Annotated in this window: 105 protein-coding genes and 3 pseudogenes (2 of these 108 cut by a window edge); 77 read left to right on the plus strand and 31 right to left on the minus strand. The window is 47.1% G+C overall.

Features of this window, described 5'->3' with window-relative positions; translation table 11 throughout:
• The 4 genes from AB4124_RS27280 to AB4124_RS27295 all read right to left on the minus strand — a co-directional run.
• On the minus strand, positions 1–408 hold the 5' end (the start) of the coding sequence (locus tag AB4124_RS27280) for a DJ-1/PfpI family protein (RefSeq protein ID WP_441974785.1). It extends 417 nt beyond the left edge of the window; 408 of the gene's 825 nt are visible here — the first part of the coding sequence; the start codon lies at positions 406–408; its stop codon lies beyond the left edge, outside the window.
• Positions 409–410: 2 nt separating this feature from the next.
• On the minus strand, positions 411–1,043 hold the full coding sequence (locus AB4124_RS27285; RefSeq protein WP_430107584.1) for a DUF2306 domain-containing protein: 633 nt from the start codon (positions 1,041–1,043) through the stop codon (positions 411–413).
• Between the two features lie 121 nt (positions 1,044–1,164).
• Positions 1,165–2,205 carry a DJ-1/PfpI family protein gene (locus tag AB4124_RS27290; protein WP_441974786.1) on the minus strand — a complete coding sequence of 347 codons (1,041 nt, stop codon included), beginning with the start codon at positions 2,203–2,205 and terminating at the stop codon, positions 1,165–1,167.
• 19 nt (positions 2,206–2,224) lie between these two features.
• Positions 2,225–2,440, minus strand: coding sequence for a hypothetical protein (locus tag AB4124_RS27295; protein ID WP_379405190.1), 216 nt, complete (start codon positions 2,438–2,440; stop codon positions 2,225–2,227).
• Between the two features lie 206 nt (positions 2,441–2,646).
• On the opposite strand from AB4124_RS27295, the gene AB4124_RS27300 reads away from it, so the two are divergent.
• The 6 genes from AB4124_RS27300 (at position 2,647) to AB4124_RS27325 (ending at position 7,416) form a co-directional block, all read left to right on the plus strand.
• On the plus strand, positions 2,647–3,333 hold the full coding sequence (locus AB4124_RS27300; protein WP_076323376.1) for a response regulator transcription factor: 687 nt from the start codon (positions 2,647–2,649) through the stop codon (positions 3,331–3,333).
• A 1-nt stretch (position 3,334) separates the two neighbouring features.
• Positions 3,335–4,693, plus strand: coding sequence for a sensor histidine kinase (locus tag AB4124_RS27305; RefSeq protein WP_441974787.1), 1,359 nt, complete (start codon positions 3,335–3,337; stop codon positions 4,691–4,693).
• A gap of 82 nt (positions 4,694–4,775) precedes the next feature.
• Positions 4,776–4,907, plus strand: a complete 132-nt coding sequence (locus tag AB4124_RS27310; protein WP_430200840.1) for a hypothetical protein — start codon at positions 4,776–4,778, stop codon at positions 4,905–4,907.
• 124 nt (positions 4,908–5,031) lie between these two features.
• The gene (locus AB4124_RS27315; protein ID WP_441974788.1) at positions 5,032–5,379 is read left to right on the plus strand and encodes a hypothetical protein; all 348 of its coding nucleotides are present in this window, start codon (positions 5,032–5,034) and stop codon (positions 5,377–5,379) included.
• Between the two features lie 13 nt (positions 5,380–5,392).
• Complete coding sequence (locus AB4124_RS27320) at positions 5,393–6,448, plus strand: helix-turn-helix domain-containing protein (RefSeq protein ID WP_430107593.1); 1,056 nt, start codon at positions 5,393–5,395, stop codon at positions 6,446–6,448.
• Between the two features lie 173 nt (positions 6,449–6,621).
• Entirely contained in the window at positions 6,622–7,416 is a 795-nt protein-coding gene (locus tag AB4124_RS27325; RefSeq protein WP_441974789.1) for an SDR family NAD(P)-dependent oxidoreductase, read from the plus strand.
• Positions 7,417–7,520: 104 nt separating this feature from the next.
• Here the strand turns inward: AB4124_RS27325 and tatC are convergent, their stop codons facing one another.
• From tatC to AB4124_RS27340, 3 genes are read right to left on the minus strand one after another with little or no spacing between them, the layout of a single operon-like run.
• On the minus strand, positions 7,521–8,264 hold the full coding sequence (gene tatC, locus AB4124_RS27330) for a twin-arginine translocase subunit TatC (protein ID WP_441974790.1): 744 nt from the start codon (positions 8,262–8,264) through the stop codon (positions 7,521–7,523).
• Positions 8,261–8,446, minus strand: a complete 186-nt coding sequence (gene tatA, locus AB4124_RS27335) for a twin-arginine translocase TatA/TatE family subunit (protein ID WP_071221680.1) — start codon at positions 8,444–8,446, stop codon at positions 8,261–8,263. Before tatA ends, tatC begins: the two co-directional genes overlap by 4 nt.
• A gap of 17 nt (positions 8,447–8,463) precedes the next feature.
• On the minus strand, positions 8,464–9,144 hold the full coding sequence (locus AB4124_RS27340) for a hypothetical protein (RefSeq protein WP_339273172.1): 681 nt from the start codon (positions 9,142–9,144) through the stop codon (positions 8,464–8,466).
• Between the two features lie 123 nt (positions 9,145–9,267).
• Here AB4124_RS27340 and AB4124_RS27345 point away from each other — a divergent pair, with 123 nt between their 5' ends.
• The 4 genes from AB4124_RS27345 to AB4124_RS27360 all read left to right on the plus strand — a co-directional run bounded on the left by AB4124_RS27345 (position 9,268) and on the right by AB4124_RS27360 (position 13,017).
• Positions 9,268–10,029, plus strand: a complete 762-nt coding sequence (locus tag AB4124_RS27345) for a gluconate 2-dehydrogenase subunit 3 family protein (RefSeq protein WP_430200837.1) — start codon at positions 9,268–9,270, stop codon at positions 10,027–10,029.
• A 30-nt stretch (positions 10,030–10,059) separates the two neighbouring features.
• Positions 10,060–11,772 carry a GMC family oxidoreductase gene (locus AB4124_RS27350; protein WP_076323385.1) on the plus strand — a complete coding sequence of 571 codons (1,713 nt, stop codon included), beginning with the start codon at positions 10,060–10,062 and terminating at the stop codon, positions 11,770–11,772.
• Between the two features lie 32 nt (positions 11,773–11,804).
• Positions 11,805–12,182 carry a c-type cytochrome gene (locus AB4124_RS27355; protein ID WP_430107601.1) on the plus strand — a complete coding sequence of 126 codons (378 nt, stop codon included), beginning with the start codon at positions 11,805–11,807 and terminating at the stop codon, positions 12,180–12,182.
• 124 nt (positions 12,183–12,306) lie between these two features.
• Positions 12,307–13,017: an alpha/beta hydrolase gene (locus AB4124_RS27360; protein WP_441974791.1), complete on the plus strand. Its 711-nt coding sequence runs from the start codon at positions 12,307–12,309 to the stop codon at positions 13,015–13,017.
• 146 nt (positions 13,018–13,163) lie between these two features.
• Here AB4124_RS27360 and AB4124_RS27365 read toward each other — a convergent pair whose 3' ends face one another.
• Positions 13,164–14,009 carry a helix-turn-helix domain-containing protein gene (locus AB4124_RS27365; RefSeq protein WP_441974852.1) on the minus strand — a complete coding sequence of 282 codons (846 nt, stop codon included), beginning with the start codon at positions 14,007–14,009 and terminating at the stop codon, positions 13,164–13,166.
• Positions 14,010–14,235: 226 nt separating this feature from the next.
• Between AB4124_RS27365 and AB4124_RS27370 the strand changes: the two genes are divergently transcribed.
• From AB4124_RS27370 to AB4124_RS27420, 11 genes are all read left to right on the plus strand, one after another.
• Positions 14,236–18,690 carry a glycosyl hydrolase family 8 gene (locus AB4124_RS27370; RefSeq protein ID WP_441974792.1) on the plus strand — a complete coding sequence of 1,485 codons (4,455 nt, stop codon included), beginning with the start codon at positions 14,236–14,238 and terminating at the stop codon, positions 18,688–18,690.
• Positions 18,691–18,972: 282 nt separating this feature from the next.
• Complete coding sequence (locus AB4124_RS27375) at positions 18,973–20,328, plus strand: amino acid permease (RefSeq protein WP_379405216.1); 1,356 nt, start codon at positions 18,973–18,975, stop codon at positions 20,326–20,328.
• Positions 20,329–20,424: 96 nt separating this feature from the next.
• The gene (locus AB4124_RS27380; RefSeq protein WP_441974793.1) at positions 20,425–20,919 is read left to right on the plus strand and encodes a hypothetical protein; all 495 of its coding nucleotides are present in this window, start codon (positions 20,425–20,427) and stop codon (positions 20,917–20,919) included.
• Positions 20,920–21,013: 94 nt separating this feature from the next.
• Entirely contained in the window at positions 21,014–21,688 is a 675-nt protein-coding gene (locus AB4124_RS27385) for a response regulator transcription factor (RefSeq protein ID WP_339273179.1), read from the plus strand.
• Complete coding sequence (locus AB4124_RS27390; protein ID WP_441974794.1) at positions 21,685–23,052, plus strand: sensor histidine kinase; 1,368 nt, start codon at positions 21,685–21,687, stop codon at positions 23,050–23,052. Before AB4124_RS27385 ends, AB4124_RS27390 begins: the two co-directional genes overlap by 4 nt.
• Before the next feature lie 222 nt (positions 23,053–23,274).
• On the plus strand, positions 23,275–24,264 hold the full coding sequence (locus tag AB4124_RS27395) for an alpha/beta fold hydrolase (RefSeq protein WP_441974795.1): 990 nt from the start codon (positions 23,275–23,277) through the stop codon (positions 24,262–24,264).
• A 164-nt stretch (positions 24,265–24,428) separates the two neighbouring features.
• Positions 24,429–25,412 carry an alpha/beta fold hydrolase gene (locus AB4124_RS27400; protein ID WP_441974796.1) on the plus strand — a complete coding sequence of 328 codons (984 nt, stop codon included), beginning with the start codon at positions 24,429–24,431 and terminating at the stop codon, positions 25,410–25,412.
• Between the two features lie 133 nt (positions 25,413–25,545).
• Positions 25,546–27,000, plus strand: coding sequence for an alpha/beta hydrolase family protein (locus AB4124_RS27405; RefSeq protein WP_441974797.1), 1,455 nt, complete (start codon positions 25,546–25,548; stop codon positions 26,998–27,000).
• Positions 27,001–27,023: 23 nt separating this feature from the next.
• Positions 27,024–29,114 (plus strand): serine hydrolase domain-containing protein, encoded by a 2,091-nt coding sequence (locus AB4124_RS27410; protein ID WP_441974798.1) that lies wholly within the window; start codon positions 27,024–27,026, stop codon positions 29,112–29,114.
• 260 nt (positions 29,115–29,374) lie between these two features.
• Positions 29,375–31,495 (plus strand): serine hydrolase domain-containing protein, encoded by a 2,121-nt coding sequence (locus tag AB4124_RS27415; protein WP_441974799.1) that lies wholly within the window; start codon positions 29,375–29,377, stop codon positions 31,493–31,495.
• Positions 31,496–31,520: 25 nt separating this feature from the next.
• Positions 31,521–32,462: an alpha/beta fold hydrolase gene (locus tag AB4124_RS27420; protein WP_441974800.1), complete on the plus strand. Its 942-nt coding sequence runs from the start codon at positions 31,521–31,523 to the stop codon at positions 32,460–32,462.
• Between the two features lie 96 nt (positions 32,463–32,558).
• Here AB4124_RS27420 and AB4124_RS27425 read toward each other — a convergent pair whose 3' ends face one another.
• Complete coding sequence (locus AB4124_RS27425; RefSeq protein WP_441974801.1) at positions 32,559–33,119, minus strand: hypothetical protein; 561 nt, start codon at positions 33,117–33,119, stop codon at positions 32,559–32,561.
• Between AB4124_RS27425 and AB4124_RS27430 the strand changes: the two are divergent.
• Positions 33,081–33,188: pseudogene (locus AB4124_RS27430) on the plus strand (alpha/beta hydrolase); the annotation flags it as partial. The gene AB4124_RS27425 and the pseudogene AB4124_RS27430 sit on opposite strands and share 39 nt — an antisense overlap.
• Positions 33,189–33,407: 219 nt before the next feature.
• On the plus strand, positions 33,408–33,902 hold the full coding sequence (locus tag AB4124_RS27435) for an alpha/beta hydrolase (RefSeq protein WP_430183515.1): 495 nt from the start codon (positions 33,408–33,410) through the stop codon (positions 33,900–33,902).
• A 176-nt stretch (positions 33,903–34,078) separates the two neighbouring features.
• Here the strand turns inward: AB4124_RS27435 and AB4124_RS27440 are convergent, their stop codons facing one another.
• Both AB4124_RS27440 and AB4124_RS27445 read right to left on the minus strand, forming a co-directional pair.
• Positions 34,079–35,134 carry a hypothetical protein gene (locus AB4124_RS27440; RefSeq protein ID WP_441974802.1) on the minus strand — a complete coding sequence of 352 codons (1,056 nt, stop codon included), beginning with the start codon at positions 35,132–35,134 and terminating at the stop codon, positions 34,079–34,081.
• Positions 35,124–35,699: a sigma-70 family RNA polymerase sigma factor gene (locus AB4124_RS27445; protein WP_441974803.1), complete on the minus strand. Its 576-nt coding sequence runs from the start codon at positions 35,697–35,699 to the stop codon at positions 35,124–35,126. The genes AB4124_RS27440 and AB4124_RS27445 overlap by 11 nt, the downstream gene beginning before the upstream one ends.
• Before the next feature lie 227 nt (positions 35,700–35,926).
• Between AB4124_RS27445 and AB4124_RS27450 the strand changes: the two genes are divergently transcribed.
• Together AB4124_RS27450 and AB4124_RS27455 are read left to right on the plus strand one after the other, a co-directional pair.
• Entirely contained in the window at positions 35,927–36,673 is a 747-nt protein-coding gene (locus AB4124_RS27450) for a hypothetical protein (protein WP_441974804.1), read from the plus strand.
• A gap of 231 nt (positions 36,674–36,904) precedes the next feature.
• Complete coding sequence (locus AB4124_RS27455) at positions 36,905–40,423, plus strand: discoidin domain-containing protein (RefSeq protein WP_441974805.1); 3,519 nt, start codon at positions 36,905–36,907, stop codon at positions 40,421–40,423.
• 86 nt (positions 40,424–40,509) lie between these two features.
• Here AB4124_RS27455 and AB4124_RS27460 read toward each other — a convergent pair whose 3' ends face one another.
• From AB4124_RS27460 to AB4124_RS27480, 5 genes and pseudogenes are all read right to left on the minus strand, one after another.
• Complete coding sequence (locus AB4124_RS27460; protein WP_076323398.1) at positions 40,510–40,692, minus strand: DUF2524 domain-containing protein; 183 nt, start codon at positions 40,690–40,692, stop codon at positions 40,510–40,512.
• Between the two features lie 76 nt (positions 40,693–40,768).
• Positions 40,769–41,572: a phosphonate ABC transporter, permease protein PhnE gene (phnE, locus tag AB4124_RS27465; protein ID WP_430107634.1), complete on the minus strand. Its 804-nt coding sequence runs from the start codon at positions 41,570–41,572 to the stop codon at positions 40,769–40,771.
• Positions 41,569–42,393: a phosphonate ABC transporter, permease protein PhnE gene (phnE, locus tag AB4124_RS27470; RefSeq protein ID WP_441974806.1), complete on the minus strand. Its 825-nt coding sequence runs from the start codon at positions 42,391–42,393 to the stop codon at positions 41,569–41,571. Before phnE (AB4124_RS27470) ends, phnE (AB4124_RS27465) begins: the two co-directional genes overlap by 4 nt.
• Positions 42,390–43,164: pseudogene (gene phnC, locus AB4124_RS27475) on the minus strand (phosphonate ABC transporter ATP-binding protein). Before phnC ends, phnE (AB4124_RS27470) begins: the two are co-directional and overlap by 4 nt.
• 20 nt (positions 43,165–43,184) lie before the next feature.
• A complete protein-coding gene (locus tag AB4124_RS27480; RefSeq protein ID WP_441974853.1) occupies positions 43,185–44,162 on the minus strand; it encodes a phosphate/phosphite/phosphonate ABC transporter substrate-binding protein in 978 nt (325 codons plus the stop codon).
• A 189-nt stretch (positions 44,163–44,351) separates the two neighbouring features.
• Here AB4124_RS27480 and AB4124_RS27485 point away from each other — a divergent pair, with 189 nt between their 5' ends.
• The 9 genes from AB4124_RS27485 to AB4124_RS27525 all read left to right on the plus strand — a co-directional run bounded on the left by AB4124_RS27485 (position 44,352) and on the right by AB4124_RS27525 (position 52,489).
• The gene (locus tag AB4124_RS27485; RefSeq protein WP_441974807.1) at positions 44,352–45,938 is read left to right on the plus strand and encodes a bifunctional metallophosphatase/5'-nucleotidase; all 1,587 of its coding nucleotides are present in this window, start codon (positions 44,352–44,354) and stop codon (positions 45,936–45,938) included.
• 166 nt (positions 45,939–46,104) lie between these two features.
• On the plus strand, positions 46,105–46,932 hold the full coding sequence (locus AB4124_RS27490; protein WP_430107640.1) for a MerR family transcriptional regulator: 828 nt from the start codon (positions 46,105–46,107) through the stop codon (positions 46,930–46,932).
• Positions 46,929–48,098 (plus strand): MFS transporter, encoded by a 1,170-nt coding sequence (locus AB4124_RS27495; RefSeq protein WP_441974808.1) that lies wholly within the window; start codon positions 46,929–46,931, stop codon positions 48,096–48,098. Before AB4124_RS27490 ends, AB4124_RS27495 begins: the two co-directional genes overlap by 4 nt.
• Positions 48,099–48,300: 202 nt before the next feature.
• Entirely contained in the window at positions 48,301–48,801 is a 501-nt protein-coding gene (locus AB4124_RS27500; protein WP_441974809.1) for a DinB family protein, read from the plus strand.
• Positions 48,802–49,047: 246 nt separating this feature from the next.
• On the plus strand, positions 49,048–50,202 hold the full coding sequence (yedE, locus tag AB4124_RS27505) for a selenium metabolism membrane protein YedE/FdhT (RefSeq protein ID WP_441974854.1): 1,155 nt from the start codon (positions 49,048–49,050) through the stop codon (positions 50,200–50,202).
• Positions 50,192–50,419, plus strand: a complete 228-nt coding sequence (yedF, locus tag AB4124_RS27510) for a sulfurtransferase-like selenium metabolism protein YedF (RefSeq protein ID WP_015735163.1) — start codon at positions 50,192–50,194, stop codon at positions 50,417–50,419. The genes yedE and yedF overlap by 11 nt, the downstream gene beginning before the upstream one ends.
• Before the next feature lie 164 nt (positions 50,420–50,583).
• Positions 50,584–51,024: a helix-turn-helix domain-containing protein gene (locus AB4124_RS27515; protein ID WP_441974810.1), complete on the plus strand. Its 441-nt coding sequence runs from the start codon at positions 50,584–50,586 to the stop codon at positions 51,022–51,024.
• A complete protein-coding gene (locus AB4124_RS27520; protein ID WP_441974855.1) occupies positions 51,024–51,755 on the plus strand; it encodes an ABC transporter ATP-binding protein in 732 nt (243 codons plus the stop codon). Before AB4124_RS27515 ends, AB4124_RS27520 begins: the two co-directional genes overlap by 1 nt.
• Complete coding sequence (locus AB4124_RS27525) at positions 51,752–52,489, plus strand: ABC transporter permease (protein WP_441974811.1); 738 nt, start codon at positions 51,752–51,754, stop codon at positions 52,487–52,489. The genes AB4124_RS27520 and AB4124_RS27525 overlap by 4 nt, the downstream gene beginning before the upstream one ends.
• Positions 52,490–52,639: 150 nt before the next feature.
• On the opposite strand, the gene AB4124_RS27530 is transcribed toward AB4124_RS27525, so the two are convergent.
• A complete protein-coding gene (locus tag AB4124_RS27530) occupies positions 52,640–53,761 on the minus strand; it encodes a DUF4261 domain-containing protein (protein ID WP_441974812.1) in 1,122 nt (373 codons plus the stop codon).
• 505 nt (positions 53,762–54,266) lie between these two features.
• On the opposite strand from AB4124_RS27530, the gene AB4124_RS27535 reads away from it, so the two are divergent.
• The 5 genes and pseudogenes from AB4124_RS27535 (at position 54,267) to AB4124_RS27555 (ending at position 58,884) form a co-directional block, all read left to right on the plus strand.
• Positions 54,267–54,809: a MarR family winged helix-turn-helix transcriptional regulator gene (locus AB4124_RS27535; protein ID WP_441974856.1), complete on the plus strand. Its 543-nt coding sequence runs from the start codon at positions 54,267–54,269 to the stop codon at positions 54,807–54,809.
• Positions 54,810–54,838: 29 nt separating this feature from the next.
• Entirely contained in the window at positions 54,839–56,293 is a 1,455-nt protein-coding gene (locus tag AB4124_RS27540) for an aryl-sulfate sulfotransferase (protein WP_441974813.1), read from the plus strand.
• Between the two features lie 52 nt (positions 56,294–56,345).
• Positions 56,346–57,299, plus strand: a complete 954-nt coding sequence (locus tag AB4124_RS27545) for an ABC transporter substrate-binding protein (protein ID WP_441974857.1) — start codon at positions 56,346–56,348, stop codon at positions 57,297–57,299.
• 13 nt (positions 57,300–57,312) lie between these two features.
• Positions 57,313–58,091 (plus strand): annotated as a pseudogene (locus AB4124_RS27550) (ABC transporter ATP-binding protein).
• A 16-nt stretch (positions 58,092–58,107) separates the two neighbouring features.
• The gene (locus AB4124_RS27555) at positions 58,108–58,884 is read left to right on the plus strand and encodes an ABC transporter permease (RefSeq protein ID WP_441974814.1); all 777 of its coding nucleotides are present in this window, start codon (positions 58,108–58,110) and stop codon (positions 58,882–58,884) included.
• 69 nt (positions 58,885–58,953) lie between these two features.
• Here the strand turns inward: AB4124_RS27555 and AB4124_RS27560 are convergent, their stop codons facing one another.
• Entirely contained in the window at positions 58,954–59,508 is a 555-nt protein-coding gene (locus AB4124_RS27560; protein WP_379405630.1) for a helix-turn-helix domain-containing protein, read from the minus strand.
• A gap of 120 nt (positions 59,509–59,628) precedes the next feature.
• Here AB4124_RS27560 and AB4124_RS27565 point away from each other — a divergent pair, with 120 nt between their 5' ends.
• Positions 59,629–60,216, plus strand: a complete 588-nt coding sequence (locus AB4124_RS27565) for a LysE family transporter (RefSeq protein ID WP_430107655.1) — start codon at positions 59,629–59,631, stop codon at positions 60,214–60,216.
• An 86-nt stretch (positions 60,217–60,302) separates the two neighbouring features.
• Here AB4124_RS27565 and AB4124_RS27570 read toward each other — a convergent pair whose 3' ends face one another.
• From AB4124_RS27570 to AB4124_RS27580, 3 genes are all read right to left on the minus strand, one after another.
• On the minus strand, positions 60,303–61,235 hold the full coding sequence (locus AB4124_RS27570) for an L-lactate dehydrogenase (protein ID WP_076323417.1): 933 nt from the start codon (positions 61,233–61,235) through the stop codon (positions 60,303–60,305).
• A 267-nt stretch (positions 61,236–61,502) separates the two neighbouring features.
• Positions 61,503–61,826 carry a thioredoxin family protein gene (locus AB4124_RS27575; protein ID WP_441974815.1) on the minus strand — a complete coding sequence of 108 codons (324 nt, stop codon included), beginning with the start codon at positions 61,824–61,826 and terminating at the stop codon, positions 61,503–61,505.
• 40 nt (positions 61,827–61,866) lie between these two features.
• Positions 61,867–62,139, minus strand: coding sequence for a thioredoxin family protein (locus AB4124_RS27580; RefSeq protein ID WP_441974816.1), 273 nt, complete (start codon positions 62,137–62,139; stop codon positions 61,867–61,869).
• Between the two features lie 392 nt (positions 62,140–62,531).
• Here AB4124_RS27580 and csaA point away from each other — a divergent pair, with 392 nt between their 5' ends.
• Positions 62,532–62,861, plus strand: a complete 330-nt coding sequence (gene csaA / locus AB4124_RS27585; RefSeq protein WP_076323418.1) for a chaperone CsaA — start codon at positions 62,532–62,534, stop codon at positions 62,859–62,861.
• Between the two features lie 44 nt (positions 62,862–62,905).
• On the opposite strand, the gene AB4124_RS27590 is transcribed toward csaA, so the two are convergent.
• Complete coding sequence (locus AB4124_RS27590) at positions 62,906–64,270, minus strand: aminotransferase-like domain-containing protein (RefSeq protein WP_441974817.1); 1,365 nt, start codon at positions 64,268–64,270, stop codon at positions 62,906–62,908.
• A 140-nt stretch (positions 64,271–64,410) separates the two neighbouring features.
• On the opposite strand from AB4124_RS27590, the gene AB4124_RS27595 reads away from it, so the two are divergent.
• The 14 genes from AB4124_RS27595 (at position 64,411) to AB4124_RS27660 (ending at position 75,105) form a co-directional block, all read left to right on the plus strand.
• Positions 64,411–64,749 carry a hypothetical protein gene (locus AB4124_RS27595; RefSeq protein WP_430107662.1) on the plus strand — a complete coding sequence of 113 codons (339 nt, stop codon included), beginning with the start codon at positions 64,411–64,413 and terminating at the stop codon, positions 64,747–64,749.
• Between the two features lie 35 nt (positions 64,750–64,784).
• The gene (locus AB4124_RS27600; RefSeq protein ID WP_441974818.1) at positions 64,785–66,827 is read left to right on the plus strand and encodes a penicillin-binding transpeptidase domain-containing protein; all 2,043 of its coding nucleotides are present in this window, start codon (positions 64,785–64,787) and stop codon (positions 66,825–66,827) included.
• A gap of 78 nt (positions 66,828–66,905) precedes the next feature.
• Positions 66,906–67,298 carry a VOC family protein gene (locus tag AB4124_RS27605; protein WP_430183496.1) on the plus strand — a complete coding sequence of 131 codons (393 nt, stop codon included), beginning with the start codon at positions 66,906–66,908 and terminating at the stop codon, positions 67,296–67,298.
• A gap of 10 nt (positions 67,299–67,308) precedes the next feature.
• The gene (locus AB4124_RS27610) at positions 67,309–67,734 is read left to right on the plus strand and encodes a GNAT family N-acetyltransferase (protein WP_430108008.1); all 426 of its coding nucleotides are present in this window, start codon (positions 67,309–67,311) and stop codon (positions 67,732–67,734) included.
• 131 nt (positions 67,735–67,865) lie between these two features.
• Entirely contained in the window at positions 67,866–68,462 is a 597-nt protein-coding gene (locus AB4124_RS27615; RefSeq protein ID WP_441974819.1) for an AAA family ATPase, read from the plus strand.
• Between the two features lie 27 nt (positions 68,463–68,489).
• Positions 68,490–69,077 (plus strand): GNAT family N-acetyltransferase, encoded by a 588-nt coding sequence (locus tag AB4124_RS27620; protein WP_441974820.1) that lies wholly within the window; start codon positions 68,490–68,492, stop codon positions 69,075–69,077.
• 377 nt (positions 69,078–69,454) lie between these two features.
• On the plus strand, positions 69,455–70,429 hold the full coding sequence (locus AB4124_RS27625; RefSeq protein ID WP_076323421.1) for a metal ABC transporter solute-binding protein, Zn/Mn family: 975 nt from the start codon (positions 69,455–69,457) through the stop codon (positions 70,427–70,429).
• A 1-nt stretch (position 70,430) separates the two neighbouring features.
• Positions 70,431–71,159, plus strand: a complete 729-nt coding sequence (locus AB4124_RS27630; protein ID WP_326114982.1) for a metal ABC transporter ATP-binding protein — start codon at positions 70,431–70,433, stop codon at positions 71,157–71,159.
• A 3-nt stretch (positions 71,160–71,162) separates the two neighbouring features.
• Positions 71,163–72,101 carry a metal ABC transporter permease gene (locus AB4124_RS27635; protein ID WP_379405283.1) on the plus strand — a complete coding sequence of 313 codons (939 nt, stop codon included), beginning with the start codon at positions 71,163–71,165 and terminating at the stop codon, positions 72,099–72,101.
• Entirely contained in the window at positions 72,098–73,000 is a 903-nt protein-coding gene (locus tag AB4124_RS27640; protein ID WP_379405285.1) for a metal ABC transporter permease, read from the plus strand. Before AB4124_RS27635 ends, AB4124_RS27640 begins: the two co-directional genes overlap by 4 nt.
• A 133-nt stretch (positions 73,001–73,133) precedes the next feature.
• A complete protein-coding gene (locus AB4124_RS27645) occupies positions 73,134–73,661 on the plus strand; it encodes a GNAT family N-acetyltransferase (RefSeq protein ID WP_441974821.1) in 528 nt (175 codons plus the stop codon).
• Between the two features lie 33 nt (positions 73,662–73,694).
• Positions 73,695–74,228 (plus strand): NUDIX hydrolase, encoded by a 534-nt coding sequence (locus AB4124_RS27650; RefSeq protein ID WP_441974822.1) that lies wholly within the window; start codon positions 73,695–73,697, stop codon positions 74,226–74,228.
• Between the two features lie 161 nt (positions 74,229–74,389).
• Positions 74,390–74,758 carry a hypothetical protein gene (locus AB4124_RS27655; RefSeq protein WP_441974823.1) on the plus strand — a complete coding sequence of 123 codons (369 nt, stop codon included), beginning with the start codon at positions 74,390–74,392 and terminating at the stop codon, positions 74,756–74,758.
• Between the two features lie 191 nt (positions 74,759–74,949).
• On the plus strand, positions 74,950–75,105 hold the full coding sequence (locus tag AB4124_RS27660) for a hypothetical protein (protein ID WP_441974824.1): 156 nt from the start codon (positions 74,950–74,952) through the stop codon (positions 75,103–75,105).
• Positions 75,106–75,230: 125 nt separating this feature from the next.
• Here the strand turns inward: AB4124_RS27660 and AB4124_RS27665 are convergent, their stop codons facing one another.
• Positions 75,231–75,701: a hypothetical protein gene (locus AB4124_RS27665; protein WP_441974825.1), complete on the minus strand. Its 471-nt coding sequence runs from the start codon at positions 75,699–75,701 to the stop codon at positions 75,231–75,233.
• A gap of 236 nt (positions 75,702–75,937) precedes the next feature.
• Here AB4124_RS27665 and AB4124_RS27670 point away from each other — a divergent pair, with 236 nt between their 5' ends.
• Together AB4124_RS27670 and AB4124_RS27675 are read left to right on the plus strand one after the other, a co-directional pair.
• Complete coding sequence (locus AB4124_RS27670; protein ID WP_441974826.1) at positions 75,938–76,354, plus strand: hypothetical protein; 417 nt, start codon at positions 75,938–75,940, stop codon at positions 76,352–76,354.
• A 25-nt stretch (positions 76,355–76,379) separates the two neighbouring features.
• Complete coding sequence (locus AB4124_RS27675) at positions 76,380–76,583, plus strand: hypothetical protein (protein ID WP_076323429.1); 204 nt, start codon at positions 76,380–76,382, stop codon at positions 76,581–76,583.
• Here AB4124_RS27675 and AB4124_RS27680 read toward each other — a convergent pair.
• Positions 76,557–77,915, minus strand: coding sequence for a glycosyltransferase family 2 protein (locus tag AB4124_RS27680; RefSeq protein WP_441974827.1), 1,359 nt, complete (start codon positions 77,913–77,915; stop codon positions 76,557–76,559). The two genes, AB4124_RS27675 and AB4124_RS27680, sit on opposite strands and share 27 nt — an antisense overlap.
• Positions 77,916–78,123: 208 nt before the next feature.
• On the opposite strand from AB4124_RS27680, the gene AB4124_RS27685 reads away from it, so the two are divergent.
• Positions 78,124–79,938, plus strand: coding sequence for a DUF3658 domain-containing protein (locus AB4124_RS27685; protein WP_441974828.1), 1,815 nt, complete (start codon positions 78,124–78,126; stop codon positions 79,936–79,938).
• Between the two features lie 74 nt (positions 79,939–80,012).
• Positions 80,013–81,086: an acyl-CoA dehydrogenase gene (locus AB4124_RS27690; RefSeq protein WP_441974829.1), complete on the plus strand. Its 1,074-nt coding sequence runs from the start codon at positions 80,013–80,015 to the stop codon at positions 81,084–81,086.
• Between the two features lie 186 nt (positions 81,087–81,272).
• Here AB4124_RS27690 and AB4124_RS27695 read toward each other — a convergent pair whose 3' ends face one another.
• Positions 81,273–82,463 (minus strand): spore germination protein, encoded by a 1,191-nt coding sequence (locus AB4124_RS27695; protein ID WP_441974830.1) that lies wholly within the window; start codon positions 82,461–82,463, stop codon positions 81,273–81,275.
• A 167-nt stretch (positions 82,464–82,630) separates the two neighbouring features.
• Between AB4124_RS27695 and AB4124_RS27700 the strand changes: the two genes are divergently transcribed.
• The 4 genes from AB4124_RS27700 (at position 82,631) to AB4124_RS27715 (ending at position 87,629) form a co-directional block, all read left to right on the plus strand.
• Positions 82,631–83,413 carry a DUF3889 domain-containing protein gene (locus AB4124_RS27700; protein ID WP_441974831.1) on the plus strand — a complete coding sequence of 261 codons (783 nt, stop codon included), beginning with the start codon at positions 82,631–82,633 and terminating at the stop codon, positions 83,411–83,413.
• A gap of 172 nt (positions 83,414–83,585) precedes the next feature.
• The gene (locus AB4124_RS27705; RefSeq protein WP_441974832.1) at positions 83,586–85,148 is read left to right on the plus strand and encodes an ATP-binding protein; all 1,563 of its coding nucleotides are present in this window, start codon (positions 83,586–83,588) and stop codon (positions 85,146–85,148) included.
• Positions 85,149–85,269: 121 nt separating this feature from the next.
• Positions 85,270–86,520, plus strand: a complete 1,251-nt coding sequence (locus AB4124_RS27710) for a multidrug effflux MFS transporter (protein ID WP_441974833.1) — start codon at positions 85,270–85,272, stop codon at positions 86,518–86,520.
• 176 nt (positions 86,521–86,696) lie between these two features.
• Entirely contained in the window at positions 86,697–87,629 is a 933-nt protein-coding gene (locus AB4124_RS27715; RefSeq protein WP_144023468.1) for a VanW family protein, read from the plus strand.
• A 150-nt stretch (positions 87,630–87,779) separates the two neighbouring features.
• Here the strand turns inward: AB4124_RS27715 and AB4124_RS27720 are convergent, their stop codons facing one another.
• Entirely contained in the window at positions 87,780–88,781 is a 1,002-nt protein-coding gene (locus AB4124_RS27720; protein ID WP_441974834.1) for a styrene monooxygenase/indole monooxygenase family protein, read from the minus strand.
• A 239-nt stretch (positions 88,782–89,020) separates the two neighbouring features.
• Positions 89,021–90,217, minus strand: coding sequence for a cytochrome P450 family protein (locus tag AB4124_RS27725; protein WP_430107692.1), 1,197 nt, complete (start codon positions 90,215–90,217; stop codon positions 89,021–89,023).
• 233 nt (positions 90,218–90,450) lie between these two features.
• Here AB4124_RS27725 and AB4124_RS27730 point away from each other — a divergent pair, with 233 nt between their 5' ends.
• The 10 genes from AB4124_RS27730 to AB4124_RS27775 all read left to right on the plus strand — a co-directional run bounded on the left by AB4124_RS27730 (position 90,451) and on the right by AB4124_RS27775 (position 101,157).
• Positions 90,451–92,760, plus strand: a complete 2,310-nt coding sequence (locus tag AB4124_RS27730) for a helix-turn-helix domain-containing protein (protein ID WP_339273264.1) — start codon at positions 90,451–90,453, stop codon at positions 92,758–92,760.
• Between the two features lie 198 nt (positions 92,761–92,958).
• The gene (locus AB4124_RS27735) at positions 92,959–93,831 is read left to right on the plus strand and encodes an ABC transporter permease (protein WP_441974835.1); all 873 of its coding nucleotides are present in this window, start codon (positions 92,959–92,961) and stop codon (positions 93,829–93,831) included.
• A gap of 15 nt (positions 93,832–93,846) precedes the next feature.
• Entirely contained in the window at positions 93,847–94,743 is an 897-nt protein-coding gene (locus AB4124_RS27740) for a carbohydrate ABC transporter permease (RefSeq protein ID WP_076323443.1), read from the plus strand.
• A 30-nt stretch (positions 94,744–94,773) separates the two neighbouring features.
• Positions 94,774–96,444 (plus strand): ABC transporter substrate-binding protein, encoded by a 1,671-nt coding sequence (locus AB4124_RS27745; RefSeq protein ID WP_441974836.1) that lies wholly within the window; start codon positions 94,774–94,776, stop codon positions 96,442–96,444.
• A gap of 15 nt (positions 96,445–96,459) precedes the next feature.
• Positions 96,460–97,332: a sugar phosphate isomerase/epimerase family protein gene (locus AB4124_RS27750; protein WP_441974837.1), complete on the plus strand. Its 873-nt coding sequence runs from the start codon at positions 96,460–96,462 to the stop codon at positions 97,330–97,332.
• A 334-nt stretch (positions 97,333–97,666) separates the two neighbouring features.
• The gene (locus AB4124_RS27755; RefSeq protein WP_430133927.1) at positions 97,667–98,149 is read left to right on the plus strand and encodes an RrF2 family transcriptional regulator; all 483 of its coding nucleotides are present in this window, start codon (positions 97,667–97,669) and stop codon (positions 98,147–98,149) included.
• A 21-nt stretch (positions 98,150–98,170) separates the two neighbouring features.
• Positions 98,171–99,163 (plus strand): LLM class flavin-dependent oxidoreductase, encoded by a 993-nt coding sequence (locus tag AB4124_RS27760; RefSeq protein ID WP_076323447.1) that lies wholly within the window; start codon positions 98,171–98,173, stop codon positions 99,161–99,163.
• Between the two features lie 141 nt (positions 99,164–99,304).
• Positions 99,305–99,718, plus strand: a complete 414-nt coding sequence (locus tag AB4124_RS27765) for a DUF4184 family protein (RefSeq protein ID WP_441974838.1) — start codon at positions 99,305–99,307, stop codon at positions 99,716–99,718.
• Between the two features lie 41 nt (positions 99,719–99,759).
• Complete coding sequence (locus tag AB4124_RS27770) at positions 99,760–100,614, plus strand: protein phosphatase 2C domain-containing protein (RefSeq protein ID WP_076323449.1); 855 nt, start codon at positions 99,760–99,762, stop codon at positions 100,612–100,614.
• A gap of 375 nt (positions 100,615–100,989) precedes the next feature.
• A complete protein-coding gene (locus AB4124_RS27775; protein ID WP_339273272.1) occupies positions 100,990–101,157 on the plus strand; it encodes a hypothetical protein in 168 nt (55 codons plus the stop codon).
• Positions 101,158–101,298: 141 nt separating this feature from the next.
• On the opposite strand, the gene AB4124_RS27780 is transcribed toward AB4124_RS27775, so the two are convergent.
• The 4 genes from AB4124_RS27780 to AB4124_RS27795 form a co-directional block, all read right to left on the minus strand.
• The gene (locus AB4124_RS27780; protein ID WP_441974839.1) at positions 101,299–102,531 is read right to left on the minus strand and encodes a Ger(x)C family spore germination protein; all 1,233 of its coding nucleotides are present in this window, start codon (positions 102,529–102,531) and stop codon (positions 101,299–101,301) included.
• The gene (locus AB4124_RS27785) at positions 102,500–104,029 is read right to left on the minus strand and encodes a spore germination protein (RefSeq protein WP_441974840.1); all 1,530 of its coding nucleotides are present in this window, start codon (positions 104,027–104,029) and stop codon (positions 102,500–102,502) included. Before AB4124_RS27785 ends, AB4124_RS27780 begins: the two co-directional genes overlap by 32 nt.
• Positions 104,030–104,032: 3 nt before the next feature.
• A complete protein-coding gene (locus AB4124_RS27790; RefSeq protein ID WP_441974841.1) occupies positions 104,033–105,118 on the minus strand; it encodes a GerAB/ArcD/ProY family transporter in 1,086 nt (361 codons plus the stop codon).
• A gap of 651 nt (positions 105,119–105,769) precedes the next feature.
• Positions 105,770–107,824: a GxGYxYP domain-containing protein gene (locus AB4124_RS27795; RefSeq protein WP_441974842.1), complete on the minus strand. Its 2,055-nt coding sequence runs from the start codon at positions 107,822–107,824 to the stop codon at positions 105,770–105,772.
• Positions 107,825–108,140: 316 nt separating this feature from the next.
• Here AB4124_RS27795 and AB4124_RS27800 point away from each other — a divergent pair, with 316 nt between their 5' ends.
• The 4 genes from AB4124_RS27800 to AB4124_RS27815 form a co-directional block, all read left to right on the plus strand.
• A complete protein-coding gene (locus AB4124_RS27800) occupies positions 108,141–109,289 on the plus strand; it encodes a GntR family transcriptional regulator (RefSeq protein WP_441974843.1) in 1,149 nt (382 codons plus the stop codon).
• A gap of 164 nt (positions 109,290–109,453) precedes the next feature.
• Entirely contained in the window at positions 109,454–111,688 is a 2,235-nt protein-coding gene (locus AB4124_RS27805) for a hypothetical protein (RefSeq protein WP_441974844.1), read from the plus strand.
• Positions 111,689–111,712: 24 nt separating this feature from the next.
• Positions 111,713–114,784, plus strand: coding sequence for an alpha-mannosidase (locus AB4124_RS27810; protein ID WP_441974845.1), 3,072 nt, complete (start codon positions 111,713–111,715; stop codon positions 114,782–114,784).
• A gap of 47 nt (positions 114,785–114,831) precedes the next feature.
• On the plus strand, positions 114,832–115,343 hold the 5' portion of the coding sequence (locus tag AB4124_RS27815; RefSeq protein WP_098744568.1) for an ABC transporter permease. Its footprint extends 415 nt past the window's final position; the window shows 512 of its 927 coding nt (coding positions 1–512); the start codon lies at positions 114,832–114,834; its stop codon lies beyond the right edge, outside the window.

Here is a 115,343-nt window from a genome sequence, read left to right on the forward strand (position 1 = left end):
TAAGCCCGTATCCTTAGCCTGCCTTAATATGTTGGGGATTGCATCTGCGGTATTCCCCGCTGGCTTTCCCGAAGCTCCAGGAACTACAATAATCCCGGGACGATTAGGGTCTAATACGGCTTGTGCTTCAAGCGTGGGTCCATCCAGCCCGCTCGGAACCGAACGCTTACCTTCTGCAGATACCAATTCTACCGTAACTTTTCCTCCAGTGTACATTCCAGCTGCAGCAAATACTTCATAAGGCGCTAATGCGTCCAGCAGATCAAATCCATCGAATAATACGATTTGTACATGCACGCTTTTGTCTTTGGATGGATCCTGATTCTTTTTTGTTTCCGCGCTTGCTGCGGGGGCTAACAGACTTAGAACGAGCGTAAACGACATGAGTAAGCTAAGTATTCTTTTCATTCTTATACCAATTCCTTTCGATTCGTTCTGATGATCATTTCAGGAATAACTAGCAGCAGCGCAATTGAGCCGTATACGCCGATGGTGTAGCTGGTAGCGTAAACATACCCGAATCCCTGATGAAAAAGGGAAGTAATGAGATGAATCAACATGTTCGTGAAGCAAAAGGCATAACTACGAATCATCCAATTTCGATGACAAATGATCCGTTTCCTCTTGATTTGGACGAGCGCCGTAATGGTGATAAACAGCCAGATCATATTCAGCAGATTGAATCCCATACTGCTTAATTTTCCGCCAGTGGCATAGGGGGCCATATATCCGGAAGTCAGCACAACTAGCAGTACGGATACGATATATACATAGCCGTTTATGCGATGGAGCCGGCGGCTTCTTTCAAATATTCGATTCGAAAAGTTAACCAGTCCCGATGCCATGGCCATACATGCGAATGCAACATGAACGTACATAACATTTAGCCAAACCGGGAGATTGAGCTCGCGCTTCAGCCCGGTCTTATGACTTAAAAACCCCGAAGCAGCGGGATCGATCCAATAGTTTTTTACCAAGGCGTGTAGTATAAATAGAATGCTGATACAGGCCAGCAATAGATATAACGATTTTCGTTTCTTCATCCGCTCGCAACTCCCGAAACTCTAGATTTGATACACACCATTCCTGGTAAAGAAAAACTCGATCGACATACATCCTTGGAAGCCATTATCGCGTGTATGCCGCGGTTTTTCTTTTTTACGATCAGGAAATCCGATTTCCTGTTAATTTGGATGCAGGCAGAAGGCCAGCTTTGGCTATACCGACCATGTGATCTCCATCGACGACAACTTCAAATTTGAGATTCAAGCGCATGGGTTTCGTGATTCGTAGTGACCAGGCCAGCTTGTTATCCTGAAGCACAGGGTTCATAAACTCAATGGTTTCATCCCCCTGCGTTGCCGTGCCCTGGATCATATCGTTCCTTGTCAATATGGAGAGCTTGACCTCCATCTTCCCGACGGGCGTAGCGATAGTGGTCTCCCAATCCCCGTCGAAGACCGATGCCTGTATGCTTTTGCTATGCTGGGAGCTGGGCGTGGGTGTCATCGCTGTTATGTTCACCGCGACATTTGGTTCGTCACTCGTCACTGATTTATTAACGTTAGGCTTTATCCCTGTATCCTTCCAGACCGTGCCTCTTCGTTCATATTCGAATAACTGCTCGACCGCGTGAGCGATACGAGGCCCAAGTTCACGTTCGACCAGATATAGCGCTACATCGAGTCCTGAAGTTACACCGCCGCCAGTGACCAGATTACCGTCGTCCACGACGCGAGCCGAGACGGGAACTGCTCCAGTTGCACCAAGTAAGCCCATGCCCAGGTGGTTCGTTACCGCCGGCCGGCCTTCTAAGAGGCCTCCCATAGCAAGAATCAGGGAACCGCCACAGACCGTAGCGACTGTAATGTCTTTTTGCTGGAGAGCCTGCTTGATCAACCTGGTCAATTCGGTACTCATGGCCCGGCCAAGAATAGCCGGAATCGAATCGGGCCCATCACCTTCGACGTCGCCGGACGCGCCCGGAACGAGAATGATGCCCTCACGTTCCGGGTCCAGTCTGCCATTTGCTTCAATCTTCAACCCGTTGATGCCGCTAGGCACGGATCTTGCTCCTTCGGCCGTGACCAATTCTACGTTTAACTCGTTTTCAGCATTCATGGCTGCGGCACAAAAGACCTCATAAGGAGCTAACGCATCCAGAAGATCGAAGCCATCAAACAACACGATTTGAACGTTTAGCATCAATAAATTCTCCTTGTCTCTATTTGGTTAGAAGATCTTTCAACATGCGATATTCCTTCTCATCAATTTCACCTTTGGCCATTCGGTTCTTCAGAATCATAGCGATATCATCCTTTTGATCGTTTTTGTAACGATGACGAATCGTGTATACTCGAACCGCCAGGAAAGAGAACAGCGTGAGACAAAACAAAGCGCCAAAAGGAAAGAACGAGAAAGCGTTATTTTCCAAACCCATATGTAAACCTCCTTTATCGATGACTGCGCGGGAAGATCACCCGAAATATTGGCTGTCTGTGTGCGCAAATAGAAGCATAACAAACGAATATCTCAAACGAAGATGTAGAAAGGTCACAAAAGTATAAACAAATCATCACAATACATAAGCTCGCGTTAGTTCTAGCTAAAAAAATGATAAACTAGGAAAGCAAAGGTGGGATAAACATGAGTGTTTTCAAGACGATACTGGTTGTAGACGATGACCAAAGCATCGTTGAGTTATTAAGAGATTTTCTAGAGAATGACAACTTTCAAGTGAAAACTGCTTGCGATACCGCTCAAGCGTGGGACATATTTAAGCAGAACTCCATTCATTGTATTGTTCTGGACATTATGATGCCGGGACAAAACGGATTTGAGTTTTGCCGCCGGATTCGCGGGGAGAGCCATGTTCCGATCCTGTTCTTGAGTGCTCGCAGCGATGATGTGGATAAGATTCGAGGCCTGACTCTCGGAGGCGATGATTATATTGTTAAAACCGCTTCACCTGGTGAAATCGTTGCCAGAGTGAAAGCGGTATTGCGGCGTTCCGCTTCCCCGCAGCAAATGGATAGCAGGGTCTTGGATTACGGGCGAATCAAGTTAAATCTGTCCACAAGAGAAGTACTAGTGGATGGAAATAACGTCGTGCTCACACCCAGGGAATATGAGTTGCTGCGATTATTTGCCGAACACCCGAGACATGTTTTCTCCTATGAACAATTACTAGCGAAATTTTGGGATGGGGTGGGCGACAGGCACACGATTCGGGTCCATCTCAGCCGACTTCGTGAGAAAATCGAAGCTGATCCGAACCAACCGATATTCCTGGTCAACGTATGGGGAGTAGGGTATCGCTTTGAGGGAGGGTAACATGAGGTCACTCCGCATTCGTACGTTTACTATGCTCTGCTTCGTCTTTATTCTCACTTTGCCGTGGATCTTCTTTGTTGCTGCTCACTTTATGGAGACGAAGACGCTCAGCTTCGAAAAAGGTCGGCTGCAAAATGAGACGCTGCAACGAAATATATCGGAAATGACTCAGCGAATTGAATCGGGCACAGACCAATGGACGGATTCCGACTGGCAAAACCAATTGTATTCAGCATTGCGCGAAGCGAAGATGGATGTTCTCATTCAATCCGCAGCAGATCAGGAAATTTATCGTTCCAATCCAGATCGACGAGGAACTAATTTATCTACCGAGCGGTTCTCTGTCATCGAGGACGGCCAGCTGCTGGGAAGGGTTATTCTGTATCTGCCTCAGTCCAATCAATTTCAAGTGATGTCGGCTTTTGTCGGGCTGCTACTTGCGATCTTTGTTGTTGGAATGGAAATGAGGCGATTCGTTCTTAAACCACTTGAGAAGATGGGAATCGCAGCTAGACAAATTGCAACAGGAGATTGGGATGTTCGATTACCCATGTCCAGGGTTACCGAAATCGCTGAAGTCCGCGACGGTTTCAATGTTATGGTCAAGGGGCTTGAGCAATCCTATCGAAAACAGGCCGAATTGGAGGAGGAACGCCGATTCGTCATTGCGGCAGTTGCGCATGATTTGCGGACACCTTTGTTCGCTTTGCGGGGCTATTTGGATGGTCTGGAGCAAGGGATCGCTCAATCTCCGGAAAAAATGGCCCAATATGTGGCGGTTTGCAAGGATAAATCGGCACAATTGGATCGGTTGGTAGAGGATCTGTTCACCTTTACAAAAATGGAGTATGTGGAGTCGGAACTGAACACTAAAACGGTTGATTTCAACCAGGTAATCCGGAATTCGATGGACAGTCTGAGTCCGCTGGCTCGGCAAAAAGGCATCTCGATCTCATTCCGTGTAACAGATGGCTGCATCATCAATGGAGATATGCATTTATTGGAGCGAGCCATGAACAATCTTCTGGATAATGCCGTCAGACACACACCTACAGATGGTGACATCGAAGTCCTGTGCAACAAAGATGGCAATAAGGTTATGTTTGCGATACGCGATACCGGGTCGGGCTTCTCTCTGGAAGAACTTGAGCGCGTATTTGAACCGCTGTATCGCGGGGAAGCCTCTAGAAGCCGCTCTACTGGAGGAAGCGGATTAGGCTTAACCATTTCACAAAGAATTGTTAGGCAGCACGGAGGCGAGCTTGCCGCAAGCAATCATCCGGAAGGGGGAGCGCTGCTGGAAGGATGGTTACCTGCAGCAGCTTCAGAGCAGATGGATTCGGAAAGCCACGAAAAATGATGGGAATCACTGACCGGTTTCACAACGGTGATTCCGGAACTGCTCCCAGGTCAGAGCGCCTCTTGGGGCAGGGCAGACGATTGTGCTGCAATATGTTGTTCCTGAAGATGCCGAGGAAGGCATTGTCATCAGTCGGGTTATCGCATTTTCAGATAATGGCCCAAGGCTGGAAGTGGCGACACCATTAAGAATTACTGGTGAGGATGAAGAATAAGGACGTATCTCAATAAAAAGCGCAGAACCTCGGTTCTGCGCTTTTTTTAATTGATGTTGATTTCATCTCCACTTGATCTTGATGTCACCCTTATACACACGTTTAAGGAAGGGGGAGAAAACGGATGAAAAAGGGTGCAACGATCATACCGCTTATATTGTCAGCAATATTCATTATTTTGCTGTATAATAATCTTTCGAATGAAGGTTCAGCAAGCTATCGTATGGCGGATATAACCAGTTCGAATGATCGCTCGCATGGCAAACAAACACAGCACGATCCAGAATCGACCTATATAGTAGTTATCGATCCTGCAGATTTATTTATATCCATTCACGGCAATACGTACGAGGATTATAACCAATCCGCAAGAAGAGGAAGAAATGCTGACAGAAGAAGTCCAATACAGGATAGCAAGTTCCATCTTGGACGGAATCAAGGAATATCTAACATTACAATAAACAGTATATAAAGGAGCCCTATAAATGAAGCATTATGCATCTGGCCGTATTAAAATCCCGCCGGGATTTTGGGAAGGATTACATCAATTAGGGATTGCCGCTCATGACATAGCACGCAAAGCACAATTACCGCTCACCATCATAACGGAATCTATAGTCACCACCGCCCAATATTTCGCGATCTGGAAGGCTTATTCCGATCTCATTGGTGACACGGCCCAAGCCATCATCAAGCTTGCGACCGTTTTTGAAACGGCGCAGTACCCACCGACCGTCTTAGCGCCTTACCACGCTCGTGACTACCGCGATGCTCTAAACCGAATGGCACGGTATAAACAACTATGTCCACCCGAAGGCTTGCTGATTACCGAGGAAGGCGAGTACTGTACCATCGAGCTGGAATGGCTGAATCTAGGCGAACAGCCCGGTCCTCCGCTGCTTGTGGGTATCACACTAGCATGTCTTTTGGAGCTTGGACGCCGGGGCACAGGTCAACCATTGACCGCACATTTGGTTGAATTTTCGCAGCCTATGGGCGATGTCCAAGCTCTTGAAGCTTATTTCGGCTGTCGTATCCGGATGGGTGCTACGCGTAACCGGTTGACGCTCTATCGAAGAGATCTGGACCGCACTTTTATCTCGTATAACGAAGAATTGCTGGAGATCCTAACTCCCGCTCTGGACCGTTCGCTTGATGAACTACAGAGCAACCAATCCATTACCGACCTGGTTAAGTGGATCATGAAACGCAGTCTTACAGGAGGGCGACCTGACATTCAGTCTGTGGCGAAGGAGTTCAATATGAGTGATCGTACGTTACAGCGCAGGTTAACGGAAGAAAATACGAGCTTCAAGCAATTGCTGATGCAAGCTAGACACGAGCAGGCCATTGAGTACTTGGCAGACCCCTCGCTCGATCTCAAAGAAGTTGCTTTTTTGATTGGATATGAAGATCAGAACTCGTTCTACCGTGCCTTCCGTCTTTGGGAAGGAGATACTCCATCAAATTGGCGTACTGAGCATCTCAGTACCCATTCGCTATCAGAACAACGGCAGGGAATGCTGACCATGAATTCATAGCGTTCTCAACTAAACGGTTTCTATAGAGAGGTTGCAGGTTACTTCAGTGTGTTGCTTTAGTATTATCAATTGGCGTGTTATACAAGTACTTTGGCGCTATGTGCTAGTTACTCAACATTCCTGACAAAGTAATATAATCACTATCCGGATCACAAAGGAGAAATGATTATATTATGGATATGGGATTAAACAATAAAACGGCTCTAGTTACCGGTTCAACAAAAGGCATAGGTAAGGCCATTGCTATTGAACTTGCAAGAGAAGGTGTTCATGTACTCATTAATGGACGAAATCATGAAGAGGTCGAGCAAACCGTGAATGACATCAAGTCCCAATTCCCGGCGACGTCTCCTCAAAATGCTACAGCCGATATCGTGGATGCAAAGCAAAGAGAAGCTTTGTTTGAAAAATATCCCCATGTGGATATTTTAGTTAACAACATGGGTATTTATGAAATTATGCAGTATGAGGATGTTGATGATGAGGTATGGGAGAAATATTTCCGTACGAATGTGCTTGCAGCTAATGGATTAACTAAATTTTACTTGCCACATATGTTGAAACGTGATGATGGGCGCATTATTTTTATAGCCAGCGAAGAAGCCGTAATGCCTTCAGGACAAATGCCTCAATACTGCATGACAAAATCAATGCTCTTATCCTTGTCTAAGAGCTTGTCCAAATTAACCAGGGGAACGGAAGTAACCGTTAATACAATTATGCCAGGACCAACCCTCTCAGAGAATGTGTACCAAATCATAGAAGGAATGTACCCTGATAAAAATATGACTTTTTCTGAAAAAGAGAAGGAATTTATGGTTACGAACCTACCTCAATCCGAAATGCAGCGATTTATCAAGCCTATCGAAATAGGTAGACTGGCTGCATTCCTGTGCAGTCCTTACGCATCCGCATTTAAAGGTTCTCCAATCCGTATGGATGGCGGAATGGTGCCTACGATTTTCTAAGGTTATTAATAATATTCTTACTCATATTAAAAGCTTGGGATCTAAAAGAGATCTCCAAGCTTTTTTAGTATCTATTCGCAATGTCCCTGATTCGAACCGGGTTTTTATTCGCTTATCAATTCCAGCTTGGTCAGCCTTTTGTGGTATACAATGCGAGACAGTCCAACGCTAATTTCATATAGAAGCAACAGGGGCACAATGACAAGAATGTCCGACACGATATCCGGCGGTGTAATGGTAACAGCTGCTATCGTCAGCAGCAAGTAGGCAATTTTCCGCATTTTAGCTAAGCGGAGCGGATTCAGGATGCCAATCGAGGTAAAGAACATGATAACGACGGGCATTTCGAACAGCACACCGAACGGTACGGTCATATGCACCATAAAACGGAAGTATCTCTCAGCTGTATAGGCTGTTATGAAATGATGCGACAGCGAATCCAGAAAGGACAGGACCATGGGGTAAATGACAAAGTAACCAAAAGCCAACCCCAATAAAAAAAGGGCTCCGATCGCGGGGATATACGCCAGAGAAGCACGCCGCTCAATGGTGCTTAAGCCGGGTACGACGAAACGCCATACCTGAAATCCGGCAACAGGCATCGTCACCGCCAGAGCTATAACGCCTGCAATCATGAAGTATACCCAAATCACGTCCGTTGGTCCCAATACTTGAAGCTGACCCTCCACGTCTCGAGTCAACATCTCATATAGGGGTTCAACATACAGAAAAGCGGCACAAAGGGCTACCAAAAAGGTGCCCAATGTGATGAGAATCCGCTTGCGGAGCTCTGTTAAGTGCTCCAATATATGCTGCTCCTGTTCTTGTGCCTGCTCGTGCTCGGTCATTTCAATTTATCTCCATCATGGATATCTTCGCTCGAAACCAGTTCACGCGTTGAGTTTTTGAACTCGCTCAGTGTACGACCGAAGGCACGGCCCAGTTCAGGCAGCTTCGAAGGACCGAAAATAATTAAGGCGATCAACAGAATGAGGATCAGCCCTGTCACACCGATATTTCCTAGAGGCATATGATCAACTCCTTTACCTATTTTTTATCCGATGCCATTTGCAGCAGCTTTGTAATATCTCTGGCGATCGACTCGTCGCGCGGCGCACCATGCAGCTTCGAGGCAATTCGGTCGATCAGCTCAGGAGCTTGCGGATTCGTTACCGTTAGAATTTGCACTTCTTCGTTAAACATGCTTTTCACTTGCTCTTTGGCTTGCGACATATTATCGTTGTCCGCAGACTTGGCCCCGATCACACCTTGGTTTGGTTCACCTTTACCCGACATTCCTTGCGTCTGACTTAAAACCTTTTGCTGCATGTTGTCATATTGGTTAGAAGAAACGCGTGATTCTGCACGTGCCAGAATAATCGTGTCATTCAGGACAAAGGCTTTGACTCCTTCAATGCCTGAACTTGCGAGTCTTGACTGGACATGGGAAGAGACACCGCCTTCATGCAGGCTGGAAGAGCCGATCATGCTGTACACGGACATGCCCATACCGCTTGTGGTTTTCCCGTGGACATTGGTCGTTTCGGTCTTGGGCCCATGATAGCTTGGGATCACATCGGTACTGTGCAAGTGTACGGCATCCGCATTACGCTGTTCCATGGATTGCGCATTTTGTTGATTGTCGTTTTGATTTAAGCAGGCTGTTAAAGAAAGAAGCAGTGCTGAGCCCAATATTGGACCTCTCCACTTGCTCCACAATTGATTCATGAGCATTCGCCTCCATATCATTAGTGTTTTTATCATGCCCGGATGGAGAATAATGTATGAATGAAATTTTGATGGGGACAATACCCATTATTCCAAATGATAAAGAGTAGGGGTGCTGAGAGTTTGAGCGAACAAGACGAACAACAAACCAAACCATCGAAGTCTGGCAGCTCACAGACGATGTCACGGCGAAAGTTTCTGAGAAACTCCGGGTATGCCGTGGGAGGTGTCGTGCTGGGCGGGGTACTCGGTTATCTGCTGCCGAAGCGGGCAACTCAGCCTGCAGCGCCAGCTCCTGAGACGAATGAAAACAACTACAATCAAGCATTAATGTTCTTCAACCAGGAACAATACCGGATAACGGAAGCAGCCGTAGAGCGTATATTTCCTGCGGATGACAATGGTCCTGGCGCCAAAGAACTTGGCGCTGCATTCTTCATCGACCACCAGTTGGCCGGTGATTGGGGTTTTAATGCAAGAGACTACATGCAGCCGCCTTTTTATGTTGGAGAGAAAACGCAAGGTTATCAGGGACGATTAAGAAGACGAGAGATTTTCTACATTGGGCTGCGCGAAATTCAGAACTACAGCCAAAAAAATTATCAGAAAGATTTCCCGAGCCTGTCGCCAGAGGAACAGGATGCCGTGTTAACAGCCTTTCAGAACGATGAGGTCAAATTGACAACGATCTCAGCCAGCGGGTTCTTCAACCTGCTCCGCAGCAGCACATTAGAAGGTGTTTACAGTGATCCGCTATATGGTGGCAATAAAAATATGCAGGGCTGGGCGATGCGGCAATATCCGGGAAACCAAATGGCTTACACGAATATTATCGAGAAGAATTTTACCGTCATCCCGCCTAAGAGTCTAAAAGATCACCTATAACGGCTCACGATTAGCGAGAGGAGTATAGATATGGCTAAAAAATTACCTAAAACGGATGTTGTCATCATTGGCGTCGGCTGGGCTGGCGGCATTATCGCTTCGGAACTGACCAAGAACGGTTTATCCGTTGTCGGATTGGAGCGAGGTAAAGAAAGAGTGACGGAAGACTATTACATGGCTCACGATGAGCTCCGTTATGCGCTTCGGTACGATTTAATGCAGGACCTCTCCAAAGAAACGATTACATTTCGAAGCACTGAAAAAATACGTGCGCTTCCAATGAGGCAATATGGCTCGTTCTTGTTAGGCGAGGGATTGGGAGGAGCCGGGGTGCACTGGAACGGGCAAACATTCCGTTTCTTGCCTTACGATTTTAAAATTCGGAGCATGACGGAAGAACGATATGGGAAAGATAAAATACCGCCGGAAATGATGATCCAGGACTGGGGTATAACCTATGATCAGCTTGAGCCGTTCTTTGATAAGTTTGAGAAGACGACCGGCATCTCCGGCGAGGAAAATCCCTTGGCAGGGAAACGTTCGAATCCTTACCCGACACCGCCTATGCTTCACACGCCATCCATGAAGATGTTCACAGAAGCGGCGAAAAAACTGAAGCTCAATCCATATACGGTGCCCTCAGCCAATCTGTCGGAAAGCTATACGAATCCGGATGGCATTGCCCGTGCAGGTTGTCAGTATTGTGGGTATTGCGAGCGGTTTGGGTGTGAATACGGGGCGAAAGCGGATCCGGTCGTTACCGTGATTCCTGTTGCCAAAAAAACCGGAAAGTTCGAAATCCGGACCCATTCCTATGTAAGACGAATCCTGCATACGGGAGGTAAGGCAACGGGTGTCATGTACACGGATCTAACGACGGGAGAGGAAATCGAACAGCCAGCGGATATCGTCGTTTCAACGGGGTATGTATTTAATAATACTCGTTTGATGCTTCTCTCTAAGATCGGTAAACCGTACGACTCGTCCAGCGGAACAGGTGTGATTGGCAAAAACTATGCTTATCAGGTCATCAAGGGGACCGCCGCCGGATTTTTCGAGGATCAATTCAATCTGTTTGCCGGAGCGGGAAGCTTAGGAATGGGCTTGGACGATTATAACGGCGATAATTTTGATCACTCGGATCTGAAGTTCATACATGGGGGGAACATCGCCCATACGGTAACAGGACAAAGACCCATTCAGAACAATCCTGTTCCGGAGGATACACCGCGTTGGGGAAAAGAGTTTAAGGCGAATTCCTTGAAGTATGCAAACAGCGTGCTGTCCGTGGGCTCCCAAGGATCTTCTATGCCTTATCGGCATCACTACCTAGACTTGGATCCCACTTACAAGGATGCATACGGAGATCCGTTGATTCGAATCACGTTCGATTTCGAAGAGCAGGACCGTCAGTTGGCTAGGTATCTTTCTGATCGCTGCGCAGAGATCCTGCAGGAGATGGGGGCCCAGAATATTATGAAGTTGAAGGAACTGGGACCTTACGAAATAACGACATACCAATCGACTCATAATACCGGTGGGGTTATTATGGGCGAGAATCCTGGCAATTCAGCCATCAACAACTACATGCAAATGTGGGATATGGAAAATTTGTTTGTCGTGGGTGCATCCGCTTTCCCGCATAATAGCGGCTATAATCCGACAGGTACGGTCGGCGCTCTTGCGTATCGCGCAGCGGACGGAATCCTCGAATACAGCAAAAAGGGCGGGTTGCTCGTATAACTTGCATTTTACAAAAGGAGGTAGTTTCAAACATGTTCAAAAAAGGGTTGCTGTTTGTCATGCTTTTGTCAGCTTTTGCTTTTGGTGTGGTGGCATGTGGAGGTAAAAACACATCAGAGCCTGCCCCAGCAAAAAACGGCGGACAAGCTCCACAGGAAGGTACAACCGGCGGGGATGCGACGAATGCAGAAGCAACCTCGCTCTACAATGCAAACTGCATGGCTTGCCACGCGACGGACTTAAGCGGAGGTGGGAATTTTCCAAACCTGCAAAATGTAGGGGCCAAATACGATGCCAGCCAAATCTCAGCCATCATCACGAATGGCCGAAATGGAATGCCGGCATTCCAAGGCAAGCTCTCCGCTGACGAAATTAATGTGTTATCTGAATGGTTGTCCGCCAAAAAGTAAGGTGAATAGAATATGAAATAATGAGGACCCTCATGCTACAATGCAGATATCGCATTGTTATCATGGGGGTTCTTCATATGTACGGAAGATTGGGAACACTTTTTAAGAGGGGGACTGTGAAGTCATGACAGAGACGTTCGTATCCTCCTATAGCACTTGTTCAAACAATTGCCGAACGGTGGTTTTCTTTTTTGCCGGTGTCCTGACCTATCGAAATAATTTTGAAGACGCTGCAAGCGAGATTGCTCTTAGATATCCAAATGCCAAAATTGTAGTGATCTTTCCGTATGGGATGGCAAACGGCATAGCGGGTTCCTCGTTAATCCATCTGCTAGCCCGGCAGCTTACTCAAGTTGGCTATGACTTGGTTCGCGAGCAGTCTCGCCGGGTAGTGAACGCAGGGCAGATCATCCGCGAGCATGCAGCAGATACGGATCAGCTGATCCTGATCGGGCACAGCGCTGGAGGCGTGGTCGCCTATAAGGCAGGGCTTCATTTGGAGGAGAAGTACGACTTTCGGGGTATCCATGTATTTGCTGTGGGGTGTCCAAAGTTTTATTTGAAGGACATTCCTTACAATGAACGGTTTACATATATTACGGGCCAGAATCCGGACAGGATCACTAGAATTGGCAGTTGGCGCAAGCCGGGTTCCAGGGTGTACCGGGGAAGTCCGGGGCGCGAGATTCAAGTGGATTTTAATCCGGACCATCAGGGATGGCGGTTTCATGCTTCTTATTTTCTGAAATCGGTATGGATGGATTCAAACGAAGTGTTCCATACCAATTCAGTAGTTCTGGTTTCCAAAATTCACGAGTTGTACCCTGGAAACTGAATATTACATAATAAATATTATGTAAACTAAATGTGCGTTTGCTTGTGTCATGTCCTGTCATACCATGTGAATTGTCAAGTGGTGAGGCAGGAAGAGTTATAGGGCAAAGAGCCGAATTCCCTTAAAGGAATTCGGCTCTTTGTTGTTTACGCCCGTATATCCGCCTGATGATTTTTACGGAATTTCAGGGGAGAGAGACCGATTATGCTTTTAAACGTGCGGCCGAAATGGGTGGAATTGTCGAAGCCGACGCTTTCGGCGATTTCGGAAACTTGTAAATGGGATTCTTTCAACAAATGACACGCTTGCTTGATCCGTACGTGATTCACATACTCGATCAGAGTAAACCCTGTTGATTCCTTGAAGGTTCGACTAAGATGGGATGGACTTACATGGAATCGGCTGGTGAGTTCCTCTAATGTCAGACGCTGTTCGTAGTGGTGATTGATAAAGTGGGCAATATGGGAAATACGCTGATGAACTTGGTTGGTTGAGGCATTTATGTATTGACGACCACTGTTTAGAATACGGTGGATGAACACCAAAAGCTCGGACAACAGGATTTTGAGATAAAAATTCGACTCCGGAAATCCGTTGACCGATTCGGCGGCCATCTTCGCAAAAATCCCTTCGACATACCCTTGCTCCTGACCCTTTAACCGGATGGAGCCGGAACCTGTTTGGAAAGGGGAGAGAGGATGAAATGACGAATCCTCGGTCAACAACCCACCTAAGAAATCTTCTTGAAAGAGCAAGGTCACTCTTTCAAATGGCGCACCGTTAGGATTGATCAGACGATGTCCGTCATTCTTTCGAATGAGCAGCATGGAACCGCCCACAAGCTGAAACGGCTGACTTCCAATACAATAATGCAGCTCGCCCGAGACAATATACAGAATTTCATAAGCGTCGTGATAGTGGAATGAAGGAATACTCGATCGGGATTTGCTCTCTCGACTGATATAAAAGGGATCGGAGCAAAAAAAGTTGATGTCAAATCACCTCTCACGAAAATCCAGCTATGTCATGATGTCCTCATTGTACCCGAAGCCGATTGAATTGTTAATCAAAATAACAGCAATATATGTTGAAAAGGGCCATTTTTAAATAAGATTCCGCGAGAATCCTGAGAAAACATCGGATATATTCAAGAAGGCGGGATTCATATCGAATCCTCAAGCCAAACCGTTCATGTTGAACGGGAAAGGGGTGCAAAGCATGCGAATCAAGAAGAAAAGAGGAAGGAATCCGCAAAAAATGTTCTTATTGTTTTTAGCATTATTGTTGATCCCCTGGACATTGCCGGCAAATTCATATGCCGACTCCGTGACGGGTAAGCCCGAGCTAGCCTCCGATGGGTCGGGGAAAGCGGCCGAGGCCTTAATCGCCGAATGGGTCTTCAAGAACAAGGGAGAAGGAGGCATCCATCCTGCAACCGGAGGGCTCAACAAGTCTTCCTCCATCCTGCAACAGGTCGGAGGATATTTCGAATACTACGACAGTAAAGCCCAAGATATTAGCTACCAGGGCTGGGATAACGGCCAGGGCAAGAAATATTGGTTGGCCATGGTTTCTACCTCAGCCTACAAGAATATCAAATTATCTTCGGAGCAAAGCTCTTCGGGTTCAGCTCCTAACGATTTCAAAGTACAGGTAAGTACCGACCGAACGGTATGGACAGACGTTCCGGGAGGCACGGTTCAGATGAATATCGTTTCAAGTTACAATTGTCCGAATCAATCCTGCATACTTAATAACGTCTCCTTGCCGAATGCAGACGATAAGCAAATGCTGTATATCCGCTGGGTGGTTAACTCCAATAAGCCAACCAACACCAAAGATAATCCGAAAGGCATTGGATCGGGAGGTTCCAGTAAAATCCGGAACATTCGCGTAACCGGAGAGCCGATTTCCGGAACAACGCCTGAACAGCCTACCATCGACGTATCCTATGTACCGGAGCAAGGTGCGGAAAAGGTTGCCGTGACCACGCCGATTGAGGTTAAGTTTAATAAACCGATCACGGTAACGGCAAAACAGGACATCACGGTTCGGGATGGCCAGAATCAGTCGGTTCCAAGCCTTGCCGTCGAAGTCATAAACCAAACGACCTTGCGCATGGGGCATGGCGGATTAGGTCAAGGGAAAAGCTACTGGGTTACCATTCCCCAAACCGCGGTCCAAGGAAAAGACGGCTCTCCCCTGATTCGAAATATCGAGTGGAGCTTTACAATTGTAGGAGCAGTCTCTCAGCCGAAACTCATTAACATGACCTTGAACGGCGATCCTAAAACAAGCATGGCTTTCGCTTGGTACACGGATACCTCGGCCGGAACGAAAGTCCAGGTAGCCGAATCAACGGGAACCAGTAACGTGTTTCCGAAAGAGGGTGTTCTTGAATTCACCGGAACTTCCGAGGAAATTTCGACTTATATGACCAAGGGTGACAGAACGACGGGTAAGAAGAAAAAGTTTTTCAGCCATAAAGCAAGCGCGAATGGATTAAAGCCGGGAACCGATTATGTATTCAGGGTAGGCGACGGTTCGATTTGGAGCTCCGTGGGATCGTTTAAAACCGATACAGCGACACCGCAGCCATATCGCTTTATCGTGGGAGCCGATTCTCAGGCCTCGAGCAAATCAGGCTTTGAACCATGGGCAGATACCTTCAAGAAAGCTTACGAACATACGGGTAACCCCAAATTTCTGATCAATGCCGGCGATCTGGTTGATAATGGCGACCTGGAAGAGCAGTGGCAGTGGATGCTCGGGCTCGCGCAGGAGCATCTGATGAAAGTGCCATTTGTACCCGTACTGGGCGGACACGAAGTATCGGATTGGGACGGGGATGCCACAACACCGAATAATAACTTTTACAACCATTTCAATCTGCCACGGAAAGTGGTGGATGCAACGCATGATGGCTCGGTTTATTCTTTTGAATACGGCGACGCGCTTTACATGGTCTACAACTCGCAGTTTGACGGCAAGCTGAACAAAGACGGCTCCGTCGACTGGGATGATGAACAGCACGAACAGTTTTGGAACCAGATTGATTGGATGCGGAATACGGTAGCGAAGACCGACAAGAAGTGGAAATTCGTGACGCTTCACAAAGCGCCTTATGCAGCTGGCGATAATTCCGCGCAATGGGAAGGAGATCGCGTTAAATTTTACAGGAAAAATCTGATTCCTGTTTTTGACGAGCTTGGCATCGATATGGTGTTTGAGGCTCACGATCATATGTATATGCGTTCCTTCCAAATGTACGGGGACAAGGTCATCGATCCCAAAAAACTGGAAAAAGACGAAGCAGGCAACGTCGTCAATCCTCAAGGAACGGTATATCTGATGTCCAATGCGTTTGGAAACAAATTTTATTACAAGAATGAACCGTATGACGACTATTTCGCAGCGATTAATAACCAGCCAAAGAAAAAAATGTTTACGGATGTGTCGGTTGCAGATCAAATTCTGAAATTCGATGCCTATACGGCCGCTGTTGAAGATGAAGGAAAGAGCGGATACGGGAAAAATGGGCTGAAGGTGTACGATCATTACGGTATTAAACGAACAGACACCAAACCGGATCCGGTGGAGGGAGCACAGGTTAAACTCCAAGGTACCAAAGCTACGTTGACCTGGAAGGCGCCGTCCTCAAGTAAAGAGCAGGTAAGAGGATTCCGTATTTACGAAAAGGATGACAAGATCAGCAAGCATTGGAGCCTCTATGTGCCAGTGAAATCGGGAACGTCGCAGTACAGCGTTGTTATCGACAAATTGAATCCGGATATCCAATATAATCTGGTGATCAAGTCTGTTGGCAGAAGAGACAATGCCAGCCCAGTCACGGTAAGCACCTCGAATCAGACCGAGGGGAATGAGCCTCCATCCGCTTTGGATGGTTTGGCGGGCAAAGGCGTGTCTCCTTTCCAAATTGACCTGACCTGGAAAGCGCCATCCGGCAAGGCGCCGGATCGTTATCATGTTTACCGCAACGATAGTCACGTTGGAACAACCAAGGAAATAACATATACCGATACCGGGCTGACGCCTGACACGGAATATCGGTACAAGGTGACGGCCGTTACCGCGGAAGGAGTCGAATCGCTGCCGTCTGAAGAAATCCGCTTGAAAACGATGTCTTCTTCACAAGGCACCGGGCCTTACAAGCCGTTTCCGCAGCATACGGCCTACACCTCCGGCTCGATCAAGCCAAATCATATGCAACAAGCGCAACTGGATGCAACCGTTGCCCGGCTGTATGATGAGTGGAAGCAGAAATACTTGAAAAAGAAGCCGTATCTTCAATCTTCGGAGCCGGATCAGTACTACGTCTGGTATGCCGATGGGGACTGGTTCCAAGAAGAGTTTGACAAGGAGCTTAATGTCAAGTATCAAGCGATGACCGTTTCGGAAGCGCACGGATACGGGATGCTGATCACCGCACATATGGCGGGCCATGATCCTAAAGCTAAGGCTTATTTTGACGGACTATATCGATATTTCAGAGCACATCCGAGTAAGATCAACCCGAACCTTATGGCTTGGAAGCAGGGTGATACAGGTCAGGCCGTCGTGGATGTCAGCGGCGTGGATTCGGCCACGGACGGTGATATGGATATCGCATACGCGTTGCTCCTTGCGGATCGCCAGTGGGGAAGCGATGGTGAGATCAATTACTTGGCTGAAGCCAAAAAAGTAATTGACGCGATCATGAAGAGTGATGTTAATCATGCTGAGTGGACATTGAAGCTTGCAGATTGGGTAAGCGACGACGATGCTAAATATGGCAGTGCTACGCGTCCTTCCGATTTTATGCTTCAGCATTTGAAAGACTTCAAAAACGCGAGCGGAGACGCCAATTGGGACCGCGTAATCGACAAAACCTATTCCATCAGTGAGGGATTATACAAAAAGTACAGTCCGAATGCGGGGCTGCTGCCTGACTTTGTGGTGAAGAAAAACGGCAGCTATGCTCCGGCAGATTCAACATTCCTGGAGTCTGAAACGGACGGGGACTATAGTTATAACTCTTCACGTATTCCTTGGCGGATCGGTACGGACGCTCTCATGACAGGGGAAACTCGTGCCAAGGAGCAGCTAAATAAAATGACGTCATGGATTCGCCAAGTGACCGGGGATGATCCAAGCAAAATATATGGTGGTTACAAGCTGGATGGATCAAAAGCGCTCGTGGATTATACGGATGCTTCATTTTCTGCGCCGATGATGGTCAGCGCCATGATAAATCCGGCGAATCAGGAGTGGCTCAACCGATTATGGGACCACAATGCCTCCATCTCCACGAATGATGATGTGTACTTTGGGAATACGCTGCGTCTACTAAGCATGATTGTCGTTTCGGGTAACTGGTGGTCACCGACCATCGCGGATACCGAAGCGCCGATGCAGCCAACCATCGAAGAAGCGGTAGCCGTATCCGATTCATCGGTGGAATTGAAGTGGACTCCTTCATTCGATAATGCGGGCATTGCAGAGTATAAGGTTTATCGGAATAATACCGTCATTGGAACGTCGAATACGACGGATTATAAGGATAGCGGCTTGACGCCGAATACAATGTATCAATATTTTATCGTTGCGTACGATACTTCCGGTAACATGTCCAAAATCAGCAATGTCAGAATCGTCTCAACTAGGAAGCAATAAATGTAATGCGATGATGATCAAACAATGAAGTACTGTCCGTCACTGAAGCAGTGATGGTATGAGCTAGCCATAATCATAATGAATGAATAAAGAGCCCGGGACCTCCCCGGGCTCTTTATGATCCGCTCCAGGAACAACCTATTTACCGTTTATTAAAGAATATGAGGCATTAGAGCTCTCGTACTTCCTCATTCACTTTGCGAATTTCTTAAGTTGTTTCCTTAGCAGAAAAGGTTATACTTATCAATAGGTTTATTTGAAAGTCATCAGGGGGATATGTGAATGGCAAAACAGGATGAAGTTTCATTACAGAAGAAATTGAGGCCAAGGCATATCAGCTTTATGGCGATGGGCGGTGTAATCGGCACCGGGATATTTAAAGGAAGTGCCGAGACGATCAGTCTCGCCGGTCCGGGCGTTATTTTCTCTTATATCTTTGCGGGACTGCTTCTTCTGGTCGTTATGGGAGCGATGACGGAAATGGCTACGGTGTATCCGGGCCGCAATATGAAGGATTTTGTTCGCGAAGCCTTTGGTAAGCGGGTTTCTTTTGTCATGGGCTGGATGTATTGTTTCATGTGGCTGTCGGTATGCGTGATTGAAGTGATTGCGGCAGGCAGCTTTCTGCAATACTGGTTTCCGGAGGTTCCGCTGTGGCTGCTGAGCCTTGCAAGTGCGGCACTCATTATTTTAATCAATATGATGAGTGTTGGAAGTTTTGGCGAAGTGGAATTCTGGCTTGCCGGGATAAAAATCGCCATGATTATTAGTTTTATTGTGCTGGGAAGTTTTCTGATGTTTGGCATTATTCCGAGTTCGGACACCCCGTACCTTCAGAATTTCACCGCACATGGCGGGTTTTTGCCAAACGGATGGTTTGCCATATTCTCAGCTCTGCTTGTCGTCACCTTTTCGTATGGAGGCTCCGAGCTGATAGGTCTCACATTAACCGAGACCGAGAATGCGGAGAAAATCCTGCCTAAAGTTGTACGCAACTTTATTTTAAGGGTGATTTTGTTCTTTACGCTGCCGCTCCTGATTATTTGCGGATTGATTCCATGGAACCAGCTGGGGGGAGAGTCAAGTCCTTTCGTGCAAGTGTTGTCCGCTACGGGATTGCAGGGAGCCGCCCACATCATGAATTTCATATTGGTAACGGCCGTACTGTCTGCAGCTAACTCCGGCATTTATGGTGCGACGCGCATGATCTATTCCATGGCTGCTGCCGGGGAGGCTCCAAGGAGCCTGGCTAAGACCACGAGCAAAGGCATTCCGCTCAATACGTTGAAACTCTGCGCAATCATACTATTAGCGGGTTCCTTGCTTGGATTGATCGCGCAGGACCAACTGTTTCGGGTTCTGATGGCGGTTCCGGGCTTCGTTGTGGTGCTGGTATGGATCTGTATTTGTTTCTCCCAGCTGAAGCTTCGCAAAGCTTATCCGGTGCAGCCTAGCTTTAAGGTATGGGGCTTCCCCTATGTAACTGCGTTTACTGCGCTTTGTCTATCGGTGATCACGATCCTCTTCCTCATCGATGGACAGAATCGGGTCAGCATCAGCGTATGTCTGTCCGTTCTTCTGTTATTGGTTGTCTGGTCCATCATGAAATTCAAAAAAGAGGCAGAAACGCATAACTGAGTGGATGTCGGGCTTTAACTTAACGGAAATCGGACAAGCCGGAAAATGTGTCGTGATCCGGTTGTGAGCCGCAGTACCGCAATCAAGAAAAACTGAATGTACGAAAGACAAGGCGGCAGAGGAATCAATCCTCTGTCGCCTTTTATATTCGAAGTGGCAGACATTCTGTCAGGTGTCGACCAAGCAAAAACCGAAGTCATGTTGGATGGAAAAGCACTCACCGCTTTAACAGATATTCCTTTATGCAAACTTGAGCTGGGTACACATACGTTTACGGTAAAAGCTATTGATTTAGCAGGGAATACATCTACAAAATCTGTAGATTTTCAAGTGAAAACAAGTTATGCCGCTCTAGAGGAACTGGTTCAACGTTTCGCAGACGAGGGCACAATTAACAACAAAGGGATTGCTAACAGTCTGCTGAAAAAATTGCAAAATCAAAATCTACGCAGCTTCATTTCAGAAGTCCATGCACAAACAAGAAATCATATCTCCGCCGAAGTTGCTGAATATTTGTTGCGTGATGCGGCGATGCTCCTTAACCCATACTGTTTTGTGCAGGGAAGAAAGCATTCGAGGTGCATTCCATGATAATTCCGGGTATGATGATTAGGTAGTATGGGAGTGATTCATTATACTTATAGTAAAATGGTTACTTCAATATGAGATGGGAAAGAGGGAACGGATGCCTACTATACTGGTTGCTGACGATGATGCGAACATTCGCGAACTCGTCTGTTTATTTCTAAGGAACGACGGATTCACAACGGCCGAGGCCGCGGACGGCAAGGAAGCAATGAACGTCTATGCCTCAACGCATGTTGATCTTGTCGTGCTCGATATTATGATGCCGAATATGGATGGCTGGACGTTGTGCAAAGAGCTCCGAAGAGTTAATCCTGATCTTCCGATACTTATGCTGACAGCGAGAGGCGAAACATGGGAGAAGGTAAAAGGATTCGAACTTGGAACAGACGATTACCTGACCAAACCTTTCGATCCATTGGAGTTAACGGTGCGTGTGAGAGCATTACTTAAACGATACCGGATCGGCTCTACACAGACGATTCAGTTAGGAAGCGTTACACTTGATCGGCAAACCTATAAGGTGATGAGAGGAACAGAGGCGCTCACGCTGCCGCTCAAGGAGTTCGAATTGCTGTATAAGCTTGCTGGTACACCCGGACAAGTCTATACGCGCGAACAATTGATCGATCAAATTTGGGGGATTGATTATGCTGGAGATGATCGAACCGTAGATGTACATATCAAACGCTTGCGCGAACGGTTTGCGGCTACATCTGATTTTCGGATCGAAACGGTTCGTGGACTTGGCTACCGGCTTGAGGTTTACGAATGATTAAGTCTTTATATATCCGTGTGGTCCTGACATTTCTAGTCTCCGTCATTGCGGGCACGATCATTTCTTTTTTTATGTCCACTTGGATATTCGAAGATAAATTGAACCAAAACGCTCAAATCAACTTGCGCAACTTTGGACAAGACATCGTGCAGATTTACAAGACCCTGCCGTTAAGTGAAGCGGACTCGTTCGTAAGTGGAATGAAGCAGCTCGATTCTTATCATATTCGGATTTACGAAGCAACGGGAGAGTTCCAGTCTTACGGTAAACTTAACGGACACAAACCTGCTACGGTGACGATGGAGCAGTTAAAGAAAGTCATCGATGGAGGCGTTGTTCAAGACACGCCGAATGGTATTGCTACGGTTCTCTTAGGGTTGCCTTTAAAAACGGAAACGGGAACGAAAGCGATGTTTTTGGAAACGCTCGCCCCCCCTTCTTCCTCTTTTGTCGCTAAGTGGGGATTGATCTTTGCAACCTGCTCGTTGATTGCAGGAAGCTTATTGATTCTCATTGCCTCTGTATTCCTGGTCAGACCGATCAAAAAGCTAACAAAAGCGACTAAGCGTATTGCAGCTGGAGATTTCAACGTCAAGCTGAATATTAAGCAAACGAGTGAGTTGGGTACGTTGGCTCGCAGTTTCGAAGACATGATGCATGATCTGCAGCAACTTGAGCAGATGCGCAGGGAGTTCGTAACGAACGTGTCGCACGAGGTACAGTCCCCGCTCACCTCGATATCCGGTTATGCTCAAGCGCTCAAGCAAGTGGACCTGTCCGATCAAGAACGAAGCCGGTATCTCGATATTATCATCGCTGAAGCGAAGCGGATGTCCACCATGAGTGATAGCCTACTCAAGCTGAGTATGCTTGAATCGCAGTCACAGCAGCTGCGGCTCGTCACAGTCAGTCTTGATGAACAGATTAGGCGAGTCATCGTCGCGCTCCAACCGCAATGGTCAGCTCGCAACATTCACTTTGAGCTTGATCTCCAAGCCGTTAAAGTCTTGGCTGATCACGACCAGTTGAACCAGGTATGGACGAATATTCTCAGCAATGGCATCAAATTTTCCAAGGATGGCGGCGTGATTCACGTTAGCACGAAGCAGGATATCAAGAATGTGACTATTCGAATCTCCGACACAGGGATTGGTATCCCTCTTGAAGACCAGAAGCGCATATTCGAACGATTTTTCAAGTCGGATCGTTCCCACAGTCGCAAGTTTGACGGCAGTGGTATGGGACTTGCCATCGTTAAACAGATCATATCGCTTCATCAAGGGGACATCCGAGTAGAAAGTGAACTAGGTCAAGGAACGACCTTTATTGTCACGTTGCCAATCACTCCACCAACGGAATAATTAGGCTTACAGGATAAGGTGGATGTATAGAATGTCCATCCGGATTGTCTAAACCGTATTTTCATGCCACGTTTCACATGCAAGCTTTCTTGTATGTGAAACGTGGCATTTTTTTGTTAGTTCATACTCCGTTCATGTTGTCGTCATGGTGAGGACATCTTGGTTGGTTAGGCTTGCATGAACGGCTTGTTACGGCCATTAACCAGATGAGGACAGGAGCAGATGTGTGTGACAAAAGAAAGAGAGAAGAAAAAATGGGGTGGAACCAAATCGAGGAAAGTATTAAACATTTTGCTTAAAGTATTAGGTGCAATCGGTATAGCTATCCTACTGTTTGTTGCCGCCGTGTATACCGTTAACAAAATCAGCAGTCATTCGGAGCAGAAGAGATTGGAACCTTATGGTCAGCATGTATCTGTAGATGGGAATCAGATGAATGTCACCATTCAAGGAAAAGGCGAAGAAACCGTCGTGATTTTACCTGGCTTTGGAACGGCATCGCCAGCACTTGATTTCAAACCGCTTATTTCAGAGTTATCCCCATATTATAAAGTCGTCGTCGTAGAGCCTTTTGGTTACGGATTGAGCGATCAGACCGAAAAGGAACGTTGCACGGCAAATATCGTTAGTGAGATTCATGAAGCTTTACAGAGTCTCCATATTGATCGTTATATCCTTATGGGCCATTCCATTTCCGGGATCTATAGCCTGGATTATGTGAACAAATATCCAAATGAAGTACGTGCATTTGTCGGACTGGATAGTAGTGTTCCAGCGCTGAGTGAACAAAAGATTGATTCGTCAGAAACACAACCGATTAAATGGTTCCGCAACTTAGGTTTCGCCCGATTACAATTGAAACTGAGTGCTGACCCTTATGATGGACTGCCTTATGATGAACAAACGAAAGAACAATTGAACATTCTTATACGCAAAAATATGTACAATACCACTCAATTAAATGAGGCAGAAAGTATGTATTCCAACTTTAAAGCAGCTGAACAGCTAATGTTCCCTTTAAATCTCCCTGTTCTGTTCTTTGTTCAGGCGAATCATCCGGGAACAGATCAATGGATTCCTGAGCATGAAAAACTAATAAAGGACTCCGCACATGGAGAAATGGTGTTGTTGGAAGCGAATCATTATTTATATCGTTCCCATGCCAAAGAAATTGCTGAAAAATTCAGGGATTTTATGGGAGGAATTCAATAACTCCATCATGTACAAGCTCCTGTGCCCGTAACGTCATAACATTTCCTTGCCTGTTCATATTCAGTTCATATTGACGTCACGGGGAGTACATTTTCATAGGTTAAGATTTCATTAGCAGCAAAGAAGAAAGCCCAACAAACAGTTCAAGAAAGGAGAAGATGAGAGTGACACAACCAGAGGAAAAGAAGGCGAAGAATGGATCGAGGGCCAAGAAAGTGCGAAACATGATCCTTAAAATACTAGGAGCAATCGTAATCGCCATTATTCTGTTTCTAGGTATTGTTTATATCACGAATGTGATCAGTACAAATTCAGAGGCGAAAAAGATAGAGCCCTACGGTCAGCATGTATCTGTAGACGGGAAAAATATGAATGTGCTCATTCAAGGTGAAGGCAAGGAAACGATCGTGCTTCTGCCCGGTTATGGAACAGCAACTCCAGTGCTTGATTTCAAGTTGCTTATTGATGAATTATCTCCATATTACAAAGTTGTTGCTGTTGAGCCATTCGGTTATGGATTAAGTGATGAAACTGAAAAAGAAAGAACCACAGAGAATATCGTAAGTGAAATTCATGAAGCTCTGCAACAACTTGATATTCAGCAGTACATGCTCATGGGTCACTCCATTGCGGGCATTTACGGCATTGATTATGTGAACAAATATCCGGATGAGGTAACTGCCTTTGTCGGTATTGATAGCAGTGTATCCACCCAACCAAGTATTACAGATGCAAAGTTCCCATTAAAAACATTCGCTTTCCTCAGAAATACAGGTCTCTTAAGATTAATGATGAAAGTGGGTGCAGACCCCTATGAGGGACTTGCGTTCGATGAACAGACGGTTGAGCAGATGAAAATGATCTCGAACAAAAACATGTACAATCCCACGTCATTAAACGAGATGGAACATATTTATTCCAATTTTAAAGGTGCTCAAGGTTTAACCTTCCCTAAAGATCTTCCACTTCTTCTCTTTGTACAAGCGAATAATGAAGGGGTAGAAGGGTGGATACCTTTGCACGAAGGACAGATCAAAGATTCGGTACATGGGAAAGTAATCACAATGGATGGTTCACATTATTTACATCATACTCAATTCAAAAAAATTGCTGAAGACTTTAGAGCTTTTATGAACGAAGCGAAGTAAATATGGTGTAGAGGTACACTCTTTAACTTAACAGGTGTGCATGAACGAATATGAGAAACCGTCCTGCGGGGCGGCTTTTCCATAATATATCTAATTCGGACGATGTCCGTGATGAAAGAGAGAGGCATTCAAAATGAGATTATTTGAGATACTTTTAGTTCTATCCTGCTTCGCTTTACTCGTAGACCTACTATTTATTAAAAGAAGTGCAAAGAAAACAGGCTTGGGTGTAGGTATAGGAAGTAGCGTCATACTCGTAGCTCATTTATTGGTTGAGGGATACAGATGGCAGTTGCTTTTGGTATATATCATGACGGCTCTATTTATAATCATCGTTTTATTCAGGCATTCCGAAAAAATGGTGAATCTAAAAATAGGAAAGGTATTGAGATATAGTTTATCTTCCTTAATCGTCATTCTGCTTGTTGCTTCTACCCTCTTGTCAGTATACTTACCTGTCTTTAATTTGCCGAAGCCGGATGGTCCAGAGAAAGTGGGTACTCAAACCTTTCATTTTACAGATCAGAACAGAGATGAAGTCTTGACTGAAGATCAAAGTGATAAGAGGGAATTAATGGTTCAAGTATGGTACCCAACTGAAAATATTAATAACAACAAGCGTGACACGCTGTTTCCAAATAATAAAGAAATGTTCAAAACGTATATTCAGAGCTTCTCTGCTTCTTTGAAACTGCCTGAATTTGTGCTCGACTACTGGAAATATAGTCATAGCAATTCTTATGAAAATGTAGAAATATTATCTTCTGCAAGTCCTTATCCTGTGGTGCTGCTATCTCATGGTATGGGAACCAGTAGAGTTCTACAAGCATCACAGGCGGAGAATCTGGCCAGTCATGGGTTTATTGTAGTGACAATCGATCATACGTACAGCACGTTTGCTACCCTTTTTCCTGATGGCCGTGTAACGGGCTATACAACAAAGATGACAACCATAGATGACCGCAGAGAAATCGGGGAAATATGGACAAAAGACGTGGAGTTTGTAATCAATGAAATCGAAAAGCTGAATTCAGGTGCAATTGAAAGTCAATTCAAAGGGAAAATGGATTTAAATAACATAGGCGCGATGGGGCATTCTTTTGGGGGTGCAACGGCGTTTAATGCAACGTATTTGGATCATCGAATCAAGGCCGGGGTTAATATGGATGGGTCACTGAATGAAGTAGAAGATAGAGATGATATAAACAAGCCGTTTATGTTTATCAGATCGGGAAATTTTGAAGACTGGTTAGCCAATTTTGAAAGTGATAGAAATTCGGATGACGAAGTAACTAAGTTTCTTTCAGATGAGCTGCACATTATGAAAAATGTTATTGAACATGGGGGAAATGTGATTTATATAGAAGGAACCCAGCACTTCAATTTCACGGATCTTCAATTTTATTCAGAACTGATTAAACTGTCCGGGATCACAGGAGAGATCAATGGTAAAAGAGGATCAAGCATCGTAAATCAATATGTACTCGATTTCTTTAACAAGCAATTGAAAGGAACGGGTGGAAACCTGATTCAGGGGCCGAGCGACATCTACTCAGAGGTGAAATTTGTAGATCCGAAAGAACTCTAATTTAAACTCAGGAGATGATGTGAATGGGACGACAAACGGGAAAACGAACTTCAATCTCCGCCTTAACTCTGGTGTTAATGATGTTAGCTCCAATGTCAGTCATGGCCGCACCAGCTACGAGTAACAACAGCGATCTGACGTATGAACCAACCAAGAAAATAGTAGCGGAGAAAGCGAAGATCCTTACTGAGACGTACGGTACGACCAGTGTGCAATATGCATTAATCGATGCTGGAGAGATTGTGGTGTCCGGTCAAACGGGCAAGAACGATATAAATAACAAGGTGCCTCTTACTTCGAACACGATCTATGGCATTGGTTCAACCAGTAAAATGGTACTTACCACGGCTGTAATGAAGCTAGTTGACGAAGGCAAGATTGATTTGGATAAGCCTGTTGTGAACTATATCCCTGACTTTAAAATGAAAGATAACCGATACAAACAAATTACAACACGCATGCTGTTGAATCATTCCTCCGGTCTGCTTGGCAGCTCTGGCAGCAATGCTACATTGTACGGGGATAATGACACGTATTCACATGACACTTTTCTGGATCAATTGGCGCTACAGAATCTAAAAGCCGATCCAGGAGAATACTCCGTATATTGTAATGATGGTTTTACATTAGCGGAGATTCTGGTCGAAAGAGTTAGTGGCATGGGCTTTACTGCATTTATACACAAATATATTACAGAGTCCCTGGACATGAAACATACCAAAACACCGCAGGATGTGGTTGATCCGGCAGCAATGGCGGGAATCTATTCTCCTTTGGTTGAAGGCCAGCTTCCTCAAGAGAATTATAATATCATCGCTACTGGAGGCATTTATTCCACTGCTGAAGATCTTGTGAAATTTTCACAAATTTTCACGGGAGAGGTCGAGGGCATTCTTTCAAGTAAGTCGGTCGAAGCCATGGCGCAAGAAGAATACAAAAGAGGCATGTGGCCGGAGGATAGCGATACGTCTATATCTTACGGGTTAGGGTGGGATAGTGTGAACTTGTACCCATTCAGTGAATACGGCATCAAAGCTGTTACCAAAGGTGGGGATACCATATCGTATCACTCCTCATTAATCGTACTTCCGGAATACAATCTGGCTGCAGCTGTTACCTCCTCAGGTGGGACAAGTGCCAAAGATCAGTTCATTGCTAGTGAATTATTACTCAGCGCACTTGAGCAAAAGGGCATTATTACAGAACGAAAGCCGGAAAAATCGTTTGGCGTGCCAGTGAAGTCAGATATACCTAAAGAAATATCCACGTATGCAGGTATATATGGCGGCAATAATTCGGTTAAGAAGATTGAAATGAATCATGCTGGACAAATGACTGTGTCCACACTCACAGCTCCGAGTAATCCGGCTCAAGAATACACATATACAACGGATGGTACTTTTGTTAACAATGAAGGTACAGAAAAGTTGAAATTTGTTACGGAGAAGAATGGACGTACTTATCTGTGGTCTCGATCTTATATATCCTTGCCAGGACTTGGGCAGTTGGCTTTCTCAGAATATACAGCGGAGAAGCTGGAAGCCAATGAATTATCCCAGGATGTTATCGCCTCGTGGGAACAGCGTGAAGGTAAAAGATATTACGTGGTGAATCAGAAGTATACATCAACAGTTTATCTCCATTCGTCACCAATCCTCCCTATTTATACGAGTAAGGAGACTCCGGGGTATGTGTCCAATAACAAGATTATTGGAGCAAACGAAGCAGTCACTGAGCTTCAGATCCCTGGCATGGCTGGACGTGATACCAAGGAGATTTATTTCGCCGAAAAGAACGGAGTGGAGTACATCACAGCTGTAGGTAGCATATACGCCAGTGAGGAACTTGTACAATCACTCTATTCGGGCAAACAATCTGTAACAACGATTCAAGCAGACGGTTACGCCAAATGGTTTTCTATACCATCAACGGTGAATGGAAAAGTCATGACCGTTAAACTGCCTTCAAATGGTGCCTTTGCCGTATATGATCAAAAGGGTATTTGTATTAATCACACCGTGGTCAGCGGTAAGAATGAAGTGGTTTTACCAGAGAACGGCCGCATTGTATTTGCAGGTGAGGCCGGTTCCAAGTTTGAAATTTCATTGAAATAGGCGAAGTTTTTATCCCCTTTAAGTAGACACTTAAAAACCCTCATAAATTCAGGAGGGTTCAAGTGACACTTGGAGGGGATATTTTTATGGCGAAAAAAAGGAAGAATTAAGGATCGTAAATCATCATGTACTCAAATTAGTTCGCCTGTTCATACTCGGTTCATATAGACGTCACGAAGAGTACATTTGTATGGGTTAAGCTTATTTTAGCACCAAAGCAAGATACTCTAATACAGAGATACTGACAGGAGAAGATGCAAATGATACAACAAGTGAAAACGAAAATGGTCAAGAGATCAGTCAAAAAACGAACCTCAATTGCAGCTTTAACGCTAGTGTTAACGATGTTAGCCCCATTATCTGCAATAGCCGCACCGGCTGCCATGAACAACAGCAACCTTACGTATGAGGCAACGAAGAAAACCGTGATGGAAAAAGCCAAATTACTGACTGAGACGTACGGTACGACAAGTCTGCAATATGCGCTCATCGATGGTGGAGAGATTGTGGTGTCCAGTCAAACGGGCAAGAACGATATAAACGACAAGATACCTCTTACTTCGAACACGATCTATGGCATTGGTTCAACCAGCAAAATGATGCTTACCGCCGCTGTAATGAAGCTGGTTGACGAAGGCAAGATCGATCTGGATGTGCCGGTTGTGAAGTATATGCCTGACTTTAAAATGAAAGATAACCGATACAAACAGATTACACCCCGTATGTTGCTGAATCATTCCTCAGGTCTGCTGGGCACCTCAACTAGCAATGCCACCTTGTACGGAGATCATGACACGTATTCACATGATACGTTTCTCGATCAATTGGCGAATCAAACCCTGAAGGCAGATCCCGGCGCGTACTCCGTCTACAGCAACGATAGCTTTACGTTAGCCGAGATTTTGGTCGAAAGAGTGAGCGGCATCGGTTATACCGCATTTATACACAAGTATTTCACGGAGCCTTTGGATATGAAGCATACCAAAACACCACAGGATGTAGTTAATCCGGCAGACATGGCGGGAATCTATTCCCCTTTTTATGAGGGACAACTTCCAAAAGAGAATTATAATATCATCGGTACTGGAGGTCTGTATTCCACCGCTGAAGATCTGGTCAAATTTTCAAGAATCTTCACGGGAGAAGTTGATGGTATTCTTTCCAGCAAGTCCGTAGAAGCTATGGCGCAAAAAGAGTATAAAAGAGGCATATGGCCAGAGGATAGCGATACGCTGATGTCTTACGGGTTGGGGTGGGATAGTGTGAACTTGTTCCCATTCAATGAATACGGCATTCAGGCCGTTATGAAAGGAGGAGATACGTTATCTTATCACTCCTCATTAATCGTACTGCCGGAACACAACATGGCTGCAGCCGTTATCTCTTCGGGCGGGTCGAGCCTAACCAATCAATTCATTGCCAATGAATTATTACTCAGCGCACTTGAGGAAAAGGGCGTTATTAAAGAACGGAAGCCGGAAAAATCATTTGGCGTACCTGTGAAGGCCGATATGCCTAAAGAAATCTCCAAGTTTGCAGGGATATATGGTGGCAATAATTCAGTTACGAAGATCAAAATAAATAAGGCTGGACAAATGACGGTCTCCTCTCTCACGGCTCCAAGTAATCCGGTTCAAGAATACACCTATACATCAGATGGTACTTTTGTGAGTGATGATGGTACAGAAAAGTTGAAATTCGTTGTGGAGAAAAATGGGAATACCTACCTGTGGTCTCGATCTTATATCTCCATTCCAGGACTCGGACAGGTGGCTTTCTCAGAATATAATGCGGAGAAGCTCAAAGCCAATACATTACCCAAGGAGATTAACGCTGCATGGGCAAAGCGCGATGGTAAAAAATATTATCTGGTGAATGAGAAATACACATCAATGCTCTATCTTAATGCTACATCGATCCTGCCTATTCATATCAATAAAGAGAATCCAGGGTATATGTCCAATAATAAAATTATTGGAGCAGGCGAAGCAGCCAATCAATTGCAGATTCCGGGTACTGCCGGACGAGATACGATGGACATTCATTTCTCCAAAAAGAACGGAGGAGAGTATCTTACATTTTCAGGTTATGTATTCGCCAGTGAGGAAATGGTGAAACCAATCTATTCGGGTAAACAATCCGCAACAACGATTCAAGCAGATGGACATGCCAAATGGTTTTCGGTACCCGCTACTGCGAAAGGAAAAGTCATGACAGTGAAGTTACCTGCAAATGGAGCCTTTGCTATCTATGATCAGAACGGAATTTGTATTAATCACAGCGTGGTCAGCGGTAAGAATGTTGTTGTTTTACCAGAGAACGGCCGTATTGTATTTGCAGGTGAGGCTGGTTCCCAATTTCAAATTTCATTAAAAAAGTAAATGAACTCAACAGGAGAGAACCATCATGATGAAAAAAATATTAATCATTTTGCTCAAAATATTCGGTGCGATCGTTATCGCTTTTGCATTATTTATTGCGACTGTCTTTATTGTTAATGCAGTTAGCAACAAATCGGAGGAAGGGAAAATAAAACCTTATGGCCAGTTTGTAGCGGTTGACGGCAAAAACATGAATGTGTTGATTCAAGGAAAAGGCAAAGAAACGGTGGTATTGCTTCCTGGGTATGGAACACCCGCCCCAGCCCTTGATTTCAAACCGCTCATCGATGAGCTATCTCCATTTTACAAAGTCGTCGTCATTGAACCTTTCGGTTATGGATTAAGTGACATTACTGAAAAAGAGCGTACTACGGAAAATATGGTTAGTGAAATTCATGAAGCGTTACAGCAACTTGGTATTCAACGTTACACGCTCATGGCTCACTCCATTTCAGGGATATACGGACTGGATTATGTGAACAAATATCCTAACGAAGTAACTTCCTTTGTCGGCATCGAGAGCAGTGTCCCAACGCAGGGAGGTAACGATGATCCATTCCCAACTGAAACGTACAAACTGCTTAAAAAATCAGGATTCTACCGATTGTTAATGAAACTGGCCCCTGATCAACTGATTGCACCCGATGTTGATGATGAAACCAGAGAGCAAATTAGAATACTTTCACTCAAAAATACGTTTAATCCGAACAACCTGAATGAAGGCGAAAACTTTGGCCCTAATTTCAAAGCAGCTGAGAACCTGTCCTTCCCCAAAGATCTTCCGTTGATTTTCTTCTTACAAGCGAATGATACTGAAACGGAAGGATGGATACCCTTGCATGAAGAGCAAGTCAAAGATTCAGTGCATGGAAAAGTGATGACTTTCGAGGGAGATCATTATTTGCATCACACCCGATCCAAAGAAATAGCCGAAAACTTCAGGAAGTTTATGAATGAAGTAAAATAAACTTGGTACCTTTCAGAATTGATTTCAGAAAGAACGAAACGCCCGTCCCCCAGTAGAACACCGGGGAACGGGCGTATTTATTTTTCATATTCATTATTATTTATCTGTTAACGAAATTTCGAACCTTGAACCTGCTTCACCAGCAAATACAATCGTACCATTCACAGGTAATGCAACTTCATTCACACCACTGACCACGGTATGATTCGTGCTGATACCAGCCTGGTCATATACAGTGAAAGCACCTTTCGAAGGCATCTTCACCGTCATCACTTTACCTGCAGCGGTTGCCGGGACCGAATACCATGTCGCATAACCATTCGTTTGAATCGTTGTCTCCGATTGTTTTCCCGAATAGAGTGGTCTCACAAGTTCTTGACTGACGTATACCTTTCCTCCTGCTGCCACGTATTCCACGCCGTTTTTCTCGAAGAACGCATACTCCATCGTATCCCGTCCAGCCAAACCTGGAATTTGCAGTTGGTTCACGGCCAGGTTTGCATCAACAATTTTATTGGTATACACATAACCGGGTACCTCATTAAACATATGAATGGGGATGATCGGCGTTGCACTGTCATATACCGTTGAGGTGTATTTCTCATTCACCAGGTAATATCGGTACATGGAAAAGTTATAACCATGGATGGCGAACATTATTTACACCATACGTTATTTAAAGAAATAGCTGAAGACGTTAGAGCATTCATGAACGAAGCGAAGTAAATATCCTGTAAAAGTCTACTCGTGATTTCACAGATGTGCATTAATGAATATGAAGAGCCGTCCTGTCGGGCGGTTTTTCCATCGTATGTCCAATTCGGCCGATAACCGTGATGAGAGAGAGGAATTCAAAATGAGATTATTTGAAATACTTTTAGTTCTATCCTGTTTCGCTTAACTCGTAGATCTATTGTTTATTAAAAGAAGTGCAAAGAAAACAGGATGGGGTTTGTTTATGTCTTTCATTTGCCGAAGCCGGATGGACCAGAGAAAGTGGGTACTCAAACCTTTCATTTTACGGATCAGAACAGAGATGAAGTCTTAACTGAAGATCAAAGCGATAAGAGGGAGCTAATGGTTCAAGTTTGGTACCCTACTGAAAATAGCAATAACAACAAGAGTGAAGCTCTTTTTCCAAAAGATAAAGAGATGTTCAAGAAGTATATTCAGACATACTCTAATTCTTTAAACCTTCCCGATTTTGTGTTCGATTACTGGAAGTATAGTAAAACCAACTCTTATGAAAATGTAGAAATATTACCTTCTGCAAGTCCTTATCCCTTGGTACTGCTATCTCATGGCATGGGAACCAGTAGAGTTCTACATGCATCACAGGCCGAGGATCTTGCCAGTCATAGGTTTATCGTAGTCACAATCGATCATACGTATAGCAGACCTTTAACCGGTAATGTCCGACGAAGTAGAGTGACGCTGTAGCATTACTTTGTCTGTCCATATTCGGTTCATATAGACGTCACGAGCAGTACATCTGGATTGGTTATTTAACGAAAAACACGCTCAGGATGGATCCATAGTTAAAAAGCCGGATTTTCCTACTTTAAGGAATCCGGCTTTTTAGTATGATTCAACGCTTTTGAAACCCCGTCAACTCGTTATTTCTTTGATGGTGTTACCGTTTTGTATTCAATAACTTGTAATACTTTTGGTTCAATAGCTTTTAACATTTGCTCATTCGAACGGTTGTTGTTAGGAACATCGCCATTAGCTTCACCTTGCATTTGTAAATCAACCTGTGTTTTTGCAATGACATCTATTACTTGTTGTTTCGAGACATGTTTAGCTGCTGCAATCTCCGCTACAGATTTACCTTTTGCTAATTCTTGCTTTAATTCGCTTGGGCTCATGTTTAGTAAAGAAAACAGTGTGTCATCGTTTAAATAGGCATCTGCAAAATATTCAGCCTTTCCATTGGTAGAGAAGAAACCTTCTACTTTACCGTTTGAAGATACAGTCTCGCCTCCAATCAGAGAAACACTGATTGAATTGCCCTGGACCATTACCTGGTAGAACGGTGTTTTGGATCCCTTTTGCGAGTAGTTCAGCATCAACGTTTTTTGATCCGGGTTCTCCATTTGCTCCATAGCAAACTCGTACTCTTCCAGGTTGCCATACATTTTATCAATGAGATTATCAACCTTTGACTTGATTTCCTGATCGGTTAAAGCAGTGAGTGGCTTCTCCTTAGGCTCCCAATTCTCTTGAATCACGTGTTCAATCTCACCCGTCATACTGTTTGTATGCAGGGCAATCTTTTTGCCGATTCCCCCTTTTTCCTGGAGGATGATGCTGGTTTGGACACCTTGAACGTTGCTTGCATCGATAATTTCAAACGATTTTGTTTCAGGGAATGCGCGATACAGCTTCTCAAGTGTTGCTTTGCCAACCTCATCCGTCTTGACTTGTTCAGCCGTCATCGGTGTTCTGGTCAGCATTTCAATCAGAGTAGGGGCAGCAAATGCTGCGGTTGGAATCAAAATGGCAGTTGTAACGATTCCAGCAATTAGTCGTTTTTTCATAGGTTTCTCGCTCCTTTTTTGTTGCAAATATTGTGAATAGGATCGTGCTATTCGGTTGGAAATTGCCGGTGGGCAATCCATCGTTTCTGCTTCTTTGTGCAGATGTTCACGGATATTGCGTTCAATAGTCATTGATCTCTTCCATCCTTTCTGGGGGGAGACTCCATATGTTTTTTCGAAGCGCCTGGATGCCTGCATGATATCTGGACTTGACTGTACCCACTGGAATTTCGAGCAATGTCGCGATTTCCTCCAGCGTATAGTCGTGAAAAAAGCGGAGGATCATCACCGTTCGCTGTTTATCAGTCAGTTTTTGCATTGCCTGCGATATCATTTGGTTCGTGCCGTCCATCAACACAGAAGGTTGATCCCAGTGCGACTCTTCCCGAGAGAAGGAACGGATGCGTTCAAATATTCGGAATCTCCGCCAGCGCTTGACCCGAAATCTCTGCACTTGACGGATGACCAAGCCGTGCAGCCAGAAATGGAAAGGTCGATTCGTATCGTAATTGGCAAGTGACGTCCACATTTGCATATAAATCTCATTCATGACATCTTCCCGATCCTGCTGATGATCCACCAGAAAGGAAACGGTTCGGTAGACGTCCTGATAGGTGGCATCATACATCGTATGAAACGCCTGTTGATCACCGTCTTTCATTTGTTTGAGTAATTCGTACATATATTCACTTTGCATTCAGAGGGCCCTCCTGGGTAAGCAGCTTACACACTATATTGTCTCTCTATCAAAAAAAGGTTCGGGTTTTTTATTTATTTTTTTCTAGAACGAGTAGGTGAACCCAGCTACCTAACTATTATACAGTCCGTTTACATTCGACTATTTAGCTAGGTGTCAATGTCACAAAAGCCTTGTTCGGTATTGTTATATACATTGAAAAAAGAAACCACAAGGAGAAATGACCTATGAACAAAAGTATGAAAATAACAGTTGCTGCGCTAAGCGGCGTATTGATGCTGGGCACCATGAATATTGCCGCAGAGGCAGCACCAGGGAAACCTGCAAGCACGGCAGCCGCTGTGAGCAAAGTGGCACAATTGGAAAAGGAGGAAATAGCCAGAATTAGTAAATTGCTTAAGGAGAATCCGGATGACTCTTATATGGTATACGTAAGCAATGAACTGACCAATAGAAAAGGTCTGGAGACGTTCGCTATGGGGAACATTCATCCAGAGTACACTACCTATGATGATTATTGGAAGAAAGCCTCTACTTTAAAAGAACCGGTACTGAAAGAGCCGAATAAACTGCCAGAGAATTATCGCTTTGTATCGGGGGAAATACTCGGTCCATACAGCAGCGAATATCATAATGAATTGAAGGCAGAAGCTAAAAAGCTGAAAAAGCAGGTCCATTCCAAAAAAGTGAATTGGACGAAATCAAGCATGATTTCATTACAATATAAGAACGGAACCGATTATGTTAAATTCCAAAGCACACGACTTGATCCGAAAGATAAGAAGCAGAAAGGGTATACCTATACAACCGCTGAGGAAGTGAAAAAGAAACATCCCAAGCTTGGTAAGGAATTTATAACCAACACGCTTTCCTGGATCGAAAATGGCAAGTCATTCAGCATCTCAACCAATCCGGGTAATACGTTGACAGAAGAAGACCTGATTAAAATGGCTAAAACGGCGGTCAAAAAGTAAGAAGAATAACCATATTAAGTTTTAAATTGATATAGAAGACAAATATAAAAGGTTTTGAATGAAATAGGGTGCAAGTAGGAAATAAAATTCTTCCTACTTGCACATTTTTGTAATATTATAGAAATGTTCATATAAAGTAAGCGTTTACTTTGGAGGTTGCGCATTGGAAAAGGAGTGGTGAATTCAAAATTAATACGTGTATTTCAATACTGGATAATATGGAGGGAACTGATGAAGAAAACCGTTTATATCAAGATCGTTTGTCTATTGTTGAGTTTGGTTGTAGGGATGACTTCGGCATTTGCGGCAGTTCAACCTGCTAGCGCACAGGCGAAGACGAAACAGGAGAGCGGGAATGTTGAAATCAGCGATCCTGACGCCATTATAACCTTTCCTGACAACAAGAATGACACACCACCAAGCGTTACAGATGTCGTGTATGACAAGTACGGCAATATAATGCCCAATGGACAATCGGATGATGAAGCGGCTCGACTCCTTGCAGAGGCAACATTCAGCGGGACGAATCTTGCCCTGAATGCTCCAGCTTTTTCATCGGGTAATGAAGTGGACTATTTGACGCCTGACTTGGCAGTTGACGGCAAGGGCAATACAAGATGGTCCTCGGCTATAGAAGACGATCAGTGGTTCTATGTTGATCTGGGCGAGAAGAAATCGTTCGACCGGGTGGTCATTCGCTGGCAAACTCCAGCCGATACATACAAGATTCTTGTGTCGGATGACGCTCAGACCTGGGTCAATGTCAAGGACAATGACGGAATTATCCAATGCAAGGGGGGCGTGGAAACCGTCGATTTCCCTTCGCTTGAGGCTCGTTACGTGAAATTCCAGGGCGTTAAGCGAGCGCCTGTCGAAGGAACGCTGTACGGCTATTCCTTTTATGAATTTGAAGTGTATCAGTTGAATGATTTGCAATCTGTGATCGATAGGGTTGCTGGTGTTCTGAACGTGCAAGCCGGACAAACCAAGCTGGATTGGTCTGCAGCAGAGGTGCCGGATGGATACAGCGTGAGTGTATATGGAAGCGACAGGCTCCCTGTCGTTGACCTCGAAGGAAATATCCGTACGCCGCTTGTAGACGCCAAGGTGAATCTGATCATCCAAGTGGAGGATCTGAACCAACCGGATCGGAAACTACTGTCGGACAATATGACCGTCATCGTTCCGGGCTTGCATGAGCAAACACCGGATCGCAATGCCGAGCCGGATGTCATACCTTCGCTGCGTGAGTGGTATGGAGACTCTGGCAATTACACATTAACCGAATCCTCGCGCATTGTGGTGGATCCGAAGGATGAACCGGTATTGCGCAAGGCAGCGGAGATCACACGCGATGATCTGTTGGATCTCACAGGCTATGAGCTGGAAGTGACAGCAGGGCAGCCGCGATCCGGTGATCTCTACCTAGCTATTGATCCGTCCTTGTCCTGGCTTGGGGATGAAGGGAATGTGTTCAAGGTGAGCGAGTACGTTTCAATTACATCATCTTCGGCGACAGGATCCTTCTTCGGCACGAGAACGGCGCTCCAAATCATCAAGCAGAACGAGGATCGCACGATTCCGCGCGGGGAAGCGAGGGATTACCCGAAGTATGAGAAGCGGGGACTTATGATCGACGTTGCCCGCAAATATTTTACGATCGATTTCCTGCGGGACTATGTAAAGCAGTTGTCATGGTACAAAATGAATATGTTCCAAATCCACTTGAACGATGATGTAGGGACTCCGTTCGCGGATGGAACGACGGCAGCATATCGCCTGGAGAGCACCATGTATCCCGGACTTGCAAGCGGGAACGGGCACTACACGAAGCAAGAATTCAAGGAGCTGCAATTGATGGCTATGGATTATGGCATCAACGTGGTTCCGGAAATTGATACTCCTGGACATTCCCGCGCATTCACTTCCTATAATCCGGCACTCGGGGATGAGCGGGGATTGGATATTTCCAAGCCCGAAACGGTGGAATTTGTCAAAAGCTTGTTCAATGAATACTTGGATGGAAGCGATCCGACCTTTGTCGGGCCTGAAGTGCACATCGGCACGGATGAATACTGGGGACCGGATATCGAGAGATTCCGTTGGTACATGGACACTCTTGTGAAGCATATCAATAGCAAGGGCAAGCATCCGATCATGTGGGGAGGCTTGACCATGTACAACGGGACCACACCGATCAGTAATGATGCAACGATGGGAATCTGGTATGAACCGTATGGTGCACCGCAGCAGGCCGTGGATCTCGGTTATGACGTCATCAACTCCCAAAATGTCTTTTTGTATATCGTGCCTACGCTCTATGGGAATTACTTGAACTCGCAATTCCTATATAACGAGTGGGAGCCGAACAAATGGGAGAACACAACGCTGCCGCTTGGCCATCCGCGCGTGAAGGGCGGCATGTTCTCGATGTGGAACGACGTGTCGGATGCGAACGGCGTATCCATGGATGATGCGCATATCCGTTTAATGCCTGGAATCCAGGTGGTCGCAGAGAAGATGTGGACCGGGACGAGAGACGACAAGTCCTTCTCCCAATTTGAACAGCGGACGAAGATTCTTGGCGATGCGCCGAATGCTGACCGTTCTCACAAAATTACAGTGAACAATCAAGATCATCTGGTCATGAAATATTTGTTCGAGCAAAGCTTCAAAGATGATTCAGGCAACGGCTTTGACGGAAAAGGCGTCAATGTCGATATAACGGACGGCAAGTACCAGCAGGGTGTTCGCTTCAATGGAGGAAAGAGTTATATCGAAACGCCGGTGGATGCGATTGGGTTCGGGTGGACCGCTTCCATGTGGATTAAGCCCGACAAGAACAATCCCGATGATGCCGTATTGATGGAATCGCCTGCAGGAACTTTGAAGCTGAAGCAAGGCAAGACTGGAAAGCTCGGATTTACTAAGGAGCATTATGACAGTACCTTTAACTATGTTGTCCCGGAAGATAAGTGGACGCATATTTTGCTGAAGGGCGATGACAAAGGCGTATCGCTGTTCGTCAATCTTGACGAATATGTGGAACGGCTGGAAATGCAATATCCAAAAATGCACACGCTCGTCCTGCCTACGCTGCGAATCGGCAGCGAGACGAATGCGTTTAAGGGTGTACTGGATAATGTTGTCATCCACAACAAAGCGATCGAGCTGTTGAGCACGGAAAATCTTGCGCTTCACAAGTCGGCGGAGTCCTCGGAAACGGAATTTCCGTATTATTCTCCTGATATGGCCGTGGATGGCAATGAATCCACCCGCTGGTCCAGTGCGTACGTGGATGATGCCTGGTTCCTTGTGGATCTAGGAGAGACCAAGGAAATAAATAAAGTCACTATAAAGTGGCAGGGCGCTTACGCGGAGAAATATCAGATTCTGGTGTCGGATGACAAGACGAACTGGGAGAATATTTCCGGCGAAGGCGGCGTCATAGAGTCTAAGGGAACACTGGACATTCTGGAGTTCGACACTAAGCAAGCCCGATATGTGAAGTTCCAAGGCTTGAAGAGGGCAACCGTCTTCGGCAACTCGTTCTTTGAGTTTGAGGTGTATTCACCGGGGAACATCCCTGAATATAAGGAGCTGATTGCCAAGATGGAGTTCCTTCTCACGAAGGTGAACGAAAACGCAAAGCTGCATCAATTACTGCTTCAGGTATTGAATCGCTATCCATACGACGCGAATCGTCCGATTGATCCTATGAAGACATTGATCAAGCAGATTGGGGAGTAATAGCGAAACTAAAAAAACTCGTATCCTTCACGGATACGGGTTTTTTTAATCATGGAGGGATCTCTAAGAAGAGGTTGGATTGAACGTTAATGGTTAATATCGCACTTGTTCATAATGAAGGAGATTTGATTCTCCAATCGGTTGAGTTGTTCCTGTGTTTCTTGGTCTTCAGCACCCTGTTCCCGCAGAGCGGCAAGTTCTTGCTTTAGCTGATGGAGATCGTCGCTGGCTTTCGCGCAGTTATAGTCGCTTTCCAAATTGTCGATCATCATGGTTCCTCCTTGATTGTATGATGTGGTTCTTCACTAGTATGGAGGATACTTCCAAAGTTATTCACGGCCTCGGTTAAACGAGCTTTTTTCGAATCGCCCCTGATATCAAATCAATCAAGGTAATCATGACGATAATCCCCAGCAAAATAATGCCGACGCGGTCCCAATTCCGTGAGCTCAGCGCGAATATAAGCGGTGTCCCGATTCCGCCTGCGCCGATAATGCCGAGGATGGTGGCGGATCGGAGGTTGATTTCGAAACGGTAGAGTATATACGACAGAAACCCGGGCAGTACCTGAGGCACAACGGCGAACCGGACAATTTGCAGCCTAGTCGCACCAGCAGCGATCAGCGCTTCGGTCGGGCCCGTATCGATCTGCTCCACCTCTTCGGAGAACAGTTTGCCGAGCATGCCTACTGAATGCAGACCGAGTGCCAGCACGCCTGCAAAAGAGCCGGGGCCCACCGCCTTGATGAACAATAGCGCCATTACGATTTCAGGAAAGACGCGGATGAGGCTGAGCAGCACTTTGCCTGATCCGGAGGCGAATATGGACCCGGTCATGTTGGCAGCGGCCCAGAAAGCGAATGGGATGCAGATGCCAGCCGAGATGATCGTCCCTAGAATGGAAATCGCCAACGTATCCAGCAAACCGCGCAGCAAATCCTCTCCGTCTGGTAAATAAACAAAATCCCAATCGGGTGAAAACAGACCGGAGAAAATAGCTTTTGTCACCTGACCTGCCGTTTCTTTAATGCCAGAGTACGGGATCCCCGAGAAAGCCCAGACATAAACGATCGCCAGCACGACGTAGATAAGCCAGCGGAGAAGGCTTTTTTTCGGTTGGGGAACGATGTCGTTCCATGATTGGCTCATAACAATTTCTCCCGCAATTTCGTACTAAGATAGTCGATCATCAGGACGACAATCAGGGTGAAGATGATAATCATGCATGTCTTGTCGTACTCAAAAAATCCGAGTGTCACTTCATAATAATGACCGATCCCGCCAGCTCCCACCAGACCGAGCACGGCAGCGGCACGAACATTGATTTCGAACGTGTACAGCGTATAAGAAGCGAAATGTGCCCGAATCTGCGGGACTGCACCGTATATGATCAGCTGCGGGAGATTTGCCCCGGCAGCGGTCATCGCCTCCAGCGGGCCAGGGTCTATCGCTTCCAGTGCTTCATAGGTGAGTTTAGCAATCAGACCCAGTGAAAAGACGGATAGGGCAAAAATCCCTGGTAACGGGCCCAGCCCCAATATCGCGACAAAAAAAGCGGCAAGCAAAAGGTCAGGAATGGTCCGGATCAAGTTCAGCAGGAAGCGAACAGGATAGGTGATCCACCGGCTTTTGACCAAATTGCCTGCACACAGCAGCGCAACCGGAACCGCCAGGATGGCGCCGAGCGTCGTGCCGATCAGCGCCATGCGTATCGTCTCCAGCATCGCCTCCCAAATGTTGTCGAGATAGCTCCATTTCGGCGGGAACATTTCCCGCAGCAGGTCAAGCATGTTCGGCAGTCCTTCCACAAGCTCCTTGAAGGTAGCGTCCGTCTGCAGCGCACTACCCCAGACGAGAAGCAGCAGTATAGCCGCTGTCATGTATTGCTTCAGTTTACCCGGCGGTTTCGGGCGAGGAGGGGGAGCCTGAGCTGATTGCTTGAATGGCGCCGTTTCCAGTTCCATCTTCATACAGCCGTTTCCTCCAATACCACATCCTTGCCGAATGGCCGCCCGTATATTTCCGTAAACCGTTCGTCCGTCGCTTCCGATACCGGTCCATCAAAGACAACCTCCCCGGCGCGTAATCCGATAATCCGCGTAGCATACTGCCGGGCCAGATCGATCGAATGCAGATTCACGATCGTCGTAATTTCGGATTCCGTGTTAATCCGTTTGAGATCATCCATGACCTGCTTCGTGGTCAAAGGATCGAGGGAAGCAACCGGCTCGTCCGCCAGTATGATCTTGGCCTCCTGCGCGAGCACTCGGGCAATCGCGACCCGCTGCTGCTGTCCGCCGGACAGCTCATCGGCACGGGCATACGCCTTCTGGACAATGCCTACCCGGTCCAGCGCCTGAAAGGCCAGATCCACATCGGCCTTCGGAAATCGGCCAAGCAGGGTGAGCAGGGTGGAATGGTATCCGACGCGTCCGGCGAGCACATTGCGGAGTACGGAAGAGCGCTTCACAAGATTGAAGCTCTGAAAAATCATCCCGATATCCCTTCGGATGCGGCGCAGTTCTTTGCCCTTGGCCGCTGTAATCGATTTACCGTCGATCACGATTTCGCCTTCGGTAATGTCGTGAAGCCGGTTCATCGACCGCAGCAGGGTCGACTTACCAGCGCCGGACAGCCCGACGATCGGCCACGAATTCGCCGCGGCCGATCGTCAGATTGATATGGTTCAGTCCTTTGGTTCCATTAGCGTAATTTTTCGAAACGTTACGAATTTCAATCATGGCTCCCAGTCCCTTATCCTTTACTCGGTCTTTACCTTTTCGCCGTATTCACGGACAATCTCAAATTGAGTGTCATCCGATTTTACATATCCTTCATGGGTGTAAATTTCGGAAATGATTTTGTGGCCTTCTTCGTCCTGGCCGATCTCGATAAATGCATTCTGCAGCTTCTGGGTCCATTCTGCGCTCATATCGGAGCGCACGCTGATTGTATCGTTTGGAATTTTCTCCGTATAGGTCAGTACGCGCGTATCTTCAAACACGGTTGGATAATCGGTCTTAACGACATTGCGGGCATCCTGGAAGATGGCTGCTGCATCGACATCGCCGTTCAACACAGCAAGGACAGCTTGGTCATGACCTTTAACCGTAATCGGCTCGACGTCTTTCAACGGGTCGATTCCGTTATCCATCAGAACTGCGGCCGGCCATACATAACCGGCAGAGGAAGACACGTTTTGGTAGGCGATTTTTTTGCCCTTCAGGTCGGCAACGGATTGGATGGCGGAATCCTTTTTCACGATCATCATCGCCTTGTAGAAATCCACAAGTGCATCCGTAGGCTCCCCAGTTTCATCCTTTACGCCAAAGCGCTGGGCCTGCAGAATAACCTCGGCAGCGCCTTTCTCCTTGGCAAGAACATACGCGGTTGGCGGCAGGAAGCCGACGTCTACTTTTTTGGAAGCCATCGCTTCTACAATCGTGTTATAGTCAGTTGATACGCTTACCTGAACGGGGATCCCGATTTTGTCGGACAGCAGATTTTCAAGCGGCTTGGCTTTGGCTTCAAGCGTGTCGGCATTCTGGGAAGGAACAAATTGGACGGTCAGTTTTTCAGGGATATACCCGGTTGATTCTGTAGTCGTGCTGCTGACTGTGCTTGTGTCTTGCGAGTTCTCCTGGCCAGCGTTCGCCGCGGCTTTGCCGCCGGTGTCGGTATTACCGCCGCATCCGCTGATGACAGCGAAGGACAATAACAGGGGCATCGTGAATTTCATCCATTTTTTCAAAGCAATGACCTCCATTTTATAAGTTAAATGATATGTCTTACCTGCTTCACTATACGGAGGGAGTGTTAATGGCCTGTCAATGAAATGATAACTTTTTGTAAAGACATGGAATTTTAATATAAAACTGCATTTCGGTTGATAGAATGGCTTGAAGAAGATATGAACAGGAGAGTTGGTATGAATTCGACGAATAAAATGACGATTGCCGTGCTGGCTACCAGCGACATACACGGGCATCTGTTCCCAACGGATTACCGGACTCAAGAGGAACGGAATCTAGGGCTCGGCAAGCTGGCGTCCCTGATCCGCGAAGAGCGGCATATACATCCGGACCTGCTTCTGATCGATAACGGAGATTTGATTCAAGGCTCTCCGCTGGCTTCCTATGCAATAAAAAGAGGAACCGATATCCACCCTATGATTAGTGCGCTGAATGAACTGGGTTATGATGCAGCCGTTCCGGGTAACCATGAGTTTAATTATGGTATGGAGACGCTCGGACAAGCAGTGCGGGATTCCCGGTTTCCTTGGCTCTCTGCTGGTATCCGGTTGCGGGATAGCAGGGAGCCCGCCCTCGGAAAGCCCTATCTAATCAAGCACATCGGTGGCATCCGGGTGGCGGTGTTGGGTGTGACGACGCACTACATTCCATGCTGGGAGAATCCGTCCCATATTCAGGGTCTGGAATTCCATGATGCCTTGGAAACCGTGAAGGACTGGGTGCCGCGCATCCGTCTGGAGGAGCAGCCCGATGTGATGATCGTGGCGTACCACGGCGGATTTGAGCGCGATATAGAAACCGGAGAACCAGCGGAAAACATCACCGGGGAAAACCAGGCTTACGCCATGTGTGCCGAGGTGGATGGCATTGATGTGCTCATCACCGGACATCAGCATCGGCTGCTGGCCGGGCAGGTGCATGGAGTAACGGTAGTCCAACCCGGCTTCAACGGACAGGCCATTGGCAAGCTCAGCTTGGATCTGACCAGGGAGCAGGAACGCTGGATTATCGCGGAGAAGCGGGCCGAGTTACTGCGACCGGAGACAGGGACGACGGCCGACACGGTGTTGCTCGCTTCCAGCCGGGATATAGAAGGCCGGACCCAGGCATGGCTCGACGAGCCGATCGGACGGGTAGAGGGTGACATGGGCATGAACGATTCTTTCGCCTGTCGGCTAGAGGAGCATCCCTTTATTGAGTTCATCCATCGCGTGCAGATGGAATATGCGGGGGTCAACGTTTCCTGCACGGCATTGCTAAGTGAAGATTCCAAGGGCTTTGGAGAGATTATTACAAGGCGGGATATCCTTACGAATTTCATGTATCCGAATACGCTGGTCGTTCTGCGTCTGACCGGGCGCGACATTCGGGATGCGCTGGAACAGACAGCCTGTTATTTTACGGTCGGCCCAAGAGGGACCCCTGCCGTGAACCCGGCATATGTGAAGCCGAAAGCGCAGCACTATAATTACGACATGTGGGAAGGCATTGAATATACAATAAACCTTGCAGAGCCCCCAGGATCTAGGGTCAGCAGGCTGAAATATAACGGCGCCGACTTGCCGGGCGAGATGGAGCTGGATGTGGTCATGAACAGCTACCGGGCAAGGGGCGGAGGGGATTACAGCATGTTTCAGGGGAAAGAAGTGATTCGGGAGATTCTGATCGACAGCGCGGAGTTAGTGGAACGGTATATCTCGGAGCGCGGAAACATTGCGTCTGCATGTAATCACAATTGGGAAATCGTCATAGAGAGGAATTAGATTGGTGGACAATTGTTATACGTAAGGAGAGGTTTTACATCTATCAACATGTTTAACGGAACTGTCCTTACCATCGCGGCTTACTATTTTATTTAGCCCTCTTGACTTTATACCTAACTAGAGAGTTTATACTCAAACCAATAAATCAAGAGAGATGGTGAAAGCATTGTTTAAAATCAGCGAATTTTCCAGGCTGAGCCGGATTCCGTTACAAACCCTACGCTATTACGATCAGATCGGAATTCTGAAGCCGGCCATGATCGATGAATCGACTGGATATCGGTATTATTACGCCGAACAGCTTCTGGAAGTCAACCGAATAGTCATATTTAAGGAGTTGGGGTTCACGTTACAGCAGATCGTGCAGCTCCTTCATGAAGATATATCAACGGAACAGATTCGCGGCATGCTGAGGCTCAAGGAGAGTGAAATCGCACGGCAGCTTGATATCGAGCTGTCTAGACTCGCCCGGGTCAAAGAAAGGATGCAGCTTCTAGAACGTGATGGAAAGGTAGATAAGAAACAAGAGGTTGTCATGAAACGCGTTGAAGCTATGCACATGATCACTTATGCTTCCCATGGCACTGTTGAGGATATCCCAAGCCTGTTCGAAATGTTCGATGGTCTGCTTGATGGCCGAGCCAAGTCTCTATTATACGGACCGCAGACGTTGTTGTGGAACATATCCGGCAGCAAGGAGCATGTGTTTGAGTTCGAAGCCGGTTACGCCGTAAAATCGGACACATTCAAGCTGCCCGAGCATCTCCAGTATCGATTCCTGCCTTCTGAGACCATGGCCACGCTGTTATTCCGCTCGGATTCGATGTATTCCGAAACGGCATGTCTGGATCTTGCCGAGTGGATTGAGCAGCATGGTTACCTCATTCGAAGCGATCAGCCTGGAAGAGAAACCTATGTGCCCTTATCCGGTGAGCCGGGGATTTGTCTCATCGAAATTCAAATACCCATTGTAAATGAAGAGGAACGGGTATGAAAAATAAATGGATCGTTTATTTGCTGGCCCTAGCCGTGTTTCTCATTGGGACGATCGAGTACATCATAAGCGGCATCCTTCCCATCGTAGCGGAAGACCTTGGAATTACGACCTCCACCGCGGGATCTCTCGTTACGTCATTCGCCCTTTCTGCAGCGATTGGCGCACCCGTGGTGATCGCCGCAACCATCCGGGTGGACCGTAAAAAAATGCTGCTCATCATGCTCGGCATTTTTATATTAAGCAGTTGTCTCGTTTATATTAGTGACTCACTTGAGATGATGTTAATAGCTCGAATGGTCCAGGGACTCAGCGGTGGAACTGCCACAGTCATTGCAATGGCTGTAGCCACCCGTATGGTTGAAGAACGGAATCGGGGCCGGGCGATCGGCACGATTCTGATGGGACTTAGCAGCTCTCTGGTGCTCGGCGTGCCAATCGGTACGCTTTTAAGCGAAACCATGGGGTGGAGAACCTTATTCATCATCGCTGGATTGCTGACGGTAATTCCGCTTCTTGCAGTCTTTGCCAAAGTCCCGTCCATTACCGAACAAAAAGCCATTACACTCGGAATGCAGCTGTCGATTTTGAAGGATAAAAAAATGGTGCTGGCTGTTGCCATTACGCTGTTATATATCGGAGGGTACTCTTCGCTATTTACTTTTATATCCCCCTATTTGCAACAGAGTACCGACTTAACGGCAACGGCGCTTTCCGGTATTTTATTGATTGCGGGCATTTGCAGTTTTGCCGGCTCCAAAGTTGGAGGGGGGATTGCGGATGCGAAGGGGTCCAAGTTCACGATCTACGCCGGACTGTCCATCCAAGCCGGAACATTACTGCTCCTAACTTGGTTCAACGGTTCGATCTATGCTGTTATTCCATTAATCATGATATGGATGGCCGCCACGTGGGCGACATCCCCGGCACAGCAGTTGTATTTAGTTACCTTGGTGCCACAGTCGCCGGATATAGCCTTAAGTGTCAACACTTCGTTTATCCAATTTGGCTTTGCCCTCGGCTCAGGAATCGGGGGATTGGTGATCAGCAGCTCCTCCATTGGCAACCTGGGCTGGTTCGGGTTGGTCATGGTTTTGGTAGCGCTCTTGCTAGCAGTCCGACTGTTCGCTTACGATAAAGTCGCTGAACATGCAATCAGGCTATAGGGGATGGAATCATTATGGAGGCGGATCAGATTTTGCAAAGTAGCTAGAAAGAGGATGAAAAAATATAACTATGACAATCCTTGTCACTATTAGCAGATATGATTGAGCTAAGGATGATCATCTTACATTCTTTTTCAAAGTGGGGGGAAGAGAAGTAACGATTTTCATCAAATATTGAATGATAAGAAGGGATGAACCAATCATGTATATAACCGTTTCAGATTTTATTTCAGAATGGAAGAGAGAAGCAGAATTAACGCAAAAGGTGTTAGACAGTTTGACGGATGAATCATTACGGCAGCAAGTCTATTCTGAAGGCAGGACTCTTGGGAGAATTGCATGGCATTTCGTAACGAATACCCCTGAATACTTGACTGAATTCGGGCTTGTTCTCGATCAGGTAGAAGATTCTGATGAAGTACACTCCGCGAACCAAATCGCCGAGACGTTTAGAAAAATAAGCTCTGAAGTAGCAACAGCTCTTGAAGCACAATGGACGGATGATACTTTAAAACAAATTCAGAATGCCTTTGGACGTCAGGAATCAAATGCTACCATCTTTATGGGATTGATTAAGCACATTGCTCATCATAGAGGACAGGTTACCGTTCTTATGCGTCAAGCGGGATTGAATATTCCTGCGGTATATGGACCTTCAAAGGAAGGGTGGATACAAATGGGAGTAGAAAATCCGCCACTTTGAACATGAATGAGCTAGGAGAACAAGAACATACAGGCATAAGAAGTCGCGAAACATCGCGGCTTTTTTGTTTTGACAATGTAAGTTCATGAACAAATTTCATCCCCGCATTGCAGTTTTTATAGTACAATGGAATTTGTGGGTTTTCTTATAGATTAGTGTCGTGATTTTAGTGGAAGAGGAGTTTTTGAGCAAGTGAAAAAGTTATATTCAACATGGTTCGGAAGTTATTGGAGTCCTTATCTGGTTATGGCTCTGGCCGGCATTCTCAGCGCGGTCTACTTCGGAATCACCCATACGGTATGGGCTGTAACCGGTGAATTTACCCGTCTTGGGGGGCATATTCTGGAATTCATCGGGGTGGATATATCGGATTGGGCGTATTTCGACCTCGTCCATATGGACGGAACGACATGGACGAGGACCGACGGCTGGATCGTATGGGGCATGTTTATCGGAGCCCTCGTTACGATTCTGCTGAGCAGCAATTTCAAGATCCGAATGCCGAGACAGAAACGGCGGTACGTTCAGGGATTTGTCGGCGGAATCATCGCGGGCTTCGGAGCCCGGCTGGCTCTGGGCTGCAATCTCGCAGCCTTTTTTACCGGCGTGCCTCAATTCTCCCTTCATTCCTGGATCTTCATCGTTGCTACTGGCGTAGGCACATTCTTGGGCGCTCGGCTGGTTAACACAAGATGGTGGAAAGGAAAGCCCGTTCTGAAAATGGGCGGTACCGTGCCGTCCGTTAAATCGGGTAAGAACAGGCAACCTCTACTGGGGGCTGTGCTAGGTCTTGCGTACATCGCACTGATCGTATATTTCTATGCAACTGGCCGCACGATGTTGGGGACAGCCGCCCTGTTCGGAGCGGCATTCGGTATTCTGATCGAACGGGGGCAAATCTGCTTTACTTCTGCATTCCGAGATCTGTGGATCAGCGGCCGGGCTACGATGACAAAAGCCATTGTTGTCGGCATGGCAGTCAGCTCTGTCGCTACGCTTATCGTAATTCTTGTATACGGTCTGGACCCGATTACAAAAATTGCTGCACCCAGCACCTTTATCGGCGGATTGCTCTTCGGCCTGGGTATTGTCATGGCCGGCGGATGCGAAACCGGCATGATGTACCGGCTGATGGAGGGACAAGTTGTCTTTTTACCCGTGTTTATCGGCAACATTATAGGCGCAACCGCTTTGGCATATGCATGGGATCATATGGGGGTATTTAACCTTCTCGTGAAGAGTGGCTCGCCTATTAATCTGATCACCGTCATGGGTCCGGCGGCTGCATTGATTGTTACGCTGCTCGTACTCGGTGGCGGATTCGCTGTCGCCGCATACTGGCAAAAAAACTACCGCTTCGGCGTAGGATTCAAGAAAGGGGATGCAACCCATGTCCGTTGATTTCACACTGGACCTCCGGGGGGAATCTTGTCCATACCCGGTCATCTACACACTCGAAACGCTCCGTGATATGAAAAAAGGACAAACGCTTCAGGTCATCTCGGACTGTCCGTCCGCTTTTCGCAACGTGCCGGAGGAAGTCGTAAAACACGGCTACACCATGGCACAGGAGCCGGTCAAAAACGGCCAGGAATTCAGCCTGTTTATCCAGGCGTAATGCTATTATCATAATTGCGTAAAAAGCCTCCCTTCTGAAATTCTGACAGGGGGGCTTTTTGTGTGAGCTGTTCTGCGGCAACAGAAAGCAACATGGAATGTTATCCTTGATTGGTGGTTTGCTCGGAAAATGACTTTATAATGAGAAAAAAGGATGTGAACAACATGATTAATATGAATTTGAAGAAATTGCGAAAAATGCACCGATTCACTCAAGAAGAAGTTGCCGAAAAGATCGGGGTATCAAGACAAGCTGTTGCGAAGTGGGAAAATGGAGAGACTGTACCGGATATTCAGAATTGTACAGCTCTTTCGGATCTGTATGGCGTGGTATTGGATGATCTGGTCCATTATTCCGATAAGCATTCAGAAATCGGCCTGCGGCCGAAGGGAAAACATATTTTTGGAATGGTACGGGTTGGGGAACGAGGACAGATCGTGATTCCCAAAAAAGCCAGAGATATATTCGATATACGCCCCGGTGATCGCCTGGTGGTTCTAGGTGATGAGGAGCAGAAGGGAATTGCCATTATGAAAAGCGATGGCTTGCTGCAGTTTGCAGAGGATATATTAAATGCGCAGACATTCGAGGAGGAAGATGAGTGATTGCCATACAAACGATGAATTTAACTAAAAGATACAAGACCAAAACCGCGGTTGATTCACTAAACCTTCAGATCGAGCATGGGGAACTGTTTGCTCTGCTTGGCGTGAATGGTGCAGGAAAAACGACAACGATCAAGATGCTAACCTGCCTCAGTAAGCCGAGCAGCGGCGACGCGGCACTGTTAGGAGACAGTATCGTTGCCAATCCATATGCAGTGAAAGAAAAAATTAATGTGTCTCCTCAGGAAACGGCTGTTGCTCGGAATTTGTCCGTGAAAGAGAATCTTGAGTTTATTGCTAAAGTTTATGGATTTGAATGTCCATCTATTGCCGTTAAGGTGGAGGAAATGCTGGATACTTTTAGTCTTCGAGAGGTAGCTCAAGATAAAGCAAAAACGTTATCGGGAGGCATGCAAAGACGACTTAGTATTGCCATGGCCTTGATTTCGAACCCTTCGATCCTTTTCCTAGACGAACCCACACTGGGACTGGATGTCATTGCAAGACGGCAGCTTTGGGCAGCTATTAAACAACTAAAGGGAAAAATCACCATCATTCTGACAACCCACCATATGGAGGAGGCAGAAGCGCTTTCGGATCGAATCGGGATTATGGCGAAAGGGAGATTAAAGGCAGTTGGAACTGCTGCTGAATTAACAGCAAAAACAAACACCCTAACGCTTGAGGATGCATTTGTATCTTTAGCTGCAGTAGAGGAGGCAACAGGATGAGATCTGTAGCATTTGCCACACGAAACCACAAAGAAATGGTTAGAGATCCGCTGAATTTGGCCTTTGGCATCGGCTTTCCATTAGTTATACTGTTGCTGCTATCTGCTCTTCAACAGAATATTGAAATTGAACTCTTTGTCATTGATCAGCTTGTTCCGGGCGTTGCCGTGTTCGGGTTCTCCTTCATTTCACTTTTCTCTGGGATGCTTATAGCCAAAGATAGGAGTTCCTCATTTTTAATGAGATTGTATACGGGTCCGCTAACTGCACCGGATTATATCGTGGGATATACGTTACCTTTAGTTCGAATGGCGATTCTCCAAGTTGCCATAACCTTTGTTGCAGCTTCCTTCTTGGGATTACAAGTAACATTGAATGTTCTGCTCTCCGTTATTGTGCTCCTTCCAACAGCTGTTCTGTTCATAGGAATCGGGTTGCTGGCAGGCAGTATATTTAATGATAAGCAGGTAAGTGGTATATGTGGTGCGTTATTGACGAATCTTAGCGCATGGCTTAGCGGCACTTGGTTTGATCTGAATCTTGTCGGCGGTTGGTTTAAAGAGATTGCGTATGTTCTCCCCTTCGCCCATGCGGTTGACGCGGGAAGAGCGGCGATTTCAGGAGATTACGCTTCGATCTTACCTCACCTGTGGTGGGTGATTGGGTATACCGTGGTTATCATGGTTGTCGCCATTTTCGCGTTTAGGAAGAAAATGAGTGGAGACAACGATTAGTGAATGGACTCATGAAGAGGGGACGACTATATGTTACAACCAGAACAATTATTGGATCTCTTGGCAAGCTGCGAGCTGGAAAGTGTGAAAAGCTCTCCAAGTTAATTGAATGACTTGGAGAGCCATTTTATTGGAGAAGATTACATTGAATCAGTACTTGATTTTAAGCGTGTCACCATCAAGATAGACACCCTCGGAACGCATAATCGGCAGCTTCTGCTCCGCCGAAAAGCCAATGGTTTCCCCGTCTCTTAGTGTGACGTTCTGTTCAACGATATATAAAGAAATATCCATCAGAAATTCACGAAGCTCGGCAGGTGTCACCTGGCTGTCCAGCACTTCGATCTCGTCTTTACCAAAGGCTCTGAGCCCATATGTATATCCATTAACTCCGGATTCCGTACGAACTAGCCCGAAGTATACCAGATTTAATAGTGGAAAAAGATCGTCGGATTTTATGGTGTCAGCCATTTCCACAAAGAGCTCAGGCTGAAATACCGTGCCGGATGAATAGAGGCCGACGGCATTAGGCAGCTTCAAACAGCTCGCCGCCAGCTTGGTGTACACCCTGCCGCTATCAAGCGGGGAGGCAGCACGCGTAAGCACCGCCAGAATAAGCTGGCTGACATGGGTTTTGGTTACCTCCACAGCCTCTGGCCACAGGTAGTTGCCTTGCGCGTAATGCTCAGCCTCGCCATCCGGTACCGGAGCGTCAACGAAGCTGACCGCGATCATGCAGCCGTCTGCCTCAAAGACCAGAATTCCTTCTTTTTCCTCTCCGGAGCTGCCATCCTCCGAGGAAGAGGAAATATTCCAATCGCGCAGAAGATTTGCTTTGATCTGTTCCAGATCGCATTCCGATGAGTTCAACAGAACGAAGCCATTAAATACCCCGGATGATTCATTGGAACCCAGCGCGTTATCCTCTGAAGTTTCCCCTGCCTCATATAGTGCCGCCTGCTTCATCCAATACTCACGAATCATGTTAACCATGGCTACAGCTTCCTGTTCCGCGGTGGAAGGATGATAGGGCTGCATCTCACTGAATACATGTCCACAATGCTCGGTGTCTGACGGACTTTCATAACCGCCGCAGACGCCGACCAGCCATTTGCCAAACAGGGTCTTCTTATATTTGAAAATATAATACTGCATGTCGTGGAGATCAAATTCTCCCGCTAATTCGATTTTGCTGGGTTTATGGCCGAGCTCTTGTTCATTTGCCAGCCATTCGATCATGGAATCCTTAGCTGCTTGTTGTTGAACTGTCATTGTGTTCCTCTCCTTATACATGTGCGATAGTGTAACTGTTATATTCTACCAACCTTTATTGTGTTGGGCAATACTAGAAAAACGCGAATGAATGGTCGATAAGGGAACGTTTTTTGACTTTTGGTATTCTCAAATATAGGCAGGATTGATCCATAACCATATTGAATATTTTTACATACATACGGAGGAATGGAGGTGGGTAGGTGGAACTTCTAAGGGTTTCATATGAGCAGAAATTAATACTAGAAGAATAATCCCTACTTGACAGGTGGAATTAATTGGTTTAATCTAGCCACAGGCATTACGCTTCAGTCATCATTAAATGATCATTCATTATCTTAGCATTGAACGATAAGGTCAGCCGATTGGTCCACCAAAGGCTCCTGTTTACTCGTTTTGTCGTTAATACGACAAAGGGTAGATGGGGGTCTTTCTGTATTTTCAAGAGTTCTCAGTGGCAGATAAGGACCGGCATACGGAGGTCATGACCCGAGAGAGGAGCGACATGGAAGAGAAGGATTGGGGTTTATTGGAGGAGGCCGATTGGCATTTTCGCAAAGTGGTTCGCAGGTTTGTCAAAGAGCGTGACAAAATTTCGGTAGAAGGCATCTCACTGCCAGGTTTGTTGATACTCAACACGATATTCCGGGATGGTGAACAGAGGCTTGGTGAACTGGCGGAACAGCTCGATTTTACATCCGGAGCCGTAACGGCGATATGCGACAAGCTGGAGACTTCCGGGCTCGCGATCAGAAGGCGAAGCAAAACAGACCGGAGAGCGATTGCCTTAGACATTACGGAAGCAGGCAGAGAGATGCTGCGGCGTAACGAAAATGTTGGCGGGTACATGATTGAGCTTATCTTCGGCGCATTCTCGCATGATGAACTCAGAGAACAGATTCATTATTTTAAACGGCTGAATGAACATCTTGAAGGTTTCTCGGATTCCGTGCTTCGACAGTCTGCATTATCCGCCGGACCCAATGAAGAAAATGTTCAAGATAATCGCGGTTCCATGAAACGTTCAAGCTCATTTATTTCTTACTAAAATTCAAATGTGAAAGGAAGTTGTGTACGATGGGACATCCGACGATTTATCCAACAGGTACAACGGTATATAACCCTGAGAAGACTTGGAGCGGTTACACGATATATCAAGCAGCGGATACAGGAGCTCTCCTCATAGACATGAATGGAAGAGAGGTTCACTTGTGGAAAGGGCTTCGAGGATTTCCCAACAAGCTGTTTCCGGGTGGTTACGTGCTTGGCAGCACATCAGAGCGCGATCCGAAATACGGGTTTCAGGATGAGACCAATCTGGTGCAGGTTGACTGGGACGGCAATATCGTCTGGAAATTTGACCGGTATGAATACATAGAAGATCCGGGGCATCCGCCGCTGTGGATGGCACGCCAGCATCATGACTATCAGCGTGAGGGCAATCCCGTCGGTTATTATGTTCCGGGACAAGATCCGAAGGTGGATTCGGGCAATACGCTCATTCTGGCCCACAAGAATGTGAAGCGTCCCGAGATATCCGACATCGAGCTGTTGGATGACACGATTATCGAAGTGGATTGGGAAGGAAATGTGGTGTGGGAATGGGCTGTTAGCGATCACTTTGATGAACTCGGATTTGATGAGGATGCGAAGCTCGCATTATCCCGTGATCCGAATACTCGCGGTTTTGGAGCTCATGCTGGGGATTGGATGCACATTAATTCGGCATCGGTGCTCGGGCCCAACAGATTTTATGATGCAGGGGACGAGCGCTTCCACCCCGATAATATTATCTGGGATGCTAGGGAAACGAATATTATTGCCATCATTGATAAAAAAACCGGGGACATCGTCTGGAAGCTTGGGCCCGATTATTCCACGGAGGAAACGAAGCATATCGGCTGGATTATCGGCCAGCATCATGCTCATCTCATTCCGAAGGGCCTGCCGGGCGAAGGCAACATTCTGATCTTTGATAACGGTGGCTGGGGCGGTTACGGAAAACCGAATCCGGAAGCGGGGGATGGTTTGAAAATAGCTCGGCGTGACCATTCCCGCATTTTGGAGATCAACCCCGTTACTTTAGAGATTGAATGGCAATATACGCCGACGGAAGCCGGATTCCAGGCGCCGCTTGACTCTTACCGTTTTTACAGCCCATATATCAGTTCGGCTCAGCGGCTTCCCAATGGCAACACCTTGATCACCGAAGGGGCAGATGGGCGAATATTCGAAGTGACACGAGAATTCGAGCTGGTGTGGGAATATATCTCACCTTATAAAAACAGCCGCAACTCCAATATGGTCTATCGCGCATACCGGGTTCCTTATGAATGGGTGCCCCAGCTTGAATTGCCCATTGAGACAGAGATTGCACCGCTGGATGTTGCTGATTTCCGCCTGCAGGGGGCCGCACCGAGAGGTGCCGTTACGAGCGTGGAAGTAGAAGGTACAATCTCATATGGAGAGGGAGCGCTTTGCGTGGCCAGAACGGATGAACTTGTGCAAAAAGGAAGGGATCGCGATGAGTAGAAACCAATCTTTGAAGCAATGGAGTTTTCGGTTTCTGTCGCTAATTCTCACCATGAGTATGTTAAGCGGGTGTGGCAATGGTTCGGGCGAGCAGCAGGGGAATCGACTCAAACTGAAAATCGCGGATATTTCCACCAATACCGTGTTTCGTGTGGCTAAAAGCAAAGGGTTCTTTGACAAACACGGAATTGATGCCGAATTGGTAAACTTCGCTACGCCAGCTGAAGGCGTGAACTCCTTATTCATTAAACAGGCAGACGTTGCATTCGGAGCGGACTTTCCGCTCCTGAACGCTGTCAGCAAAGGCGATTACTCTATCTTCGCTTCATCTGGAACGGCAACGGATTTAAGCGCGAGCGAATGGAAGCTGTTCGTTCGTAAAGAGATCGGGGGTGCTGCCGATCTCAAGGGTAAAAAGTTAAGTTTCTCAAGAGGCACGTTCATCCCCTATCTATGGGATGTTTATTTGGCTGATAACGGAGTTGCGTTGTCGGATGTGGAGTTGATCGGACAGGGAGGTTTCGACGAGGCATATGTGGCGCTAAAAAAAGGCGACATCGACGCCGCCTGGGTATATGGGGCAGTGCTGAACGAGAAATTCGGCGCCCTTACCGAAGCCAAAGAATTGTCGGATATGTCTAAGACACCGGTAAGGCTTGGAACGGGATTAATCGCTTCGAATGAATTGATCAACAGCAACAAGAAAGGTTTCGTAGCGCTTCTGAAAGCGCTGGATGAAGCATCAGCTTATGCCCAGTCGCATCCGGAAGAAACCGCGGACCTGATGTATGAAGAAGTCAAGCAGCCGAGAGAAGCGACCCTAAAGGATCTGCCGAAGAATCCATGGAATATTGGTTTTACGGAGAAAGCCTATGAAGGACTGCAGGGACAGAAGGAATATATGGTGGATAACGGTATCATCGAGAAGGATTTCGAACTGAACGAGAAATTGAATCTGGAATTGGTGAGAGAAGCATTCCCGGATCGAGTCATTGAATTAAAGTGAGGAGATGAAGACGATGAGAGCAGCGTCAAGGCAGAATGAAATCCATATTGAACAGTTGAACAAAAGCTACATACAGCAACCCTCGGCAGGTGACTTGCACTATATTATCCAGGACGTCAATCTGGTGGTAACAGGCGGCGAGTTCTTTGTTCTTCTGGGTCCGAGCGGTTGCGGTAAGTCGACGCTGCTTAGTCTGATTGCCGGTTTTGTATCCAAGACATCGGGCCAGGTGAGAGTGGGCGAGAAGGAGGTAGAGCGCCCGGGCCAGGATCGCGCCGTGGTATTCCAGCAAGCGGATTCCTCCTTGTTCCCATGGCTACCGTAAGAGAAAATGTGGAATTTGGACTTCGCATGAAACGTATACCTGCCGCGAAGCGAAAGGACATATCTCACCAGTTTATTTCGCTAGTAGGTCTTGCGGGGCATGAGAGCAAATATCCACGCGAACTGTCAGGCGGTATGAAACAGCGGGTACAGCTGGCAAGGGTATTGTCCAATGATCCGGCGATTCTGCTCATGGATGAACCGTTCGGCGCATTGGATGCGATGACAAGGCGGACCATGCAGAGGGAACTGGTACGCATATGGCAGGACACCGACAAAACCGTCATCTTCGTGACGCACGATATTCAGGAAGCCCTCCTATTGGGAGGACGTATCGGCATCATGTCAGCGGGACCCTCCTCGAAAATAACGGATATCTACGAGGTGCCCCTGGCTTACCCGAGAGATTTATTAGATCCAGCTTTCCATGCGCTGTATAACCAAATTCAATCGCACTTTGACGAGTAGAGAGGAAGGAAGACCCATGAGCAAAAAACTTAACAAATGGTCGCTTCATATCCTGCTTTGGATCGCTGCCCTTGGCGTCTGGCAGTTGCTTTTCCTTGCATATGGGCCTGAAATTATACCGGGCCCTATCTATACCGCCAAGGGCGGATACGAATTGTTGATGGACGGCACCCTGATTCAGTATATCGGGATCAGTTCGTACCGGGTGCTTCTCGGCTGGTCCCTCGGTAGTCTGATTGCGATTCCCATCGGACTCATCATCGGAAAGGTCGGGCCGATCCGCGCTTTCGCCGAGCCTTTCCTTAATTTCATCCGGTTCATCCCGCCGATTGCCTTCATCACCTTGTTTCTGGTCTGGTTTGGCATCGGGGAAACATCGAAAGTTATGCTTATTCTGTATGCCACCTTCTTCATTGTAGTATTAAATACGTTGACGGGCGTCTTAGCCGTGGAAGAGGATAAGATTCGCTCCGCCCGCAGCATGGGGGCATCCGAATGGCAGATTGTGCAACATGTCATCATTCCTGCGACGGTCCCTTATATGTTCACCGGCATCCGGCTTGCCATGGGTACCTCGTTCATGGCGATTATCGGGGCAGAGATGATCGCGTCCAATGAAGGCGTGGGATATCTGATCTGGAATTCACGTTTGTTCTTCCGTACAGATTGGATTTTTGTCGGATTGATTTGTCTGGGTTTGATGGGGTTTATAACGGATCGTGCAGTGGGTCTGCTCGGGCGTAAGTTGTTGTCTCGTTACGGGGTAGTCAGTACAAATTCACTGCGTCGTTGAACGTGGTGCAATATATGAAGCAGCAGTTCCCTCTTATGGAGGGGGCAGCTGCTTTTTCAAATCTCCTGGTTATTTGGAATAATGGATCACCATGCTTAACCGGTTCATGGAGGTGCCGGAATTATGGTAAACATGAGGTTTATCGGCCTTAAACCGAATGGATTTACCTGGAGTCACCGTATATTCCTCGTTATTGACACGAATGGTAAGCTCTCCTTCGAAAACAGTAATAAACTCTTCCGTCCCCTCGATGTGAGCCTCTGCACTTAAATAACCGCCATGCTCCATTTCTAATGAATACATCTCGAAGCGTCGTCCGTCCTCATATGGAAAATATGGATAAATCCGAACTTTTCCGTTATCCTCTACCAGCGCTTGTACCTCTTCTTGAGATACCACGACCGTTTCGGAATGAGGCTCATTGATCAATGATGTAAAAGAAAGCTTTAATCCGTTCGCGATTTTCCATACGGTTGTTATGGAGGGGCTCGATTCTCCGCGTTCGATCTGACCCAGCATCGTCTTGCTGATTCCGGTCATCTCCGCGACTTTATCCAGGCTTAGCTTCCTTTGCTCCCTTAGCAGCTTCAAGTTATTCGCCAATATTAAATGAATGGGCTTCAACATCATACACCGCCTTTTTTATAGATTGTGCGTTATAGCATACATAATGTATAATCATAACGTACGGACGCTATAACGTACAATTATAACTACTATAACATATGTGAAAGGAGGGAGCGCGTGTTCATCGTTCCGCTGTTGACTTATGCCATTGTCGCGTCATTTACGCCCGGCCCCAATAATATCATTTCGATGACGAATGCACGGAGCCACGGATTTAAAAGAACAATACGCTTTATCGGAGGGGTAGCGGCTGGATGCTTGGTCATTATGTTGTTGTCCAGCTATTTCAATCTGGTATTATATCCATTCATCCCGAAGATTAGGTTTGTTATGAATATCATCGGATGCCTGTACCTGATCTATCTTGCTATTAAAATCATGCAGAGCAAGCCGCAAGATGCAGATGATAAGGCGCGTGGATTCAATACCTTTTACTTCGGATTCATCTTTCAGTTCATGAATCCGAAGGTTATTTTATACGGGATTACGGCCATATCGACTTTCGTCATGCCCATCTCCACATCCCATGCGCAGTTGTTATCATACTCGTTCTTGCTCACGATCGTCGGCATTTGTGCCAACATGACCTGGGCGTTGTTCGGTTCGCTGTTCCAGCATCTGTTAACCCGATATGAGCGCCCGTTTAATATATCGATGGGATTGCTTCTGCTTTACAGCGCATTTTCTATTTATGCCGCCAACTGATACGCTCGCTTCATCGTGTGTTATCGACGCTTTAACTAAAAGAACAAGGCTTCCCGGATTACTCATTCGGAAAGCCTTGCCTTGTTTTATTCGAAAATGTTGGAGATTTGCTCTTTCAGTTTGTTAGCGGATGCATGGAACTGGTTTAGTTCCTCGTCATTTAACTCAAGATTCAGAATTTCCCGAACCCCTGTCCGATCAACCACACATGGTACACCTAAGTATACATCGGATACACCGTGGTAGTCCGTGAGCAGCGTGGATACATTGAGAACGGAACCTTCGTTTTGCAAAATGGAGACGATGATCCGATCGAGCGCCAAGGCGATTGCATAGGAAGTGGAGCCCTTGGCGTTAATGATTTCATAAGCCGCATTCTTGGTGCGGTCGAAAATATCCTCTTTTTCCCCGTCTGTCAGATCGATCCCGATCCCCGCGATGTTGGCAATGCTCCAGAGAGGTAGCTCCGAATCACCGTGTTCCCCGACGATATGGGCGTGTATGCTGCGCGGATTAATGCCTTTGTTTTGTCCGATCAAATACCGGAAACGGGCGCTATCCAGCAAGGTACCGGAACCGATTACGCGATTGACCGGGAAGCCGCTCTTCTTCAACGTGACGTATGACAGAATGTCAACCGGATTTGTAGCCACAAGAATGATGCCATGATCATTGTATTTCACGATATTTTGGATAATATCGTCAAATATCGCCGTATTGCGTTTCAATAAATCAATTCGCGTCTCGCCAGGTCTTTGGTTGGAACCTGCGGCAATGACAATGATGTCTGCATCCTTGCAATCGCTGTAATCTCCAGCCCAAAGCTTCACGCCTCCGGCAAAGGGGAGGCCGTGATTCATATCCAAGGCTTCGCCAAGAGCTTTGTCATGGTTCGCATCGATTAATACCAGTTCAGATACTCTCTCACGCAAGAATAAGGTGTACGCAGTCGTTGCTCCTACAGCTCCTGTACCGATGATCACCACGCGGGACGGGCGCTGAGCTTCATTTTTTGTCATAAGTGTTTCTCTCCCTTGTACTGAGTTAATGAAATTTGGTGAATGGTTGTACTTCTAATGACTTACCTTATTAAATGGCTGCGCGAACTGTGACTCCCTAAGGCATCGTCGATAGTAATGATAACATATTCAGGAAGATTTAAGCAGCGGGAATGTGATTTATTTCATCCTGCATGTTCATTATGTAACTTTGAACAATGTCAGAAACCACACTCATTCATCACTCAGTGAATCAAGGGGAGGGGATCACGCTTTCGCCAAAGGTGGTCAGTGCTTATAGGCAATCCTCTCACGTATAAACGAAGTGAATCGTTGCTTTAATTCCTGAATCATGACCTTCTGATATTCATTACCGTCATGGTAGAGCTCGCCGATCTTCTTGTACGTTTGGTCCAGTTGTTCTTGATAGGCTGAGGCTTGTTTATCGGGATAGTTCCTTTTGAACTCGTCCATGACGTTCTGGATGTATGCCGGTCGTGCGCCCCAAGTTCCGAATACCTCTCCGGTGCTTGCATGGAGAAAAACTGCAATCGGTTGGGCGCGTCCGCCATCCGTGTGAAACAGATCCATAGTCTCCATATGATCTTCCATGATGAGCACTTCAGACGGGATACGGCTATATTCCAATATTCTAAACCAGTACAGGAACATTCCATATGACATCCGGACACCAATCCGTACAGTGAATCAGGCAGTGCAGTTGGTTGAATGGGTTTCGCTCAGAAGTGAAGAATTGTTCACTCTCTTTATTCTCCCACTGGAAGCGATCATATACCTGTCTAAATAATTCCTTCGTACTAGGGATGCTGCTCAATTTCATTTCCCGAATCTTCATATTCTCCATAAATTGTAGAGGCGTTAAAGCCTGGCCGATTTTGTGTTGGAGATGGATGGGATGAGTCATAGGATCATACGTCCTTTCATAACGTAATAGATTCATATTGATATACATCCAAGCTAGCATTAACTTAAAACAAAACTGACCACATAAAAATGGTCAGTTTTTATCTGTTTAAGAAAGTCAGATGTTAATGAATGTTGTATGATCGATTGAAGAGCTTCGTGACGGGGGACGAGCAACTTGGACTGGATTTAATGCTTATGGAGAATGAGCGAGTATAGAAGACGTCGAATGCTACTCCTTAATTCGGTTCTTGAGGTGTCTCTTGCGGCATAGAACACGCTAAACCAATCTGTCACTTGAATACCCAGAAACACAGGTGGTAAGATGGTACATAAAATTCGGGTTGTGAAGCCTCATTCGCCTCATAACCCTAGCTGTAAGGAGATTTAATCATGGCAACCATCGATGATTTCACCAAACTGGATATTCGGATCGGGACGATCGTGGAAGCAGAGCCTTTCCCGGAAGCACGCGTTCCGGCCATCAAAATGAAGATTGATTTCGGCCCGCTCGGGATCAAACGCACAAGTGCCCAGATTACGAATCGATATGATGCGGACACCATCATAGGTAATCAAGTGGTAGCTATCGTCAATTTTCCGCCTAGACGCATAGCGGGCTATCAATCCGAAGTGCTCGTCCTCGGCGGGGTACCGGAACAGGGAGACGTCGTGCTTCTGAAGCCGGATGTCGATCTGCCGAATGGAACTCCCATCGCTTAAACCTGTTTCATCTGTCGGTCCGATCGCCACACGAGTCGGTCCGACTAGATGAACCTCACCTCGCTACGCCTTTTCAACAATTCTGCGGCTCCTTCTGCAATTTTCTGAACGCCGATTTCGATCAGTTCCTCCTTCACCTGAGATACGCTAAGCCGTATCATGGATTCGTTCTTAAACTCAGGCAAGAACATATTGCTGGCATCCTGAATATATACGTTCTCATTCTCCAGATGGTTAACCAACTGATATGCTTTCAATGGCTCCGGCAGCTGGATCGTGGAATAAAATCCGGATGGCGAACCTGTAAAGGATAAGAAGGGCGGCAGGTGAGTTTGGTAAGCCTGCTGGAGCAAAGCCCCTTTTTTACTATAGTTCTGCCTCATCTTCTGAATATGTGCACGGAACATCCCGTTCTTCAGATAAATTTCGAGTGCGCCTTGCATGAGCACGGGACTATGTATGTCCGCAGCGTGCTTCGCTCGCTGGAATATTTCACTCATCTCTTCGGGGATCACGGTCAGGCCCAGCCTTAGTCCGGGTAGCATGACTTTGGAAAAGCTCTTCGTGTAGATCACCCTACCGGAAGGATCGTAGGCAAACATCGGATCATGTTTAGAATCCGGATCCAAATCTCCCATATAGTCATCCTCAATGATATAGACATCATACTTCTGCGCCAGCTCAACAATCCGCTTCTTCTCCTCATTGGAATAGCTGTAGCCTGTAGGGTTATGGAACCTGGAGACCGTATAGAAAAACTTGATATCCCGAGTTTTAAAAATGTCCTCCAGCCGCCCAAGGTCAATTCCATAATTCGTAACCTCAATCCCGTATGTCACGGCTTGATGAATCTTGAGGGAGTCCATCATGCTAAAATGCGTGGGCTGCTCCACGCAGATATGGTTCTTTCCATTAGGAAAAGGGAGGGAGACGAGCAGATGCAGCGCTTGCTGCGAACCAGACACCACATAGATCCGTTCAGGAACCGTGAAGACCTGTAAGTCGAGTAAATGCTGGGCTAACTCAACACGGAGCGACTGCAAACCCGCAATCTGGGAATAGGTGAACAGCTCTTCTTTATATAGTTCAATCGCTTGGTTCATGCAATGCTGAAAGTCTCGGTAGGGCATGATCGCTTTGTCAGGTCCCGCAGATCGGAAATCGATCACTTGATCCGTGGAATTCGAGCGGTTTATGTTTACTCTGCCCTCAACGATATAGTAACCACTCTTGGGAACAGCATAAATGATATGTCTCTTTTCCAATTCAGCATAGGCCCGGATGGCTGTGTTTTTGCTGCATGAATAGGATTTTGTCAAAGCACGGATGGATGGCAGTTTGCCGCCGGGTTTTAATAGTCCACCCTGTATTTGACGTTCAATTGACTTTATAATGTCGGTGTATTTCATATCTCGTAATTCCTCCAATCGTTCTGTACGGGTACAGAGCCGGAAAACATGCATTCTCACAACAATACACTATAAGTATACTCTACAATACAGCATGCTTTGGTTAGAGATTGTTGTTAATTGAGAAGGCAGGGATCAGGATGGACTCTTTTTTACGTAATGAATATGTATTGGCACTTATGGGGATGGGATTGTTTCAACTGTGGGCATATCGCGCGAAGAAATCGACAAGGGTGAAATTGCTCCCTCCGATCATTGCCATCATTTTATGTTTATTATTGATGGTGAGCAACGCTGCCATCATCTGGGTTATCCTCCTTATTCCGATTATGGAGGTCTCTCTGTGGGGTTTGCTTGCTGTTTCGTTAATAGAAACCGGGATAACGTTTCATCGGAAACAGCATGCCAAGTTGTTGATGTTGATTGGGATGGATTGTGTCCTGATCATGATCATTTTTATCGTTTGGAGAACGATGTAATGACGATTAATTATGGGATCTGAGGAGTGGAAGCGATGTATTTTAAATGGATAGGGGTCTTCTTGTGCCTGAGTTTAGTGCAAATACATACGGGTTGTGATCGCAACAAGGAATTGGATCCGACAGAGATTGCGAAACAGTATGTGGAATGGTGGGAAGAAGGCAGCTATGAATCGATGTATGATCTGCTGTCACAGGAGTCCAGACAGGAGATGACAAAGGAAGAATTTGCAACGCGATTACAGACCATCTATGAAGGGATTGGAGCAGAAGACCTCACCATAAAGCCTGACTTTACGCCTAAGGAAGCAAGCGAAACAACGGATGAGCGAGTGTTCTATCCCTACCAAATCCAATTGGAAACATCGGCAGGTCGGGTGCAGGCAGAAGGTTCGTTTGAGCTTTTAAAAGAGGACAATCAAACCAAGGCTAAGAACCTGTCTTGGCGAATGGTATGGCATCCTTCCTTAATTTTGCCGGCCATGGATGCCTTGGATAAAGTGAATGTGCAGACGTTACCATCCAGCAGGGGCGAGATCTTGGATCGTAATGGTCACGGTTTGGCCATTAATGGCACGATTGAGGTCATCGGTATTATTCCGGGGAAGCTGGGTGACGATGGAGAACAGACCTTGGATATGTTGGCTGAACGGTTGGGAATTTCGACCGAGATTATAAAGCGAAAGCTGGATGCGGCGTGGGTGAAAGACGATCTGTTCGTACCCATCTTGAACCTGAATGCGCAGCAGGGCAGAATGGATTATAGTGATTTGGAAGGCGTTATAAAAAAGAATGAGCGTGCTCGAGTCTACCCTTACGGTGCGGCGGCAGCACATCTAACAGGTTATATTCGCCAAGTGACAAGGGAGGATTTGACCAATGCACCTGAGGCGCATTATGGACCGAATGAACTTATCGGTAAATCAGGATCCGAGCAAGTATATAATGAGGTGTTGCGCGGGCGGGACGGTAAGCGGATATCGATCGTGGATTCCTCGGGTCAGGTCAAAGAAATCGTAGCCGAGAAGAAAGCGGTAAATGGTCAGGATATCCATTTAACCATTGATACTGAACTTCAACAATCCATATATGCTTCATTTCGTGAGGATGCAGGTACCGCAGCGGCCATTAACCCCAAGACCGGAGAAATTTTGGCATTGGTCAACAGCCCGTCCTATGATCCCAATGCTTTCATCGTTGGATTATCGACAGAGCAGTGGGATGAATGGAATCACAATCCGGATAAGCCGCTATTGAATCGTTTTACTAAGCTGTATGCTCCGGGCTCGGTATTTAAACCGATCACGGCTGCGGTTGGTCTGAAGCTTGGGGTCACTACCCCTGGAAAGGACAGGGAGATCCACGGCTTGCGTTGGTCCAAAGACCCGAGCTGGGGAAATTATTACGTGACTCGCGTGAAGGAAATTCCAGTCCTGAATCTGAGAGATGCTCTTGTGTATTCAGATAACATCTATCTGGCGCAGGAAGCATTGGAGATCGGTGCGGATGCTTTTTTGAAGGAAGCAGTAAAGTTCGGCTTCGAAGAGGCAGTGCCGCTTCAATTCCCTTTTCCGAAAGCAAGCTTGGCTAATAAGGGGATAAAAAACGAAATTCAGCTCGCCGATTCCGGATATGGTCAAGGGGAAGTGCTCATGAGTCCTTTACATTTGGCACTGGCTTATACTCCCTTCATTAATGGCGGGAAGCTAATTCAGCCTGTGCTGGATTCATCAGAGCAAGAGAAAGGGCCTAAGGAAACAAGAGAGGTGTTGGATTCGCACACTGCCCAGATCATCAAGAGTATGCTCGTCGATGTGGTTCAGGATCCAAAAGGTAGCGGACATAGTGCTGATATTTCAGGTATTGAAATTGCAGGCAAGACGGGAACTGCCGAACTGAAAATCAGCAAAGCCGAAAAAGGACAGGAGAACGGCTGGTTCGTTGCGTTTGACACGATGGAGTCCAAGCTCCTGCTCGCGATGATGATAGAGCATGTTGAAGGCCGGGGCGGCAGCGGGTATGTCGTGAACAAAGCCACGCCTATTTTGCGAAAATATTACAGAAAAGAACAGTTTTAAAAATAAGCTTACGAAAAGTTCTTGTTATGCGAACTGGACGGTTGTAATATGGAATAAAAAATAACCGGAGATGATCTTATGAGCAAGATTCAATTCGCAGTCCAAGTTCGATTGGTATCCGATCTTACCCGTTCCAAACAGTTCTATGAAAAAGTGCTGGGTTGCGAAGTGAATGACGTTTGGGCGGTTAGGGATGATTTTGCGCTCGGATTCAAGCTGATTCAGGCAAAATCGAGTACAGATGTCACACCGAATCCAGCAGGCAAGGACCAAGAGACACCATGGGATACATACGCATACGTGGATACTCACCACGAATTGGATGAATTGTATGAGGAACTGACCTCCAGAGGTGCCGAAGTGGTACAGGAGCCTGTATTAATGGAAGCAGACTGGGGTGTGTGGAAGGATTTTGCAATTAAAGATCCGGACAACTATGTGATTGCATTTGGCTCCGGGAAAAGGGACTAGCGGTGGGATGATGGACATCGACATTAAGCAGGTCCTCATTAGCAGCGACGCTTCCCTGTTGGATTTGGATGCCATTGTACATTTTTTGCGGCAAAGCTACTGGGCTAACGAGCGCTCCGATGAGAAAATCAAGAAATCGCTAGAAGGTTCTACTTGCTTCGGGGCATATTACGACAACCGACAGATCGGCTTTGCTCGCGTGGTGACGGATGGCGCAACCGTCTATTGGTTGTGTGATGTGTTTGTGGATGAGGCTTATCGGGGGCAGGGTGTGGGGAAGAAATTAATCGAAACGATTACCACCCACGAAGATTACCGAAATTTATTCGGTATATTGTCTACGCGGGATGCCCATGGTCTGTACGAACAATATGGTTTTGTACGCGATCATGGCAAAACGTTGACTCGAATGCCGGACTTTCGTAGGAAAGACTAGTTTAATTTATTCGTATTCAGTGTTTACCGAGGCAAAGGGATCGGTAAAATTCTATCAATCCTTCGGATATGAGGACGGTATCATAAAAGGATTTTATAAAAGTTTGCCCTGTTAAGAAGGGGGATTCATCTTTGATTATATGGGTTAACGGCGCATTCGGTTCGGGTAAGACCCAGGCTGCGCATGAGCTTCAGCGAAGAATCCCGAACTCGTACGTGTACGATCCGGAGAATGCAGGTTACTTCATTCGCGATAATGTGCCGAAGGATGCCAAACGCGATGACTTTCAGTATTATCCGATGTGGAGGGAGTTTAATTACTCCATGTTTAAGTATTTGGACCAGGAATCCGATCAATTGATCATAGCTCCGATGACCATTACGAACGCGGAATATTTCGATGAAATCGTTGGTAATTTGAGACGTGATGGCGTGGTCGTACAGCATTTTACATTATGCGCCTCCAAGGAAGTACTCCTTAGACGACTGCGGAGCAGAGGGGAAGCTTCGAATTCATGGGCCGCACAACAAATTGACCGGTGTGTCAGCGGATTCTCGAATGATGTGTTCCAGCAACATATCGACACAGATCATTTATCGATCGACCAGGTTGTAGAGACGATTGGCGCTTTGGCAAATGTGAAGTTATTGCCTGATCATCGCAGCTCAGCTAAGAAGAAACTCGATCGAATCAAAACCAAATTTGCGCATATCCGATTTTTTGGATAACGAGTGAATGGACAGGAGATGGACGGTATGAACACACCCATGGAAACAAATCCGATCTTATTGTCCTTTCCAGACAGATTTGAGACGGAACGGCTTATTATCCGTGCACCGGAGTGGGGTGACGGAGAGCGTATCAATGAAGCCATACTTGAAAGTGTAGAGGAGCTTAAACCCTGGCTTCCGTTTGCAAGAAACATTCCCGCTGTGTCTGAATCTGAGGCTTACGTGCGTAAGGCTCGTCTGCAGTTTATGGAGCGCAGCGATCTAGTCATGCATCTTCTGGACAAAGACTCGCTACAATTGGTTGGCAGCAGCGGATTACATCGAATGAATTGGGAGGCCAGAACCTTCGAAATCGGTTATTGGCTCAGAAGCTCCCGAACCGGGCAAGGTCTCATGAAGGAAGCAGTTGATGGAATCACGGACTTTGCTATTCAGCATCTGGGCGCTAATCGAATCGAGATACGCTGCGATTCTTTGAATGAAAGAAGCATTAAGGTTGCGGAACGCTGTGGGTTTGCATTAGAAGGTACGCTGAGAAATGTGATGCCGAGGGATCGTGGCGGATTTTCACATTTGAAGGTTTATTCAAAAGTGCGTGGTGTAGAGTTTTAGCGATAGCTGGAATATAACAAAAAAAGACGATTTCTCTAATGGAGAAGTCGTCTTTTTGTATTATTAAGTTCACTCAAAATCAAATCACTAAAATATTTTATATATAACTAAATATTTTGCCTCGACGAAAAATAAACTCTGTATGTACGGAAAATTCAATAAAATCAAAAGGGGATGGACTGATCCAAATAGAATGAGATGTACGAATTTGTAAAATTGCATTGACAAAAACCTAAAGATGGATTATTTTTTGTACATAGGAATTAAAGTTGCATTAGGGAAAAATAATTGTACCGTTGCAGGACTAGGCTTGAGATGTCCAAGATCGTCTAAGGATTAAGCAAACTCATTATTGATGTGGAGTGGAGGAGAAGAAGATGAAGAACAAGAGAACTAGTAGAAGCAGGATATTTATAGGGGCGGCCGCCATTCTGAGTTTGCTGCTGGTGTTATCCGCGTGCGCTTCGGGAGAAGTGAAGCAGGAAGGAGCAGCGGGTGAACAGGGAGATAAGAACATTCGCGTGGTTACAACCATTGGACAGATTGCGGAACCCATCTCCGTTATCGGGGGAGATCGGGTCGAGGTACTGAGCTTGATGGGGCCTGGCGTCGATCCGCATTTATATAATGCAACCCAAGGCGATATCAAGAAATTAGATAGCGGAGATGTTATTTTCTATAGCGGGCTTCATCTCGAAGGCAACATGACGGAAATATTCGAACAGATCGGTAAGAACAAACCTGTACTGGCGATTGCGGATGCCATCCCGAAGGATCAATTGCTGCAGGATGATACGCAGGCCATCGATCCCCATGTGTGGTTTGACATCGATCTGTGGAAAGCGTCACTCGATTCCGCGGTAGAGAAGCTGAAGTCGCTGTCCCCGGATGACGCCGATTATTTTGAAGAGAACAAGCAGAAGTATTTTGCCCAGTTGGATGAATTGAAAGCCGAGGCCAAGGATAAGTTGAGTCAGATTCCGGAAGAGCAGCGGGTCATGGTAACCGCTCATGATGCCTTTGGATATTTCGGCCGCTTGCATGGTCTGGAGGTAGTCGGACTACAAGGCTTGAGTACGGAGGATGAAATCGGCCTCTCGGATATTAACGGAACGATCGATATCCTGCTGCAGCACAAGGTGCCTGCCGTATTCGTCGAGAGCAGCGTCAATCCGGCTTCGATTAATGCCGTCATTGAAGGTGCTGCCAAGAAAGGGTTGGATTTAAAGCTCGGAGGAGAGCTCTTCTCCGATGCCATGGGCGAAGCGGGAACAACGGAAGGAACTTATATCGGAATGTATCGTCATAATGTTGAAACAATCTATCATGCATTAACAGGAAGTGGTGAATAAAATGTCTGTACTTCAAGTTCAAGACCTCAATGCATCCTATCGTAAAAATAAAGTGCTCCACCATGTCTCCTTTAATGTGGAACAAGGCTCTTTAACCAGTATTGTCGGGCCTAATGGCGCCGGTAAATCAACGCTGTTAAAGGTCATGCTGGAGCTCCACCCCAAGCTGTCCGGTAATGTCTCATTTTTTGGATCAAGCTTAAGCAAAACCAAGACTCGTGTCGGTTATGTGCCGCAGCGCGGATCCGTGGACTGGGATTTCCCGACCGATGCACTGGATGTTGTCATGATGGGTTTATACGGCCGGGTGGGCTGGCTGAAGCGACCGAATAAGAGCCATAAGGAAAAAGCGATGGCATCGCTGGATCAAATGGGCATGGCGGACTTTGCCGACCGGCAGATCAGCCAGCTCTCCGGTGGACAGCAGCAGCGCGTATTCCTCGCTAGGGCGCTTGTCCAGGATGCCGACCTCTATTTCATGGATGAGCCGTTAGCCGGAGTTGATGCTGCAACCGAGCGGGCTATTATGACCACGCTGAAGGATCTGAAAATGGCCGGTAAAACCGTAATGGTGGTCCATCATGATCTCCAGACGGTTGAGGATTATTTCGACCATGTGCTGCTCCTGAACCGTACGGTCATTGCCCATGGGAAGACGGAAGACGTATTCACGAAGGAACATGTATACCGCGCCTACGGCGGTTCGCTTCGCTGGATGAAGGAGGCGTAACGCATGCTAAATTCATTATTGTCGCCAAACACGCAGTGGGTGCTATTGAGCACGTTAATCCTGGGCATGGCAGCCGGCATGATTGGCTGTCTCGCCTATTGGAAGCGGCAAAGCTTGATGAGTGACGCGCTGTCTCATGCGGCTCTTCCCGGTGTGGTGGTAGCTTTTGCATTGACGGGAAGCAAGAATCTACTGGTGATGATACTCGGGGCTGCTGCCAGCGCATTAATCGGGGCCTGGATGATCCAGTGGATCCGTACCTCCAGCCGCATTAAGGAAGATACAGCCATGGGCATGATTCTATCTGTATTTTTCGGATTGGGCATTATGCTGCTTACGATTGTGAACCGTACAGCGGGCGGAAATCAGAGCGGACTGGATAACTTTATTTTCGGCCAGGCTGCGTCCATGGTTCGTAAGGATGTTTTTACGATGCTCATCCTGGCAGCTTTAGTTATTCTGGTCGTCTCGATTGGCTTTAAGGAATGGAAGCTGTTTCTGTTTGATCCTGATTTTGCCCGGGGATTAGGGTTGAATAGCCGTCTGATGAATACCCTCTATATGGGTGTGCTCGTTCTTGTCATCGTCATTGGTATTCAGGCTGTCGGCGTCATTCTGATGGCGGCCATGCTAATCATACCTTCCGTCAGCGCAAGATATTGGACACAATCCTTCAAAATGATGGTCATTTTGTCGGCTATATTTGGAGGCGGCTCCGGGTTTGTCGGTACCCTGGTCAGCACAATGGGGAAAGGATGGCCTACAGGGCCGTTTATCGTTGTAGCCTCTTCCGTATTGTTCACGGTTTCCCTGATTTTCGGTGCTGAGAAGGGGTTGCTGATCCAAGCGCTGCAGCTCCGCTCTCAGAAAAAAGAGCATATGGACTCCCATAACCAACCTGTTTTAAGTCCCCGGCTGTCCGAAAGGGGGAGCAATCAATGACCTATACAGGATGGATATTGCTTACGGCCTCTCTCGTCGGATTGTCCTGTGGTATCGTTGGCGTGTTCCTGATATTGCGCAGAATGGCGATGATGGCTGATGCTATCAGCCATACGGTGCTGCTTGGGATCGTAACGGCGTTTATCGTCACAAGAGAACTAAGCGGGCCTCATATGCTGATCGGTGCGATTATTGCCGGATTGCTGACAGCGGTCCTCGTTCAATGGTTCCATTCCCGGGGCGTTCAGCAGGATGCATCCATCGGTGTTGTATTTACAACCTTGTTTGCGATTGGCGTTATCCTGATTGCAACTCAGGTTGGCAATGCGCATCTGGATACCAAGCATGCCCTCATGGGCGAGATTACGTTTGTGCCTTGGGAATTAATGCACGTTCCTCTGTTAGGGGAGGTGCCAAAGGCTACCTTTATGCTGGCAGCCGTGCTCCTCGTCGTACTTATTGTCATCCTGGCTTTCTACAAGGAATGGAAGATTACGTCCTTTGATCCGGCTTTGGCGGCCAGTATTGGCATTCCTGTCGTACTCTTGCACTATGTATTTATGTCGCTGGTCTCCATCACGACGGTTGCATCGTTTGATGCCGTGGGAGCGATCATGGTGGTGGCTATGCTTATAACACCTGCCGCCGCGGCCTATCTATGGACGGATAAACTCTCCATCATGCTGGTGTTAAGCGGAGCATTCGGCGTCATTTCTGCAATCATGGGTTACTATGTCGCGTTATGGCTGGACACCTCCATCTCAGGATCTATGGCGTTTGCCACTGGAATCGTATTTATTATCAGCTTCCTGTTCTCTCCGAGACATGGCGTGCTTTCCCGTTATCTTCATAAATTTAATACGCACGGCAGCGAAGAGAAACTGGATGGTGTATCCTAAAAAATGATGCTGTATGAAGCTTGGGCGATTAGATGCCCAGGCTTCTTTTTTTCTTCCAACACTCTTAGAGCATGGTATAATCAGGAAAAAACGACGCGATTGTGATGAAGATTATTTCAAGGAGTGAGTACATATGCACATGGAGTCAACAAGATTGGTGATCCGGGATTTTCAGGAGGAGGATTTTGCAAGTATTCATGCCTACGCCTCTGACCCATTAGTGACCGAGTATACAATGTGGGGACCGAATACGGAAGAGGATACCTTAGAATATTTAACGGAAATCCGCCAAATGAAGGAGCAGAGTCCCCGTGACAGTTATGAACTGGCGATCGTGCTGAAAGATAGTGGCCACCTAATCGGGGGTGTGGGTCTTCACCGATCGAGGACGAACGCAGAGCTTGGATACTGCTTGAATTCCGCCTATTGGCGACAGGGTTATGCTACGGAAGCTGCTAGCGTCATGTGCCGTTTTGGTTTTAAGGAGCTGGGAGTTCATCGGATCTACGCCACCTGCAGGCCGGGAAACATCGGGTCAGCTGCGGTCATGCGCCATATCGGAATGAAGCAGGAAGGGCATCTTCGGCAGCACCTATGGTTTAAAGGTGCTTACCATGATTCCTATTTATTCTCCGTGCTCAAAGAGGAATTCGAAATCTAAAATCTATCATAATGCTAAGGAGCTTCTGCCTCCATGGATAATACTGAATTGTTAATCCGTCATAACGGAATTTCGATTTACGAGCAAGCGTCAGGTAAAGTGTATTATACGAAAGAGGATCATATGTCCGTTGTTATTCTGGCTAAGGATGGCGATCAGCTGCTGCTGATCCGTCAATATCGCGCCGCCGTGGATGACTACGTCATTCAGTTACCTGGCGGTGGCGTAGGTGAGGGGGAGGATCTGGAATCGGCAGCACGCCGTGAGATGCTGGAAGAAACGGGCTGCACATGCGGCAAACTTCATTATCTCGGCAAGCTGTATCCGGCGTCCTGGAGATGCAATGAAATCGCCCATGTTTATTATACCGATGAGGTGATAAGTCAAGCAGATCAACAGCTCGAGGGATACGAGCGCATTGACGTAGTAAGAATGAGCGTAACGGAATGCCTGCACCGGATTAAGGAGAACGAGCTGCAGGACTCCGAGCTGGTCTTTGCGATGATGCAGGGTTTGCTCAAGGGTTTCATGCAGCAATATAAGCATATCGTGGATAAAAGAGTATAGATTCAACACACGAAGAGTCGCGCCGATACAGAACTTATCTGTAAGGTGCGGCTCTTTTTATGCGTGAAATATGGACCAATTCGTCACTTATGTCGCGGTGACAAACTTGGCGGCCCCGAAACGAATATAATCCATTATGAGCATAAAGGAGTGTTCGACTCATGGGAAGGCATCTGCTGATCTATGATGTGGAGTGGTGGATCATAGGAAAGCATGCAAAGCTCATTCAGCAATATCATCCTTCGCTGGACCTCATGTCCGTCGGGGAATTGGACCGGTATCTGGAACGTCACAGCAGTGTGGATCTTAATCAGGCCTATGACCGAATAGTTGCAATGTGTTTGGGAATCGCAGCCTATTGTATTTTCAAGCATATTCGTATCGATGCCTCGGCTGCGGTCTCTTATTATTATTTTAGTCAGAATTACGAAACCTTTCGTGAATGGAACCGTGATGAACTGATCCCCGATCCGGAGTTTCTCAGGCTTGTCATTCCCCGAATCGGCATATTTCGTGCGATGAACCAATAGCTGGGCCAAACGCTTAGACAGGTGGCTCCGGAGGCTAACGTAGAATACATCGGGCATTTTGTAGACCATCGGCTATTCCAGACATCCATGATAGTGCGCAGGGGCAGCACCCCTTTTGTAATAGGGTGGGCCGGTGATCCTGCGAAACGATCCAAAGATTACGTTACATTCATATTCGACTGGAAGGGGAAATGGTTCATTTATGGCATCCATTCGTAGGACCTGATGGGAATCCCAATTACGATTCCAATTATGCACTGTATCTGCACTATCTACAGGCACGCGGCAATCAGAAAGAGATGCAGCTATTGATTCAGGAACCTCATCTTCTCAATAAGGAGGAGTGAATAGCTTATGAAGCTGTCAGTCATTGGACCGGTATTAAATTGCGTTAGGATCAACAGAATAATCAAGAAACAGCCCCTTCATGATGACTGATTCTACAATCAGATCATGGAGGGGCTGCTTTATTTTAATCGGTTGTCATTTCTGTTACAGCGTGGACAGACGAGCATAAGTGGCTGACTACTTGAGATGCACCGATCCGGCCTAATACCTGCAGCCTGGATATTTGAGTTAGCAAGGAGTTGAGCTGCTGTTCATGGTAGCTTAGGGAATCGACACAATAATGAACGGAGTGGACCTGCGAGTGAACATCCGTAGAGCCGCAATAAACGACTTGATCAAACCTAACCTCCGAGAACAGATCAATCCGATTTGTAAAATACAGCCGCGGACCTATTTTTCGGGTTCCTACGATGAGATTGGCATGATATACATGAGTATACACAATCACAAGCAGATTCTCGTCCTCGCTTAAACCATTTACTATCTGCTGCCAGCGCCTGGAATTGGTTTCCCATACAGTAAGACCGAGCACCAGCACGACCTTCTTCCCGGATTGCTTGACTCTGGACGCGATTTCGTCCGGCTGATCTACCATATGAAAAAGGCTATCGTGCAAGGGTCTATTTAACAAAATATGTATCATTCCAAATATCTGTATGGGTAGAACACCAGATGAGGCGGAAATACCCGAAATGATTGGAGGGCGTACCACTGATGACTAGCTTTCGGTGTTAAGGAAATTAGGCCATTTCCTTATCTTTGACATTACGAGTTGCCACTGTCCCGGCATTCACATAAGGTACCAATGACTATACAAAGGGAGGGGCACTTGTGAGGAGATATTGGAACAGGAGTCTTGATGGGGGAAGCAAAGAAATTACAGTACGAAAAAAGAAAAAGCGTAAAAAAACCTCACATTCGGTGTGGAGTAAATTTTTATCTCTGCGTCGAAAGCTCATTCGCAGTATTGCAGGAATCCGATTGCAGATTGTTCGATTGAATGAACGGATCCATGCGCTTCAAGAGCAGGTGAACGGTTTACAAGGTGGAGCAAGTCCAGGAGCAAGTCCAGGGAGCAGTGTCTCTGCTTTTTTAAGAGGAAGACTGAACAGCCGAATTACAGTGGAAACAACGGCAGGTACCATATTCGGGACGCTGATCGCGATTGGAGAAGATAATGTACAGATTGCAGAGCCGAACGGCAGTATCGTCATAATCCCGCTCCGCAGCTTCTTATCTATCGCTTGATAAAAGATGGGAGGAATTAGATAGTATGGACTTTTCAGAAATTCTGGCTGCATTCGTGGGCAGAACGGTAGAAGTTGTACAGGTGAATCAATTTCTGCAAGGTCAGTTACGATCCTCAGTAGACGGGTTAATTACAGTGGAAGTGGTAAGCTCGAATTATATTCCTACCTCTCAAGTAGTCACTGTACTTAATGAGAGCATTTCATTCGTACGCATTCTGCCTCTCTGAATGATGGTCATGTTTCCATGTTTCAGACTCGCCTATAATGGAATTTTTCCATTCCAAGTATTGGTGGGGATGCCGATGCGTCAAGCTGGACGTTCTTAATCTTCGGTGGTACAGCGCCTCTGGTATATGATAAAGCTTGTGTGTATTGGATAGCTTCATTAATTGTCCGATATCCTCATACAGTCTCCCCTCAAAGAGAATATGATGATCCCAGCCATCAACCTGCTTAAGTATAGAGACATTGAACATGCGCGGAGCGACGGCAGGGGCATTTTGCAGTAGCACATAGGGAGACAAGGAAGAGGGGGCAACTTTAACTCCTTGATACACCAGCTGTTTATTCGCACGTTCCAGCCATTCCATATGATTAGCATACACGACGGCAGTATTCTGTTGGCCACCAGCCTCCCTTATGAGGATCTCCAGCGCATCGGGTGCCAGCCAATCATCGGCATCCAGCTCCAATAACCAGGGAGCTTTCGCTAGGTTCAATATTCTGTTCAGAGCTCGTGATTTGCCTGTATTATCTTCTTGTCGAATCAGCTTAATGCGATTATCCTGAGGCACCCTCAACAGATAATGTGCAGTCTCTGCATCGGTTGATCCGTCATCAAGAATCACAAGCTCCCATCCCCCGAAAGTCTGCGCTAATACGGACCGCACAGCCCAGGGAAGATATGAGCCATCATTATAGGTGCACAAAGCAATGGTAACCAGAGGAGGACATGAGACCACTGGTGGCTGTGATTGTTCTTGGGATCCAGCTTGGAGAAGAGGTAATACGGCTTGCCATTCCTCTGTTTCTTTCATCCAGGCGGGAGCCGCGCGTTGATGGTATAAGATTCCGGCGGAATCAACTTCCATCCATTCATATCGCGTGGACAACTCGAATTGTTTATCGTTCAATACGTATTTCTGAAATGGCAGCTGCTCTCTGGTTCTAAAGCCCGGCGTTCGTCCGCTCATGACAGTCTTCGTGCGCCATAACAGCGGTCCACGGGGAATGCGCAAGTATGGGACGTGTCTGTTCTTGGAGGGAGCCAACTGATCCGTAATCGAAACCGGATTTATGATATATCCGGCTGAGTGGTCGCTGCAGGTCCTCAGCCATTGTTCAATCTCCACCTTGGCATGAGGCTGGACAGAATCTCCCGCATAAAGCGTCATGAACCACGGGCCAAACTCACGGGCAAGTGTTTCATTTAGAATCGCAGCGGTCACTTCTTCGCTAGGGATTATCACGTGACGGGCATCGGAGAAAACGCTTTGAACCGATGCTGCAGTATTCTCGCATAAATGGGGATTTAAACCTGGAAGAATAAACACCAGCATAACCGTTCAGTTCCTTTCTGTATCCTTATCTTAGCTGTTACCAAGCGGAATCTAAATGGAATTAACCCAATCCTGGTTATCGTATGCCTACATGCGCATAGGGGATACAACTGGCCAATAACATACTCTAAGTTGCGACACTCTGGTAAATCGGGAATAATAGAGCCTAGAAGCAAAGCCGAATCTGGGATGGGGGAAATTGAATCAGATGAAATCGACTTATAGTCAAATTATTCAGCAAGCTCAAGGATTTGCACGCTCCGTGCACGATCGGGATGCAAGCGGTCATGATTGGTGGCATGTGCAGCGTGTCGCCCGCATCGCCCGACTCTTGGCGTATCTTGAAGGCGCGAATCCATACATATGTGAACTGTCAGCCTATCTCCATGACGTAGCTGATGAGAAGTTGAACGAATCGAAGGAAGCGGGTTACGAGCGAGTTCGGCTTTGGCTGATGCAAGCCGGTGTAGAAGCTTCGGATCAGGAGCTCGTGTTGGAGATTATCAGCACGATGTCTTTCTCTGGCGGCACGGGGAACGCCATGCGTACATTGGAAGGGCAAATTGTACAGGATGCAGACCGTCTGGATGCGATTGGCGCAATCGGTATTGCCCGTACATTTGCTTATTCCGGATGGAAGGGACAAAGCATGTATGATCCATTCATTCCACTTCGGGAGCAAATGACAAGAGAGGAATATCGAAAAGGCAAAAGCACGGCCATTAACCATTTCTATGAAAAGCTTCTAAAACTAAAGGACAAGATGAATACGGAATCGGCAAGACTGCTGGCAGATGGCAAGCATCAGAGTCTCGAGCTTTTTCTCCAGTTCTTTGATAAAGAGTGGTCGATGGGGAATGAAGCCTACCTGAACGAATCCCCGATTCATCGCGGAAATGTATCGCGTGTCCATATCGCCTTCGATGATTCAACGGCAGGGTCGTTAAGGATGATGCTGCGCTCGACACCGGGGGAAATCGTAGTTACATTGGGCGATGATCTTATGGTTGGGCCGCTCCCGAAGGACCATGATTTCTCCCATTCGTTCTCTACCCGAAATGAGTGGTTTCAGGAACGATATAGCATTACGCATGCGGATGACAGAAAATTAACGATGCTGCAAGCTGCCTTCGCTTGGCTGACCTTGCCCCAGCAGCTGAACGAGCTGCCGTGCTTGATATGGGCAGGGGATTCCGCCTCGGAACAACTTGGTCTGCGCAGGCTGTTATCACTGATACCGGATCATCTCGATGTTAGGTTGGTGAATGCGACAAGTATTCATCGTCAGCAAAATCCAAACAGTTGGTATCGAGGAACGTTTGAGATGGCTTCGGAAAAACTTCAGATCGTAATGGACACATCTGAGGAGCATGTTCCATTGTCGCCGCAAGATCAGGCTGGCTATCGTGCGGATTGGCAGCGTCTCGTAAGCGATGATGGGTTCCTGCGCGTGCTTCAAGGCGAGGAGTTACGCACCGTTCCTGAATCTTACTATGATGCAGATATACTGCAAGCCGCATATCGCCTTGAGGCTAGACACGGGTTCTTCAAGAAATCAGCCCGCATTATTGGCGAGGTGATCGGAATGGGTGAATTAACCGTTTCCGACTCTTTTATCGAGTATCGGGTTCGTCATCTGATTCAGGAAGGTGCTTTAACCTATAACGGCGAGCTGACAGCGATGCGAAACTACAGCATCTCTCTTGTAGATGCATCGACTCCCGAGGAGCGGTGGACCCATGCACAGCGCCTGGCCAAGGTCGTGAAGCTGAAGTCGCTGATGAGTGAGATGATGGAAATTAATCATTCGGAGAGAGGTCTCATGGAAGAACTACGCCAGTTAGATGCAGAGGGACTGGGATCATCTGTTTTCACCAACCCGGAAGCTTTTAGGAGCAGCATACAAACTCAAATCGATAGCCTATTGAGCACGTATCAACAGCATCAAGAACAACGCATGTCTTTCTTGGGTTCTCTGGAGAAGGTGTTAACTCAGATCGATGAAAGGGCACCGAAAGAATAAATTAAGCACATTCGTATAATGTTGGAAACTTAATATCACTAGGCAGAGAAAAGATTGTGGAAAGCGGTGGAGAGATGTTATTTACGGATCATCAGATTCAAACCATAAGAGAACAAGCGCTTGGGATGGACAAGCATCGACAAGTAACGCCCGAAGTGCTGGCAACTATATACGATCATCGTTTATTTCATTTGTTTGTGCCCGATGAGCTTGAAGGACGAATGACCTCTCTGCCGGAGGCTGCACGCATTTTTCAGGAGAGTGCCAGGATCGACGGTAACCTGGGATGGCTGGTTACGATTGGAGCAGGTGGAGGATTCTTCGCGGCACTGATGAGTCAGGAAGTGAGCCGCCGCGTATTCGCCCATCGAGAAGCGGTGATTGCGGGCAGCGGGATGCCGACAGCTACGGCAAGACAGGTGGACGGCGGATATATTGTGAACGGCAGCTGGAAGTATTGCAGCGGCTCTACCTATGCAACGACCTTTACAGCCAATGCGGTTATCGAACCAGATTCTACGATACAAGATGCAGCTGACGTACCGACTGCGGATCAGGACGAGCCTCATATTCGATCCTTTATCCTGAACCCTGATCAAATCGAGATTCTGGAGGATTGGAATGCCTTCGGACTGCGGGCAACGGCGAGTCATACGATATCCGCTGTGGATGCGTTTGTGCCGGTGGAGATGACGTTCTCCCTTACAGAAACCCAAGGGTATGAGAACGAAACAATCTATCAATATCCCTTCCTTCCGTTTGCCCAAGTATCTTTTGCTGGAGTCGCCGTTGGCATCGCCGAGCATTTCCTTGAAGCAGCAGAATCACTTGCGGCACAGAAAGGGAGCTCTCCTCATGTGATCGGCAAGCTGGAGGAGCGTAAAGCAATGTTGGAGCAATCCGTTTCGGATTTTTATGAGACGGTGGAGGGCTCATGGGAGGAGCTGCTGAGTAACGGTGGATTATCGAATGCAACAGAAGCAGAGGTAACCACCCGAAGCGTAGCAGCAGCCCAAACAGCATTATCCTGCGGCCAGCAGGTGTTCCCGCTGTTGGGTTTATCCGCTGCGATGGAAGACACCGAAATCAATCGCTGCTGGAGGGATCTTCAGACGGCATGCTCGCATGCGCTGCTAAGAAACTTCTGATGGAGAAGTAAACCATTGAGATGTATAACCGTTTAGAAGCAAAACCATGAGCCGCATACCAAGCAGCTCATGGTTTTTATGTTGATTTGCTGCTAATTCCATACCCCGAAAAGCACAATTATTCAGTATTCCCGTAGGAGGCCCGGTCCTCACCCAACAAAGGTAGTGACACTGCCCATTCCCATATTATCGAAACTTGCCGTAATCTTTAATATGCACTTCAATCGAGCATTCCACCGGCAGCTTTTGAAGCTCTTGTCGCCAGTTCATCTTTTTCCACTGCTCATAGCCCACCCGATTTCGGACAAACCTACCGATTCCAAGGTTGTCTACCTGATGTTGTTTCATGAGCTTGATGATGTTATCGCCCTTTTTTGAAATATATTGACTGATTCGCTGCTCTAATGGAATCATTTCATAGTGAAAGGAGGTCACCGATACGTAAAGGGCTGTCAACGTCACCGTAATCAGGAGCGCTGCAAACCTCAAGAACAAGGATGCCGTGCCTATGCTCCACCTTTGGTAATAATCATCGGAGGATGAGAAGAACTCAAAAAAGTTGACCGGGGCGCTGAAGGCAGTGGGGCTCCCGTCCATAATTCCGACGATACGACCCGAAACCAGCTTCGATGCGATCGTATCCGGCCGCTCGGTGGTCAGAAATTGGGCAAAGATCGAATACGGATCATCATCAATGCACTGAATCAGCATATTCGCATCATGGATAGCATCGATTTCGATATCCTTAATTCGCTTTATCACTTCTTTTACGTAGTTCTCATTTGCGATGTCTTGGATGTAAAGAACATAGACATCAGATTTGGTCACTTCACCAACGGACAATTTAATGACTTTGAGATGAGAACTCTGAACTCGCTTCCGGATCAACGACAGATTTGTATAAGCTTGTTCGGTAAAAGCCTCGTGCGGCCCGATAATGATGGATTCCGTTTCGGACTCAGCAACCGTACGTGATATTGGGAAAATAACATCGATCAGGTATGCTTTGTCCTCATAAAAGAATAGAGCCATGCCGTCAAGAATGCTCTCCACGCATTTTTTAGTATCCGTCACATGCTCATACTGGGATTGCTGCGTTAACGGTTCTAGCGGTGTATCGGAATTCAAGAGCGGAGGGAGCAGATCACGCTCCAGTCGATCCTCATTGACTAAATGACTGAAATACAGTACATGCAAACGTTCATTATGATAGGTTTTATGGACAAAATCGGCGGCATGATCAAATTGGTCGATGATATGCTGCAGCGTCAGCCTATCATCTTCCTGGGGGTTAGGATCTTGCTGATTTTCGTGAGTTTGGCCTTTTTCAGAATGCTCATGGCTAACCAGAAATATGGATTTTAACTTCTGTTTCATTCCCACGTCTTTACACCTCGGATTCCTGCATAGTCTGTCACAGTGTGTGTACTTTGCCCTGGTTTTATCCAACGAATCCCAAGTTGAATTAGGAAGAATATAAGCGGGAATCTTAGGCTTGAGAGACGAACGCTAAATCAACTAAAGGTGTAACGAGGAGGTTTAATATGCTGGGCAGCATCGTAATAGTTGGTGTTTTATCGCTTGGGATAAGTCCTGGTAATGATCAAGGGATAAAAGAATCTCCGAAAAATCAGTTTCAGCAAGCCATAGTTGAATCCGGCGGTGAGCTTGTAGAGGAAGTCTTAAGGGCCTGTGAGAAACATTTCGGTACAGCCCTCTTCTTGCCACCTCAATTGCCGTCCGTAGCTTTCACGCATCAGTATGGCCGCTGTTATGACATGGAAGGCGGATTGGACGAGCATCTGGAGGTTCATTATTGGAACCGATATAAACCTGAACATGACTACAAGATCGCGTTATATCCGCTGGAGAATAAACAGCAGCTGAAGCATCTATCATTTCAAGAATCGGAGCTGGCAGATCATACGACTGCAAAGTTTTACAAGGGACCGATCAATACGCTTCAACTGTTAGTATTCGAAAAGGGGAACTGGCAATACCTTTTAACTGCTGCAAATCGCGCTTCGTCGAAAATCAGTCAGCAGGAATTGACAGAAATTGCAGAGTCCCTGACCCAAGCCATGAACAGTAAGGACCCTGTTTACGCCATGTGGGGAACGCTCGCCGTGACGGAAACGAAGCGTAAATACAATATGGATGTCGTTGACTACCTCTATATGGGAAAAACTACGATATCCAATGAGATGGCGGAGGAGAAATTTAAGCTATGGCTTAAGAAAGGCGCTCGTGAATTCGGCGTATACGTAACCGTTGCGTTTCATCCGACAACCCATCAGTTCATATCGATTCGATACGAGGAATTCTAGCTGGTTAGCAGGCACAAACACGATTTTCAGAAAGAGATTCACGTTTGCTGTTTTTGAAAGTGGTGTTTTCCTGCTGTTCAGACGCTTATATATGGTGTACCATATTTGGTGAAACTTGCCTCCGTGATTTCTACATTTTGCGCCAGTAATAGTGATTTAGGAGTGATTCGCTTTGTCGTTTATAGTACTTAAGCTCCTATTTGTTCCCTTGATATCGGTTTTTATCATGGTGTCGTCGGTTTATCTTGGATATCAAACGTCAATCCCTTTGATGCTGCTCACGGCATCGTTACTGTATGCATCCGTCATATGGGATCGAAAGTTCGAATGGCTTCGCATTCTTCAATTTCTCTTTCTCGGGGCGTTTCATTATGTTAGCCAATTGAATTGGTGTATCTTGCTGTATTACATACTTATCATCAATCTCATTCATAAAAAGGAGCGTTTCATAGAAACGATGCCGCTGTGCCTCCTTATGGTATTCCAATATTCTATTATTCGTCTGACTTACGTGCCTCTTACGAAGTACAATATTCTGGTTTCGGTGTTTGATTGCTTAGCATCCTTTGTCGTCGTGATGTCCTTTCATTTTGTTAACTTTCTCGAATCGGAAAAGAAGAAATTATATAAGCAAAACGATTACCTGACCTATCATGATCCTTTGACGGGACTTCTGAATTATGATGGATATTTGCATAAAGTTCAGCATCTCATTGAGGTGAACAAGCCCTTTCAGTTGGTGTTACTGGACATCAACAACTTCAAATCGTTAAATGCCAAGGACATCTCCACAGCCAATGAAATTCTGATCAGTTTCTCACGGGCAGTGCGCAAACTGTTTCGAAACGATATGTTGGCAGCCTCCCGATATGCGGGAGACCGCTTTGCCATACTGCTGCCCGAGCACGTCAACATCGACAGCAGCCTGTTCAAATTTGAAAATATCGGCGTACAGGTGACCTATAGCATCACTTGTTACCCGCATGAAGCCTTAACTTATCAAGAGATGATCAGCACGGCAGAGGACCGGATATTTCAAATGCGGCGCAATTCCTGGATGAGAAGCCAGGAGGAGATGATCCGGACGGAAAAGATGAAGATGGTGGGGGAGTTGGCTGCCGGGATGGCCCATGAGATTCGGAATCCCCTTACCTCCATTAAAGGGTTTATTCAACTCTCCAAAAATCAAAGTTATAACATTCAGCCCTGGTATGAAGTCATTATGGGGGAGATTACGCGGGTAGGGGAGCTGACGGCAGAATTTCTACATTTCTCAAAACCCCATGCCAGCAATATGAGGGTAGAATCCCTTACGGACTGTATGACACGAGTCTATTCGTTGTGTGAATCCGAAGCCGCTTCACATGGACATTTATTTATGCTGGATGTAAGTGATGAACCGATCCAGATCGTCATGGATCGTGATAAGATCATCCAGGTGCTGATTAACCTGATCCGTAATTCCTTTCAAGCGATGGAGCACACCGGCTCCGTCAGAATCTCGCTCAGAGCGGAAGAACGAATGGCTGTCGTGGAAATTCAGGACACCGGAAAAGGCATTGCCGATGAAAATCTGGCCAAGATATTTGATCCGTTCTATACAACCAAAGAAGAAGGAACCGGCCTTGGGCTGTCGCTGTGTCAAAAAATTGTGGAGGACCATGGGGGCAGAATAACGGTGCACAGTGAGCTAGGGATTGGCACGACGTTTACCCTGCGGATTCCACTTGCTTAGAAAAAATGGATGGCAATCTACCGAAATATATCCTATGATAGGATAGTTATTTAGCAATGCGTTTGCTAATATTTTATTACTCATGCATCAATGTGTTGCAGGAAAGGAAGTAACAGATCGTATGTCGATGTCCACAAATGAAGCCGGTTCAGCCATGGTTCTAACTCGCAGGAAGAGGCTTCAGTTTGCCTTGATTCTCGGATCTCTTTCGGCTTTCGGGCCACTTTCCGTTGATATGTATTTACCTGCACTGCCCAAGCTCTCTGAAAGTTTAGGATCTCCAGCATCGTTGGCCCAATTAAGCCTGACGGCATTTTTACTCGGTCTTGCTCTGGGACAGCTTGTAGCAGGCCCGCTCAGCGATATCCGGGGGAGAAAAGCACCGCTTATTATATCCTTGATTATTTATTCGATTACCTCCTTGCTGTGCGCGTTTGCTCCAACGATATGGGTTCTGGTTGCGCTTCGATTCGTGCAGGGAGCAAGCGGAGCAGCCGGTATCGTCATATCCAGGGCTGTCGTCCGGGATTTATATACCGGTTCGGAGCTGACCAAATTTTTTACGTTGCTGATGCTGATTAATGGATTGGCACCTATTATCGCTCCTGTATTCGGGGCGTTTATCCTTAATTTCGTCTCTTGGCGCGGAGTTTTTGTCGTCCTGTTCCTAATTGGATTGCTGATGCTGCTCGCTGTATGGTTTGGTCTTCCGGAAACGCTCACTCGGGAGAAAAGGGCAAGCGGAGGGATTAAACAAACATTCCGTACTTTCGGCACGCTGGTTCGGGACCGCGTATTTATCGGCTATGCGCTTTCTCAAGCATTCGTATCCGCCGCGATGTTTGCGTATATCTCGGGGTCACCTTTCGTGCTGCAGGATATCTTTGGCGTATCCCCTCAAATGTACAGTCTGTTCTTTGCCGTTAATGGGGTTGGCATTGTCCTGTTCTCTCAAATTACCGGCAGATTGGCCTCCCGCACAGGGGAAACCAAATTGTTGACAACGGGTCTTGTCATTGCGGCCTTTGGCGGCACTTCGCTGTTCGCGATCACATGGCTTGGCGGCGGATTGCTGCTGATTGCTCCGATGCTGTTCCTGATTGTTTCTGCCGTCGGCATGGTCAGTGCAACGACTACGTCACTGGCGATGCAGAAGCAAGCAGCCCACACTTCAGGCAGTGCGTCCGCACTTCTTGGATTACTGCCATTGTTATTAGGTGCAGCCGCAAGTCCACTTGTAGGCCTGGGAGACGGAACTACTGCTGTCCCAATGGGAACGGTCATCGGGATTGCAGAATTGCTGGCCGTAAGCTCGTTTTTGTTCCTTGTTATGCCCTTTAGTCATAGGAAAGAGACGCCAGTGTCCTTGTAAAATAAGTCATAACATACAAAAGAAACCCACACTTCATGGTGAGGGTTTCTTTTGTTTATAAAACAATCTGAATGAATTACCTGTAATGCAATCATAATACCAGAGAGTAAACGAAACCGGACATATCATGTAAACGCCAATAGAGAAAAACACAACGATAAAGCAGGTGAACCAGCTTGAGATGGATGTCAGCCCTTGGTCTATTGTTTATGCTCCTGCAAGGGGATGAACCGGATAACAGCGATTTAATGATAACGCAAGAAGGCAAAGTCATGGCAAGCGTGAGCCGAAGTGACCATGCGCTTGATGTTTTCCCACTGCTGGATATGGATAAATACAATCAATGGGTAGATGCGCTTGATCGGAAAACCTATATGGAAGCCCGGAACGCCCGGATTGGCAGCAATGGTCAAATCATTCCCGGGCAGAATGGTCATAGACTGGATCGACGCAAACTGCTGGAGCAATATTATTCCTATTGGTACGGCACTGGGGGCGCTACCGTCGAAGCCCCGAGGTATCCGATTTATCCGAAGGTGGATACGGAGCTTTTGGCCTCCCTTCGGGTGAAGCCGATAGGTTACTATGTCACCTATTTTAATTCCAACAACAAAAATCGTTCCCATAATATCGCGTTAGCCGCTCAGGCGATTGACAGTGCAGTCGTGTTTCCCGGAGAAACCTTCTCTTTTAATCAGGTGGTTGGCATTAGAACGGTGGACAGAGGGTACAAACGTGCTGGCGTTATTGTCAGAGGCGAATTATCGGAGGGGGTGGGGGGAGGGATCTGTCAGGTCTCTTCCACACTGTATAATGCTATTGACCGTGCAGGCTTGCAGATTGTAAAGCGATACTCTCACAGCCGGAACGTACCTTATGTGCTGCCGGGGCGCGATGCTACGGTGAGTTGGGGAGGACCTGATTTTGTTTTTCAGAACGCCTATAATCAGCCCATCCTCATCCGCGCATTCGGTAATGGGGGAAGAATGACCGTTGCCATCTACTCTTCTGAACTCATTGAATATAAGCCGCGTAATGTACCGAGCATATCCAACGTGCTGCCGCAGGAGACGAGTGACACCAAGCATAATCCGGTTAACGGTGATTAATCCAAGGTTTGGAGCATGGATGCAGCAGGTCGCGGGCGTACTGACTTATACCATTGCATACACAGCCAATACACTAGAAAGAGATCAATCGCGTCGCCGCCGTAATACATCAGCATTCCGCCCAACTCGGCCTGTTCCGAAGAGACGCCGTCACTTCGTACGGTTCCAGTAGTCTATCCCAACAGCTTCATCCCAAGTCGATTCCTTATGTGTGATGAGGGTTTGATATAACTGTTCAGCAGCATAAGAAGCGGTATTACAGCCTTGGCCTGTTATCGGATCACTGAGAAAGACACTATCACCGCACCCTAGTATCAGCGTTCCGCCTAGTGTGGCATATGGCCTGTGAATGACAGGCGTAATCGCGGTTTGAAGGAAGGCGTTCTCATCGATGAGTGCACACCGATCCATATCGATTCGTTCATATATAGGAGGAAAATGCTCTTCAATTAGATTCACCATACGTGCCACCAATTCGGAAGAGTTCTTGATGCCTTTAAAAACATCCAATATCCCCTCAGGCACAGCTTCAATGAATAAGATGGTGGCACGACCTGTATCGGTAATAGCGGGAATCTCGAACATTTCACCGTTCCCAGGAAGAACTGTAATGGAAATACCTTCAGGCTCCACGGGCTGTACTCCGGTAAAATAACCAACGATGCATTTTCTCTGAGGAGCTTGGTAGGGAGTGAGTCCCGTTTCTACAGGAAAGGGTGCCAGCGGCCCGGTCTTTCCCGTTGTGTCGATGATGAGATTGTAGGATGGGGTCAGGTCCTGAAGACCTTCCGGCTTCAAACGCCCATGTATAAACTTCACGCCTTGCGCAGCTAAATCATGCATCGATTTGGTGAAGTACAAGCGTTGGTCCACCGATGCTGCGCTTCCGGAAAGATTGCCTGTAAACAGTTTTTGTTGGCCCAACTGAAAGTGAATCGTTCTGATTGGAGGTGCGTTACCCACGGGAGGCATGTTAAAACGCCGTTCGCGTTCTAATGTGGGATGAAAATGAACCTGCGTGGATCGGATTCTCCCATCAAGGATGTTCTGCGGCTCTTCATATTGATGTACCGTGACATCAAAATCATTCTTCAGAGAATAGGCAAGCTGGATTCCAGCGGTACCGCAGCCGATGATACCAATACGTCTCATAACATAAGTCCTCCTCGAAATGGGCTTTTAAATAGAATACAGTGATGCCGTTTGGATAAAAAGGGTGGAATTAACTATTATTCACTCCGGCATATGAACTAAGGGATTCATGTTAATATAATGAAGTTTAGTTTACATAATAATTAATATGTAACCAATAAGACTGCAACATAGTCAAAAGGCGAATCCTGTTAGGGATTCGCCTTTTTCATGGAAGAAGTCATTCATGTTGTTGCACATTAGGCATGAAGTGAAATCGGAATTTCCTTTACACCGCGGACAATCATACCCGGTCTCCATTCAAGCTCATCGATGTCCCGTTGCAGCTCAAAGTTGGGGTAGCGGTGGAGCAGCGTGTTGATTGCGATTTCACCCTCCAGTCTGGCAAGGGGAGCTCCCAGGCATAGATGAATCCCTTTGCCAAAGGCTAAATGCTGGCTCTTCTCCCGGGTAATATCAAAGATATCCGGGTCCTTAAATTGTGAGGCATCCCGATTAGCGGAGTTCAAAGCGATGACAACCAAGTCGCCTTTCTTCATATGAACACCATGAAAATCCATATCCTCCGCCGCCCAACGTGAGGTGCTGAATTCAACGGGACCGTTGTAGCGAAGCATTTCCTCAATCGCACCATGAATGAGTTCGGGTTGTTCCTGCAGAAGCTTGCGTTGTTCGGGATGCTCCAATAAGGCAAGCACACCATTACCGATCAGGTTTACCGTCGTTTCATGACCGGCTATGATCATCAGGGTGACGACGCCATATAACTCCTGTTCGGATAAGCGATCACCCTGATTCTCGGCAATGACAAGCTGACTGATCATATCATCGCCCGGCTGTTCGCGAACCTTGGCAAACCAATCCTTCAAATAAGCGATAAATTCATTCATATGCTGGACGACTTGCTCGTTCATTTCCTGGTTGGAAGCGCCAATGATGGAGTTGGACCATATCCGAAACTTGTCTTGGTCCTCCGTAGGCACGCCAAGGATTTCACTTATCACGATAATAGGAAGTTTGAACGCATATTCATCAATGAGATTTATGGTTTCTTTGGAGGAGACAGCATCCAGCAGGTTGTCCGCGATCTCTTGAATATGGTCCCGCATATCCGCAATTCGCTGCGGAGTAAAGCCCTTTTGGACTAATCCGCGAAGCCGTTTGTGGTCCGGCGGATCGGAGAACAGCATATTAGTGCTGAACACGCTGGTCTGTTCCTGCCCCATTGCTTTAGCGACGTCTTTACTAAAACGGACATCCTTGAGCGCTTCAACAGCTTCCTCGTAATTGCTGATCAGCCAGCCGAAACGTCCATCGGGAAATTGCAGATTCAGTATAGGATCGCTTTGCCTCAATTTCTCGTATACAGGATAAGGGTTATGGGTAAATTCCTTCGTAAACAATGCATTTTTCAGAGATTCGTTCGCATTTGTCATATAGGGTCTCCTCTCGAAAATGATAGTTTCCTATCCAGTATAAGGGAAGGAGAAGGAGATAACCAATTTACGGATGAAATGCCGACAGTCTCCAAATGATTGTTTTTATCAAACTTGTGATGGGAATGGTGTTCAAGATTGACTCTAAAGAGTGCCTTTTGGTCTACTGACTATACGTCGTTTTCTTTGTTATATTGGATCATATCTGAAGGGATGAAAGGGGGATTAAAGCGGTGAAATCCGTTTCCGGGGAGAAGGCAGCGCTGCTGGTTCGATTTTTTATACCGTATGCTGTCATTTTGGTGGGCTCTCTATTGGTTGGATGGTTTGCTTATGGGAAGACTGCAGGTCTTATCGAAAGCGAGACGGTAAGAAGCACCTCCGCCGCTCTGCAGCAAATCCAGGAAGCGCTGGATCAGAGATTCGCTGAAATCGAGAACATGGCACGACAGATGTCGAGCGAATCGAAGGTGCTGTCTTTTCAATTTGAGAAAGAACCGTTTGTCGGAACAGGTCCTTACCGTCTATGGGATTTGGAAAAGAGTTTGTTTAATTACAAATTGTTCAATCATTTCATATTGGATTATTACATTGCTTACAGGAACAGCAACATGATCGTTTCACCTCGTAAGGTGTATACGGCGGACCAGTATTATCGTTTGCAGCTGCGCTATGACGACCAGTCATTAAGCGAGTGGAAGCAAGCTCTGTTTGGGCAGTATCATTATAAAACGTATGCCCCGGGCCGTTCGGTCGTGTATGAAGGCAAACCTTACTCGGTTGTCAGCTATATGCAATCTTTCGGGAATAAAATGAGCAGCGGGGTTGTTACTGTACTGATTAACAACATGCAGATTCAGGACATGCTTCGCAAAGTCGATCCGGAACAAGAGGGTTTTGCCTACATAGCGGATCAGAACGGCAACTTGATCAGTTCCATAGGTTTGAAAGAACCAGATATTGTGAAAGCGCTTCCCAAACGAGGGGGCTACTCCCATATCCAATTGGGCGGACAGGAAATGCTGGTAACGCAATCTACGTCCAAATACAATGGCTGGAGCTATGTATCCGCTCAACCGAAATCCGTGGTGCTGCAAAAGGTGAATTATATTAAACAGCTGACATTGACGATCTTTATCACAGCTCTTCTGCTGGGGTTTGGGATCGCCGGCTATTTTGCATATCGAAGCAGCAGACCATTCCTTAAGATCCTCCAGCTTCTGCCGTCATCCTCACGGGATGCAAAACATGTGGTTTCTCGTAACGCGGTTGATTATATCGGACATTCCGTGTCCGAGCTGATTGAAAGTCATGATACGCTGAAGGAACGGTTGGAAGAGCAGATTCCGATGCTGCGAAATGTCGTGGTTGACAGGCTTCTGAAGGGTAGCTTCACGTCGATGCAGGAGATAGAGGCTGCCATGGAACACGCACAAGTCCAGCTTCGGGGATCTCACCATGCGGTTGCGCTTCTTCATATTCGGGGATATCAGGAGCCGTTTATGGAAGAGATGCTGATGGAGCTCGATATTGTAAAAATCAACCTCCGCGACCGGCTTCAAGCATTATGCGGGGAGGAGGTGCTGCTGCATGATTTTGGTGAAAACCAATTGGTCCTGATCCTGTCGGGAACGGCAGTAGACAATGCGGATTTTATGACACAGATGCGAGCGAATATACGGGTAATTTACGAGCAATTGAGCGGAATCTCAGATACAGGCCTGTATATGGCTGTAGGCGAGTGCCAGTCCAGCATTGCTGAGCTATACCGTTCCTACGGGGAGGCAAGGTTTGTGCTTCATCATGCAGGATGGAGCGAGAAGGCTCCTATCTTATATCATGCTGAGATGGAAACGCCGGCCTTCTCCTATTATTACCCGGCCGATGAAGAGATGAGGTTGATCCAGCTTGTGAAGGCAGGCAATGTGGATGAGACGCAGCAGTTGCTGCTGCAGATCAAGGAGAAGAACAGGTCGGAGCGGCAATTGCCGATGGCCGTGGAGAAGCTCCTTGCCCAGGAACTTAGCGGTACCTTAATGAAATGCTGCGAACCCACAGGGAAAGATGGAAGCGGCAGAACGGAGGAAATGGAAGCCGTCATCCGAGCATTAAATCCGGTTCTGCCCCCAGCCGAAGCCATGAACATACTCTATGCTGCTTTTATTCGGCTCTGTCGGAAAAACGAGGAGAGGAAGAAGAGCCATAATGACCATTTAACGAGCCGACTGCTTACCTATATCGAGAGGCACTATGGGGAAAGTGATTTGAGTTTAACCGCGCTCGCCCGGGAAACACGCACCTCTGAGGCTTATGTGTCTTACTTCTTTAAGGAGCAAACAGGCTTGAATTTCTCGGACTATCTGGAGCAACTCCGAATGGATGAGGCGAAGCGGGAATTGGCGTCAAGCGACAGGCCGGTAAGTGACATTGCTGCTTCTGTTGGCTATCTCTCACTCAACACCTTCAGCCGTGCGTTTAAACGGGTAAACGGCATTAGCGCGACCGAGTATAGACGTCTTCAACGCGCAGAAGAACATGCTTAATCTAAAGAAATGCACAGTGCATGATTGATGAATAACAGCTCATTCCAAAATACTGAATAATCGACCGGAAACATGAAGATTTACGCTGATCCACGCAGCTGTATATACTCCAATCACGGACCGCACCCGGGACGAATCCATTGAAGATTGGAGTGGTAGCCGCTGAGTGGCTGGAAGAGCATCATCCGTAGCTGGCAGTTGTATGCGCTTTTTTTTCTTCCGCTGCTGTACATCATTATTTTCAAGTATGTGCCGATGTACGGCGCGCAAATTGCGTTTAAAGAGTTCAATGTCACGAAGGGGATCAACGGAAGTCCATGGGTAGGATTTGCCCAGTTCGAACGCTTCTTTGAATCGCATGAATTCTGGCGATTGCTGAAGAATACGTTCTCCATCAGCTTGTACACACTGCTAGCCAGTTTCCCGTTTCCCATTATGCTTGCACTTGGACTGAATTATGTGAGGAACCGGCGCTTCAAGAACACCGTCCAAATGGTTACATACGCGCCTTATTTCATCTCTCTGGTCGTGCTGGTGGGCTTGATGCTGCAGTTTATGGATCCAAGAACGGGACTCATCAATACGATGCTCGGCTGGATCGGCCTGGGTCCGTTTCATTTCATGGCGGAGGCCTCCTGGTTTCAGTCGATCTATGTATGGTCCCATATTTGGCAGAATGTCGGGTTTTCCTGCATCATTTTTTTGGCAACGCTTTCAGGGATTGATCCGGCTCTCCATGAAGCAGCCGTCATGGATGGAGCCACGAAGATGCAGCGGATGCGCCACATTGATCTCCCGGGCATCATGCCCATCGCCATGATTTTACTCATTCTGAATACGGGGCAAATGCTCGAGACCGGCTTCGAAAAAATTCTGTTAATGCAGAATGCACTGAATTTGCGTTCATCCGAAGTCATTGACACGTACGTGTACAAGGTAGGATTGGTATCCCAAGCAATGAATTTTTCATATGCCACGGCGATTGGGTTGTTTAAAGCGATCATCGGTTTCGTGCTGCTGTTGATCGTGAATCAAACGGCCAAAAAGCTGAAGCAGGAGAGTCTATGGTAAGGAAGGGGGACTTGTATGCAATCACCTGCCATGAAGGAATCCGGCTCGGATCGCGTTTTTACGGTGGTCAACTACGCGATGTTATCCGTTTTCCTAATCATTGTGTTGTATCCGTTGATATATGTAGTCAGCGCCTCATTCAGTTCCAGCAGCGCGGTCTTGTCGGGAAAGGTATGGCTGTGGCCCGTCGAACCGACCCTCGAAGGCTACCGTGCGGTATTCAAAAATACAATGGTTGCCAAAGGCTTTATGAACACGCTGTTCTATACGCTGGCAGGCACGATGATCAATCTCATTCTGTCCGTCATGGCAGCATACCCGTTGTCACGCAAAGATTTTCGGGGCAGAAACATGTTCATGCTGCTGTTCGTGTTCACGATGCTGTTTAATGGAGGGTTGATCCCGACCTACCTGCTGGTGAAGGATCTCGGCATGATTGACACGATATGGTCGATGCTGATTCCAGGGGCACTGTCGGTGTGGAATGTCATCATCATGCGCACGTATTTCCAGACGACCATCCCGCAGGAACTGCTGGAGGCTTCACAGCTGGACGGCTGTACGGATTTTCGCTTCCTGTGGCGCATCGTGCTGCCACTTTCGGGTCCGATCTTGGCTGTCATTGCCTTGTTCTATGCCGTTGGACACTGGAATCAATATTTCAACGCAATGATTTATTTGAAGAGCGCGGATTTGTACCCGCTCCAGCTCGTGCTTCGCGATATTCTGGTGCAGAACGAGGTGAATATCGAAATGCTCGGCGATGCCAAAACCGCTGCGGCCCGGCAAGGGCTGCGGGAGCTGCTGAAATATTCGCTGATCGTGGTGACCTCGGTACCGCTGTTGATCGTATATCCGTTTTTGCAGAAATTTTTTGTCAAAGGGGTCATGATCGGATCATTAAAGGGATAAAACATCCATATTTCAGGAGGGCGGGACGTTATGAGAAAAAGAACACGGGTGATCATGGGGGCATTCACCGCATTCAGTATCCTTCTTGCAGGTTGTACGGGTTCACAGAGCCCGAAGGTCTCGGATGAGACGCCAAATGCGGGTACCGAGCCAATCGCCTTATCCGCACCGGGGACCTATCCGCTGGTTCAAGAGAAAACCACGTTAAAGGTGATGGTGCGGGGAAATCCGCTGGTCGAGAATTTCGAAACGAATGAATTCACCAAATGGTATGAAGAAAAAACGAATGTGCACATCGAGTGGGAGGTCGTTCCGGAGCAGAGCATGCAGGAGAAGCTGAATCTCGTTCTTGCCAGCGAGGATTATCCAGACGTCATTATGGGTTTAAATATTTCGCCGGCGCAGCAGATGATATACGGCTCGCAAGGCGCCTTTCTTCCGTTGAATGATTTGATTGAGAAGCAGGGGCCGAATACGAAGAAAATATTCCAGGATAACCCGGAGATCCAATCCACAATAACGGCGCTGGACGGCAATATTTATGCGCTTCCGGAAGTGAATGAATGCTACCACTGTTCCATGAGCCAGAAAATGTGGATATACGAGCCTTGGCTGAAGAAACTCAATCTGGAGATGCCGGAAACCACGGATGAGTTGTACGAGGTGCTGAAAGCTTTTAAAGAACAAGACCCGAACGGGAATGGCGTCCAGGATGAAATTCCGTTGTCGATTTCACCGAAATCCTGGAGCTCTTCCATTGATGCGTTCCTGTTGAACTCCTTCATCTATAATCCGGTTTACGGCTCAAGTTACAAGCATATATTCATAAAAGACGATAAACTTGACGTCGCCTTCAACAAACCGGAGTGGAGGGAAGGCTTGCGGTACATGAATAAGCTGTACGCTGAGGGGCTGCTCGCTCCGGAGTCATTCACGCAGGATGACAATCAGCTGATCCAGATCGGCGAGAACCCCGATAACGTACTTCTTGGCGCTTCAACCGGCGGGCACCAGGGTATATTTACCCAACTCCTCGGCGAAAGCGGAAGATGGTTGGAATATAAGACGGTACCGCCGCTCAAAGGACCGAACGGAGTTCGCTATGCTGCTCTGGATTCCACCGGATTGAATCCGGGTGCCTTTGTCATCACGAAGAAGGCCAAGCATCCTGAGCTTGCCCTGCGATGGGCGGATGGGCTGTACGAACGGGAGCATACACTGCGAAGCGTGTATGGTCGCCCGGACGAGGAATGGCGGGACGCAAAGGACGGAGAGATCGGCATCAACGGAGAGCCCGCGGTCTGGTCAGAGCTGAAGTCTTACGGCACGGTACAGAATATAGCCTGGATTCAAACCGGTCCGAGTCTGCGGACGAATGATTTCCGCCTGAGCGCCGTTGCCAAAGGAGACGACGATCTGGAAGTCATTCTGTACAATGAAACGAAAAATAAATACGAACCTTACAAACCTACGGATGTCAGCACCGTGCCGCCGTTATTTCTAACGAACGAGCAGGCGTCCGAGGTAGCGGATCTGTCCAAGACGATCAATGATTATGTTGACGAAATGATGGCCCGCTTCGTGATCGGCGATGCCGATCTGGATAAGGACTGGGATGGTTACGTTAAGCAATTGGAAGCAATGAACGTAGCCCGCTATCTGGAAATTTATCAGGAAGCGTATGATGGAAGAAGCAAATAAAGGAGGGATTGCAGGATGAGAGTTGGCGTAAGCACCTACAGTTTGCTGCCCGCTATCCGTGCAGGAGAGATGACAGTGCTGGATGTGGTGGATTGGATCGCGGAGAACGGCGGGCAGCACATGGAGATCGTGCCCTACGGATTTACGCTGGAGGATAATCCCGGGCTTGCCGATGCGGTGCGTGAGCGGGCGGCGAAAGTCGGCATAGCGTTATCCAACTATTCGATGCCCGCTAATTTTGTCCAGGAGAGCCGGGACGCCTTCGATGTCGAGGTTGAGCGGATCAAGCGCCATGTGGATACGGTGAATCGGTTAGGAATGAAGCATATGCGTCATGACGTGACGGCGTTCACGCTGCCGCCGGAGAAGATGGGCATTGATTATGTCGAAACCCATCTGGATATGATTGTGGAAGGATGTCGGCTCATAGCAGATTACGCAGACTTTTATGGTATTACGACAACAATCGAGAACCATGGCGTGAGCGTACAGGCGAGCGATCGTGTACAGCGTGTGCTTCAGGCGGTCGACCGCCCGAACTTCAAGACGACGCTGGATATCGGGAACTTCCTATGCGTTGACGAGCAGCCGCTTGTTGGTGTGAAACGAAATTTACCGTTTGCCTCGCTCATCCATGTGAAAGACTTCTATTATCGTCCGTTTGATCAGGACCCGGGTGGGGGGAAATGGTTCAGAACATCCCACGGCAATTACCTTCGAGGCTCGATCTTCGGCCAGGGTGATGTCGATGTTCGCCGGATTCTGCGTCTCATTAAGACTGAAGGTTATGACGGAGATATTACGCTGGAATTCGAAGGTATGGAAGAATGCCGGGAAGGAACCCGGCTGGGTCTGGACAATCTGAAGCGGTTATGGGACGAAGCATAGGTGGTTGCGTTACGGAAATTATATGCTCATAGCGAAATATACATGGAATTACAGAACAGAACAGCCTGAAAGTCGCGCTAAGCGCGACTTTTTTATTTTATGAGACCTTGAGTTAGAGGCGTTTATTTCATCATATGAACTAATGACTTGGCACTTGGATATAGATTGGTTGTGTTCCTCATTGCATCAGATTGGCAATGATTTTACATTCGGTTCGAATTCATATAAGATATAACGTGGATATTGTTTATCCTCTTTAATCGTGAATGGATAGATGCGTAAGTAGTTTAGATAACGAACGAACTGATATTTTCGTGAATTGAGGTGCTGTTAGATGCATATGAAAACCGGCGTGGAACAGTCGGTGTATGCCCTGGTTCTATTGAATATGCTGCCGGACAAGGCGGTACTGCCCGGGGAAGCGATTAGCCAGCAGTTGGGTACATCGGCAACCTATTTTCAGAAACTGTTAAGGAAGCTGGTAACAGCAGACATCATCACATCAGTACCCGGTATCAAGGGCGGTTTTAGATTAAAAAAGAAACCGGAGGATATCCGTGTATACGATGTATACCTCGCGGTGGAAGGACAGCAGTCCCTCTATTCATGCAACGGAATTCTGGTAGACATGTTGGATTTGGAAAAAGAAGAGAGCTGCTGTCTGTTATCCGATTTAATGGAGGAAGCGGAATCTTCCTGGAAGGCTGTATTAAAGCGGGAGACCATTGCTTCGCTGTCAGAGGAGATGTGCGGTACACGCTTTAAGGATAAGGTTGCGGCTTTAGAGGAATGGATCAACAACAAAATGGTCATCTAACCGAGGAAGGGATGAAATTTCATGAGACTAAGCGTATTGGATCAGGCACCCGTAACAAGCGGCAACACAGCGGAAGGCGCCTTGAAAAAAGCGGAAGAACTGGCTATTCTGGCAGATGAATTGGGATACAGCCGAATGTGGATGGCCGAGCATCATGGGGGAAATACGTTTGCCAGCTCCGCACCTGAAGTGACGGCAGCCCGGCTTGCGGCAAAAACCGATCGGATTCGCATCGGTACCGGCGGCGTCATGATGATGCATTATTCTCCCCTAAAACTCGCGGAAGTATTTAAGACGTTAAGCGCTTTCACTCCGGGCAGGATTGATTTCGGTGTAGGACGAGCGCCAGGCGGTGATACAAGTGCGATGTACGCTTTGTCTGAAGGGCGGCAGCTGATGCTTCATAACATGTATGATAAGCTGGCCGTAACCATGCAGCTCCTTCGTGATGAGGTTCCGGAAGATGAGCTGTATGCTAAAAACGCCGCTGCTCCAACCGAAGTTGCCCTGCCGGAAGTGTGGCTGCTCGGTTCTAGCGGCAACAGTGCCTTAAAAGCGGCTCAGATGGGGGTCGGGTACTCCTTCGCGCAATTCTTTAACGGAGCGATGAGCAACGAGATATTAGATCATTACCGCGATAACTACCAACCATCCATATTCATGGAAAAGCCGGAGATTAACGTATCCTATATGGTGACAACGGCCGAAACGAAGGAAGAAGCCGAGTATGAAGCGCTGCCGCAGGATATTTTCCGATTGATGATGAGCAAGGGCCGGATTACGCAGGTGCTGACGCCCGAAGAAGCTCAGAATGTGTCCTTAACGGAAATCGACCGGATGGCTATTCAGGAAGGCCGCAAGATTCATCTTGTGGGAGCGGTAAAGGATATCGCGGCACGCTTACAGGAAGAGCAAGCGCACTACGGATTCCAGGAAGCGATGATATGCAGCATTCCGCATTCGCAGGAAAAGCGGCTGGAGGTTTATCGCCTGCTTGCACGCGAGCTGCTTTAATTCAATAAAGTAGGTGAAGGGATAGGCAAATGCCTGTCCCTTTTTATAAAGGTGAAATTATCTTCATCCCTTACGAGAGCGAATCTGTTAGAATAGTAAAAAACTAGCTATTGCCATCGTTCGCAGCAGTTAGGAGATCTTATGCCGTTTACATTCGCTCATCCCGTCATCACGATGCCTTGGTGGAAGAAGAAATCGCTGCTCAATCAGATTCCCTTCCTCACCCAATTGATACATATCGGCCCCGTACAAATTCCGGTGTATAAAGTATGTCAGCATGGCAGTAGTCTGTTTGGGTTGATCCTGATCTTATGCTGGATTCATCGCCACTTGTATGTAGCATCAATGCAAAGAGATCATTCGTATCCGGTTCTACCTTTTTGGTGTGTATTTGTGGTGATCTATATTCTGGTTATGCTCATGGCCATGAAAACGGTTGTTGATGGTGAAGGGATGACGTTTGTATTACAGCTTGTCGTACCGGCCATCAGCAGCTTCATGCTTGTAATACTTGTAACGTGTCTTGTCTTTTGGCAGGCTGCAAGGGGCAGATAGCAAATCTAGTAAATCGAATAGGAATCGACAGGAGGATCGTTATGTTAACCGTTGAGCAATTCACGCATAGGGGAATCCACTTTTTAAATGAAGATGCACTTGTCATAAATGAGCGGGCCTCATTGTATGGCGTGTTAGATGGGGTTTCATCTATCGTCCCATACCTCAGCAACAAGAAGGAAACCGGAGGATACATCGCTGCTCAAACCGTGAAGAACTACTTCGAATCACTGGACCGAGTTGAACAGCTTACGGAGCATGTTGCGGCAGCAAACCAAAAGCTAAGAGAACTTATGCTGCAAGCGAATATTAATATGAAGAAAAAAGATGGCCTCTGGGGTACTGCCCTTGCTCTTGTTCAAATTCAAGAGGACCGTGTGGAATTTATTCAGACAGGCGACTGCATGATTCTTGCCGTATACCAAGATGGGGAGGTTCGCCCGTTAACCTGGAGGCAAGTCGCTCATTTAGAATCTCCGGCGATCGCAAAATGGGAGGAGGGCGTGAGTAAGGGATTGTCCAATCAAAAAGACCTCCACGGGACGGTGATTGATATCATCAGGGAGAATCGCTTTCAGAGTAACACAAATGGAGGCTATGGCGTATTAAACGGGGAAGCCCACGCCGCCCATTTTCTCGAATACGGAAAGATCAACAGGTCACGATTGAAGCACGTAATCATGTTATCGGATGGTTTGTTTTGGCCTACCAAGGATGTGCCGAGTCATCGTTCTTACTGGGAACATGTCGCACAGCGTATACTCGAAACGGGCGTTGAGCAGTACGCGCGCGAATTAATAGAGATCGAAGAGGCTGACCCTGAGTGCTTAAAACATGCAAGATTCAAAAAATCCGATGACAAAACAGGCATGGTGCTTCACTTTAACAACCCATAGATGGTCAATCGATAAAAACATTAATTACGTACCAGAACCCGTGTATATCACGGGTTGTTTTTTTATTGCGGGATAATGGGGCACCCTCACCATATGAGAGATCTTTTTAGGAAACACTGACACATTGTCGTCAGTGTTTTGCTTTTATCATAAAGTAAAACTCGAGAGCGAGGTAAAAATCTATGACTCATGATCAAGCTGATATCAAGTACCAGGGTTCTGAAACTTCCGTGCGTCCCTTCCACATTCACGTACCTCAAAAGCAGCAAACTTACCATTAGAACCAGAATACGATATAAGCGTACTTTGCCTAACAACATTTTCATGTTCAATTCATATTTTATGGTAATGGCATGGAAGCGGGAGGTATGTAGTATGGGCCAAGGAACGCAAAGAAAACGCAGACAAGGAAATTCGAAAAAAGCGACGGTTAAACAATTGGCGTTTATTGCAGCCATTTTAATATTGATTGCCTCAGCTATAGGCCTCTACGTTGCGTATGATGATTTGTTCGAGGAAGACGGCGTTGAAGTTGTCGTATAACTAAAAGTGTTTAAACAATCCGATCCCAGAACGTTTATTTATCTTGATCATAAATAGCATGGAATTCCCACTTCAATACAAAGGCAGCCGTTCTGATCATTAGAACAGGCTGCCTTTGTCATGGATTCTTTTATAGCTGAATTAGGAGTTTGGTTCGTTTTTGGATGTTGGGGTATTCGGACCTTTATGATGAGGCAGCAACTTCATGCCGGCATGCTCCAGATGGACTTTTACTTGAACCGATTCCAGAGCGCCTGGATCAATCGGTTGGGAAGACGACTGATATGTTTTTTTCCAAAGTCGGGAATCTTTCTTAAAAAAAAGGTGCTCCAAGCTGAATAGGTCCGTTTTTGAAGCAACCCCGTTTTTAAACGTAGTTAGAATTTCCTCCCGCACTTCCGCTGCTGCCTGTATTTCGATTTCAGCCTTGGTCATGTCATCGAGAGCTTCATCCACGCTTCCATTTAACTTCAAATGAACGCGGTATTTGGGCATGCCGTTAACAATAACTAATTCTTTGCGAACTTTGGGATTTGTTAATACCACGACCCCTGCATATTCGCCGCGCTTATTCGTGATCAGGATGTGAGATCGTTTCGTATCGGTTTCCAGCCAACGCAAGCCTGTGAGTTTATCATTGGTGAATAATCCATTCGATACCCCTTTAGATATAGCAAATACTCCGTTAATCACCAATTTCGGATTATCTTTTTGGTTTAAGCTCCAGGTCTTTTTATCAACCGACAGATTAGGAAGCAACACCGTGTTGGCTGGTTCTGTAATCAGCGCCATGAAATCGAAATATCGAATCGGTACGATATAGGATCTTTGTTTAAACTCCTCAGTAGGTTCATGAGCTAACGTATTCAATTGGGAGAGGTTGAAAAACGCAGGGACAGTAAACAATTGATCGATGGAGTCTTTTGTACCATATATCCAAGGTGTCATACGAACCTCCTGATACCGGCCGATGGTATCCAGTTTGGTTAGGACATTTGATTTCAGCACGTTCTCACTAAGTAGAATACAGGAAATATGGCTCCAGCTGGTTCGTTCCTGTAAGGTATCGTATAGGGCGTTTATCGCCATGTCCAATGTTTTACCCTTTGTTTTGGAAGTCCACACTTGGGATGGCTTTTCCGCCTTTCCGGTTTCGGATTTGGCTACGGATGTAAAATCCATCATTTGGGTATATACAACAAAGTTACCGTCCTCCTGATCGATGCCGATGGCCGTGATGTAATTCATGTCTTGTATTTCCTTGATGTCCCAGCAACCCGTTAACAGATTTAGAATTACCATTAACAACATTAATTTTATGATTCTGACGCAAATTGTCATCTCATGTAGGTTCCCTTTCTTCAGATGTGTCATCTATCGTCTGAAGCATTTCCGGTCGGTTTTTGTTGAAAGCCCATGGTTTTTTTAAGAGGGAGCTCAACAGATCCTTGTAGGTTAATGGTGATAGAGGAGCTAGATACGGAAGACCGAAGGATTCCAATACAGAGAGGTAGGCAATGAGACTTAATATTCCGATGAAGAATCCGAGCATGCCTAGCAAGGAAGACCATACCAGCACATATAGACGAATAATGCTGACCGTCCCGCTTAGTGTTTGATTGACTAATGTAAAAGTCGCAACTGCGGTTGTTGCAGATACAACCAGCATGGTGGGCGACGTAAGTCCCGCGCGGATGGCAGCATCGCCGATAATCAGACCGCCCAGGACAGCAATGGTTTGACCGACTGCTTTGGGCAGCCTGATCCCAGCCTCCCTGAATAATTCGAACATGCCCAGCATTAATAAGATCTCCATTGGCGCGGAAAGCGGAAGCCCGAATCTGGAGACGGTGACGGTCGCAAGAAGGAGAAAGGGAAGCTGATCCATGTTGTAGCATGTCAAGGCAACCCAAAATCCCGGGAGCATAATGGCAAGAGATAGACCTAACAACCTGAGAAGTCGCCCAAAGATTACAAAGTGGTAAGGGAAATAAGAATCTTCTGGTGTTTTTAATAATTCCAGTAAGTTGCATGGTGCAATCAATGCCATTGGCGATCCATCCACAAGAATGGTAAAACGCCCTTTAAGCAAGCACTCCACGACAAAATCCGGCCTGCCAATGTAGTCCATAAGTGGAAACAGGGACAGGGTAGAATCGGAAAGCGCCTCCTCCAGTTGGCCGCTGGTTACAAGTGCATCGACTTTGATGCCTTTTAATCGTTCCTTAGCCTCGTTGACTACTTCAGGGCGTATAATATCGGAAATATACAGAAGAGCAACTCGGGTCTGACTGCGATCGCCGATGATCAATTGTTCATTGTGGAGTGTGTCCGTACGCAGTCTTTTTCGGACGAGTGCCACATTTGTAATGATATCCTCCGTAAAGGCGTCTCTCGCCCCTTTGATAGCCACCTCCGTATTGGATTCCTCAGGTTGTCTATTCGGACGCGCGGCGAGATCGATGGAATAAAAGCATTTTTCTGTTAAAAAAAATAGTATCATTCGTCCTGCAAACAGAAACTTTACGACATCGGCAGGCTGTTTAATTTTGCTCCATTCCATCGATTTATCCAGTTCTCTGGCTAACGGCTCCCAATCATTGAAGCGTTCCAGTTTTTCTTCCAGATCTGGCAGCACATATTGGGTTATCAGCTTGGAATCAACCATGCCTTCGCTGTAGAGCAACAATACGGGAATACCATCTTCATGCTTTCCCGGGAAAGATTTGATGACGACATCCGCAGAATTGGCAAACATGGCACGCAGGGATTCTTCATCCAACGTGTCGGATGCGGGCTCACGGTCCACATTAAACCTGGTTTGTTTCGATTTTCGGCGGAACATACCGTTTCGAGGTCTGTGATTTATCATCTTTTATCCTCCGTTTGTTTTAGGTTTAAATGCTACTGCAATCGCAATGAAAAGCGTCAGCACGGAAAGAAAGCCTAAGAATGCCAGCGAGTATTTGCCCAGAACGAATAACTCGATTTGTCTATCGATTACCGGAATTAAGGAAAAGACAGACAATGCGACACCCACTCCTAATAAATACCAAAGGCGCTGTTTTGGTTTTTTAAAGGAAATACCGTCCGCCATGATAAACAGGAACAGAGAAATACGAATTAATGTGCCCGATATCCATTGGTACAAAGCCAAAAAATCGACATGTGTTATATATTTGGTAATGGTGACCAGCATCCACTGTTCGTATGCGGGATAGCGGGATTCCATGGCGGGAACAGGTCCGAATGCGGCGATAGCTCCCATCAATGGTCCCAACGTGAGTCCGCCCAGAAGAATAGATAATATGACAATCGAGAGGTAGTTCATCTTTCGTTTCATGTGATGCTGAAGAAAGATCAGTACGATCATCTCCATAAACCCGCCGCCGGCTACGATCATGCTTTTGAGCATAGGCGTGTATCCTTCCACGAGTAGGGGCGTCAACAATGAATAGTCCTTATATTGAAGATTCGACACAGCTACAAAATGTCCCAACACCCATACAGTGGGAAGCAGGATTCCGGATATGATGGCTATCGAGCGAATACCGTTATTTGCCACATATACGCACAACAGGATAAGGGTTAGCGAGACGACCGTTTTGGGCGTTCTCGGCAAGTAGGTGACATGAATCCAGGTCGCCGTTTCTCTTAATATGACCATGGACATCCAAAAAAAGTAGAGTGTTATTATGCTGGCGAATATCCAACCCATGACCGGACCAAAAGAATCTTTGAACCAGACGATTATAGACTGTTGGTGTGTTCGCTTCATGATAAAAAACAAAATGTAAACCCAGCCGATATGAAGGATCATGGTCATAAGGGTGCCCATCCATGCATCGCGGCCTGCGGTTTGCAGAAGAAGAGGGATCAGGATTACGTGATTGGTTATCCCCAAGGATAACAGCATGATGAAATATACATCGATCAAGGATATCTTTTTGGTTGTGGCCATTATACTACTCTCCATATGAGGGAATACATGCTAATTCGATACAGTGAGTATTCTCCATTATCCGCATTTTATGTATGAGGTGAAGAAGTACAACCATCCTGTATGTGGCTGCGAACAGAATGGGGAGGGGATATCAGGTCATTGATTACTTACTAAGTTGGGACCGGGAATGCGAATCGGTTTCATGGAAAAGTCGGATCGCCTGTCGAATGGATGTGGTTTTTGCGATTACCCAAGAAATAATCAGGGGAAATCATCTGTCTGTTAAATAGCGAAACATCGAAAATCGGGTTGGCAATTGTGTGGAGTGGGGGGGCTGTTCTGGTTTTTAGAGGATGCATGGAGAGCATGAAGTCGTGGGTTTTTACTGCTCTAAGAAAATGATTTCTATCCAGTAACCATACCGTCGACCCAATTATTTAATGTGATTAATTGAATTAATTAATCACATTAAATATAATCAATGAATGGGGAATGTATCGTCAATTAATGACGTTAATTAACTATATTTAATATCATTAACTATTGTCTCCAAAGCCCGTAACCAAGGGGTGGGGCAGTAGTTCAATTGCATAACAAAAGCATCGCAGATCCAATTATAATCGGACCTGCGATGCCCTTAAATATCTGTCACTTGTTTAACGGGAATGATCATTTCTTGATTGGCAAGTTGTAGCTTTCGCGAATAAAGGAGAAATAATGATCGGCGCGAACGACTTTGAAATCTGCCCCGAGCTGTTCGGTCAGGGCCAGCGCATCGGATGGAGTCATACTCCATGCTAACATACCGAACGAGACGAACAACGGTGACTTACCATCCCAATTCGCTTTGGCTTCATTGAGCACCTGCAATCCGTCTTGAACGGTGCTGATCCCGCGGATCGTAGACACGGGCAGGCTGTCGCCGATAATTTCAATTCCGTATTTGTCTTCATAACTAATAAATAACCCAGGTACGTTATATTCCTCCTCATAAGCTTTTGCTTTATCCGGTGACAACGGCACATTCTCGCTATCAACTCGGTTCAGTACATAAGGGATTGTCATTCCTGTCTTTCTCATATACTTTTCGGTTTGCTGCAAAAACGCCCGGAAGCTTGCATCAGGCCATGGACTCGGATAGAAGTAACCGGCACCGGAAGGCCCGGCAATAAGCAAATCATTCTCCGTTGCCGTGTTTTGATAGTAATTCAATATGGCAGGGGCACCTTCATAGAGCAGTGGGCTTGAAGTCCAGTTTATCGGAACCTTGCCTCTGGCCGGGTCATCCCACATGACGCGCATGCGATGCTGGTTATATTGAAAGTTGTCGCCTTCCGTAAAGGTGTATGTTACGTAAATTTTGTTCTCAAGCGCCGGCCGAGGAGGCGTTTTCGCCAGCTTGAAATCCGGCTTGGTTCCCGAGAAGACCGTCAGATTGCTGAACCAATCGGCTGCCAGCACATAGACGCCGTAACGGGAGGCAATCTCGACCGAGCTGAACTCACCTTCCACATCATTGCTGAACCAGCCGAGGTAAGGGGTGCCCGGCTTCACATCGGACATAATTTTCTCGAAGAGCGCCTTTTGCTCAGGTACATTGGAATCGAGCCAGAATACCATCGCTTTATTGGCGACGGCGTAATCTCTTAAATAGCCATAGGGTTCCTGCTGCTCGGCGGAGGGAGGACGGATATTCCCTGCCGAAACCTTGTACTGGTTCCACATATCGACTTCAGCGGTCAGTTTCTGAGTTCCCGCAGGCGGAGTGAATTCATACACAAAATAACTGCCGTTATCGGCAAAGCGGTGACCGCCTTGGCCTTCACTGAACTTCGAGTTTTGCCGATCATAGAGATAAGACTCTTCTTCAGGGGTTCCTGCAATGAATCTCGCTATCTCTTTGTCGTCAGCCTTGACCGTAACTTCATGTACTGCGGGTCCCCAACCATCCTGGGTGAAAGCATCATCAAAGCGCAGATAAACCGCTGATTCTCCCAAGAGCGAGGAGAGGTCGAGATTATAAGTATCACGGTTGCTTGCATCCCGCACCTGTTGCTTCTCTTCGGCAATCGTCACGAACGATTCAGGCATTCCGGAAGGAATACGAATCGCTGTATCCGGATCCAGCCCGATCAGCATCTGATGAGTCGTCTGCTTCCACAGATGCTCATATTGCCAGGTGTAAGCATCAAGCCGGTTATTGAATTTGCCGCGAAGATCGTCTAGGATCTTCAAATTATGCGGGGCTTTGGACAATTGGGCGGCCAGATCCGGACTGGCAACGACCGCATTCTTCAAACCTGCGAGCGTGGTGGCGACATTAATCGTATCAGGAACTTTTGGATCATATACAATCATGCCTTTAACCTCGCTCCGATAAGCGGAGAACACGTCCCAATAATCTTCATGAAGCGTGTAAGGCACCTTTATATCCGTAAGCCAGGTTAATTTCCCTTCTTCCTGGGATTCAATTAAATAGATTCGGGGCTCTTCCCTGTTAACGATTCCCTGCAAAGTACCTAACAACAATTTAATGTCACCTGGCGCATCATAAATATCTGCGACATCCAGATGCTTAGGCTTCTTGAAGTTTGGCAGTTCGCGGTTCTTGGAGCCGTTAGGTTGCGCTGACTGTGCATTCGTTCCCGAAGCGTAAGCTGCGCCGGTCGTTAAAGAAAAAGCGCATAGGATAGCTAAACAGAGAATCGTGACTCTACGAGCCATGGCGAATTCACTCCTTGTTATGGTCTATGGTCAGAAATGGAAACGTGTGTATCCGTAAACATCGATCCTCCTTTTGCGGCCCAATAGCCGTCAACACTACGCTTATCAACACATATTTAATATATTCAAGTGTGTTTTTACAAGTAGTTCGACAAAACTTCCTATAATTCTTGAAAATCAGGCAATTTAAACCTAGGTATATCAAGGGTTTGTCGTAATGGGCTGTTGATCGACTCATGCTTGTTTATTGCGCTTGTATGTGTAAGGATATATTATATATTTCAAATATCATGAATGAATTGGTGATGTGATTAGAATGAGTGCAAACGATCGAATTCCGTTGTATCAGCAAATCCAGGACTATATCCGACACGTCATAGCAGCAGAAAATATGAAGCCAGGTGACCGCATTCCGACAGAAAAGGAGCTGATGGATCAGTTTCATGTCAGTAAAATAACCGTTGCCAATGCCCTAACCGGATTAGCGAATGAGAAATTGATTGCCCGTGTGCCGGGCAAAGGCAGTTTTGTAGCAGAGGAGGCTGACTTCTCACCTGCTGGCCAGTCATCGACAACGCTGCTTAGGGGAAGAGACGGGAAGCTGACCACGGGCATGATTGGCGTGATTATGCCCACCATCCATGATTATTTCGCGATCAGACTCATTGAGGGAATCCAAGAGGCACTGAATCATGAAGGTTATCGCAGCATGATCATGTTGACCGATGGCAAGCTGGAAAAAGAAAAGGACGCCATCAAAGAGCTGAAGGCTCTCGGAGCCGAAGGCCTGTTGATTTTCCCGGTCGATGAGGAGAACTACAACGAGGAAATACTGGGTATGAAGCTATCCGGGTTTCCTTTTGTGCTGATCGATCGGTATTTACCTGGGGTCGAGACACATTATATTGCCGCCGATGGAAGGCGGGGCACGAGACTTGCCGTTGAACATCTATGGGAGCTTGGACACCGGGACATCGCCATATGCTCGGATTCTCCCCTTCAAACCGTCACGGTTCAGGAGCGGATCGAAGGTTACATTGATGCTTTAAAAGACAAAGGCGCATTAATCAATCCGGCGCATATGATTACGGATTTCAAACCGCTGAGCGTGCTCAAGGATGCCGAAGCTCATCCACTGTACCGGTATATCCGAAACCGCATGGTTACCGCCTATATTTCGCTGAATGGGAGATTGGGCGTACAAATCTATCAGATGGCCAAGCAAGCGGGGCTTAACGTGCCGGAAGACGTTTCGATCGTCAGCTTCGACGATCCGACTTCCATCGTGGAGGAATTCAGCATATTTACCCATGTGAAGCAGTTTGAATGGGATATGGGATATCAGGCAGCCGGAAAACTGCTCGAAGTATTACGCGGTCATGGAGAAGTGAAGAGCTACAGCAAATTGCTGATTGAGCCTGAGCTTGTGATCCGCCAAACGTCGAGTCATGTTCCACAAACTTAATATTTACGCTAAGGAAAAGCCTTTTCCGTTAACTAACGGAGAAGGCTTTTTTAATTCTCTCTAAAAAACATATTGAATATATTGATATTATATATTATATTCTAGAAAATGATGGCTAACCAAGAAGCAAAAGTACATCTAACCTGAGCAGGGAGGTTTAGAACGTGCCAAAAGACCGCAGAGAAGAGCGAACCGGGTTTCAGGAATCGGCTCCGTATCATCCTGACTATGATCTTCAGACTGACTTTGTGATGGTCTACGGAATTGACGAAACGATGCCGGAGCGCATTCAGAAATGGAAGGAAAAAGGATATATCGTCCATTTGATGACAGGAGTCGCATGGGGGACATACAACAACTACCTGGACGGAGAGGTTGACGGCTTATCACATTGGGATGAAGCGCAGACCGATCGTCATGGTGAGATGATCCTGCATGGGAAACGACCGGTTATTCCTTACATGGTGCCGACGATTTCCTTTGGCCGCTATTTAGCGGATCGAATACGCGTCGCTGTTGATGCGGGTGTAGAGGCCATCCACCTGGAGGAGCCCGAATTCTGGGTGAATGGCGGATATTCGGAAGCGTTTAAGCGGGAATGGCTGCTGTATTACAAAGAGCCATGGATTCCGCCACACGCTTCACCTGACGCACAATACCGAGCTTCTAAATTGAAAGCGCATTTATACACACGCGTGCTGGACCGGTTATGTGCAGAGATGAAGGATTACGCGCTAACTCGTTTCGGCCGAGTCCTTCGCTTTTACGTTCCGACCCATAGTTTGATCAATTATACGCAGTGGCGAATTGTCAGCCCGCAATCCGGCCTCGTTGAGCTTCCATCCATTGACGGGTACATTGCACAGATCTGGACGGGGACATCAAGGACGCCGAACGTGTATGAAGGGCAACGCAAGGAACGGACGTTTGAAACCGCTTACCTCGAATATGGCGTGATGCAGGAGCTGGTTCGCGGAACCGACAGACGCATGTGGTTTTTGCATGATCCGATCGAGGATAACCCGAACCACACTTGGGCGGATTACAAACAGAACTACTTAAAAACCGTTGTTGCCTCACTGCTGCATCCCGGAGTTGCCCATTACGAAGTTTCACCCTGGCCGCGAAGAGTCTTTCAAGGAACTTATCCATCCGAAGATGGCTCCGGTAAGGAGTCCATCCCGTCTGACTATGCAACGACGCTGCTTCAGGTCATGCACACGCTGGGCAACATGGACCAGGAAGTGATCGAATCGGCAGAAGATGACTTGCAAGTTGGCGTTCTGATTGCCGACTCCGCGATGTTTCAGCGGATGAAGCCGGAACCACAAGCGCCCGATGCCGGTAAATACGACGGTACGGACCCTGAAGGATTTCAGGCGGAAGGGGATACAGAGCTTCTTGATTTCTCCCCTTTTTACGGTCTGTCGCTCCCGCTGCTGAAGCATGGATTACCGGTTCGTCCGCTTCAGCTGGATAATGTAAGGCGGTATCCGGGTTATTTGGATCCTTACCGGGTGCTGGTTCTAAGCTATGAATTCATCAAACCGGAGTATCCGGACATTCATAATGCTCTTGCCCAGTGGGTGCAGGATGGCGGGGCGTTGATTTATGTTGGCGATGATAGCGACCCGTATCATGGCATTCGTTCATGGTGGAACAATGACCACAAGGATAACCTGTTTGGCCCGAAGTATAACTCGCCGCGGGAGCATCTGTTTGAGCAGCTTGGTCTGAAGGAGAAAGCGGACGGTATCCATCAGGCAGGAAAAGGCGTCGTCTGCTGGTTAGATCAACATCCAACTGACCTCACCCTATCCAAAGCAGGGGCAGACCAGCTGCGGCACGCCGTTCAAGCCACGCTGGAAGCACTTCACGGCGCAGAACGACCGTTGAATCCCAAACATTATTTCAAGCTCAAGCGCGGGCCTTATCTGATCGCTTCGGTTCTGGAGGAATCGATTACCGATGAGCCGTTGAACATCTCAGGCCCGATCGTGAACTTGTTCGATTCGAAGCTATCCGTTCTGGATCAGGTTACGTTAAGTCCAGGGCAACAAGCGCTGCTCTATGATGTTGAGGCTGGACGTCCTTCGGACGGCAAGGTATCCGTCATTGCTGCTTCTTCCCGAATCGAGGAGCTTGCCCAGACGGAATCAGGCTTCCGATTCATTGCTAGAGGGCCGTCCAATCTGCAGGCAAGCGCGAGATTGTATTGCCCAATAGAGCCGATATCTGTCCAGTACGTTATTCAGGATCAAGTCGTAACTGCTGGGTGGGTATGGGATCCGCAGTCGCTAACCGTGCTGCTGCAGTATGAACATGGGGGCGCGAACCATGCAGAGATCCAGGTTGATTGGAAGCCAGCGAAATTCATACCTGAACCTGCAGCCGATTGATGTAATTGAGAGGAGCAAATCATCATGCCATACGAACCGATAAGGCCGGAACGATTAAAACAAATGTTAAACCATCTTCGGGAAGCGATATATGAGCCGGTTGCCGAGTTGGAAGTGACTGCATGGGTTACGCCCGAGCCCGTATCGTTCATGGATCGAATGAAGGGCACGCAAATGACGCTTGTCCATGGCAAGCGATGGGGGAGCCTGTGGGACTGTGCCTGGTTCCGATTTACCGGCAGCATTCCGGAAAATAGCCGTAAGGAAGACCTCGTTCTCTTACTCGACATCAACGGCGAGTTGTGCCTGGTGGATCCGGAAGGATCGCCGGTCCAGGGATTGACTACCGTGAATTCGGAATTCGATTTTTCATTAGGACTCCCCGGCAAGCGTGTTGTCCAGCTTCATGACATGTACCTGAGCGGATCTGACATTGAAGTATGGGCAGATGCGGGCAATAACGATCTTTTCGGCAAATATCAGGGAGGAACCTTGAAAGAGGCTGTCATCGCGAACTGCCGGGAAGATATTCGAGGCCTTTATTACGATGTCGAAGTGCTCTTGGAAGCTGCCGAGCAGCTCCATGCTGGAACCGCGCGCAAAGAAAGAATCTATCAGGCGCTCTATGACGTTTCATTGCAGCTTACGGATTTCTCGCCGGAACTGGTGAATCAAGTGAAGAAGCAATTGGATAAACAATTAAGCTTGCAGGGGGGCGATCCGGTCTTAACGATCAGCGCGGTGGGTCATGCGCATATCGATTTGGCTTGGTTGTGGCCGATCCGCGAAACGATCCGGAAAGGCGCCAGAACGTTCTCTACCGCGCTTCGCATGATGGAACGCTATCCGGAGTATGTATTCGGCGCAAGCCAGCCCCAGCTATACGACTGGATGAAGTTGCATTATCCCGCGTTATATGAACAGATCAAGGAGCGGGTACGTGAGGGCAGATGGGAACCGCAAGGTGCCATGTGGGTGGAGTCGGATACCAATGTGCCGGGCGGTGAATCCCTGGTACGCCAGATCCTGTACGGTAAGCGATATTTTCAGCAGGAATTCGGCTTGGAGATGAAATCGCTCTGGATGCCGGACGTATTCGGTTACTCCGCAAGCCTGCCACAGCTGCTCAAGAAGTCGGGCGTGGATTATATGATGACCCAGAAGCTTTCCTGGAGCGAGTATAACCGGCACCCTCACCATTCCTTTCTGTGGGAAGGGATTGATGGCTCCGCTGTATTAACGCATATGCCGCCTGAAGATACATACAACAGCCCGGCAGCCCCTCGTTCCATCGCCAAAGCGGAGCGGGAATATTTAGATAAAAATGTATCCAGCCATGCCCTGATGCTCTTCGGCATTGGAGACGGCGGTGGGGGTCCTGGTGAAGAGCATTTGGAGCGGCTGGCACGCCAGAAGAACCTGCTTGGTCTGTCCCCTGTCATACAGGAGCCCTCGTGGAAGTTCTTTGAGCGATTAAATGAAGAACGCGAGTCGTTCCAGACATGGCGCGGTGAGCTTTATCTGGAAAAGCATCAAGGCACCCTGACCAGTCAGGCGCGAAGCAAGCGGTACAACCGGAAGATGGAGAAAGCGCTGCGTGAGTTGGAGTTCGCTTCCGTGCTGGCTGCCCAGTTAGGCAGGACATACCCGTCCGAGACGCTGGAGACGATCTGGAAAGAAGTCCTGCTGTATCAGTTCCACGACATTCTTCCGGGCTCTTCAATAAAGCGGGTATACGATGAGTCGTTAGTGCGGTATGAAGAGCTGCTATCCCAAACGGAAGCGATGATTGCCGATACCTATCGCTATTTGGCAGAACACATTTCACACGATGCCGAAGCTTCTCCCGGGACGGTCGTTTTCAATTCGCTGCCTTGGGAACGCCGGGAGTGGCTGCACGCGAATGGACAATGGCATAACGTGTTGGTTCCATCGATGGGCTACGTCATCATATCAGATGTCGCCGATCCTGGAACCGAAGCTGAAGTGGCATCTGGCATTGAAATGCTTCCAGAAAAACCGGAAGCGGAATTAGACATTACAGTTTCGGAACGAACCCTGGAGAACGATAAATTGATCGTGAAATTTGATCAAAACGGAGGCATTTTATCGATCTTGGATAAGGCGGTAGCTCGTGAAGTCATTCAGCAAGGCCAATCGGGTAACGATCTTCGTGTGTATCATGACGAAGGAGATGCATGGGATTTCCGTCATGACTATTCAGCGAATCCGGGCAAGCCGTTAAATCTCCTTCATATTCAGGAGCTGCGGGACGGACCGCGAAACGGGCTGGTTTTCGAATACGCTTATGGTGAATCTACGCTGACGCAGACCGTTGTACTGACGGAGGGAAGCCAGCGCATCGATTTCGAGACGGCCGTCGATTGGAGAGAGAATGGCAAGATGCTAAGAACCTCGTTTCCGGTCAATATACGCACGGATCAGGTTCAATGCGAGATTCAGTTCGGCAGCTTGAGCAGGCCGACTCACCGCAATACGATGTGGGATTTTGCGAAGGACGAGATTTGTGCTCATCAATGGGTTGACTTATCGGAGCCGGATTATGGTGTCGCGCTGCTCAATGATTGCAAATATGGCCATCGGGCGATCCATAACGTGCTGGATCTGCATTTGCTCCGCAGCAGCTCTTATCCGGATCCGGATGCGGACCGAGCAGCGCACCGATTCACATATTCGTTATATCCGCATCAAGGGAACCATGTGCAAGCCGAAATCTATCGACGAGGCAATGAGCTGAATATCCCGCTTCGTACGGTGTCCTTGCCTTCCATGCCTAATCAAGAGACAGGAGAGCTACCGTCATCTCAAGCATTTCTGAGACCGGATCATGCGAACATTATGGTGGAATCCGTCAAGAAAGCCGAGGATGGCGACGACATCATGGTTCGTCTGTACGAAACTTCGGGAACACATGCGGGCACGACACTCCATTTCGGATTTGAAGTGGTCGAAGCCTGGACTACGGATCTGATGGAAAACATCCTTACCGCACTGCCGATTGACATAACATCCAACACAATTGCGCTTTCCTTCACGCCGTTTGAAATCATCACACTGCGTTTGAGATTCCGTTAATGTAACCGGGGCGGTCAATCCGCCCCACTGAAAGGAGAGGTGGGAATGTGAGCAAGTCACGATTAACAAACAACCGATTCATGAAACGAATCTGGCAGCACAAGCTCTTTTACTTGTTCATGCTGCCAGGCATCGTCTGGTTTTTTCTGTTCTCTTACGTGCCCTTATACGGAATTCAAGTTGCTTTCAGGGACTATACCTTCGTTGGCGGATTTACCGGGAGTCCCTGGGCAGGATTTAAGTATTTTGAACAATTCTTCAATTACTATCAGTCTGGTGACATCATTCGCAATACAGTCATCATCAGTCTCATGAAGCTGCTGATCGGATTTCCGATGCCGATCGTTCTTGCGCTCCTGTTAAATGAAGTGCGGAAGATGAAATTCAAGAAGACGATTCAGACTCTTTCTTATTTACCCTATTTCGTATCCTGGATTGTGGTTGTCACGCTCATGCAGCGTTTACTGACTCCATATGGCGGTCCGGTCAATGACTTGCTGGGGTCATTTGGAGCTGAATCGATTCAGTTCCTGAACAACCCTACCTGGTTCTATCAGAT

The sequence above is a fragment of the Paenibacillus sp. 2KB_20 genome (assembly GCF_052115765.1).
Lineage (GTDB): Bacteria > Bacillota > Bacilli > Paenibacillales > Paenibacillaceae > Paenibacillus_AQ.

What these genes read in the sequence shown, in the direction of transcription:
- AB4124_RS27285 (WP_430107584.1), bottom strand. Translation starts at nt 1,043, where the DNA reads ATGAAGAAACGAAAATCGTTATATCTATTGCTGGCCTGTATCAGCATT.
- AB4124_RS27290 (WP_441974786.1), bottom strand. Translation starts at nt 2,205, where the DNA reads ATGCTAAACGTTCAAATCGTGTTGTTTGATGGCTTCGATCTTCTGGAT.
- AB4124_RS27295 (WP_379405190.1), bottom strand. Translation starts at nt 2,440, where the DNA reads ATGGGTTTGGAAAATAACGCTTTCTCGTTCTTTCCTTTTGGCGCTTTG.
- AB4124_RS27300 (WP_076323376.1), top strand. Translation starts at nt 2,647, where the DNA reads ATGAGTGTTTTCAAGACGATACTGGTTGTAGACGATGACCAAAGCATC.
- AB4124_RS27305 (WP_441974787.1), top strand. Translation starts at nt 3,335, where the DNA reads ATGAGGTCACTCCGCATTCGTACGTTTACTATGCTCTGCTTCGTCTTT.
- AB4124_RS27315 (WP_441974788.1), top strand. Translation starts at nt 5,032, where the DNA reads ATGAAAAAGGGTGCAACGATCATACCGCTTATATTGTCAGCAATATTC.
- AB4124_RS27320 (WP_430107593.1), top strand. Translation starts at nt 5,393, where the DNA reads ATGAAGCATTATGCATCTGGCCGTATTAAAATCCCGCCGGGATTTTGG.
- AB4124_RS27325 (WP_441974789.1), top strand. Translation starts at nt 6,622, where the DNA reads ATGGATATGGGATTAAACAATAAAACGGCTCTAGTTACCGGTTCAACA.
- tatC (WP_441974790.1), bottom strand. Translation starts at nt 8,264, where the DNA reads ATGACCGAGCACGAGCAGGCACAAGAACAGGAGCAGCATATATTGGAG.
- tatA (WP_071221680.1), bottom strand. Translation starts at nt 8,446, where the DNA reads ATGCCTCTAGGAAATATCGGTGTGACAGGGCTGATCCTCATTCTGTTG.
- AB4124_RS27340 (WP_339273172.1), bottom strand. Translation starts at nt 9,144, where the DNA reads ATGAATCAATTGTGGAGCAAGTGGAGAGGTCCAATATTGGGCTCAGCA.
- AB4124_RS27350 (WP_076323385.1), top strand. Translation starts at nt 10,060, where the DNA reads ATGGCTAAAAAATTACCTAAAACGGATGTTGTCATCATTGGCGTCGGC.
- AB4124_RS27355 (WP_430107601.1), top strand. Translation starts at nt 11,805, where the DNA reads ATGTTCAAAAAAGGGTTGCTGTTTGTCATGCTTTTGTCAGCTTTTGCT.
- AB4124_RS27360 (WP_441974791.1), top strand. Translation starts at nt 12,307, where the DNA reads ATGACAGAGACGTTCGTATCCTCCTATAGCACTTGTTCAAACAATTGC.
- AB4124_RS27370 (WP_441974792.1), top strand. Translation starts at nt 14,236, where the DNA reads ATGCGAATCAAGAAGAAAAGAGGAAGGAATCCGCAAAAAATGTTCTTA.
- AB4124_RS27375 (WP_379405216.1), top strand. Translation starts at nt 18,973, where the DNA reads ATGGCAAAACAGGATGAAGTTTCATTACAGAAGAAATTGAGGCCAAGG.
- AB4124_RS27380 (WP_441974793.1), top strand. Translation starts at nt 20,425, where the DNA reads ATGTACGAAAGACAAGGCGGCAGAGGAATCAATCCTCTGTCGCCTTTT.
- AB4124_RS27385 (WP_339273179.1), top strand. Translation starts at nt 21,014, where the DNA reads ATGCCTACTATACTGGTTGCTGACGATGATGCGAACATTCGCGAACTC.
- AB4124_RS27390 (WP_441974794.1), top strand. Translation starts at nt 21,685, where the DNA reads ATGATTAAGTCTTTATATATCCGTGTGGTCCTGACATTTCTAGTCTCC.
- AB4124_RS27395 (WP_441974795.1), top strand. Translation starts at nt 23,275, where the DNA reads ATGTGTGTGACAAAAGAAAGAGAGAAGAAAAAATGGGGTGGAACCAAA.
- AB4124_RS27405 (WP_441974797.1), top strand. Translation starts at nt 25,546, where the DNA reads ATGAGATTATTTGAGATACTTTTAGTTCTATCCTGCTTCGCTTTACTC.
- AB4124_RS27410 (WP_441974798.1), top strand. Translation starts at nt 27,024, where the DNA reads ATGGGACGACAAACGGGAAAACGAACTTCAATCTCCGCCTTAACTCTG.
- AB4124_RS27415 (WP_441974799.1), top strand. Translation starts at nt 29,375, where the DNA reads ATGATACAACAAGTGAAAACGAAAATGGTCAAGAGATCAGTCAAAAAA.
- AB4124_RS27420 (WP_441974800.1), top strand. Translation starts at nt 31,521, where the DNA reads ATGATGAAAAAAATATTAATCATTTTGCTCAAAATATTCGGTGCGATC.
- AB4124_RS27425 (WP_441974801.1), bottom strand. Translation starts at nt 33,119, where the DNA reads ATGTTCGCCATCCATGGTTATAACTTTTCCATGTACCGATATTACCTG.
- AB4124_RS27435 (WP_430183515.1), top strand. Translation starts at nt 33,408, where the DNA reads ATGGGGTTTGTTTATGTCTTTCATTTGCCGAAGCCGGATGGACCAGAG.
- AB4124_RS27440 (WP_441974802.1), bottom strand. Translation starts at nt 35,134, where the DNA reads ATGACTATTGAACGCAATATCCGTGAACATCTGCACAAAGAAGCAGAA.
- AB4124_RS27445 (WP_441974803.1), bottom strand. Translation starts at nt 35,699, where the DNA reads ATGCAAAGTGAATATATGTACGAATTACTCAAACAAATGAAAGACGGT.
- AB4124_RS27450 (WP_441974804.1), top strand. Translation starts at nt 35,927, where the DNA reads ATGAACAAAAGTATGAAAATAACAGTTGCTGCGCTAAGCGGCGTATTG.
- AB4124_RS27455 (WP_441974805.1), top strand. Translation starts at nt 36,905, where the DNA reads ATGAAGAAAACCGTTTATATCAAGATCGTTTGTCTATTGTTGAGTTTG.
- AB4124_RS27460 (WP_076323398.1), bottom strand. Translation starts at nt 40,692, where the DNA reads ATGATCGACAATTTGGAAAGCGACTATAACTGCGCGAAAGCCAGCGAC.
- phnE (WP_430107634.1), bottom strand. Translation starts at nt 41,572, where the DNA reads ATGAGCCAATCATGGAACGACATCGTTCCCCAACCGAAAAAAAGCCTT.
- phnE (WP_441974806.1), bottom strand. Translation starts at nt 42,393, where the DNA reads ATGAAGATGGAACTGGAAACGGCGCCATTCAAGCAATCAGCTCAGGCT.
- AB4124_RS27480 (WP_441974853.1), bottom strand. Translation starts at nt 44,162, where the DNA reads ATGAAATTCACGATGCCCCTGTTATTGTCCTTCGCTGTCATCAGCGGA.
- AB4124_RS27485 (WP_441974807.1), top strand. Translation starts at nt 44,352, where the DNA reads ATGAATTCGACGAATAAAATGACGATTGCCGTGCTGGCTACCAGCGAC.
- AB4124_RS27495 (WP_441974808.1), top strand. Translation starts at nt 46,929, where the DNA reads ATGAAAAATAAATGGATCGTTTATTTGCTGGCCCTAGCCGTGTTTCTC.
- AB4124_RS27500 (WP_441974809.1), top strand. Translation starts at nt 48,301, where the DNA reads ATGTATATAACCGTTTCAGATTTTATTTCAGAATGGAAGAGAGAAGCA.
- yedE (WP_441974854.1), top strand. Translation starts at nt 49,048, where the DNA reads ATGGCTCTGGCCGGCATTCTCAGCGCGGTCTACTTCGGAATCACCCAT.
- yedF (WP_015735163.1), top strand. Translation starts at nt 50,192, where the DNA reads ATGTCCGTTGATTTCACACTGGACCTCCGGGGGGAATCTTGTCCATAC.
- AB4124_RS27515 (WP_441974810.1), top strand. Translation starts at nt 50,584, where the DNA reads ATGATTAATATGAATTTGAAGAAATTGCGAAAAATGCACCGATTCACT.
- AB4124_RS27525 (WP_441974811.1), top strand. Translation starts at nt 51,752, where the DNA reads ATGAGATCTGTAGCATTTGCCACACGAAACCACAAAGAAATGGTTAGA.
- AB4124_RS27530 (WP_441974812.1), bottom strand. Translation starts at nt 53,761, where the DNA reads ATGACAGTTCAACAACAAGCAGCTAAGGATTCCATGATCGAATGGCTG.
- AB4124_RS27535 (WP_441974856.1), top strand. Translation starts at nt 54,267, where the DNA reads ATGGAAGAGAAGGATTGGGGTTTATTGGAGGAGGCCGATTGGCATTTT.
- AB4124_RS27540 (WP_441974813.1), top strand. Translation starts at nt 54,839, where the DNA reads ATGGGACATCCGACGATTTATCCAACAGGTACAACGGTATATAACCCT.
- AB4124_RS27545 (WP_441974857.1), top strand. Translation starts at nt 56,346, where the DNA reads ATGAGTATGTTAAGCGGGTGTGGCAATGGTTCGGGCGAGCAGCAGGGG.
- AB4124_RS27555 (WP_441974814.1), top strand. Translation starts at nt 58,108, where the DNA reads ATGAGCAAAAAACTTAACAAATGGTCGCTTCATATCCTGCTTTGGATC.
- AB4124_RS27570 (WP_076323417.1), bottom strand. Translation starts at nt 61,235, where the DNA reads ATGACAAAAAATGAAGCTCAGCGCCCGTCCCGCGTGGTGATCATCGGT.
- AB4124_RS27575 (WP_441974815.1), bottom strand. Translation starts at nt 61,826, where the DNA reads ATGGAAGATCATATGGAGACTATGGATCTGTTTCACACGGATGGCGGA.
- AB4124_RS27580 (WP_441974816.1), bottom strand. Translation starts at nt 62,139, where the DNA reads ATGACTCATCCCATCCATCTCCAACACAAAATCGGCCAGGCTTTAACG.
- csaA (WP_076323418.1), top strand. Translation starts at nt 62,532, where the DNA reads ATGGCAACCATCGATGATTTCACCAAACTGGATATTCGGATCGGGACG.
- AB4124_RS27590 (WP_441974817.1), bottom strand. Translation starts at nt 64,270, where the DNA reads ATGAAATACACCGACATTATAAAGTCAATTGAACGTCAAATACAGGGT.
- AB4124_RS27595 (WP_430107662.1), top strand. Translation starts at nt 64,411, where the DNA reads ATGGACTCTTTTTTACGTAATGAATATGTATTGGCACTTATGGGGATG.
- AB4124_RS27600 (WP_441974818.1), top strand. Translation starts at nt 64,785, where the DNA reads ATGTATTTTAAATGGATAGGGGTCTTCTTGTGCCTGAGTTTAGTGCAA.
- AB4124_RS27605 (WP_430183496.1), top strand. Translation starts at nt 66,906, where the DNA reads ATGAGCAAGATTCAATTCGCAGTCCAAGTTCGATTGGTATCCGATCTT.
- AB4124_RS27610 (WP_430108008.1), top strand. Translation starts at nt 67,309, where the DNA reads ATGGACATCGACATTAAGCAGGTCCTCATTAGCAGCGACGCTTCCCTG.
- AB4124_RS27620 (WP_441974820.1), top strand. Translation starts at nt 68,490, where the DNA reads ATGAACACACCCATGGAAACAAATCCGATCTTATTGTCCTTTCCAGAC.
- AB4124_RS27625 (WP_076323421.1), top strand. Translation starts at nt 69,455, where the DNA reads ATGAAGAACAAGAGAACTAGTAGAAGCAGGATATTTATAGGGGCGGCC.
- AB4124_RS27630 (WP_326114982.1), top strand. Translation starts at nt 70,431, where the DNA reads ATGTCTGTACTTCAAGTTCAAGACCTCAATGCATCCTATCGTAAAAAT.
- AB4124_RS27635 (WP_379405283.1), top strand. Translation starts at nt 71,163, where the DNA reads ATGCTAAATTCATTATTGTCGCCAAACACGCAGTGGGTGCTATTGAGC.
- AB4124_RS27640 (WP_379405285.1), top strand. Translation starts at nt 72,098, where the DNA reads ATGACCTATACAGGATGGATATTGCTTACGGCCTCTCTCGTCGGATTG.
- AB4124_RS27645 (WP_441974821.1), top strand. Translation starts at nt 73,134, where the DNA reads ATGCACATGGAGTCAACAAGATTGGTGATCCGGGATTTTCAGGAGGAG.
- AB4124_RS27650 (WP_441974822.1), top strand. Translation starts at nt 73,695, where the DNA reads ATGGATAATACTGAATTGTTAATCCGTCATAACGGAATTTCGATTTAC.
- AB4124_RS27655 (WP_441974823.1), top strand. Translation starts at nt 74,390, where the DNA reads ATGGGAAGGCATCTGCTGATCTATGATGTGGAGTGGTGGATCATAGGA.
- AB4124_RS27660 (WP_441974824.1), top strand. Translation starts at nt 74,950, where the DNA reads ATGGTTCATTTATGGCATCCATTCGTAGGACCTGATGGGAATCCCAAT.
- AB4124_RS27665 (WP_441974825.1), bottom strand. Translation starts at nt 75,701, where the DNA reads ATGGTAGATCAGCCGGACGAAATCGCGTCCAGAGTCAAGCAATCCGGG.
- AB4124_RS27675 (WP_076323429.1), top strand. Translation starts at nt 76,380, where the DNA reads ATGGACTTTTCAGAAATTCTGGCTGCATTCGTGGGCAGAACGGTAGAA.
- AB4124_RS27680 (WP_441974827.1), bottom strand. Translation starts at nt 77,915, where the DNA reads ATGCTGGTGTTTATTCTTCCAGGTTTAAATCCCCATTTATGCGAGAAT.
- AB4124_RS27685 (WP_441974828.1), top strand. Translation starts at nt 78,124, where the DNA reads ATGAAATCGACTTATAGTCAAATTATTCAGCAAGCTCAAGGATTTGCA.
- AB4124_RS27690 (WP_441974829.1), top strand. Translation starts at nt 80,013, where the DNA reads ATGTTATTTACGGATCATCAGATTCAAACCATAAGAGAACAAGCGCTT.
- AB4124_RS27695 (WP_441974830.1), bottom strand. Translation starts at nt 82,463, where the DNA reads ATGAAACAGAAGTTAAAATCCATATTTCTGGTTAGCCATGAGCATTCT.
- AB4124_RS27700 (WP_441974831.1), top strand. Translation starts at nt 82,631, where the DNA reads ATGCTGGGCAGCATCGTAATAGTTGGTGTTTTATCGCTTGGGATAAGT.
- AB4124_RS27710 (WP_441974833.1), top strand. Translation starts at nt 85,270, where the DNA reads ATGTCGATGTCCACAAATGAAGCCGGTTCAGCCATGGTTCTAACTCGC.
- AB4124_RS27720 (WP_441974834.1), bottom strand. Translation starts at nt 88,781, where the DNA reads ATGAGACGTATTGGTATCATCGGCTGCGGTACCGCTGGAATCCAGCTT.
- AB4124_RS27725 (WP_430107692.1), bottom strand. Translation starts at nt 90,217, where the DNA reads ATGACAAATGCGAACGAATCTCTGAAAAATGCATTGTTTACGAAGGAA.
- AB4124_RS27740 (WP_076323443.1), top strand. Translation starts at nt 93,847, where the DNA reads ATGCAATCACCTGCCATGAAGGAATCCGGCTCGGATCGCGTTTTTACG.
- AB4124_RS27745 (WP_441974836.1), top strand. Translation starts at nt 94,774, where the DNA reads ATGAGAAAAAGAACACGGGTGATCATGGGGGCATTCACCGCATTCAGT.
- AB4124_RS27750 (WP_441974837.1), top strand. Translation starts at nt 96,460, where the DNA reads ATGAGAGTTGGCGTAAGCACCTACAGTTTGCTGCCCGCTATCCGTGCA.
- AB4124_RS27755 (WP_430133927.1), top strand. Translation starts at nt 97,667, where the DNA reads ATGCATATGAAAACCGGCGTGGAACAGTCGGTGTATGCCCTGGTTCTA.
- AB4124_RS27760 (WP_076323447.1), top strand. Translation starts at nt 98,171, where the DNA reads ATGAGACTAAGCGTATTGGATCAGGCACCCGTAACAAGCGGCAACACA.
- AB4124_RS27765 (WP_441974838.1), top strand. Translation starts at nt 99,305, where the DNA reads ATGCCGTTTACATTCGCTCATCCCGTCATCACGATGCCTTGGTGGAAG.
- AB4124_RS27770 (WP_076323449.1), top strand. Translation starts at nt 99,760, where the DNA reads ATGTTAACCGTTGAGCAATTCACGCATAGGGGAATCCACTTTTTAAAT.
- AB4124_RS27775 (WP_339273272.1), top strand. Translation starts at nt 100,990, where the DNA reads ATGGGCCAAGGAACGCAAAGAAAACGCAGACAAGGAAATTCGAAAAAA.
- AB4124_RS27780 (WP_441974839.1), bottom strand. Translation starts at nt 102,531, where the DNA reads ATGACACATCTGAAGAAAGGGAACCTACATGAGATGACAATTTGCGTC.
- AB4124_RS27785 (WP_441974840.1), bottom strand. Translation starts at nt 104,029, where the DNA reads ATGATAAATCACAGACCTCGAAACGGTATGTTCCGCCGAAAATCGAAA.
- AB4124_RS27790 (WP_441974841.1), bottom strand. Translation starts at nt 105,118, where the DNA reads ATGGCCACAACCAAAAAGATATCCTTGATCGATGTATATTTCATCATG.
- AB4124_RS27795 (WP_441974842.1), bottom strand. Translation starts at nt 107,824, where the DNA reads ATGGCTCGTAGAGTCACGATTCTCTGTTTAGCTATCCTATGCGCTTTT.
- AB4124_RS27800 (WP_441974843.1), top strand. Translation starts at nt 108,141, where the DNA reads ATGAGTGCAAACGATCGAATTCCGTTGTATCAGCAAATCCAGGACTAT.
- AB4124_RS27810 (WP_441974845.1), top strand. Translation starts at nt 111,713, where the DNA reads ATGCCATACGAACCGATAAGGCCGGAACGATTAAAACAAATGTTAAAC.